Source organism: Bradyrhizobium ottawaense, assembly GCF_002278135.3.
GTDB lineage: Bacteria > Pseudomonadota > Alphaproteobacteria > Rhizobiales > Xanthobacteraceae > Bradyrhizobium > Bradyrhizobium ottawaense.
The window spans coordinates 2,979,441-3,094,783 of the sequence record NZ_CP029425.2; the positions used below are offsets into that span (position 1 = coordinate 2,979,441).

General features: G+C 65.1%; 97 protein-coding genes and 1 pseudogene (2 of these 98 cut by a window edge). 61 read left to right on the forward strand and 37 right to left on the reverse strand.

The genetic code is table 11. The annotated features are described in order from the left end of the window. The 4 genes from CIT37_RS14070 to CIT37_RS14085 form a co-directional block, all read left to right on the forward strand. Positions 1-1,110 carry the 3' end of a CHAT domain-containing tetratricopeptide repeat protein gene (locus CIT37_RS14070; RefSeq protein WP_161966402.1) on the forward strand. The gene continues 2,025 nt to the left of window position 1, outside the view, so the window shows 1,110 of its 3,135 coding nt (coding positions 2,026-3,135); its start codon lies beyond the left edge, outside the window; its stop codon occupies positions 1,108-1,110. 183 nt (positions 1,111-1,293) lie between these two features. Beyond that, entirely contained in the window at positions 1,294-4,611 is a 3,318-nt protein-coding gene (locus CIT37_RS14075) for an adenylate/guanylate cyclase domain-containing protein (RefSeq protein WP_095425620.1), read from the forward strand. A gap of 21 nt (positions 4,612-4,632) precedes the next feature. Beyond that, positions 4,633-5,313, forward strand: a complete 681-nt coding sequence (locus CIT37_RS14080; RefSeq protein ID WP_095425619.1) for a redoxin domain-containing protein — start codon at positions 4,633-4,635, stop codon at positions 5,311-5,313. Positions 5,314-5,451: 138 nt separating this feature from the next. Beyond that, on the forward strand, positions 5,452-6,897 hold the full coding sequence (locus CIT37_RS14085) for an adenylate/guanylate cyclase domain-containing protein (RefSeq protein ID WP_028143357.1): 1,446 nt from the start codon (positions 5,452-5,454) through the stop codon (positions 6,895-6,897). Between the two features lie 5 nt (positions 6,898-6,902). Here the strand turns inward: CIT37_RS14085 and CIT37_RS14090 are convergent, their stop codons facing one another. After that, the gene (locus CIT37_RS14090; protein WP_095425618.1) at positions 6,903-7,742 is read right to left on the reverse strand and encodes a uroporphyrinogen-III synthase; all 840 of its coding nucleotides are present in this window, start codon (positions 7,740-7,742) and stop codon (positions 6,903-6,905) included. A gap of 175 nt (positions 7,743-7,917) precedes the next feature. On the opposite strand from CIT37_RS14090, the gene purU reads away from it, so the two are divergent. Then, the gene (gene purU, locus CIT37_RS14095) at positions 7,918-8,781 is read left to right on the forward strand and encodes a formyltetrahydrofolate deformylase (protein ID WP_028143355.1); all 864 of its coding nucleotides are present in this window, start codon (positions 7,918-7,920) and stop codon (positions 8,779-8,781) included. Positions 8,782-8,854: 73 nt separating this feature from the next. Here purU and CIT37_RS14100 read toward each other — a convergent pair whose 3' ends face one another. Continuing rightward, complete coding sequence (locus CIT37_RS14100) at positions 8,855-9,148, reverse strand: hypothetical protein (RefSeq protein ID WP_028143354.1); 294 nt, start codon at positions 9,146-9,148, stop codon at positions 8,855-8,857. A gap of 571 nt (positions 9,149-9,719) precedes the next feature. Here CIT37_RS14100 and CIT37_RS14105 point away from each other — a divergent pair. The 6 genes from CIT37_RS14105 (at position 9,720) to CIT37_RS14130 (ending at position 15,590) form a co-directional block, all read left to right on the forward strand. Continuing rightward, on the forward strand, positions 9,720-10,898 hold the full coding sequence (locus CIT37_RS14105; protein WP_038949020.1) for an ABC transporter substrate-binding protein: 1,179 nt from the start codon (positions 9,720-9,722) through the stop codon (positions 10,896-10,898). Between the two features lie 181 nt (positions 10,899-11,079). Continuing rightward, positions 11,080-11,949: a branched-chain amino acid ABC transporter permease gene (locus CIT37_RS14110; RefSeq protein ID WP_028143352.1), complete on the forward strand. Its 870-nt coding sequence runs from the start codon at positions 11,080-11,082 to the stop codon at positions 11,947-11,949. Between the two features lie 8 nt (positions 11,950-11,957). Beyond that, positions 11,958-12,986: a branched-chain amino acid ABC transporter permease gene (locus CIT37_RS14115; protein WP_095425617.1), complete on the forward strand. Its 1,029-nt coding sequence runs from the start codon at positions 11,958-11,960 to the stop codon at positions 12,984-12,986. Then, a complete protein-coding gene (locus CIT37_RS14120) occupies positions 12,983-13,738 on the forward strand; it encodes an ABC transporter ATP-binding protein (protein ID WP_028143350.1) in 756 nt (251 codons plus the stop codon). The genes CIT37_RS14115 and CIT37_RS14120 overlap by 4 nt, the downstream gene beginning before the upstream one ends. Beyond that, the gene (locus CIT37_RS14125; protein ID WP_028143349.1) at positions 13,731-14,447 is read left to right on the forward strand and encodes an ABC transporter ATP-binding protein; all 717 of its coding nucleotides are present in this window, start codon (positions 13,731-13,733) and stop codon (positions 14,445-14,447) included. Before CIT37_RS14120 ends, CIT37_RS14125 begins: the two co-directional genes overlap by 8 nt. 24 nt (positions 14,448-14,471) lie before the next feature. Continuing rightward, positions 14,472-15,590: a cobalamin-independent methionine synthase II family protein gene (locus tag CIT37_RS14130; protein ID WP_095425616.1), complete on the forward strand. Its 1,119-nt coding sequence runs from the start codon at positions 14,472-14,474 to the stop codon at positions 15,588-15,590. Between the two features lie 194 nt (positions 15,591-15,784). Here the strand turns inward: CIT37_RS14130 and CIT37_RS14135 are convergent, their stop codons facing one another. Beyond that, positions 15,785-17,509, reverse strand: coding sequence for a caspase family protein (locus CIT37_RS14135; RefSeq protein WP_095425615.1), 1,725 nt, complete (start codon positions 17,507-17,509; stop codon positions 15,785-15,787). A 101-nt stretch (positions 17,510-17,610) separates the two neighbouring features. Next, positions 17,611-18,699: a TIGR02281 family clan AA aspartic protease gene (locus CIT37_RS14140; protein WP_095425614.1), complete on the reverse strand. Its 1,089-nt coding sequence runs from the start codon at positions 18,697-18,699 to the stop codon at positions 17,611-17,613. A 192-nt stretch (positions 18,700-18,891) separates the two neighbouring features. Between CIT37_RS14140 and CIT37_RS14145 the strand changes: the two genes are divergently transcribed. From CIT37_RS14145 to ahcY, 3 genes are all read left to right on the forward strand, one after another. Beyond that, on the forward strand, positions 18,892-20,247 hold the full coding sequence (locus tag CIT37_RS14145; RefSeq protein WP_028143346.1) for a hypothetical protein: 1,356 nt from the start codon (positions 18,892-18,894) through the stop codon (positions 20,245-20,247). A gap of 62 nt (positions 20,248-20,309) precedes the next feature. Then, positions 20,310-21,506 (forward strand): methionine adenosyltransferase, encoded by a 1,197-nt coding sequence (metK, locus tag CIT37_RS14150; RefSeq protein ID WP_028143345.1) that lies wholly within the window; start codon positions 20,310-20,312, stop codon positions 21,504-21,506. A gap of 124 nt (positions 21,507-21,630) precedes the next feature. After that, positions 21,631-23,052: an adenosylhomocysteinase gene (gene ahcY, locus CIT37_RS14155; protein WP_028143344.1), complete on the forward strand. Its 1,422-nt coding sequence runs from the start codon at positions 21,631-21,633 to the stop codon at positions 23,050-23,052. Between the two features lie 75 nt (positions 23,053-23,127). On the opposite strand, the gene CIT37_RS14160 is transcribed toward ahcY, so the two are convergent. Both CIT37_RS14160 and CIT37_RS14165 read right to left on the reverse strand, forming a co-directional pair. Then, the gene (locus CIT37_RS14160; RefSeq protein WP_028143343.1) at positions 23,128-24,147 is read right to left on the reverse strand and encodes a class I SAM-dependent methyltransferase; all 1,020 of its coding nucleotides are present in this window, start codon (positions 24,145-24,147) and stop codon (positions 23,128-23,130) included. Continuing rightward, positions 24,140-25,135, reverse strand: coding sequence for a fatty acid desaturase (locus tag CIT37_RS14165; RefSeq protein WP_152036337.1), 996 nt, complete (start codon positions 25,133-25,135; stop codon positions 24,140-24,142). The genes CIT37_RS14160 and CIT37_RS14165 overlap by 8 nt, the downstream gene beginning before the upstream one ends. A 406-nt stretch (positions 25,136-25,541) precedes the next feature. On the opposite strand from CIT37_RS14165, the gene CIT37_RS14170 reads away from it, so the two are divergent. Continuing rightward, complete coding sequence (locus tag CIT37_RS14170; RefSeq protein WP_038971731.1) at positions 25,542-27,008, forward strand: flavin-containing monooxygenase; 1,467 nt, start codon at positions 25,542-25,544, stop codon at positions 27,006-27,008. Positions 27,009-27,026: 18 nt separating this feature from the next. On the opposite strand, the gene CIT37_RS14175 is transcribed toward CIT37_RS14170, so the two are convergent. The 3 genes from CIT37_RS14175 to CIT37_RS14185 are packed head-to-tail and all read right to left on the reverse strand — an operon-like array spanning position 27,027 to position 29,282. Next, entirely contained in the window at positions 27,027-28,283 is a 1,257-nt protein-coding gene (locus CIT37_RS14175; protein ID WP_038971772.1) for a YbfB/YjiJ family MFS transporter, read from the reverse strand. Positions 28,284-28,315: 32 nt separating this feature from the next. Beyond that, complete coding sequence (locus CIT37_RS14180) at positions 28,316-28,552, reverse strand: tautomerase family protein (protein WP_028173203.1); 237 nt, start codon at positions 28,550-28,552, stop codon at positions 28,316-28,318. A 19-nt stretch (positions 28,553-28,571) separates the two neighbouring features. Next, positions 28,572-29,282 (reverse strand): SDR family NAD(P)-dependent oxidoreductase, encoded by a 711-nt coding sequence (locus CIT37_RS14185; protein ID WP_038949032.1) that lies wholly within the window; start codon positions 29,280-29,282, stop codon positions 28,572-28,574. A gap of 214 nt (positions 29,283-29,496) precedes the next feature. Between CIT37_RS14185 and CIT37_RS14190 the strand changes: the two genes are divergently transcribed. Both CIT37_RS14190 and CIT37_RS14195 read left to right on the forward strand, forming a co-directional pair. After that, positions 29,497-30,420 (forward strand): LysR family transcriptional regulator, encoded by a 924-nt coding sequence (locus CIT37_RS14190; protein WP_095425613.1) that lies wholly within the window; start codon positions 29,497-29,499, stop codon positions 30,418-30,420. Between the two features lie 142 nt (positions 30,421-30,562). After that, positions 30,563-30,718, forward strand: a complete 156-nt coding sequence (locus tag CIT37_RS14195; protein WP_162832253.1) for a hypothetical protein — start codon at positions 30,563-30,565, stop codon at positions 30,716-30,718. A gap of 136 nt (positions 30,719-30,854) precedes the next feature. Here the strand turns inward: CIT37_RS14195 and CIT37_RS14200 are convergent, their stop codons facing one another. Beyond that, the gene (locus CIT37_RS14200; RefSeq protein ID WP_028143336.1) at positions 30,855-31,397 is read right to left on the reverse strand and encodes a Spy/CpxP family protein refolding chaperone; all 543 of its coding nucleotides are present in this window, start codon (positions 31,395-31,397) and stop codon (positions 30,855-30,857) included. 134 nt (positions 31,398-31,531) lie between these two features. Here CIT37_RS14200 and CIT37_RS14205 point away from each other — a divergent pair, with 134 nt between their 5' ends. Beyond that, a complete protein-coding gene (locus tag CIT37_RS14205; protein ID WP_028143335.1) occupies positions 31,532-31,990 on the forward strand; it encodes a YybH family protein in 459 nt (152 codons plus the stop codon). A 161-nt stretch (positions 31,991-32,151) separates the two neighbouring features. On the opposite strand, the gene CIT37_RS14210 is transcribed toward CIT37_RS14205, so the two are convergent. From CIT37_RS14210 to galE, 3 genes are all read right to left on the reverse strand, one after another. Then, positions 32,152-32,853, reverse strand: coding sequence for a fumarylacetoacetate hydrolase family protein (locus CIT37_RS14210; protein WP_028137558.1), 702 nt, complete (start codon positions 32,851-32,853; stop codon positions 32,152-32,154). Between the two features lie 34 nt (positions 32,854-32,887). Then, a complete protein-coding gene (locus tag CIT37_RS14215; protein WP_038949036.1) occupies positions 32,888-34,690 on the reverse strand; it encodes an ABC transporter ATP-binding protein in 1,803 nt (600 codons plus the stop codon). 118 nt (positions 34,691-34,808) lie between these two features. Then, positions 34,809-35,822 carry a UDP-glucose 4-epimerase GalE gene (gene galE / locus CIT37_RS14220; protein ID WP_095425612.1) on the reverse strand — a complete coding sequence of 338 codons (1,014 nt, stop codon included), beginning with the start codon at positions 35,820-35,822 and terminating at the stop codon, positions 34,809-34,811. Between the two features lie 126 nt (positions 35,823-35,948). On the opposite strand from galE, the gene CIT37_RS14225 reads away from it, so the two are divergent. After that, positions 35,949-36,986 carry a glycosyltransferase family 4 protein gene (locus CIT37_RS14225; RefSeq protein WP_095425611.1) on the forward strand — a complete coding sequence of 346 codons (1,038 nt, stop codon included), beginning with the start codon at positions 35,949-35,951 and terminating at the stop codon, positions 36,984-36,986. Between the two features lie 179 nt (positions 36,987-37,165). On the opposite strand, the gene waaF is transcribed toward CIT37_RS14225, so the two are convergent. Beyond that, complete coding sequence (gene waaF, locus CIT37_RS14230) at positions 37,166-38,236, reverse strand: lipopolysaccharide heptosyltransferase II (RefSeq protein WP_095425610.1); 1,071 nt, start codon at positions 38,234-38,236, stop codon at positions 37,166-37,168. Positions 38,237-38,396: 160 nt separating this feature from the next. Here waaF and rfaD point away from each other — a divergent pair, with 160 nt between their 5' ends. The 6 genes from rfaD to CIT37_RS14260 all read left to right on the forward strand — a co-directional run bounded on the left by rfaD (position 38,397) and on the right by CIT37_RS14260 (position 46,322). After that, on the forward strand, positions 38,397-39,377 hold the full coding sequence (gene rfaD / locus CIT37_RS14235) for an ADP-glyceromanno-heptose 6-epimerase (protein ID WP_095425609.1): 981 nt from the start codon (positions 38,397-38,399) through the stop codon (positions 39,375-39,377). 12 nt (positions 39,378-39,389) lie between these two features. Then, on the forward strand, positions 39,390-40,874 hold the full coding sequence (rfaE1, locus tag CIT37_RS14240; RefSeq protein WP_095425608.1) for a D-glycero-beta-D-manno-heptose-7-phosphate kinase: 1,485 nt from the start codon (positions 39,390-39,392) through the stop codon (positions 40,872-40,874). After that, complete coding sequence (locus CIT37_RS14245; RefSeq protein ID WP_095425607.1) at positions 40,871-42,157, forward strand: O-antigen ligase family protein; 1,287 nt, start codon at positions 40,871-40,873, stop codon at positions 42,155-42,157. The genes rfaE1 and CIT37_RS14245 overlap by 4 nt, the downstream gene beginning before the upstream one ends. Positions 42,158-42,241: 84 nt before the next feature. Next, entirely contained in the window at positions 42,242-44,155 is a 1,914-nt protein-coding gene (locus CIT37_RS14250; protein ID WP_161966403.1) for an SDR family NAD(P)-dependent oxidoreductase, read from the forward strand. Positions 44,156-44,157: 2 nt separating this feature from the next. Continuing rightward, positions 44,158-45,378 (forward strand): glycosyltransferase family 4 protein, encoded by a 1,221-nt coding sequence (locus CIT37_RS14255; protein ID WP_038971717.1) that lies wholly within the window; start codon positions 44,158-44,160, stop codon positions 45,376-45,378. After that, entirely contained in the window at positions 45,375-46,322 is a 948-nt protein-coding gene (locus CIT37_RS14260) for an NAD-dependent epimerase/dehydratase family protein (protein ID WP_028143325.1), read from the forward strand. The genes CIT37_RS14255 and CIT37_RS14260 overlap by 4 nt, the downstream gene beginning before the upstream one ends. Here the strand turns inward: CIT37_RS14260 and CIT37_RS14265 are convergent. Together CIT37_RS14265 and CIT37_RS14270 are read right to left on the reverse strand one after the other, a co-directional pair. Further along, complete coding sequence (locus CIT37_RS14265; protein ID WP_038949050.1) at positions 46,310-47,305, reverse strand: MraY family glycosyltransferase; 996 nt, start codon at positions 47,303-47,305, stop codon at positions 46,310-46,312. The genes CIT37_RS14260 and CIT37_RS14265 overlap by 13 nt on opposite strands. A 35-nt stretch (positions 47,306-47,340) precedes the next feature. Continuing rightward, on the reverse strand, positions 47,341-48,300 hold the full coding sequence (locus CIT37_RS14270) for a lysylphosphatidylglycerol synthase transmembrane domain-containing protein (protein WP_028143323.1): 960 nt from the start codon (positions 48,298-48,300) through the stop codon (positions 47,341-47,343). A gap of 215 nt (positions 48,301-48,515) precedes the next feature. Here CIT37_RS14270 and CIT37_RS14275 point away from each other — a divergent pair, with 215 nt between their 5' ends. From CIT37_RS14275 to CIT37_RS14300, 6 genes are all read left to right on the forward strand, one after another. After that, entirely contained in the window at positions 48,516-49,505 is a 990-nt protein-coding gene (locus tag CIT37_RS14275) for an NAD-dependent epimerase (protein WP_038949051.1), read from the forward strand. Positions 49,506-49,512: 7 nt separating this feature from the next. Beyond that, the gene (locus CIT37_RS14280; RefSeq protein WP_028143321.1) at positions 49,513-50,925 is read left to right on the forward strand and encodes a mannose-1-phosphate guanylyltransferase/mannose-6-phosphate isomerase; all 1,413 of its coding nucleotides are present in this window, start codon (positions 49,513-49,515) and stop codon (positions 50,923-50,925) included. A 179-nt stretch (positions 50,926-51,104) separates the two neighbouring features. Continuing rightward, on the forward strand, positions 51,105-52,109 hold the full coding sequence (locus CIT37_RS14285; RefSeq protein WP_038949052.1) for a Gfo/Idh/MocA family protein: 1,005 nt from the start codon (positions 51,105-51,107) through the stop codon (positions 52,107-52,109). An 11-nt stretch (positions 52,110-52,120) separates the two neighbouring features. Then, positions 52,121-53,308, forward strand: coding sequence for a DegT/DnrJ/EryC1/StrS family aminotransferase (locus CIT37_RS14290; RefSeq protein WP_028143319.1), 1,188 nt, complete (start codon positions 52,121-52,123; stop codon positions 53,306-53,308). A 263-nt stretch (positions 53,309-53,571) separates the two neighbouring features. After that, positions 53,572-55,098 carry a murein biosynthesis integral membrane protein MurJ gene (murJ, locus tag CIT37_RS14295; protein WP_095425605.1) on the forward strand — a complete coding sequence of 509 codons (1,527 nt, stop codon included), beginning with the start codon at positions 53,572-53,574 and terminating at the stop codon, positions 55,096-55,098. A gap of 225 nt (positions 55,099-55,323) precedes the next feature. Next, on the forward strand, positions 55,324-55,779 hold the full coding sequence (locus CIT37_RS14300) for a DoxX family protein (protein ID WP_049801770.1): 456 nt from the start codon (positions 55,324-55,326) through the stop codon (positions 55,777-55,779). 201 nt (positions 55,780-55,980) lie between these two features. Here the strand turns inward: CIT37_RS14300 and CIT37_RS14305 are convergent, their stop codons facing one another. Continuing rightward, entirely contained in the window at positions 55,981-56,130 is a 150-nt protein-coding gene (locus CIT37_RS14305; protein WP_162130954.1) for a hypothetical protein, read from the reverse strand. Between the two features lie 172 nt (positions 56,131-56,302). Between CIT37_RS14305 and CIT37_RS14310 the strand changes: the two genes are divergently transcribed. From CIT37_RS14310 to CIT37_RS14335, 6 genes are all read left to right on the forward strand, one after another. Next, entirely contained in the window at positions 56,303-56,473 is a 171-nt protein-coding gene (locus tag CIT37_RS14310) for a hypothetical protein (RefSeq protein ID WP_240536405.1), read from the forward strand. 356 nt (positions 56,474-56,829) lie between these two features. Beyond that, positions 56,830-57,105 (forward strand): DUF1127 domain-containing protein, encoded by a 276-nt coding sequence (locus tag CIT37_RS14315; protein ID WP_091959018.1) that lies wholly within the window; start codon positions 56,830-56,832, stop codon positions 57,103-57,105. A gap of 49 nt (positions 57,106-57,154) precedes the next feature. After that, on the forward strand, positions 57,155-57,685 hold the full coding sequence (locus CIT37_RS14320) for a GNAT family N-acetyltransferase (protein ID WP_095425604.1): 531 nt from the start codon (positions 57,155-57,157) through the stop codon (positions 57,683-57,685). Between the two features lie 161 nt (positions 57,686-57,846). Beyond that, on the forward strand, positions 57,847-60,156 hold the full coding sequence (locus CIT37_RS14325) for a xanthine dehydrogenase family protein molybdopterin-binding subunit (protein WP_028143314.1): 2,310 nt from the start codon (positions 57,847-57,849) through the stop codon (positions 60,154-60,156). A 95-nt stretch (positions 60,157-60,251) separates the two neighbouring features. Then, positions 60,252-60,701: a cytochrome c gene (locus tag CIT37_RS14330; protein ID WP_028143313.1), complete on the forward strand. Its 450-nt coding sequence runs from the start codon at positions 60,252-60,254 to the stop codon at positions 60,699-60,701. Between the two features lie 264 nt (positions 60,702-60,965). Further along, positions 60,966-62,249 carry a cystathionine gamma-synthase family protein gene (locus CIT37_RS14335; protein ID WP_095425603.1) on the forward strand — a complete coding sequence of 428 codons (1,284 nt, stop codon included), beginning with the start codon at positions 60,966-60,968 and terminating at the stop codon, positions 62,247-62,249. Positions 62,250-62,422: 173 nt separating this feature from the next. On the opposite strand, the gene CIT37_RS14340 is transcribed toward CIT37_RS14335, so the two are convergent. Next, positions 62,423-62,839 carry a CHRD domain-containing protein gene (locus CIT37_RS14340; RefSeq protein WP_038949057.1) on the reverse strand — a complete coding sequence of 139 codons (417 nt, stop codon included), beginning with the start codon at positions 62,837-62,839 and terminating at the stop codon, positions 62,423-62,425. 155 nt (positions 62,840-62,994) lie between these two features. Between CIT37_RS14340 and CIT37_RS14345 the strand changes: the two genes are divergently transcribed. Beyond that, on the forward strand, positions 62,995-63,921 hold the full coding sequence (locus CIT37_RS14345; RefSeq protein WP_038949058.1) for a cytochrome c: 927 nt from the start codon (positions 62,995-62,997) through the stop codon (positions 63,919-63,921). Position 63,922: 1 nt separating this feature from the next. Here the strand turns inward: CIT37_RS14345 and CIT37_RS14350 are convergent, their stop codons facing one another. Next, the gene (locus CIT37_RS14350; protein ID WP_018317369.1) at positions 63,923-64,168 is read right to left on the reverse strand and encodes an Lrp/AsnC ligand binding domain-containing protein; all 246 of its coding nucleotides are present in this window, start codon (positions 64,166-64,168) and stop codon (positions 63,923-63,925) included. A gap of 95 nt (positions 64,169-64,263) precedes the next feature. Next, a complete protein-coding gene (locus tag CIT37_RS14355) occupies positions 64,264-66,246 on the reverse strand; it encodes a PAS domain S-box protein (RefSeq protein WP_038971713.1) in 1,983 nt (660 codons plus the stop codon). Between the two features lie 311 nt (positions 66,247-66,557). Here CIT37_RS14355 and thiD point away from each other — a divergent pair, with 311 nt between their 5' ends. The 4 genes from thiD (at position 66,558) to CIT37_RS14375 (ending at position 70,680) form a co-directional block, all read left to right on the forward strand. Beyond that, positions 66,558-67,358: a bifunctional hydroxymethylpyrimidine kinase/phosphomethylpyrimidine kinase gene (thiD, locus tag CIT37_RS14360; protein WP_095425602.1), complete on the forward strand. Its 801-nt coding sequence runs from the start codon at positions 66,558-66,560 to the stop codon at positions 67,356-67,358. A 406-nt stretch (positions 67,359-67,764) separates the two neighbouring features. Further along, positions 67,765-68,577 (forward strand): UDP-2,3-diacylglucosamine diphosphatase, encoded by an 813-nt coding sequence (locus tag CIT37_RS14365; protein WP_028143308.1) that lies wholly within the window; start codon positions 67,765-67,767, stop codon positions 68,575-68,577. 13 nt (positions 68,578-68,590) lie between these two features. Then, positions 68,591-69,634: a glycosyltransferase family 4 protein gene (locus CIT37_RS14370; RefSeq protein ID WP_028143307.1), complete on the forward strand. Its 1,044-nt coding sequence runs from the start codon at positions 68,591-68,593 to the stop codon at positions 69,632-69,634. A gap of 62 nt (positions 69,635-69,696) precedes the next feature. Further along, positions 69,697-70,680: a threonine/serine dehydratase family protein gene (locus CIT37_RS14375; protein ID WP_028143306.1), complete on the forward strand. Its 984-nt coding sequence runs from the start codon at positions 69,697-69,699 to the stop codon at positions 70,678-70,680. Positions 70,681-70,862: 182 nt separating this feature from the next. Here the strand turns inward: CIT37_RS14375 and CIT37_RS14380 are convergent, their stop codons facing one another. Next, a complete protein-coding gene (locus tag CIT37_RS14380; RefSeq protein WP_161966404.1) occupies positions 70,863-72,650 on the reverse strand; it encodes a caspase family protein in 1,788 nt (595 codons plus the stop codon). Positions 72,651-72,813: 163 nt separating this feature from the next. Here CIT37_RS14380 and CIT37_RS14385 point away from each other — a divergent pair, with 163 nt between their 5' ends. Then, the gene (locus CIT37_RS14385) at positions 72,814-73,257 is read left to right on the forward strand and encodes an RbsD/FucU family protein (RefSeq protein WP_028143304.1); all 444 of its coding nucleotides are present in this window, start codon (positions 72,814-72,816) and stop codon (positions 73,255-73,257) included. On the opposite strand, the gene CIT37_RS14390 is transcribed toward CIT37_RS14385, so the two are convergent. Beyond that, positions 73,254-73,637, reverse strand: a complete 384-nt coding sequence (locus tag CIT37_RS14390) for a VOC family protein (RefSeq protein ID WP_028143303.1) — start codon at positions 73,635-73,637, stop codon at positions 73,254-73,256. The genes CIT37_RS14385 and CIT37_RS14390 overlap by 4 nt on opposite strands. A gap of 149 nt (positions 73,638-73,786) precedes the next feature. Here CIT37_RS14390 and CIT37_RS14395 point away from each other — a divergent pair, with 149 nt between their 5' ends. Beyond that, entirely contained in the window at positions 73,787-74,146 is a 360-nt protein-coding gene (locus CIT37_RS14395) for a hypothetical protein (protein WP_038971722.1), read from the forward strand. A 215-nt stretch (positions 74,147-74,361) separates the two neighbouring features. On the opposite strand, the gene CIT37_RS14400 is transcribed toward CIT37_RS14395, so the two are convergent. Further along, positions 74,362-75,801, reverse strand: a complete 1,440-nt coding sequence (locus CIT37_RS14400) for a hypothetical protein (RefSeq protein ID WP_028143301.1) — start codon at positions 75,799-75,801, stop codon at positions 74,362-74,364. 75 nt (positions 75,802-75,876) lie between these two features. Between CIT37_RS14400 and CIT37_RS14405 the strand changes: the two genes are divergently transcribed. Further along, positions 75,877-77,073 carry an MFS transporter gene (locus tag CIT37_RS14405; RefSeq protein WP_028143300.1) on the forward strand — a complete coding sequence of 399 codons (1,197 nt, stop codon included), beginning with the start codon at positions 75,877-75,879 and terminating at the stop codon, positions 77,071-77,073. Here the strand turns inward: CIT37_RS14405 and dgcA are convergent. Beyond that, entirely contained in the window at positions 77,043-78,038 is a 996-nt protein-coding gene (dgcA, locus tag CIT37_RS14410) for an N-acetyl-D-Glu racemase DgcA (RefSeq protein ID WP_038949068.1), read from the reverse strand. The two genes, CIT37_RS14405 and dgcA, sit on opposite strands and share 31 nt — an antisense overlap. Before the next feature lie 134 nt (positions 78,039-78,172). Here dgcA and CIT37_RS14415 point away from each other — a divergent pair, with 134 nt between their 5' ends. The 7 genes and pseudogenes from CIT37_RS14415 (at position 78,173) to CIT37_RS14445 (ending at position 87,355) form a co-directional block, all read left to right on the forward strand. Further along, the gene (locus tag CIT37_RS14415) at positions 78,173-79,306 is read left to right on the forward strand and encodes an MlaE family ABC transporter permease (protein ID WP_028143298.1); all 1,134 of its coding nucleotides are present in this window, start codon (positions 78,173-78,175) and stop codon (positions 79,304-79,306) included. A 2-nt stretch (positions 79,307-79,308) separates the two neighbouring features. Then, positions 79,309-80,079 (forward strand): ABC transporter ATP-binding protein, encoded by a 771-nt coding sequence (locus tag CIT37_RS14420; protein WP_028143297.1) that lies wholly within the window; start codon positions 79,309-79,311, stop codon positions 80,077-80,079. 42 nt (positions 80,080-80,121) lie between these two features. Beyond that, positions 80,122-80,994, forward strand: a complete 873-nt coding sequence (locus tag CIT37_RS14425) for an MlaD family protein (protein WP_028143296.1) — start codon at positions 80,122-80,124, stop codon at positions 80,992-80,994. A 359-nt stretch (positions 80,995-81,353) separates the two neighbouring features. Beyond that, positions 81,354-81,530 (forward strand): DUF3311 domain-containing protein, encoded by a 177-nt coding sequence (locus CIT37_RS14430; protein ID WP_028143295.1) that lies wholly within the window; start codon positions 81,354-81,356, stop codon positions 81,528-81,530. Next, entirely contained in the window at positions 81,520-83,010 is a 1,491-nt protein-coding gene (gene mctP, locus CIT37_RS14435) for a monocarboxylate uptake permease MctP (RefSeq protein WP_095425600.1), read from the forward strand. Before CIT37_RS14430 ends, mctP begins: the two co-directional genes overlap by 11 nt. Before the next feature lie 150 nt (positions 83,011-83,160). Beyond that, complete coding sequence (locus CIT37_RS14440; RefSeq protein ID WP_161966405.1) at positions 83,161-86,706, forward strand: hybrid sensor histidine kinase/response regulator; 3,546 nt, start codon at positions 83,161-83,163, stop codon at positions 86,704-86,706. Beyond that, positions 86,703-87,355, forward strand: a pseudogene (locus CIT37_RS14445) (response regulator). Before CIT37_RS14440 ends, CIT37_RS14445 begins: the two are co-directional and overlap by 4 nt. A 72-nt stretch (positions 87,356-87,427) precedes the next feature. On the opposite strand, the gene CIT37_RS14450 reads toward CIT37_RS14445, so the two are convergent. Continuing rightward, positions 87,428-93,268 carry an apolipoprotein A-IV repeat region-like domain-containing protein gene (locus CIT37_RS14450; protein ID WP_095425599.1) on the reverse strand — a complete coding sequence of 1,947 codons (5,841 nt, stop codon included), beginning with the start codon at positions 93,266-93,268 and terminating at the stop codon, positions 87,428-87,430. A gap of 397 nt (positions 93,269-93,665) precedes the next feature. Between CIT37_RS14450 and CIT37_RS14455 the strand changes: the two genes are divergently transcribed. Together CIT37_RS14455 and CIT37_RS14460 are read left to right on the forward strand one after the other, a co-directional pair. Continuing rightward, positions 93,666-94,040 (forward strand): Hpt domain-containing protein, encoded by a 375-nt coding sequence (locus CIT37_RS14455; protein ID WP_038949074.1) that lies wholly within the window; start codon positions 93,666-93,668, stop codon positions 94,038-94,040. Positions 94,041-94,204: 164 nt separating this feature from the next. Next, a complete protein-coding gene (locus CIT37_RS14460) occupies positions 94,205-94,525 on the forward strand; it encodes a 2Fe-2S iron-sulfur cluster-binding protein (RefSeq protein WP_018317347.1) in 321 nt (106 codons plus the stop codon). Between the two features lie 27 nt (positions 94,526-94,552). On the opposite strand, the gene CIT37_RS14465 is transcribed toward CIT37_RS14460, so the two are convergent. Beyond that, on the reverse strand, positions 94,553-95,023 hold the full coding sequence (locus CIT37_RS14465; protein WP_095425598.1) for an acyl-CoA thioesterase: 471 nt from the start codon (positions 95,021-95,023) through the stop codon (positions 94,553-94,555). 182 nt (positions 95,024-95,205) lie between these two features. Here CIT37_RS14465 and CIT37_RS14470 point away from each other — a divergent pair, with 182 nt between their 5' ends. The 3 genes from CIT37_RS14470 (at position 95,206) to CIT37_RS14480 (ending at position 97,615) form a co-directional block, all read left to right on the forward strand. Further along, positions 95,206-96,234: an NAD(P)/FAD-dependent oxidoreductase gene (locus CIT37_RS14470; RefSeq protein WP_095425597.1), complete on the forward strand. Its 1,029-nt coding sequence runs from the start codon at positions 95,206-95,208 to the stop codon at positions 96,232-96,234. A 106-nt stretch (positions 96,235-96,340) separates the two neighbouring features. Then, positions 96,341-96,934 carry a DUF2147 domain-containing protein gene (locus CIT37_RS14475; protein WP_095425596.1) on the forward strand — a complete coding sequence of 198 codons (594 nt, stop codon included), beginning with the start codon at positions 96,341-96,343 and terminating at the stop codon, positions 96,932-96,934. Between the two features lie 294 nt (positions 96,935-97,228). Beyond that, positions 97,229-97,615 carry a hypothetical protein gene (locus tag CIT37_RS14480; RefSeq protein ID WP_081494309.1) on the forward strand — a complete coding sequence of 129 codons (387 nt, stop codon included), beginning with the start codon at positions 97,229-97,231 and terminating at the stop codon, positions 97,613-97,615. 52 nt (positions 97,616-97,667) lie between these two features. Here the strand turns inward: CIT37_RS14480 and CIT37_RS14485 are convergent, their stop codons facing one another. The 3 genes from CIT37_RS14485 to CIT37_RS14495 all read right to left on the reverse strand — a co-directional run bounded on the left by CIT37_RS14485 (position 97,668) and on the right by CIT37_RS14495 (position 100,174). Further along, positions 97,668-97,937, reverse strand: coding sequence for a hypothetical protein (locus CIT37_RS14485; RefSeq protein WP_161966406.1), 270 nt, complete (start codon positions 97,935-97,937; stop codon positions 97,668-97,670). A gap of 195 nt (positions 97,938-98,132) precedes the next feature. After that, the gene (locus CIT37_RS14490; RefSeq protein WP_095425594.1) at positions 98,133-99,497 is read right to left on the reverse strand and encodes a sensor histidine kinase; all 1,365 of its coding nucleotides are present in this window, start codon (positions 99,495-99,497) and stop codon (positions 98,133-98,135) included. After that, positions 99,494-100,174, reverse strand: a complete 681-nt coding sequence (locus CIT37_RS14495) for a response regulator transcription factor (protein WP_028143283.1) — start codon at positions 100,172-100,174, stop codon at positions 99,494-99,496. Before CIT37_RS14495 ends, CIT37_RS14490 begins: the two co-directional genes overlap by 4 nt. A 350-nt stretch (positions 100,175-100,524) precedes the next feature. On the opposite strand from CIT37_RS14495, the gene CIT37_RS14500 reads away from it, so the two are divergent. Further along, positions 100,525-101,412 carry a MipA/OmpV family protein gene (locus CIT37_RS14500; RefSeq protein WP_161966407.1) on the forward strand — a complete coding sequence of 296 codons (888 nt, stop codon included), beginning with the start codon at positions 100,525-100,527 and terminating at the stop codon, positions 101,410-101,412. Between the two features lie 6 nt (positions 101,413-101,418). Then, positions 101,419-102,141, forward strand: a complete 723-nt coding sequence (locus CIT37_RS14505; protein WP_244611241.1) for a hypothetical protein — start codon at positions 101,419-101,421, stop codon at positions 102,139-102,141. Positions 102,142-102,170: 29 nt separating this feature from the next. Here CIT37_RS14505 and garD read toward each other — a convergent pair whose 3' ends face one another. The 8 genes from garD to CIT37_RS14545 all read right to left on the reverse strand — a co-directional run bounded on the left by garD (position 102,171) and on the right by CIT37_RS14545 (position 113,581). Further along, positions 102,171-103,712, reverse strand: coding sequence for a galactarate dehydratase (gene garD, locus CIT37_RS14510; RefSeq protein WP_095425593.1), 1,542 nt, complete (start codon positions 103,710-103,712; stop codon positions 102,171-102,173). A gap of 124 nt (positions 103,713-103,836) precedes the next feature. Beyond that, positions 103,837-105,285 (reverse strand): aldehyde dehydrogenase family protein, encoded by a 1,449-nt coding sequence (locus CIT37_RS14515; protein WP_038949082.1) that lies wholly within the window; start codon positions 105,283-105,285, stop codon positions 103,837-103,839. A gap of 83 nt (positions 105,286-105,368) precedes the next feature. Then, positions 105,369-106,712, reverse strand: a complete 1,344-nt coding sequence (gene gudD, locus CIT37_RS14520; protein WP_095425592.1) for a glucarate dehydratase — start codon at positions 106,710-106,712, stop codon at positions 105,369-105,371. 24 nt (positions 106,713-106,736) lie between these two features. Further along, entirely contained in the window at positions 106,737-107,681 is a 945-nt protein-coding gene (gene kdgD / locus CIT37_RS14525) for a 5-dehydro-4-deoxyglucarate dehydratase (protein WP_018317335.1), read from the reverse strand. Positions 107,682-107,810: 129 nt separating this feature from the next. Continuing rightward, positions 107,811-108,716, reverse strand: coding sequence for a LysR family transcriptional regulator (locus CIT37_RS14530; RefSeq protein ID WP_018317334.1), 906 nt, complete (start codon positions 108,714-108,716; stop codon positions 107,811-107,813). A 123-nt stretch (positions 108,717-108,839) separates the two neighbouring features. Next, positions 108,840-110,192 (reverse strand): MFS transporter, encoded by a 1,353-nt coding sequence (locus tag CIT37_RS14535; RefSeq protein ID WP_161966408.1) that lies wholly within the window; start codon positions 110,190-110,192, stop codon positions 108,840-108,842. A 267-nt stretch (positions 110,193-110,459) separates the two neighbouring features. Continuing rightward, entirely contained in the window at positions 110,460-112,412 is a 1,953-nt protein-coding gene (locus CIT37_RS14540; protein ID WP_038949085.1) for an SGNH/GDSL hydrolase family protein, read from the reverse strand. A gap of 86 nt (positions 112,413-112,498) precedes the next feature. After that, on the reverse strand, positions 112,499-113,581 hold the full coding sequence (locus CIT37_RS14545) for a lysylphosphatidylglycerol synthase transmembrane domain-containing protein (RefSeq protein WP_028143274.1): 1,083 nt from the start codon (positions 113,579-113,581) through the stop codon (positions 112,499-112,501). A gap of 431 nt (positions 113,582-114,012) precedes the next feature. Between CIT37_RS14545 and CIT37_RS14550 the strand changes: the two genes are divergently transcribed. Beyond that, positions 114,013-114,519, forward strand: a complete 507-nt coding sequence (locus tag CIT37_RS14550) for a YciE/YciF ferroxidase family protein (protein WP_028143273.1) — start codon at positions 114,013-114,015, stop codon at positions 114,517-114,519. A 143-nt stretch (positions 114,520-114,662) separates the two neighbouring features. After that, positions 114,663-115,343: the 5' portion of an MFS transporter gene (locus CIT37_RS14555; protein WP_095425591.1), read on the forward strand. It continues 723 nt past the right edge of the window; the window shows 681 of its 1,404 coding nt (coding positions 1-681); it begins with the start codon at positions 114,663-114,665; its stop codon lies beyond the right edge, outside the window.

The window sequence follows — 115,343 nt, forward strand, 5'->3', positions numbered from 1 at the left end:
AAGCTCGGCCGCAAGGCCCCGCTTGGGGCGGACGAGCCATTGCCGTTCAACCAGGAGCGCGCCTTTGCGCTCTACCAGGCGCTGCTCGGGCCTGTCGCTCGCGACATCGATGGCAAGGAGCTGATCCTGGTGCCGTCGGGGCCGCTGGCGACGCTGCCCTTTCAGGTCTTGCTGACCGAGAAGCCGGCTGCCGGCCAGGACCTCGCGAAGGCGCCCTGGCTGGTCCAGCGATTTGCCACCACAGTGCTGCCTTCAGTCTCCAGCCTCAAGGCATTGCGGCAGGTCGCACGCAAGAGCGCGGCGTCGAAACCGTTTCTCGGCATCGGCAATCCCGTGCTCGACGGCGATGGCCGCAGCGATGTCGCGATGGCGCGTGCCAAGCTGGCGCGCCAGATTCAGACCTGCGCCGTCCTCCCGACGCAGGCGACCCAGGTCGCACAACGGAGCTTGCGCGCCGTGGACGCGCTGTCGGGCGGCACCGCGGACATCGTGCAGCTCAGGCGGCAGATGCCGCTGCCGGAAACTGCGCTCGAACTGTGCGCGGTGGCCAGCACCTTCGCGCCCGTCAAAGGCGACGTCGTCCTCGCTGGCGACGCCTCCGAGACCAGGATGAAGACGCTCGGCCAAAGCGGCGATCTCGCGAAGTATCGCATCCTGCATTTTGCGACGCATGGCGCGCTTGCGGGGCAGGTGCGCGGCTCGATCGAGCCAGGACTTATCCTCAGCCCGCCAGCGGCGCCGACGTCCACCGATGACGGCTATCTCTCGTCGTCGGAGATATCCGGCCTCAAGCTCGATGCCGATTGGGTGATCCTGTCGGCCTGCAACACTGCTGGCGGGCAGGCCGCCAATTCGGAGGCCTTCTCCGGTCTTGCGCGGGCCTTCTTCTATGCTGGCACGCGCGCGCTGCTGGTGTCGCACTGGGCGGTGAACTCCGACGCCGCGGTCGCCATCACCACCGGCACGATCGACGCCATGAAGACGCATCCCGATATCGGCCGAGCAGAGGCGCTGCGTCGCTCGATCTCGGCACTGATCACCAAGGGCGGCGAGAGCGCGCAGCCCGCAACTTGGGCGCCCTTCGTGCTGGTGGGGGCCGGCGCCATCTAGCGGTTCAGCGCGCCGCCGCGCCCTGAACCGGCTGGTTGCGGGGATGAGTGAAGCGGCGCTCGCGGCCGTTAATCAACCACCGCTTGCTCTTCCTGCACGACGAGCCCATGCTTGTCAGGTCGCTGGGCCCATCCGACAGGTCCAGTAGACCGCGTCATCGCGGCTTCCGCGGGGTCTTGACCCATGAACTGCTCTTGCTGCGGTTCCGAGGTTCAGAGCGGCTTTGCCTTCTGCCCGAAGTGCGGCACGAAGCAGCCGAACGCGTGCCCCGGCTGCGGCTATGCATGCGCTCCGGATTTCACGTATTGCCCGAAATGCGGCGCCCTCGTCAGTGAACCCCCCAAAGCCGGGGGACAGGCGCAGCCGGGCCGGTCGACAGCGCCGGTCAGAGCGTCGTCACCGCCGCTGGCGCCGGCGGTCGACCCTCACCAGGCTTTTCGACCGCAGCCAGACAGGATGGACAACGAAGCCAACCGCCGCACCATTACCGTGCTGTTTGCCGATCTCAGCGGCTTCACCGCGATGAGCGAGCGCCTCGACCCCGAGGTCATGCAGGCCCTTCAGAACGAATTGTTCGAGGAGCTGACGGAAGCGGTGCAAGGCTTTGGCGGCTTCGTGGACAAATTCATTGGCGATGCGCTGCTGGCGCTGTTCGGCGCGCCAGCAGCGCACGAGGACGATCCGGAGCGGGCGGTCCGTGCTGCACTCGACATGATCAAGCGGACGGAGCAGCTCAGCGAGCGCGCGAAGGTCTATGCCGGCGCACCGCTGCTGCTCCACATCGGCATCAATACCGGGCACGTGGTTGCGGGCGGACTGGGTGTGGGCGTTGCCAAGTCCTATTCGGTAACCGGCGACACGGTGAATACCGCGCAGCGATTGCAGTCGATGGCGCCGCCGGACGAAGTGCTGGTCGGGCCCTTGACCTACCGCCTGACCCGGCATGCGTTCTCGTATGAATCGCTCGGCGAGGTCTCGCTCAAGGGCAAGATGGGCAGTGTCCTGGTCCATCGTCTCAAGGGACCGCTCGACACGCCGCGTGCGGCGCGAGGCCTCGACACGCTGGGCCTCAGTGCGCCGCTGATCGGCCGCGACGTCGAGCTTGCCCGCATGATCGGCAGTCTCGATCGCGCGTGCGGCGGTGCGGCGCAACTGGTGCGGCTGGTCGGCGAAGCGGGCATCGGCAAAACGCGCCTGGTGAACGAATTCGTCGCCCGCATCCGCGATGAGGAGCGCTTCGCAGGTGTGGCGATCCGGCAGGCCGCCTGCTCGCCCCTCGGCGAACAATCCTACGGCACGCTCGCCGCGGTGCTGCGCAGCGCCTATGGCATCGCGCAGAAGGCCAGCGCCGCGGCGGCTGAGGCCAGGCTGGCTGAGGCCCTGTCGGAGCTTGGCCTTCCGGCCGAAGAGGCAGAGCGGCTGATGCCGCTCTATGTCCATGTCCTTGGCCTCGGCGGCCCGGACGCCGCATTGCAGCACGTCGAGCCCGAACAGCTCCGGCGGCAGATATTCTTTGCGATCCGGACCGTCTTCGAACGGCGCCTGGCCTTGTCACCGCTTCTGATCATCGTCGAGGATCTGCACTGGGCCGATGCCGTCTCCCTCGAGGCGCTGCGGTTCCTGATGGACCGGCTGGAGCGCACGCGGTTGATGCTGTTGTTTACGCATCGGCCAATGCTGGAGCTGGATCAGTTCGGTTCGGGCCGGATCAGCCACACGACCCTTCGATTGCTTCCGCTCGGTGACGCCGACGGACAGAACCTGCTGGCGGCTTATTTCAGTCACGGTTGGCGCGAGCCGCCGGGAAATCTGTTCAGTCGAATCCTGGAGCGCGCGAGCGGCAATCCGCTTTTCCTCGAGGAAATCATCCGCGGTCTCATCGAGGCCGGCGCCTTGGAGCGTGACGGCCCGCAGTGGCGGATAAAGTCGGATGAGGCCGCCGCCGACATCCCGGCAAGCATTCAGGCGCTGTTGCTGGCGCGGCTGGACCGGCTGCCGCATGAGGTGCGCCGGCTGGCCCAGGAGGCCGCGGTGATCGGCCCGCGCTTCGACGCGGCTCTGCTCGGTGCGACGGCAACCGGGCCGGCAAAGGTCGAAGTGGGCCTCGAACTTCTGTGCGACGCCGAGATTGTCGAAGAGGTTGCGGGCGCAAACTCGATCTCGCTGCGATCCTACCGTTTCACGCAGACCATGCTGCAGGACGTGATCTATCAAAACCTGCTCTTGCAGCGGCGGATCGAGCTCCATGGACGGATTGGTGCCGCGCTGGAGCGGCTCTATGGCAGCGAGCCCGAACGGCTCGAGGACCTCATCCTGCTGGGCCATCATTTCAGCCTGAGTGCGCACAAGTCGAAAGGCGCCCGCCATCTGCGCGCGGCCGGCGATCGCGCACGCGCGACCTATGCCAATGACGATGCCATCCGTCTCTATCAGCAGGCCCTCGCCATGTTGTTGACCGGCGGCGAATGCGTGCCGGAGCGCCTGCTTCTGTACGAGCGGATCGCGGACCTCTGCGCCGCGGCGGGCCGCCGCAACACGGCCGAGGAGCACTACCAGAGCGCGCTGGAGGGGCACCGCGCCGCAAAGGACCGCATTGGCGAAGCGCGAATCCTTCGCAAGCTTGGCAGGTTGTTGTGGGACGCCGGCAAGCGGATCAACGCAGAGAGGCATTACGCCGAGGCGGCTGACCTGCTTGGAGGGACCGATGCGCCGATCGAACGGGCGCACCTCTTGCAGGAGCGCGGCCGTCTCGCGTTTCGCATGGGCGATCACGTGGCCGCCGCGACATGGGCGGACGAGGCCCTTGGCTACGCCCGATCCGTCCCGGCGGACGCGGACGAGCAGGCCGGACTCGAGGCGGCGCGCGCCATTGCCGAGGCTCTCAATACCAAGGCGGTTGCACTGGCGCGGCTTGGACGACACCAGGATGCGGTGCGCGAAGTGGAGCAAAGTGTCGCGGCGGCCGAGGCCGCCGGCCTTCTCAATGTGGCCTGCCGCGGCTACACCAATCTCAGCGTGCTCTACACGATTGTCGACCCGGCGCAAGCCATTGATGTATGTCGGCGCGGACTGGATGTCGCGCATCGTATTGGCGATCTCGGGTTCCAGGCGCGTCTTCTCGCCAATTTCGCCGTTGCCTGTTGCACCTTCACGGACAAATGCACCGAGGAAGGGGTGCCGGCTGCCGAAAAGGCAATCGAGATCGACCGTGCGCTCGATCAGCGCGAGCATCTCCCCGTGCCCCTGATCGTGCTGGGGCAAATCCATCAATGCCATTTCCGGCCCGATCAGGCCGCCCGCTGCTACAATGAGGCGATCAAGGTCGCGAGCGAAACCGGCGAGCCGCAGCAGCTTTTTCCGTGCTATGATGGTCTCGCGACGCTGAACCTTGATCGCGGCGACATGCCCGAGGCCGAGCGGTATTTCGCGCTGGCCGATGACGTCTGCACCAGGCACGGGCTTGATCCCGCCGGACTGATTGTACTGCCATTTCTTGACTAGGTCATGTGAAGGAGTTCAACCATGTCAGAACGTCATGTCGATGGACCGCTGCAACCGGGTGATCGCGCACCGAACATCGTGCTGGATGCCATCACCCGCGAAGGGAAGATCGCGCTCGATGATTTTCGCGGGCAAAGTCCGATATTGGTCGGCCTGTTTCGAGGCCTGCACTGCCCGTTCTGCCGCCGCCATATCGCGGCCCAGGCGCAGCTTGACGCGGCCCTGCGCGACAAGGGCGTTGAAAGTCTGACGGTCGTCAATACGCCGATCGAGCGCGCTCGGCTCTACTTCCGTTATCACCCGTTGCCCAATCTGCTTGCCGCGTCCGATCCCGAGCGGGTCTCGCACCGCGCGTTCGGCCTGCCCAATCTCGAGTTCACCGAGAAGGAAACCGAGTGGCCGCGCAAGGTGGGCATGGATGTGGTCATGGGCATGCAAGTTGACATTCCCGGAGAATTGCCCGGGCCGATGAATCGTTTGGCAGCCGCCGAGCAGCTCAACAACAAGGATGGCTACGAGATGATGGAGGCCGATCAGCGCATGGCTGCAACCGGCCAGGGCCAGCTATTCGGCCAGTTCCTGCTCGATCGGGAAGGGGTCGTGCGCTGGGCCTTTACAGAAGTTCCGGAAGGCGGCCAGCGCATGTTCGGGATGCCGAGCCCGGGTGAGTTGATGTCGGCGGCTTCGCAGGTGGCGGGCTAGACATCGTCGCGCGGTTGGCGTGGTGCTCTCGACCGCAGCAGGCACGAGCCGGCGCGCTCGAGGTGCAACCGCCGTTTTTCCCGCCCACGCCTGCGCGTGACGAACGATTAATCCGAGCGCACCTAATCCGAGCGCACAATGACCGACATTCAGGAAAGGCTCCTCGAAAGCAAGATGACCGAGATCGAGCGGGCCCGATCCTGGAGCCCCCGCGTGATCTCCAAATTCGAAACGCTCATCAGGAGTGGTGACGATCTATCGCTCTACCGCGTCAATCCGCTGGCATTCGCGCGCGACCGCGCCATTGCAGAGCCGGAAAGCATTGATCTGTTTCTCTATGCGACGAGAAGCGGGCTATTCGAGATGAGCTGGGATGTTGTTTGTCCCCAATCCGGCATGGTGCTCGATAGCTTCGGCGCCTTGCGCACGCTCAAGACCCACTATGTTTGTGGTTTGTGCGACGTCACTGGCGAAACCGATCTCGACGACTTCATAGAGGTCACGTTTACGGTGTCGCCCCAGCTTCGGCGGCTTCCGTTTCACGATCCTGCCTCCCTCTCGGTCGAGGATTTCCATTGGAAGCTTCGATTTCTGAATGACGCGCGGATACCTGGCCAACAAATCCGATTTCTCGACTATTTGCATGCGTTCGTTCGCGGCCTTTCGTTCTTGCCGCCAGGCTCCGCCACGACCATTCGTTGCGAACTCGGTCCCGGCGCTCTGGCGGGGGTCAATATTCAAACCCAGGCTGCGTTCGCCGTTGCGGTGGCCGGCGAGCCGACAACCTCGCCGACAATCTTGCGAGTTGGATACGATGGGCAGCGCTTTTCCCCCTCGCTGGCCGCCGTGCCGCCCGGCCCCGTCATTGTCGAGGCGGAGAACCGCGGATCCACGCGAGGCTCCCTGCTCCTGATCAACTGGCCGCCTGAGGTTTTGGCTCAAGCGATCAAGCCGCCGCTTGATTTCGAGCCCTACATGTCCGGCGGGATGTTGCTCGCGAGACAGACGTTTCGCCGCCTGTTCCGGTCAGAACGCGTGGACGAAAGGGAGGGCCTGGGAATCCGGCAGGTGACCCTGCTGTTCACGGATCTCAAAGGTTCGACCGCCATGTACGAACGGCTCGGCGATCTCAATGCCTATGCGCTGGTCCGCGAACATTTTGCTTTGCTCGGTGCGACCGTTCAGGAACATTCCGGTGCCATCGTCAAGACGATCGGCGATGCAGTCATGGCGGTCTTCTCTCGCCCGACAGACGCGATCTCGGCGGCGCTCCACATATTGGGGGAAATCGAACGCTACAATTCCGACCACGGCGATCCGAGCATCATCCTGAAGATTGGAGCCCATTGCGGCCCCTCCATCGCCGTGACCCTGAACGACAATCTGGATTATTTCGGCCAGACCGTAAATGTTGCCGCGCGTGTCCAGTCGCTGGCGGATGCGGGCGAGATTTGTATCTCGGAGGCGCTGTATTCGGCGCCGGGAGTGAGCGATCTCCTTTCCGGGCATGCAATCGCGGTGTTTGAAGCTCCTCTTCGCGGCGTTGAAGGAAATGCCAGCGTGTATCGTGTCGTGCCCGGGTAGGACCCTTACCTCCCTTGCCGGGGCAGCTTCTCCGCGAGCGCGGCTGCCATCGCCGAGATCAGAGGCCGCATGAAATAGGCTTCATCGGCCGGCGAGACGTCCGTGCGCAGTCCATTGGCAGCAAGCTCACCCGAAACAGCCGGGCCCACCGACGCAATCAGCGTCCGGTCGAAGCCGGCGCGCAGCTTCGCCTCGCTGCCATGCGCCTTGGCGGCCTCGATCAGGCGGCGGACCTGGCCGAGATTGGTGAGCGCGACGGCATCGATCCGCCCCGCGGCCATGTCGTCGATGGCGGTGACGATGTTGGCATCCGCTGCCTTGGAATCGTAGGCATAGGGCAGCACGGCATCGACCTCGGCGCCTTGCGCGGCAAGGGCGCCGATCAGCGCGCCATGGTCCTTGTCGGGATAGAGCTGAAGGCCAAGGCGCCGGCCCTTCAGGTCGAGCTTGCCCAGCATCTCCATCACGCCCTCGGTGGTCGGCTTGCCCGTGGTCTGCTGCGCTTCGAGGCCGACCTCGCGCAGCGCCTTGCCGGGCTTCGGGCCGCGGGTGAATTTTCGCGATCCGGCGAGGGATGCGACAAACGCGCCGTCGAGCCCACGCGCCCGCGCGAGCTTCATGATCCGCCGAAGGCCTTCGCCGGTCATCAGCACAAGGTCGTCAAGGGGCTTGTCGATGGTGCGGCGGATCCAGGCCTCGACCGGAGCAGGGTCCGGTGCATCCTGGATGGTAAACATCGGGCATTGCACGACCTCGGCGCCTTGCTCGGCCAGAAGCTTCGAGAACTGCGCCTCCTCGCGCGTTTCCAGGATCAGGATGCGGTAGCCGTTCAAGCGTTCGGCCATGGGCGTACTCCGGGCAGTTAAAGCAGTCGTCCGTTCATCCTGACTCCGCGCTTCAGGTCGAAGCAAGTCTTGGGATTGGCGCAAGGGGACGTCGGTGATAGAGCAGGGCGCAAATCGCGGGTCGTTCCGCATCATTTGCCCAAACCTTCATCAAGAGCCAAGCCTGTTCATCAACATGCCCGATCATCAATATGTCCTGACCCTGTCCTGTCCGGATCGTCCCGGCATCGTCTCGGCGGTGTCGACGTTTCTCGCCCACAACGGACAGAACATTCTCGATGCTCAGCAGTTCGACGACATCGAGACCAAGCAGTTCTTCATGCGCGTGGTGTTCACCGCGGCCGATCTCGCCGTGGAACTGTCGGCGCTGCAGACCGGCTTTGCCGCGATCGCCGAGCGTTTCGGCATGGACTGGCAGATGCGCGATCGGGCCGCGCATCGCAAGGTGATGCTGCTGGTGTCGAAGTCGGACCACTGCCTGGTCGACATCCTCTATCGCTGGCGCACCGGCGAACTGCCGATGACGCTTGCCGCCATCGTCTCCAACCATCCGCGCGAGGTCTATGGCGGGCTCGATTTCGGCGGCATTCCGTTCCACCATCTGCCGGTGACCAAGGAGACCAAGCGCGAGCAGGAGGCACAGATCCTCGACCTCGTCGCCAAGACCAGGACCGATCTGGTCGTGCTCGCCCGCTACATGCAGATCCTGTCGGACGATCTGTCGGCGCAGCTTTCGGGCCGCTGCATCAACATCCATCACTCGTTCCTGCCGGGCTTCAAGGGCGCAAAGCCCTATCACCAGGCCCATGAGCGCGGCGTCAAGCTGATCGGCGCCACCGCGCATTACGTCACGCGCGATCTCGACGAAGGTCCGATCATCGACCAGGACGTCGAGCGCATCAGCCATCGCGACACGCCTGAGGATCTCGTTCGCAAGGGCCGCGATATCGAGCGTCGCGTGCTGGCCCGCGCGATCCGCTACCACCTCGACGACCGCGTCATTCTCAACGGCCGCAAGACCGTGGTGTTTGTGGATTAGCGAATAGTGAGTGGCGAGTAGCGAAATAGAAGGGGTGGCTATATTCGCCACTCCCCATTCGCCATTCGCTCCCTTAGCGCACCGCGCCAGCCGGCGCGGTCCCGGTCGCGCCCTTCTGCGCCTGCTCTTCCTTCTCGCGATCCGCCGCCGGCAGCAGCCGCTTGCGTTCGCGCTCCTTCATGTAGGCGTCGTATTGCGGCGTGCCCGCTCGCGGCGGGGCATCTGCCGGCAGCCCGCCGGCCCATTGCGGGATGGAGTCGCCCATGCCGGCGGAGAGTCTTTCGTTGACGGTGCCGCAGCCGGCAAGGTTGGAAGCCAGCAAGGCAACGACGGCAGCGATTGAAGGCAAACGGATACGCATGAGCATCTTCTGGGTCGAGCTGGACCGGGCGCGGATGACCGGCGCCCGATGGGCGCCAGCGGCGCACTCTAGTCCTCAACAAGTAAAATTGGCCTATTCGACGACGGATTTGCTTGTATACATAATGGTAAAATAATACGCAATTTTAGGCGTTGATTGGGTCTATCTAGGTGATACGGTATACAGTCCGTATTTTCGGCGGGGCAATCGGAGTTGGGAATTTCGATCTCGTCGTCCGGCGAATGTTCGAATTCTGCAAAGCGGAGGCGGATTTCTCCAGCCACGTCGCCGCCGGGCGCTCTTACCGTGCGTATCAACCCGGAGGGACTCGGCTCGCACAGCGAAAGGCTTTCTTGTTGACAGGGCCATTTTATTTGTACAATCGTACAAATATCTCCTCCGCCGTCGATCCGATCGCGCGGCTTGCGCCGAATGGTCGCCCAACGTCCGATTGACAACGGGGTTGCAGAGGACGCCATGTGGCCGCGCGGCATGGCTTGTCCGTAGGTTAGAGCGCGGCAAGGACCGGGTACTCGGTCTGGCGCACAAGGTCAGGAATGAAGGGGAGGGACATCTGATGTTCGAACGCAGAATTTTTTCACGCACCGTAGCAGCAGCCGCCATCGCGGGCGTTGCAGGCCTTGCGTCTGCCAAGGCCGAGGACACCGTCAAGGTCGGCCTGATCCTGCCGATGACCGGCGGCCAGGCTTCGACCGGCAAGCAGATCGAGAACGCGATCAAGCTCTACATGCAGCAGAAGGGCGACACCGTCGCCGGCAAGAAGATCGAGATCATCCTCAAGGACGACGCCGCGATCCCGGACAAGACCAAGACCGCCGCGCAGGAGCTGATCGTCAACGACAAGGTCAACTTCATCGCCGGCTTCGGCGTGACGCCGGCCGCGCTGGCGGCCGCGCCGCTGGCGACGCAAGCCAAGATCCCGGAAGTCGTGATGGCGGCCGGCACCTCCATCATCACCGAGCGCTCGCCCTATATCGTGCGCACCAGCTTCACGCTGGCGCAGTCCTCGACCATCATCGGCGACTGGGCGGTGAAGAACGGCATCAAGAAGGTGGCGACGCTCACCTCCGACTACGCGCCGGGCAATGACGCGCTCAACTTCTTCAAGCAGAATTTCACCGCAGGCGGCGGCGAGGTGGTCGAAGAAGTCAAGACGCCGCTGCAAAACCCGGACTTCGCGCCGTTTCTGCAGCGCATGAAGGACGCCAAGCCGGACGCGATCTTCGTGTTCGTGCCGGCCGGCCAGGGTGGCAACTTCATGAAGCAGTATGCCGAGCGCGGCCTCGACAAGGCCGGCATCAAGGTGATCGGGCCGGGCGACGTCACCGACGACGACCTGCTCAACAACATGGGCGACGCCGTGCTCGGCACGGTCACCGCGCATCTCTACTCCGCGGCGCACCCCTCGCAGATGAACAAGGATTTCGTGGCAGCCTACAAGAAGGCGTTCGGCAATCGTCCGGGCTTCATGGCGGTGAGCGGGTATGACGGCATCCACCTGATTTATGAGGCGCTCAAGAAGACGAATGGCGACACCGACGGCACCAAGCTGGTCGAGGCCATGAAGGGCCAGAAGTGGGAGAGCCCGCGCGGCCCGATCTCGATCGACCCCGAGACCCGCGACATCGTCCAGAACATCTACATCCGCAAGGTCGAGAAGGTCGACGGCGAGCTCTACAACGTCGAGTTCGCGACCTTCGAGGCCGTCAAGGATCTCGGCAAGACCAAGAAGTGACCCGCGAAAGCGGGGCATCCCGGGGCGCGCATTAGCGCGAACCCGGGATATCATGCCCCTTGCTCCGCGTCATGCCCGGGCTTGCCCCGGGCATCCACGCGAAGCCAGGAAAACAAAGTCCGGACAAGAACGTGGATGGCCGGGACAAGCCCGGCCATGACGATAACTCTAAGCTGAGACGATGACCTCTATCCTCACCAACCTGTTCGATGGCGTTGCCTACGGCATGCTGCTGTTTGTGCTCGCGTGCGGGCTTGCGGTCACGCTTGGATTGATGAACTTCGTCAATCTCGCCCATGGCGCCTTCGCCATGGCCGGCGGCTATGTCTGCATGGTGCTGGTCAACCGGATGGGCTGGCCGTTCTTCGCAGCGCTCCCGCTCGCTTTCGTCTCCTCTGCCGCGATCGGCATCGCGCTCGAACGGACGCTGTACCGCCACCTCTATACGCGCAGCCATCTCGATCAGGTGCTGTTCACCATCGGCCTGACCTTCATGTCGGTTGCTGCCGTCGACTACATCCAGGGCTCCTCGCGCGTCTTCATCAACCTGCCCGCGGCACTTCAGGGGCAGTTCGACCTGTTCGGCGTCGGCATCGGCCGCTACCGGCTGATGATCATCGTGATCTGCGGCCTGCTCACCATCGCGCTGCAGATGGTGCTGGCCAAGACCCGCTTCGGCAGCCGCCTGCGCGCCGCCGTCGATGACCCGCGCGCCGCAAGCGGCCTCGGCATCAACGTGCCGCAGGTGTTCGCCTTCACCTTTGCCTTTGGCTGCGGGCTTGCCGGCCTCGGCGGCGCACTGAGCGCTGAGATCCTCGGCCTCGATCCGTATTTCCCGCTGAAGTTCATGATCTACTTCCTGATCGTGGTCACCGTCGGCGGCTCGTCCTCGATCACCGGCCCGTTCCTCGCCTCGCTCCTGCTCGGTATCGGCGACGTCGCCGGCAAATATTACGTGCCGAAGATGGGCCCCTTCGTGATCTACACCATGATGATCGTGATCCTGATCTGGCGTCCGAACGGCCTGTTCGGCCGCACGGCCGCGCGTTGAGTTCGCCGATGAGTGCTTCCTCCGACGTCGGTCATCACGCCCAGCGCCACGCGCGATGGCACTACGGCGAAGTCGCCTTCTGGCTGATCGTGCTGGCCTGCGGCTTTGCATTTCCCACGCGCTATCTGATCATGACCGACATCCTGCGGCTGGCGCTGTTTGCGATGTCGCTGGATCTCATCCTCGGCTATGCCGGCATCGTCTCGCTCGGGCATGCTGCCTTCTTCGGCGTCGGCGCCTATGCCGCGGGGCTTCTCGCGCTTCATGGTATCGTGAACGAGCCCGTGCTGGCGCTGATCGTCGCTGGCCTGGCCGCGATGGTGCTCGGCTTTGCCACCAGTTTCCTGGTGATCCGCGGCGTCGATCTGACGCGCCTGATGGTGACACTCGGCATCGCGCTGCTGCTGGAAGCGCTCGCCGAGCGCTTCTCCAACATCACCGGCGGTACCGACGGCCTGCAGGGCATCGAGATGCAGCCGATCTTCGGCCAGATTCCCTTCGATATGTTCGGCAAGGCCGGTTTCTTCTATTCGCTGGCTGTCCTGTTCCTGCTCTTCCTGTTCGCCCGCCGCGTGGTGCATTCGCCGTTCGGCCTGTCGCTGCGCGCGATCAAGAACAATCCGCTGCGCGCCGCCGCGATCGGCATTCCCGTCAACCGCCGCCTGATCGCGATCTACACGCTCGCGGCGTTCTATGCCGGCGTCGCGGGCGCGCTGTTCACCCAGACCACGGCGATCGCCTCGCTCGACGTGTTTGCCTTCGAACGCTCCGCCGATCTGATGCTGGTACTCGTCATCGGCGGCACCGGTTACCTCTACGGCGGACTGGTTGGCGCGGTGATCTTCCGCATGCTCCAGGAAGTGTTCTCCACCATCACCCCGCAGTACTGGCAATTCTGGATCGGTCTCGTGCTGGTCGTGATCGTGCTGGTCGGCCGTCAGCGCCTGCACCGCTGGGTGCTGTACGTACCCAATCTGGTCATCAGGCAGATTGCGGGACGCAAGGCCGTCGTCGCCGTGCCGGAGAGCGACGCATGACCATCGTGCTCGAAACCCAAAATCTCGAAAAGCAATTCGGCGGCCTGCGCGTCACCCGCGACCTGTCCTTGAAGATCGAGCAGGGCGCTCGCCACGCGCTGATTGGCCCGAACGGCGCCGGCAAGACCACGGTCATCAACCAGCTCACCGGCGTGCTCAAGCCGAATTCGGGCCGCATCCTGCTCGAAGGCCAGGACATCACCGATCTTCCCGTGCACAAGCGTGTGCTGCGCGGCCTGTCGCGCACCTTCCAGATCAACCAGCTCTATCCTGACCTGACGCCGCTCGAGACCATTGGCCTTGCCGTTTCCGAGCGGCTCGGGCATGGCGGCGACTGGTGGCGGCGGATGGGCACGCGCAGCGACGTCAACGGCGAGATCGCCGATCTGCTCACGCGCTTCCACCTGCTCGACGTCATGAACGAACAGACCGTGACGCTGCCCTACGGCAAGCAGCGCCTGCTCGAGATCGCGGTCGCGATCGCCGCCAAGCCGCGTGTGCTGCTGCTCGATGAGCCCGCCGCCGGCGTGCCCGAGAGCGAGCGCCACGACATTCTCGCGGTCGTCGGCAGCCTGCCGCGCGACGTCACCGTGCTGTTGATCGAGCACGACATGGACCTCGTGTTCTCCTTCGCCGACCGCATCTCCGTGCTGGTTTCGGGCGCGCTGCTCACCGAGGGCCCGCCCGAGCAGGTCGCGCGCGATCCGCAGGTCAAGGCCGTCTATCTCGGCGAGGAGGCGGTCAATGTCTGACCTGCTCGCGATCGATTCGTTGCGCGCCGGTTATGGCGAGGCGGTGGTGCTGCCCAACATGTCCCTGCGCCTCGCCGAGGGCCAGGTGCTGGCGCTGCTGGGCCGCAACGGCACCGGCAAGACCACGCTGATCAATTCGATCGTCGGCGTCACCCGCCGCTTCTCAGGCAGCGTGGCGCTCGCCGGCACCGATGTCACTTCGCTCCGGCCTGACCAGCGGGCGCGCGCCGGCATCGGCTGGGTGCCGCAGGAGCGCAACATCTTTCGCTCGCTCACTGTGGAAGAGAACATGACCGCGGTGGCGCAGCCCGGTCCCTGGTCGGTCGAGAAGGTCTACGAGATGTTCCCGCGGCTGAAGGAGCGACGGAGCAATTTCGGCAACCAGCTCTCCGGCGGCGAGCAGCAGATGCTGGCGATCGGCCGCGCGCTCACCCTCAATCCGAAAGTGCTGTTGCTGGACGAGCCGACAGAGGGCCTTGCCCCCATCATTGTCGAGGAGCTCTTGAAGGCGATTGGCAGCATCACGCGGGCAGGCGGCATCTGCTCGATCATCGTCGAACAGAATGCCCAAAAGATTCTGGGGCTGGCCGACCGCGTTGTGATATTGGAGCGCGGGACGATCGTCCACGATGCTCCGAGCGCCGCGCTGAAAACCGACCCCTCGGTCCTGGAACGCCATCTCGGCGTCGCCGGGGCGGCGGCTCACTAAACTAAAATGTCCAGGGAGTAAGACATGCAGCGAACCAAAGCCCCCTTCCGCGCCGACGAGGTCGGCAGCCTCCTGCGTCCGGCCAAGATCAAGGAAGCCCGTAGCCGGCTCGAGAAGGGCGAGATCTCGGCCGACGATCTGCGCAAGATCGAGGACATGGAGATCGAGAAGGTCGTGCACAAGCAGGCCTCGATCGGGCTCAAGCTCGCGACCGACGGCGAGTTCCGCCGCTCATGGTGGCATTTCGACTTCCTGGCCAGGCTCACCGGCTGCGAGCTGTTTCATCCCGACACCGGCATCCAGTTCGCAGGCGTGCAGACCCGGCACGACGCGGTGCGGGTGATCGACAAGCTCGACTTTCCCGACGACCACCCGATGCTGGACCACTTCCGCTTCCTGAAGAAGGTCGCCGACCAGGCCCACGTCACCGCCAAGATGACGATACCTTCGCCGGCAGTGCTGCACTTCCGCGGCGGCCGCAAGTCGATTTCCAAGGACGTCTATCCCGATCTTGAGGCCTTCTACGAAGACCTCGGCAAGACCTACCGGAAAGCCGTCAAAGCGTTCTACGATGCCGGCTGCCGCTATCTCCAGTTCGACGACACCGTGTGGGCCTATCTCTGCTCGCAGGATGAACTGCAGAAGGCGCGCGAGCGCGGCGACAATCCGGACGGTCTCCAGCAGATCTATGCCCGCATCATCAACTACGCGCTGGCCGAGAAGCCCGCCGACATGGTGGTGACGACGCATGTCTGCCGTGGCAATTTCCGTTCGACCTGGATTTCTTCGGGCGGCTATGAGCCGGTTGCCGAGACCATGCTCGCCGGCACCAATTACGACGGCTATTTCCTCGAATATGACAGCGACCGCGCCGGCGGCTTCGAGCCGCTGCGCTTCCTGCCCAAGGGCAACAAGGTCGTCGTGGTCGGCGTCATCACCTCGAAGTTCGGAGAGCTCGAGAAGAAGGACGACATCAAGCGCCGTCTGGAAGAAGCCGCCAAGTTCGCCCCGCTGGAGCAACTCGCGCTGTCGCCGCAATGCGGCTTTGCCTCGACGGAAGAGGGTAACGTCCTCTCCGAGGAAGAGCAGTGGGCGAAGCTGAGCCTTGCGGTCGAGATCGCGAAGGAAGTGTGGGGCAACTGACCGGCAGCGCTCGCCTCGCTCCTGTCCCGGACGCGCTGCAACGCGCTTAGCGTTGCGGTGCAGAGCCGGGACCCAGAAAGCAACGAGCTGCCCCCGCGGGAAAATGGGCCCCGGCTCTGCAGCGCACCGCTGAACTGGACGATGCTACGCATCGCCAGGAAAGCGCTGCGCTGCGTCCGAGGCACGAGACCATCTCACTTCTCCGCCAGATAGACCTCGCCCAGCAGCGACGAGTTCGACCACGGCACCTGCTTGTTCTTGGTGCTCGAAACCACCTCTGCCCGCACCCGCGTCAGCATCTGCTGCACCTCCAACCCCGGGGTGCCGAGATGGCGAGACAACGCGGCGGAGAACGGCGAATTCGCGCCTTCGCCGTCGAGCGCGACCTGGCCCGGCGCGGTCGCGAATGCGATCAGCGTGCCGGCCCCTAACGTCGCGCCGCTGCCGAGGCTCGTCGGTGCAGCGAGACCCGAAGCGCCCTCGATGCCGCGACTGCTGCCGGCGGATGCGACCTGCTGCGCCATGGGATTGTTGCGGCAGGCATCGAAGATCAGGATGTTGGTGCGAACCTGGTCGTCGAGGCCGGCCATGATCGTGTCCATGTCGATCATCGCTTCTGTCATGCCCGTGCCCGGCTTGAGTTCGACGTCGACGGGAATGAGGTAGTTGCGGCCGTCGACCTGCACGCCATGGCCGGCATAATAGACCACCGCCACCTGCGCCCGTGCGGCCTCGCGCAGGAAGTGGCGCGTCATCTTCTGCATCGCGGCACGGTCGAGATCGACGCCCTCCGACACGGTGAAGCCGATGTCGCGCAGGCTCTTTGCGACCGCACGGGCATCGCTGGACGGGTTGGGTAGTGCCTTGACGTGTTGATAGGCGCCGTTGCCGATAATCAGCGCCATGCGCTTGCCGCGGCCGCTCGCGAGCGGAGATGGCGAGGGCGCCGGCGTCGCGGTCGCCTGCTGCTGTGACGGCGTGCTGGGCTGCTGCGCGATCGACATCGGCGCGTCGCGCGGGACCGGTGCGGGCGCTTCGGTGACGAGCGAGAGCCGCACCTTTGCGGTGGCCTGATTGGCCTTGCTGCCGGCGTCCGACGCCACGACCGCGAGCGCCGCCTTGTAGTCCTCGCGCGCGCTTGCGTAGTCACCCTTCGCTTCATAGGCCAGCGCGCGATGGGTGTAGCCGGAGATCAGCACGCTGTTCGGCGGCGTCATGATGTTGGCCGGCGGTTTGTCCCTGGCGAGCCGGATCGCCTCGCTGCCGTCGGCGATGGCGCGATCGAGATCGCCCTTGGCGCGCCAGATCGCGGTGCGGTTGATCAGCGGCTGCGGCAGCGAGGGGTCTAACCGGATCGCCTGGTTGATGTCGGCGAGAGCGTCGTCGTAATCGCCGAGCGCCTCCTTCGAGATGCCGCGGTTCTGGAACGAGAACGCGGATTTCGGATCGGAACTGATCACGGCGTCATAGTCGGCGATCGCCCTGGCGTAATCGCCCTTGCCGCGCCAGGCATTGCCGCGGTTGTGGAAGATGATGCCGCTGGGCGCGCCGAGCTTCAGCGCGTCGTCGAAATCGGCGATCGCGATGTCGTACTCGCCCTTGTCGTAATAGGCCGAGCCCCTGAGATTAAAGGCCGCCTGGCTCGGTTGCAGCCTGATCGCCTCGGTGGCGTCGGTGATGACTTTTGCGTAGTCGCCCTTCTTGTTCCAGCCCACCGCGCGCCAGAAATGGATCGTCGCAAGCTGCTCGCCTCGAAACACCTTCAAGGCGATGATCTTGTTGCAGGCGTCGATCATCTTGTCCGCTGGCGTCGTGTCGGTGGTGCAGAGCGGCCCAAGCTGGCTGCGCGCCTGCGCGAAGCCGGGTGCGGACCAGGGCAGGGCGGCAAGCAGAGCGGGGATCAGCAGCAGGCGGCGCACGCAGACCTCGGCGACAGGCGGATTTCGACGGTGGTTTCAGCCGTTTGGTCGCGCCGGCCTATGTCCCGGTTCACGCCCGGGCTTACCCAGGCAGCCGCAAGTCACTTCCTTGGCTGCCGGGTCCGGATCTCCATCGATCCACGCGCCATCTGCACCTCAAACCGCGACAGGAAGCTCATGCCGAGGAGGCCGTCGATGCCTGGCCCATAACTCTTGTCGTCGCTGCTCTGAACTGCGATCGGCACGTTGGTCGCCTCGAGCTTGCCCAGCGCGACCTTGTCGGCTTTGGTGAGCTTAGCCTTGATCTGCCCGTTGGCGGTGTTCAGCGTGATCTCGCTTGCGCCGCCGTCTGCAATCTTGGCCTTGCTCGCGAAGGACGACTTCACCGACACGTAGCTCGCACCGGTGTCGAGCACGAACAGCCCGCGCACGCCGTTGATCTCCGCCTTGGCGGTGACGACACCTCTCTGTCCCTGCAATGGGAAGCTCTCCTTGCGGAGCTCGTTCGATGAGACGCAATTACCCTGCCGCTCATAGTCGGCGATGATCTTCTGGGTCTTGCTGGTGTCGCGCGTGGCGGGATCGAACGCAACCCAACGGTTGATCGGCGCTGTCGCCTCGCAGAACTGCTTCAAGGCGGCGTAGGCGTTGGCCATGCGCAGGAACACGCTGCTGGACACCATCTTCTTGTCGCCGGCGAAAAGCTCAATCGTGTCGGAGTAATCGGTCAGCGCGCGGCGATAGTCGCCGGCACCATCCAGCGCCATGCCGCGCAGGTAGCGCGCGGTTTGGTCGGATGGGGCGCGCCTGACGTACTCGTCCGCCGCTTCGACGGCTTTCGGGTAGTCGGTCAGTCTTATGTAGATGCTGACTGCCTTGTTCAGTGCGGTCAGCGGCGCCCCGCAGTGCTTGACGAAATTGAAGAGTCCGTCAGCGGCCTGTCGCCGATAGCCGAGCTTGTCGAGCCACTGCGCAAGATCATCGATGCTCTTCTGGTCGCAGGGCTCGCGCTTGAGCTCTTCCAGCTTCAGCCAGACGGACGGGTCGCGCGCGGCGGCGACCGGGAGTGGCCCGATGCGCGCATAGACGGACTGGAAGACTTCGTCGGGATTGTCGGCCAGGTAGCCCGCGTGACCAGTACCTGAGAGTGCAGCGAGCAACACCACTGCAAGCCAAAACGACCTCAACATATCCAGCCCCGAACGTCCCGTCCGCCATGTATACCGATAAGTGTAGGCACGGCCAGACGCACGACGGGAGTGTCCCCAATCGGCGTAGCACCGCCGATCGACAGCACGTGGAGCAATTCCAGGGTATTCCCTGAGTGGGCAGAATTTGTTAGAGAACAGTGCCCAACAGGTCTGCCCACCAAGTTCCCACCGATGAAAAACGACGAAATCCTGAGCCAGATCACGGAGTTCTGCCGCAAGGCGGACATGGCGGAATCGACGTTCGGCCGGCGGGCGGTGAACGATGGGAAGCTGGTGCATCGCCTGCGCGAGGGCAAGCGCATCACCATCGATACGCTGGACCGGATCCAGGCCTATATGGCGGCATCGATGGCCGGCGGCGTGCCGCCGCCGCGCGGGCTTCAGGTGCCGCCCGAAAAGCGCGATCCACGCGGCAATTTCCGTTTCTTCGAGAATCGCCAGAAGTACCTGCTGTTCGTCCACACCTGCAGCGAGAAGCGGGTGGTCGCCGACAGGGTCGCACTGGAGCTTTCCTCCATCCATCCGCGCCCACCGGCCTTGCGCGTGTTCGACGCCGGCGTCGGCGACGGCACGGTGCTGGCGCGGGTGCTGCGCGCAACGCACCAGCGCTACCCGCACATGCCGTTCTACGTCGCCGGCAAGGAGCTCAGCCTCGAGGACCTGCGCCTGACCCTGGAGAAGGTGCCGGACCGCATTTTCGAGCATCCGGCGTCGGTGTTCGTCTTCACCAACATGTTCTACTCGGAGGCGCCCTGGCTGACGCCGGCATCGCCGGCGGCGGCGGCTGCGACCGTCTGGCACGAGGTCCCGCTGCGGGGCGCCTCTTCGGGCGAGTTCGAGCAGCAGATCGCGGAACTCCGGCCATTCCTGGAGCAGAACTGGCGTGCCGCGATCAGCCCACGCACGGCCATGCCGCTGTACGAGCGGCCGGTCGTCCTGGTGCTGTATCGCGAGGACCACAGGTTCTTGCTGGATTCGACCATTCCGCGGCCGGGCCAGACCGAGGCCAATTTCGACCTCGTCATCGCATCCCAGCCCTACCGCGCCCTGTCCTCGGTCAATTTCCGGGCAAAGCGGATCATCGCGCCCCTGGCCCGGGCACTTCGGCCGGGAGGCCGGCTGATCGGAATCCACTCCCACGGCCAGGATCCGGGCATGGAAATGATCCAGGCGATCTGGCCAGGAGAAAATCCTTTCGCCGTGAGCCGTCATGAGCTATTGCGCGCCGTTAAGTATGAACTTGGCTCGTTGGGCCGCGACTTAAATTTTAATGCATATGCGGATAACCGCTCGATCTTCAGGTATGATATGGAAGCGCTGCCCAACGAGGTAACCGGCACCATCGGAACCTCGACAGCCTTTGCAGCGTGGAATGCGGCGGTGTATGTCGCTCAGATTGAGGACGACCGGTTGACAGAAATGACTCAAAACGGCCGCACTCTGGATGCCGCCAGGGACGTTCTGCGGAAGTACAATGGGCTCTGGTTTCTCGACGAATCCTACGTCATCTCGCGCCGGCGTGATTGACATCATCCACAGGTAAACATCGCAAACGCCCGCCGGTTTAGCGGCGGAACAAGGGGTTACTGATGCGCGCGTCCTATCTCTTCACCAGCGAGTCCGTGTCCGAGGGCCATCCGGACAAGGTGTGCGACCGGATCTCCGACGAGATCGTCGATCTGTTCTACCGCGAAGGGCCGAAGGCCGGCATCGACCCCTGGCAGATCCGCGCCGCCTGCGAGACCCTGGCGACCACCAACAAAGTGGTGATCGCCGGTGAGACCCGCGGTCCGAAGTCGGTGACCAACGAGCAGATCGAGGGCGTCGTCCGGGGTGCGATCAAGGACATCGGCTACGAGCAGGAAGGTTTCCACTGGAAGACCTGCGACATCGAGATTCTGCTGCATCCGCAGTCGGCCGACATCGCCCAGGGCGTTGATGCGCTGCAGCCGGGCGAGGTCAAGGAAGAGGGCGCGGGCGACCAGGGCATCATGTTCGGTTACGCCACCAACGAGACGCCAGATCTGATGCCGGCGCCGATCTTCTACGCCCACAAGATCCTTCGCCTGATCTCCGAAGCCCGTCACTCCGGCAAGGAGAAGGTGCTCGGTCCGGACTCCAAGAGCCAGGTCACCGTGCAGTACGAGAACGGCAAGCCGGTCGGCGTGCGCGAGATCGTGGTTTCGCATCAGCACCTGGTCGAGGACATCTCGTCCAAGCAGATTCGCGACATCGTCGAGCCCTATGTGCGCGAGGCGCTGCCGAAGGACTGGATCACGCCGAAGACGATCTGGCACATCAACCCGACCGGAAAGTTCTTCATCGGCGGTCCCGATGGTGACTCCGGCCTGACTGGCCGTAAGATCATCGTCGACACCTATGGTGGCGCGGCCCCGCATGGCGGCGGCGCGTTCTCCGGCAAGGATCCGACCAAGGTCGACCGCTCGGCGGCTTATGCTGCGCGCTACGTCGCCAAGAACATCGTTGCCGCCGGCCTTGCCGACCGCTGCACGCTCCAGCTCGCCTACGCCATCGGCGTGGCGCGGCCGCTGTCGATCTACATCGACACCCACGGCACCGGTAAGGTGCCGGAGGAGCAACTCGAGAAGGCGGCGGCGCAGGCGATGGATCTGACGCCCCGCGGCATCCGCAGCCATCTCGACCTCAACCGCCCGATCTACGCGCGCACCTCGGCCTACGGCCATTTCGGCCGCACGCCCGACAACGAGGGCGGCTTCTCCTGGGAGAAGACCGACCTCGTCGAGCAGCTCAAGCGCGCGCTCTGATTCACTTGCGTCATTCCGGGGCGCCGCAACAGCGGCGAACCCGGAATCTCGAACTGCCTGATTCCGGGTTCGCTCGTTTCACGAGCGGGTCCGGAATGACGAGCCAAACAAACAGGAACCTCCAATGAACGCGAAGCCCGGCTTCACCGATTACATCGTCAAGGACATTTCGCTCGCCGATTTCGGCCGCAAGGAGCTCTCGCTCGCCGAGACCGAGATGCCCGGTCTGATGGCCACCCGCGAAGAGTACGGCCCGAAGCAGCCGCTGAAGGGCGCGCGCATCGCCGGCTCCTTGCACATGACGATCCAGACCGGCGTGCTGATCGAGACGCTGGCCGCCCTCGGCGCCGACATTCGCTGGGTCTCCTGCAACATCTATTCGACGCAGGACCACGCTGCGGCCGCGATCGCTGCCGCCGGCATTCCCGTCTTCGCCGTCAAGGGCGAGACGCTGACCGAGTACTGGGACTACACCGCAAAACTGTTCGACTGGCACGGCGGCGGTCACCCGAACATGATCCTCGACGACGGTGGTGACGCCACCATGTACGTCCATCTCGGTCTGCGCGCTGAGAACGGCGACGCTGCGTTCCTGGACAAGCCGGGTTCGGAAGAAGAGGAAGTCTTCTTCGCGCTGCTGAAGAAGCAGCTCAAGGAAAAGCCCAAGGGCTACTTCGCCGAGATCGCCAAGAGCATCAAGGGCGTGTCCGAAGAGACCACCACGGGCGTGCATCGTCTCTATGACATGCAGAAGGCCGGCACGCTGCTGTGGCCCGCCATCAACGTCAACGACAGCGTCACCAAGTCGAAGTTCGACAATCTCTATGGCTGCCGTGAATCGCTGGTCGACGGCATCCGCCGCGGCACCGACGTGATGATGTCGGGTAAGGTTGCGATGGTCGCCGGCTTCGGCGACGTCGGCAAGGGTTCGGCCGCCTCGCTGCGCCAGGCCGGCTGCCGCGTGATGGTGTCGGAAGTCGATCCGATCTGCGCGCTGCAGGCCGCGATGGAAGGCTACGAAGTCGTGACCATGGAAGACGCAGCTCCCCGCGCCGACATCTTTGTCACCGCGACCGGCAACAAGGACATCATCACCATCGAACACATGCGCGCGATGAAGGATCGCGCCATCGTCTGCAACATCGGTCACTTCGACAACGAGATCCAGATCGCGGGTCTGCGTAACCTGAAGTGGACCAACATCAAGCCGCAGGTCGACGAGATCGAATTTCCGGACAAGCACCGCATCATCATGCTGTCGGAAGGCCGCCTCGTGAACCTCGGCAACGCGATGGGCCATCCGTCCTTCGTGATGTCGGCCTCCTTCACCAACCAGACCCTGGCGCAGATCGAGCTGTTCGCCAATAACAAGGACGGCAAGTACAAGAAGGAAGTCTACGTGCTGCCGAAGTCGCTCGACGAGAAGGTCGCGCGCCTGCACCTCGCCAAGATCGGCGTCAAGCTCACCGAGCTGCGCAAGGACCAGGCCGACTATATCGGCGTGAAGCAGGAAGGCCCGTACAAGTCGGACCACTACCGCTACTGAGGCGCAGCGCGCGTCAAGAACGCACGAAGCCCCGGAGCAATCCGGGGCTTTTTTTCGGCCTCACGCTGTTGTCGGTCACGCGACCGGCGGACCTCCAGGCTTGCGCGCAAGGACCAGCATGGCCGAAGTCCTTGCGCCAAGCGTGCGACGAAGCAACTCAAAGCCTGTGATCGCCATCAACGGGAGGCGTGACTTCATCGGATTGAACCATTCCGCAAGCTTCGGCATCGGCAGGACCGTGTTGTAGCGCAAGCCATGGCGGAACGAGTGAAGCCAGAAGGAATGTCCGGTCTGGTAGAAAATGCCCGCTGGCTCCAGTCCGGCCTTCTCGACCGCCCGCCCGATGCTCTTGCTGTTAAAGAGGGTCCAATGCCGGGGAATATGAAGACCGCCCCACCAGCCATTGGAGAAGAGCCGGCGATCGATCGAGTCGGTGTTCGGAGTCTCGAGCGCCAGGACTCCGCCAGGAGATAGCCACTCCGTTAACTTGCGCATCACGGCGATCGGATCTTCCACATGTTCGATCACGTGAAACATCGTGATGAGATCGATCGTGCCCGGTTCGATCTCGGTGCAGTCCTCGACGCGTCCCGCCCAAACCCTGAACCCGTCACTCTGAAGCTTGGGCAGCGCCGGCGAGGGCAAGTCCATGCCATAGATGCGGTCCCGCGACATCCCCCGTTCCGCGAACTGGTAGAGATAGCGGCCATCGCCGCAGCCGACGTCCAGATAGCTGGTCGGTTTTTTCTCCATCCGCTTGGTGATCCCGGCAAGCTTGATGCGATCGAGCATCGCCTTGCCTTTGAGAATGACGGCCGGCAGCTTTTCCGACATATCGTAGGCATAGTAGGTTGGCGGATAGATCGTGGACAGCTCACCGTTTGCCGGTCGCGGATCGATCCAGACCGCTTCACACTCGGTGCACTGGAAAAAGGTCCAAAGATTGCGGCACGTCTCGATTTCATAATCGAACCCGTGCGCATATTCGCGCCGATGATCGGACCCGCAAACGGGACAATGACTGACGCGCACCGTCTCGATCAGTGGTGCGTTCGTATCGTAGTTCGGCGGAAGACCAATGCCTCGCTCAAGCATGGGATTGCTCGGGCATGACAATTGCGGCGTTGCTCCGCCGCCAATTGGCATACGAGATCAGGTAGCCGACATACGATTTTCGCCACACAAGCCGCGTGTCGCCTTTCCTTGCGATCTCCGAGGTGCGTATCAGACGATCAGCCTCGGGCAGGTTGTAGTACGGGATGCTCGGCCAAAGATGGTGAGCCATATGATAGTTCATGTTGTGAGGGGCGAAGAACAGCTTCTCGAACCAATTGCTCTCGTAGGTGATCAATCGCATCGAGCTGTCTGCGTCTTCATCAGCGATCATCATCGAATGCTCGCAGAATACGCGCACGAGATCGGCGCGGTAGGCAAGGGCGTAGGTTGGCGCAAGCCAGAGGCACGGATAAGCCCAGGCTCCGATCGAATAGCTCAGGCCACCAATCAGAGCGAGTTGCCAGGCGGCCAGAAGAAGGATGTCTCGGAGCCGATAGCGCTCGGAGGGTTCGACGGGACTAGCGACGGAGTGGGGCGATCGCTTGAAAAACACATTCCTGACGGCCGTCACAAGCGGGCTGACGCCACTTAGGAATGCCATGAAGGGGATGACCACATCCTTGCCCTCGTGCACATATTTGAAACGATCGGGGTCGTCCGCGAGGCACGTCGAATGATGGTGCGTCATGTGGTTGCGACGATTGATCCGCGTGATCGCGCCGATCGAGGCGGTCATCGTCAGATCATTCCAGAGATCATTGAGGGTAACTGATCGAAAGAGTCTGCGATGGAGCCCATCATGCATAATGATGTAGAGGCCATAGAAATTCACACCGACGACGAAGAAGGCGAGGACGGCTGTGGCAAAGTTCGGCCACAGCGCGACCATCGTCCAGGCCGCTACGATCAATGTCCAGTGGACCACCGTCGCCAAGACGGGAACCCACGGTCTTATCTCATTGAGCCGTCTGAGGTCTGACGGCGTGATCAGATTAGCGCGAAACGGCGAATAGGCCTGGACCGACATTTCACGGTGCTCCCAGCGCAGGTCGTTCAAGCGGTCGAAGTACTACCCGCAATGGAAGGGAATATAAAGTAGTTCTACTAGCAAAAGGCCGACTCGATCGCCGGATTAGTCTGTCGTTTGCCGTGATACACGTTCCAGCCGCTCCGCGGTTGGAGCCGGTTCCGAGCGAGCCAATGCCTTGGAGCCGTGCGCGGGGCGACGTCGTTGGCGCGCGCTGGGAATGCGCGTAGACCAAAGAAGACCAAAAAGGTCGCGAAGACGCCGAAGTTCGTTTTCTGGCGCTTCCAGGACGGGAAGGCGGTGGATTCCACGAGGATTTCGACACCGCCTGGGTCTACAGTGTGACCATCTCCTGACGGTTGCAATTCGGCGCGGCGCTGCCCATGCTGTGCCCAGGGAGAGCGCCATGGCCGAAGCCGCAGAACATCTCGACGTCATCATCGTCGGTGCCGGCCTGTCAGGCATCGGCGCGGGCTATCATCTTCAGACCAAGTGTCCCACCAAGAGCTACCTCATCCTGGAGGGGCGCGACTGCATCGGCGGCACCTGGGATCTGTTCCGCTATCCCGGCATCCGCTCCGACAGCGACATGTTCACGCTCGGCTATTCGTTCAAGCCGTGGACCGATCCGAAGGCGATCGCGGATGGGCCGCAGATCCTGAACTATGTGCGCGAGACCGCGGCCGAGAACGGCATCGAGAAGCACATCCGCTTCCGCCATCGCGTCAAACGGGCTTCGTGGTCGACGCCGGACGCGCGCTGGACCATTGAGGCCGAGCGCATCTCGGGCGAGGGCGCGACCGAGCTGGTGTGCTTCATCTGCAATTTCTTATTTCTGTGCTCGGGCTATTACAAATACGAGGCGGGCTACACGCCGGAGTTCAAGGGCGCCGCTGATTTCGCCGGCCGCATCGTCCATCCGCAGAAATGGACCGAGGACATCGACTACGCGGGCAAGCGCGTCGTAGTGATCGGCTCGGGCGCGACCGCGGTGACGCTGGTGCCGGAGCTCGCCAAGAAGGCGGCGCAGGTCACCATGCTGCAGCGCTCGCCGACCTACGTGGTGTCGCGCCCTGCGCAGGATCCCGTCGCCAACAAGATCCGCCGTAATCTGCCGACGCGGCTTGCCTATCATGTCATCCGCTGGCGCAACGTGATGTGGGGGATGTTCTTCTTCCAGCTCAGCCGGCGCCGGCCAGCGAAGGTCAAGGAGCTCGTCCTCAAGGGCGTGCAGATGGCGCTTGGCCCGGACTACGACGTCGCCACCCATTTCACGCCGCGCTACAATCCCTGGGACCAGCGGCTGTGCCTCGTGCCTGACGGCGACCTGTTCAAGGCGATCCGCGAGCAGCGCGCCTCCGTCGTCACCAGCGAGATCGACACGTTCACGCGGGACGGGATTCGCCTGAAGGATGGCAGCGAGCTTGCCGCCGACATCATCGTGACGGCGACCGGGCTGGTGCTCCAGGTCGTCGGCGGTCTCGACGTCAGTGTCGACGGCCGTGCCGTGGATTTCGCCAATACGCTGACCTACAAGGGCATGATGTATGCCGACGTGCCCAACATGGCCTCGGCCTTCGGCTACACCAATGCGTCCTGGACGCTGAAATGCGATCTCACCTGCGAATATGTCTGCCGTCTCATCAATTACATGGACCGGCACAATTTCCGCCAGTGCATGCCGCATAACGACGATCCCGAAATCACCGCGCAGCCGTCGCTGGACTTCACCTCGGGATATGTGCAGCGCTCGGTCGCCAAGATGCCGAAGCAGGGCTCGAAGCAGCCGTGGCGGCTGTACCAGAACTACGCGCTCGACATCGTCTCCCTGCGCTTCGGCCGGATCGACGACGGCGTGATGCGATATTCCTGAACGCATCGCCGCCTGGAGTTATGCCTTGCGTGTGGCAAGTGCCAGTGCAAGGTCGATCGCGAGCGCCAGCCCCACCGCGCCGCCGCCGAGTGCGAACAGCACCGGATAATCGCCGCCGGTCTGCGCGTAGATCCAGGAGAAGCCGTAAGCGGCCGCGGCCTGGAACAGTGCAAAGCTGGTGGTGGCATGGCTCCATGTCGCGCGCTGCTGCTCGGCAGAGTGCGGAACGAGTTCATGGATACGTCCGAGCACCAGTGGCACGATGCCCGGCGTGAAGCCGCCGACCACGAGGCTCGATACGATCAGGGAAAGAGGTGCGGTGCTGACGGTCGGCAGCAGCACGGCGGCCGCCTCGATCAGAAAGGCCGCGCGCAACGCCGCACCGAACCCGGCGCGGTCACCGAGATGGCCGGTGACGAGCGGGCCGACGATGGCGCCGAGACCGTACAGCACCCAATAGCGCGATCCCGCGGCAATGCCCTGGCCGAGGCCGCGCGCCACGAAATCGACGATGAAGACCATGTGCGGTACCAACGCCACCGCGTTGAGGCCGTACTGGATCAGCAGCGTGCCGGCGATGGCCGAGGTTTGACGGGGCTTGGTTTGAGAAAGCGGAGTGTCGCTCTTCGCTTCGGCGGGCCAGTTCCACCAGCTCGCGAGCGTGAGCAGGGCGGAGAGCACGCCGAGCCCATACCAGCTCTGCTGCAGGCCCTGTTGCAGCAGCAGCGGCACCAGCGTGCCCGATGCGGCGACGCCGAGGCCGACGCCGGCAAAGATCACGCCGCCGACGATGCCACGCCTTGCTGCTGAGGTGTGCGGCAGAATGACGGAGGCCGCCAGCACCATGATGATTCCGCCGGTGAGGCCGGAGAGGAAGCGCCAGGCGAAGAACCACGTGAACGACACCGGCGATGAGCTGGCGAAAAAGGAGAGGGTGGCAAGCAGCATCATCGCCCGCAACGCGCGAACCGCGCCGATGCGGCTGGCGACACTCCGTGCCGCGAGCGCGCCCGCGAGATAACCGGCGAGGTTCGCAGCGCCGAGATAGACGACATCCGATGCGCTGAACCATTTTGCCGCGATCAGGGCCGGGATCAGCGGCGTGTAGGAAAAGCGGGCGAGGCCGAGTCCGACCAGCGAAGCGGACAATCCCGCCGCCGCATATCGCCAGGTCCGCTGCGAAGAGTGCTGCTTTGACGAGGTCTCTCGTGAGGCCGATACTGGCCTCGGATGTGGCCGAGCCCCGGCGTGTGGTTTCAGATCTGCGTTGGTCATGTCACCCTCGTGCGCGCGCGATCGCGCGCGGATCATCCTGTCTGGGCGGCGCGGCGCCGCCGGAACTCCGGCACGGGCAGGCCGCCCCAGCCCCAATTGTCGGTGTCGACTTCCTCGATCACGACGAAGGTGGAATCGAGCGGCTTGCCGAGCACGTCGAGCAGCAGCTGGCTCGACCCCTTGATCAGTGCGGCTTTCTCCTCCGCGGTGAGCGACGCCGCCCCTGGCGTCGTTCCTTCGCGGGTCACTTGAATGGTGACGATGGGCATTGTGGATCTCCTCCCACGCTCAGTGGCCGGCGCTCTGGCCGCCGTCGACATGCAGGATCTCGCCGGTGACGAAGGAGGCGCCCTCGAGATAAAGGACGGCACCGACGATGTCGGACATCTCGCCCATGTGGCCCACGGGGTGCAGTGCGTTGAGCTGGGCATGCGTCGCGGTCGGATGCATCGGCGACTTGATGATCCCTGGCGAGACCGCGTTCACACGAATGCCGCGCCTGGCGTATTCGATCGCGAGCGACTTGGTCGCGGCGTTGAGGCCGCCCTTGCTCAGCGAGGCCAGCACCGAGGGGACGTTCGAATTGGCCTGATCGGTCAGCGTGGTCGTGATCTGGACGACGTGACCCGAACCCTGCTTCTCCATCTCGGCGATCGCGAGCTGCGTGATGTGGAAGAAGCCCGCGACGTTGGTGCCCATCACCGCCGCGTAATCCTCGGCCGTGTACTGCGTGAACGGCTTTGCGACGAAGATGCCGGCATTGTTGACCAGCGTGTCGACGCGCCCGAAGCGGGCGACGGCCTGCGAAACCACACGCTCGGCGGTGCTCCGGTCGGCGATGTCGCCGGCCACGGCGAGGACGTCGTCGTCGCCTGACGGCTTGATGGAGCGTGCGGTTGCGACGACGCGGTAGTTGCGGTCCCGAAAACCCTGGACCAGGGCGGCGCCGATGCCCTGCGAAGCACCGGTGATGATGGCGACTTTCTGCTCGATACCCATAACGGGCTCCTGTTGTTGGCCTTGAGAACCTGCGCCAGCACTCGGCCGGCTTGGGTGGTGAGGTACGCCGGGGCAGCCCGGCTGCGAATACACGCCGTCCGGCAGACACTCTTTCGCGGCGCGAACGAATGCCGGGTCGGCGCCTGCCGACGGTTGTCGCCGCGGAGGGGAACGCCTAGCCTGCGGCCGGAATCTGAGGGGCGGCGGGGAAGGCATGGATCGTCTGGATGCGATGAAAGTGTTCGTCCTTGCGGTGGACGAAGGCAGCCTGGCTGCCGCCGGCCGCAAGCTCGGCCGCTCGCCGGCGGCGGTGAGCCGCGCCATCGCCTTTCTCGAGGAACGGGTCGGCGCCGAGCTGCTGCATCGGACGACGCGCTCGATCAAGCTGAGCGAAGAGGGCGAGCGCTATGTCGCGATCTGCCGCCGCGTGCTCACCGAGCTGGAGGAGGCCGACGACATCGCGGCCGGACCGCGGTCGGCGCCGCGCGGCCTGCTCACGATCACCGCTCCCGTGGTGTCGGGCGAGATGGTGCTGCGGCCGATCCTGGACGCGTTTCTCGATGCCTGTCCGACGGTGTCGGCCAAGCTGCTGCTGTTCGATCGCGCGGTCAATCTGATCGAGGAGGGCATCGACATCGCGCTTCGCATCGGCCCCCTCGCGGATTCGGCGATGGTGGCAATGCGGGTCGGCGAGATCAGCCGCGTGGTCGTGGCAGCCCCGCGCTATCTGAAGCAGCATCCCCGCATCACCGAGCCCGGCGATCTCGCCAAGCATCAGATCGTGGCGATGGCCCATCTGCCCAATTCCTGGACCTTCGCGCCGCAGGCCGGTGGGGCGGTGCCGCGTACGGTCCAGTTCACGCCGCGTCTCATCGTCAACAGCACCTACGCGGCCGTAGCCTCCGCCGTTGCCGGCCGCGGCGTCGCGCGGATGTATTCGTACCAGGTGGCCGAGCAGGTTGCGCGCGGCGAGCTCGAGATCGTGCTGGCCGCCGAGAAGGATCCGGAGATGCCGGCACACCTGATCTGCCCGCAGGGCCGGCTCTCGGTGCCGAAGGTGCGGGCCTTCTCCGACTTTGCCGTGCCGCGGCTGAAAAAGCACTTTGCGCAGCTCAAGAAGAGCGTCGCTGCACGCTGAGCATCGCTGCAGCCAATGCGTTGTTTTGCGTATTCGGTCGTCGGGGTGAATCGGCCACTCTGTCCAAACGGTTAACGCCGGATTAACCGCGGACTCCTAGCCTGTCTCGGCCGGGGTTACTCGCAAGGCCGAGGTGAGCCTAATGGAAGCCCAGAAGATCGCGGTCGACGCCGTCGTCGCGCTGACCAATTGCGACCGCAACGCTGTCGTAGCCTTCATCCGCCAGCTCTATCTCGCCGGGGTGACCGACCCCAAACGCCTGACCTTCAAGGGTCTGCAGGCGCTGACGCGGGCGTAGCCGGCTGGTTTCGGCGTAGCGGCGCTGATCCTCGGCCTCATCGTGTTTTCGGTACTACGTCAAGTGTGGCACGATGCGTTGGCGGATTACGCTACGCTAATCCGCCCTACGACTTCTGCGGTAATCCCGAGCGCGTCTAGTGATGGTGTTTGCGCCCTGCGGAGCTATCAGGATGCTGATAGCCTCGCAGCTCGGCGTATCTTTGCATTTGGCTCTGATTGAGCAAGGCCGCGGTCGACAGGTGATATTTGAGGTGGCTCTCGCGGAGCCGGCCCTGCGTTTCCGAAATGGCGACGATGGTCGCCTTAAGCGACTCCGGCGTCACGGCACGGGCAGAGAACAGGTTGTCCAATTCCCTCTCTTGCTCCACGAGCTTGTTGCCCAGCGGGACCGTCTCTTGCTTCATCGAATCGAAGAGGTGCTGAATTTCGGCGCGCTGATCGCCGGTCAGCTCGAGCCGATCCCCGAGCTCGAGAACGTGACTGGGGCCGGGATATCCATTCAGTTCAGCGGCAAGCGCCAGACCCATACCGCGTCCGCTCTGGAGATCGTCGACCTGCTGGTGCGACAGCGCCTTGATGGGACGCTGCTCGAGGCCGGCATAGGGCTTGCTGGACTGCGCGCTGGCAGCGTTGCAGGTGACGACAAGCGTGGCCGCAAGCAGGAGAAGGCGTCTCATGAGTCTGGCTCCATGAAATCAGGCCGGCCGGTCGATCTCCGCCGGGGTGCTCTCGAAGTCCATATCTTGCTGGAAGGTCTGTCCCATGGCAACAAAGCTTGCCGTGATCGAGGTAGCCGAAGATGGAGCAGGTGATGGCCCTCTTGCCGACCGCCGACAGCGCGACGAAGCAGTTCTTCCTGGCGTGGCTGGACACCTTCGCGGGCTACGTCCGCGAGGTCGACTACGCCGCGGCGCGGCCGCTCTTCCATCCAGATGTGCTTGCCTTCGGCACGCATAACGACGTCATCCCCGGCCTCGATCAGTGGGTCACGACGCAATGGGACAACGTCTGGCCGAAGACGACCGACTTTCGTTTCGTGCTCGATCAGACCTCGGTCCTGGCATCCCGCGACGGCACGATGGCGACGGTGATCGCGCCGTGGACGAGCACGGGATATCATCCCGACGGCAGCGCGTTTGCGCGCCCCGGCCGGGCGACGATGGTGTTCACGTGGAACGGTGACGGGTGGCTGTGCGTGCATTCGCACATGTCGCTCAATCGCGGTGTGCCGCAGGTGAGCCACGCCAATCGGCCGGTGAAGGCCTGGTAGAAAACGCGAAAGGCCCCGGATGCGACCGGGGCCTTGATTTTGGATACCTAGGGCGCATTAGCGAAGCGTAATCCGCCGTTCAGCAATAACAGCAATCAACTGGTGATGGCCGCGCGAAGGTGACGGATTACGCTTTCGCTAATCCGTCCTACGCATCGGGCCTATTCCGGCTGGCCGATGCTCACCTTCAGCGTGCCGACGCCGTCGACGCCGCATTCGAGCTTGTCGCCGGGCTGGAGCTGCGACACGCCGGCGGGGGTGCCCGTCATGATGATGTCGCCGGCGGCGAGCTTCACCTGCTGCGAGAGCTGCCAGATGATCTCGGGCACGTTCCAGATCAGCTCGGTCAGGTCGCCCTTCTGAGCCTCCTTGCCGTTGACCGTCAGCCAGATCTTGCCCTTGGCGGGATGGCCGATCTTGGAGGCCGGCTGAATGGCGGAGCACGGCGCGGAGCCGTCGAACGACTTGCCGATCTCCCAGGGGCGCTCCTTCTTGCGCGAGGCGATCTGGAGGTCGCGGCGGGTGAGATCGATGCCGACGGCGTAACCATAGACGTGATCCAGCGCCTTGTCGGCGGGAATGTTCAGGCCGCCGCTCTTCATCGCGACGATCAGCTCGACCTCGTGATGCAAATCCTTGGTCAGCGGCGGATAAGGAATGGTGGCGCCGTCGGGCACCAGCATGTCGGCGTGCTTGGCGAAGAAGAACGGCGGGGCGCGCTCGTCATTGCCCATCTCGCGGATGTGCTCGAGATAGTTGCGGCCGACGCACCAGATGCGGCGCACCGGATAACGGCCGCTTTCGCCGACGACGGGAAGCGAAGCCTGGGGCGGAAGCGGGATGACGTAGGAGGCGGCGTTCATGCGGGTCTCGCTGCTCTTGAGGTAAAGTGGAACTCTATGCGGTTGCGCTGATCGGCGCCAGAGCGCCGGCATCGTAGTGTTGCAGGCGGAAGAACGAGGCATAGCGGCCGCCGCGGCGGAGCAACTCGTCATGCCGCCCCTGCTCGACGATCTCGCCGCCCTCGATCACCAGGATCGCGTCGGCATGCATGATGGTGTGCAGGCGATGCGCGATCACGATGGTGGTGCGGTTCTGGCAGAGATGCTCGATCGCCTCCTGCACCTGCCGCTCGGATTCGGAATCGAGCGCGGCGGTGGCTTCGTCCAGCAGGATGATCGGTGCGTTCTTGATCAGCGCGCGCGCCACGGCGATGCGCTGACGCTGGCCGCCTGAAAGCTGCGTGCCGTGCTCGCCGACCGGTGTGTCGTAGCCAAGCGGGAAGCCCATGATGAAATCATGCGCGCAAGCCGCTTTCGCTGCCTCGGTGATCTCGTCCTCGCTCGCGCCGGGCCGGCCGAAAGCGATGTTGTTGCGGATGGTGTCGCGGAACAGATAGACGTCCTGCCCGACATAGGCAGTCTGCGCCCGCAGCGATTTGCGAGAGATTGCGCCGATCGACTGGCCGTCGATCACGATGTCGCCTTGCGTCACCTCATAGAAGCGCAGCAGCAGCGCCAGCACGGTCGACTTGCCGCCGCCGGAGGGTCCGACCAGCGCCGTGACCTTGCCGGGCTCGGCCACGAAGCTCATGCGGTTGAGCACGGTCTCATTGGCGCGATAGGAGAAGCTGACATCGCGCAGCTCGATCCGGGCGTCGGAGAGCTTCAGCGCCGGCTTGTCGTCGTCGGAGTGCTCGCTCGCCGGGCTGTCGACCACTTCGAGCAGCATGCGCGCGCCGACGAGCTGGCTGTTCAAGTCGATGTTGAGCCGCGCCAGCCGCTTGGCCGGTTCGGTCGCCATCAGGAACGCAGTCATGAAGGAGAAGAACGCGCCGGGCGTGGCGTTGAGCGCGACCACGCTGTAGCCGCCATAGAGCAGGCAGCCGGCGACCGCGAAGCCGCCGAGCATTTCCATCAGCGGGTTGGAGCGGTTGGCGACGCGCGCCATCTTGTTGGCGTTGCGCTCGACGATGGCGATGTTCTCGTCGATGCGGCTCTGCATCGTGTCTTCGAGCGTGAACGCCTTCACCGTGCGGATGCCTTGCAGCGATTCCTGCATGGTCTCCATGATGTCGGCGGTGCCGGTGAACTGGTTGTAGGCGAGGCCCTTGATACGCTTGACCAGCTTGCGCAGTACCAGCATCGCGGGCGGCACCACGACGAGGCCGATGAACGACATCACGGGGTCCTGCCACACCATCACGCCGATCATGGCGAGCAGCATCAACAGGTCGCGCCCGACGGCGTTGACCAGCATGTTGAGCACGTCGGTGATCGACTTGGCGCCGGCCGTCAGCCGCGCCAGGAATTCTGACGAATGCCGCTCGGAGAAGAAGCCGACGCTTTCGCGCATCAGTTTTGCGAACAGCTGGCGCTGGTTGGTGGCGAGGATGGCGTTACTGATCTTGGTCAGGATCACCATGTGGCCGTAGGTCGCCACGCCCTTGATGAACAGCAGGATCACCGTGATCCCGGAAAACATCGCGATGCCCGGGATGTTCTTGTCGACATAGGCCTGGTTGATGACCTGGCCGAGCACATAGGTCGCGCCTGCCGTCGCGCCCGCGGCGACCGCCATCAGCGCGAAGGCGACGAGGTAGCGCCGCCAATAGACGACGCCCTGTTCCGTGACCAGGCGGCGAATCAGGACCGCTGCCGCATAGGGATCGTCGGTGATTTTCTTTGGAAACTGGGCCATCCGGTGTCCATTGACGGCGCAGGACAAAGCCTGCCCGCACGTCAGGGATCGAAGGGCCTCTGTGCCCGCTCAAGCGGGGTTTTTCAAGCCCAATTAAGGGCTTGCGCTCAGATGGAATCTAGGCCGAGGCGGCGTGGCGAAGCTCGCCATGGCGCTCGTGGAACAGCTTGTCCTCCCACGCCAAAGCGTGGGCCGCGATGGTCTCGAGGTCGTCGTATTGCGGCTTCCAGTCGAGCAGGCCGCGGATCCGGCTGGTGTCGGCGACCATGGTCATGATGTCGCCCGGCCGGCGCGGAGCGTACTGCACGGCGAAGCTGCGGCCCGAGACCCGGCGCACCGCGTCGATGGTCTCCAGTACCGAATAGCCGCGGCCATAGCCGCAATTGAGCGTCGTCGAGGCGCCGCCATTGCGCAGGTACGCGAGCGCCGAGCGATGCGCCTGCGAGAGGTCCGTGACGTGGATGAAGTCGCGAATGCAGCTGCCGTCGGGGGTCGGATAGTCGGTGCCGAACACGTCGATCTTGGTGCGCTGGCCGGTCGCGGCCTCGACCGCGATCTTGAGCAGATGCGTGGCGCCGACGGTGGCAAGCCCGATGCGCGCCTGCGGATCGGCGCCGGCGACGTTGAAATAGCGCAGGGTGACGTACTGCATGCCGTAGGCGGCGGCGACGTCGTGCAGCATGATCTCGGTCATCAGCTTGGACGAGCCATAGGGCGATAGCGGCCGCGTCGGTGCATGCTCGGGCACCGGCACCTGGTCCGGATTGCCGTAGACGGCGGCGGTCGAGGAAAAGATGAAGCGGCCGATGCCGCGCTTGACGGCGACATTGAGCAGGTTGCGCGCGGTCGTGAAATTGTTGCGGTAGTAGCCGAGCGGATCGCGCATCGAATCCGGCACGACGACGGAGCCCGCGAAATGGATGATGCTCTCGATGTTGTGCTGCGCGATCACGCCTTCGAGCAGGTTCTCGTCGCCGGCATCGCCGATGAACAGCGGCACGCCCTCAGGCAGATAGGCGGAGAAACCGGTCGAGAGATCGTCGATCACGACGACGTCCTCGCCGGCTTCCGCCAGCGCGAGGACCGTGTGACTTCCGATATAGCCGGCGCCGCCGGTGACTAGCACAGTCATGATCTCACCCGTCTTCGATCAACGCGCCAAGTTAACGTTTGCGCGGTGAAGAGGGGGTTTCGGCGCGGCTGAACTGGTCACTATGCTTAATGTTGCGTATAGGGACTTTGCGAAACGGAGCATGACGTGGCCAATTCCCCCGGCGATCTCGAAGTGATCGTGCCAAATCTGCACAGGCGCTATTCCGGGGTTACCGCGACCAACCGGATGGTGGCGCCGCGGCTGGCGAAACTGTACCGCTCCGCCTGGTTCGGCTCGCACGCGCCGGCTGGGATTGCGCGGCTGAGCGTTGCCGATTTTCTGAAGCTATGGCGCCGCAAGGCGCCGCTGATCTGGCACGCGCGGCGCAACAACGAGATGATCGCGGGCGTCGCGCTACGCGCGTTCGGCTGGCCGTTGAAACTCGTGTTCACCTCGGCGGCGCAGCGGCACCATAGTTGGATCACGCGCTGGCTGATCCGGCGCATGGATGCGATCATCGCGACGTCAGATCTCTCGGCCTCGTTCCTGAAGGTGAAGGCGACGGTGATCCCGCATGGCGTCGACACCGACGTCTATGCGCCGCCGGTCGACCGCGCTGCTGCGTTCGCGGAGTCCGCGCTGCCGGGCCGCTACGCCATCGGCTGCTTCGGACGCGTGCGCGCGCAGAAGGGCACCGATTTGTTCGTCGACGCGATGTGCCGCCTGTTGCCGCGCTATCCCGATTTCACCGCCGTGATTGTCGGGCAGGTCACGGCCGAGCAGACGTCCTTTGCGAACGAGCTGAAAAAGCAGATCGAAGTGGCCGGCCTGCAATCGCGCATCGTCATCACTGGCGAGCTGCCGATCGAAGCGGTGCAGCGCTGGTATCAGCGGCTGACGATCTACGCCTTCACCTCGCGCAACGAGGGTTTTGGGCTGACGCTGATCGAGGCGATGGCGGCCGGCAGCGCGCTCGTCGCCGCACGCGCCGGCGCGGCCGAGCTGGTGGTCGAGGATGGCGTGAGCGGCGTGCTGGTCCCGACCGACGATGCCAATGCGTTGGCTGCGGCGCTGGAGCCGCTGATGCGCGATGTGGATGCCGCGGCGGCGATGGGCGAGAGGGGGCGAGCGCGGGTGCTCGCAAAATTCAGCCTCGATGCGGAAGCGGCGCGGATCGGCGAGGTCTATCGGCCACTGCTTTGAGCGACCAGTGTCGCGCCGGCAACCGAAAAACGCGAAAACAACCCCATGCACAGTAGCCGCGGCCAGCAAAATCAATGGCTTGGCGGCTGGAGCGATGCGCTGCGGATTTCACAAAGCGCGTTTGACGCATCGGGCAAAACACCGGCGCTGATCATCAGCGGCGCAGGCGTTGCCGACGCTCACGTCTCCGCCCTTGCCCCAGCTTCACCCAGCACCCTCTCCGCAATCGCCACCACCTCGCTCGCTGCGATATCCCGCATGCAGCGGTGGTCGTTCATCCTGCAGACCGTGCTTTGGCAGGGCTGGCAGGACAGCACTTCCTTGTCCTGCACCACGGTCGCGGCAAGCCCGTTCAGCGGGGCCCAGAGATAGGGGCTGGTCGGGCCGAAGATGCCCATGGTGGGCGTGCCCAGCGCGGCTGCGATGTGCATCAGGCCGGAATCGTTGGAGATGGCGACGCCGGCCGCGGCCATGGCCAGCACGCCGTTGCGCAGATCGTTGCCGGTGAGGTCCCTGACCCCCGGGCCGCCGGCCGCGACGATCTCCTGAGCCAGCCCCTTTTCCGCGGGGCCGCCGACCACCCAGACCTCGAGGCCGCGCTCGACCAGCAGCCGGGCGGCCTCCGGATAGTAGGTCCAGCGCTTTGAGACGCCGACCGAGCCGGGGGCGAGCGCCACTGCGGCGCCCGCGCTGAGGCCGTTGGCCTGCCGCCAGCGGACGATATCGTCGGCCGGAACCCGCAATTGCGGCACCGGCCATTCCGCCGGCAGTGGCGCGCCGTCGGGCTGGGCCAGAGCGGCGTTCTTGTCGATGAAGCGGGGCAGCTTCTTCTCGCCCCAGCGCCAGCGGTTGAGCAGGCCGAACCGGAATTCGCCGACGAAGCCGACCCGTTCAGGAATACCGGCCAGGGCGGGCGCGATGGCCGCCTTCCAGGTCCGGGGCAGCACCAGGGCCGTGCCGTAGTTCCGCTCGCGCAGGAGCTTCCCCAGGGCGAACTGGCGGGCGACGGCGAGGCGGCTGCGCGGCAGGTCCCAGACGATCCCCTGGCGCACGCCGGGCATGTAATCGACCAGCGGGGCGCACAGGGATGTGGTGAGGAGATCGACCGGCCGGTTGGGCCAGCGCTCCTTCAGAACCCGGACGACGGTGTGATTCCGAACGAAATCGCCGATCCACATGTAGGGAATGATCAGAATCGGGCGGGTGTCGCTCCGATCTGCATCTCCGCTAAGTGTCGAATCTTGGTTCATTCGTTAATGGAGCCGAGGCGATCTGATTGTGGCGGTTCGGTAGCCGCTCCGGGCCGGCAGGTAAAGCCGGCAGACCGCTCAATCCCAAAACCGCTTACACTTTGGCGGCTCATGCGCTACGGCAGGACCGGGCCGCAAAGATCGGGCAGGGATTTCGGAAATGTTGCTGGTGACCGGCGGGGCCGGTTTTATCGGGTCGAATGTCGTGGCCGCGCTCAATGACGCGGGCCGCAGCGACGTCGTGGTCTGCGATTTCCTGGGTAACGAGGGCAAGTGGCGGAACCTCGCCAAGCGCCAGCTTGTGGATATCGTCCCGCCCGCCGAGCTGATGGACTGGCTGAAGGGTCGCAAGCTCGATGCCGTGATCCATCTCGGGGCGATTTCCGCGACCACTGCGACCGACGGCGACCTCGTGTTCGAGACCAATTTCCGCCTGTCGACGCGCCTGCTCGACTGGTGCACGGCGGGCGCGGTGCCGTTCATCTACGCCTCCTCGGCGGCGACCTATGGCGACGGTGAGACGGGATTTGACGACGACGCCTCGCTGCCGGCACTGAAGAAACTGCGGCCGATGAATCTCTACGGCTGGAGCAAGCACATGTTCGATCTCGCGGTCGCCGGGCGGGTCGCGAACGGCGATCCGCTCCCGCCGCAATGGGCGGGCCTGAAATTCTTCAACGTGTTCGGCCCCAACGAATATCACAAGGGCTCGATGATGAGCGTGCTGGCGCGCCGTTTCGACGACGTCAGGGCCGGCCGCGTCGTGCAATTGTTCAAGTCGCATCTCGAGGGCATCGCCGACGGCGATCAGCGCCGCGATTTCATCTATGTCGACGACGTCGTGCGTGTCGTGATGTGGCTGCTGGCGACGCCGTCGGTGTCCGGTCTCTTCAACGTCGGAACCGGCAAGGCGCGCAGCTTCAGGGATCTGATGTTGGCGGCCTATGCGGCGCTCGGCACCAGGCCCAACATCGAATATATCGACATGCCCGAGCAGATCCGCGGGGCTTACCAGTATTTCACCCAGAGCGAGGTCGATCGCCTGCACCGCGCCGGCTATAACGGCGGCTTCACGACGCTCGAGGATGCGGTGAAGGCCTATGTCGGGGATTACCTCGACCGGCCCGACCGCTTCCGCTGAGGCCATTTGAACATGCCGACGCCCATTCTCGATTTCGACGCCCTCGCGAAGGCCATCTCAGGCCGCACGGTGCTGTGCATCGGCGATATCATGTTGGACGAGTTCGTCTATGGTGAGGTGTCGCGGATCTCGCCGGAAGCGCCGGCGCCTGTCATCGCGGCCCAGCGCAGCGAGATCCATATCGGCGGCGCCGGCAATGTCGCGCGCAATGTCGCCTCGCTGGGCGCGCGCTGCATCTTCGTCGGCCTCGTCGGCGAGGACGACGCCGGTGCACGGCTCAAGGCGGCGCTGGACGAGCACGCCGGCATCGAAAGCGTGCTCGTGCGCGATCCCTCGCGCCCGACCACGCGAAAAGTCCGCTTCGTCTCCGAGCATTTTTCCACGCACATGCTGCGCGCGGACTGGGAGCAGGCGGCGCCTGCTTCCGATGACATCGAGACGAAGCTGATCGAGGCGATCCTGCCGCAGATCGCGCGCGCCGACATCGTGCTGCTCTCGGACTACGCCAAGGGCGTGCTGACGGCGCGCGTCATCCGCCACACCATCGATGCCGCGCGAAAGCTCGGCAAGCCCGTGATCGTCGATCCCAAGAGCCTGAACTGGGCGATCTATCGCGGCGCCACGCTGCTGACGCCCAATCGGAAGGAGTTCTCTGAAGCGACCCGAAGCCGCGCCGAGACGGTGCAGAGCATCGTCGAGGCCAGCGAGGACGTGATGCGGCTCGCCGATTGCGAGGCGATCCTGGTCACCCAGGGCGAGCACGGCATGACGCTGGTGCCGCGCAATGGCGCGGCGGTTCACGTTCCGGCTTTTCCGGTGAAGGTGCGCGACGTCTCCGGCGCCGGTGACACCGTCGCCGCCGCGCTCGCGGTGTCGCTTGCTACAGGCGCGGACTGGGACACGGCGCTGCGCATGGCCAATGCCGCTGCCGCCGTCGCCGTCGGCAAGCAAGGCACCGCCAGTGTGAGCGCGGCCGAGCTGCGCCGAAAGATCCTGCCGCATGCCACTCTGGCGGCCGAGGAGAAGATCGTGCTCGAGCCGGCCGCACTCGATGCGCAGCTCGCCGAATGGAGAACGCAAGGCCAGCGCGTCGGCTTCACCAATGGCTGCTTCGACATCCTGCATCCCGGCCACGTCAAGGTGCTGACCGCGGCGCGCGCCGCCTGCGACCGCCTGATCGTGGGGCTCAACAGCGACGCCTCGGTGCGGCGGCTCAAGGGCGCCGAGCGGCCGGTCCAGGACGAGCGCGCGCGTGCCGAGGTGCTCGCGGCGCTCGAAGCCGTCGATCTCGTCGTCATCTTCGATGAGGACACGCCGATCGACCTGATCACCCGGATCAAGCCCGGCGTGCTGGTGAAGGGCGGCGACTACACCCGCGAGCAGGTAGTCGGCCACGAGGTCGTCGAGGAAGCGGGCGGCACCGTCGTGCTGGTCGACATCCTCCAGGGCTTCAGCACGACGGCGCTGGTCCATCGCGCCCGGGGAGGGGGCAAGTGACGGCACTGGCACGCGAGACGACCGGCGGGATGTTGCTTCGCCGCCTGCGCAGCCCGGCGGCCTGGCGCGAGACCGTCGATATATTTGCGGTCCTGACCGCGGCCTCGCTGCCGTGGTCGACCTCGCTGGCGGGGATCTTCAACGCGCTGATGCTGCTCTGCATGGTGCCGTTTCTCGACGTCCGCGCGTTCCTGCAATCCTTGAAGCGTCCGATCTGCGCGGCCCCGATCGCGCTGGTCCTGCTCGCGCTGGTGGGGACGCTGTGGTCGGACGCGAGCTGGGGCGCCCGCTTCTATGCGGTCAATCCGACCATCAAGCTGCTGGTGCTGCCGGTCCTGCTCTATCATTTCGAGCGCTCGCCGCGCGGCCGCTGGATCTTCATCGCCTTCCTGGTGTCCTGCGCCCTATTGTCGGTGATGTCCTGGCTGGTCGCCTTCTACCCGAACCTCGCGCTCAAGACCGATCCGGCCGAGCGCGGCATCTTCGTCAAGAATTACATCGACCAGAGCCAGGAATTCGCGCTTTGCGCGGTCGCGCTCGCCTATCCGATCGTGATGCTGCTGCGTGAGAAGCGATACTGGTTCGCCGGGCTGCTGACGGCGCTGGCACTGAGCTTCTTCGTCAACATGACCTTCGTCGTGGTGTCGCGCACCGCGCTCGTCACCGTTCCAATCATGTTCGGCGTGTTCGCGCTGCTTCACCTCAAATGGCGCAGCATCGCGCTCATCTCCGCCACGTTGCTCGTCGCCGCTATTCTCGCCTGGCAGGCCTCGCCATATTTGCGCCATACCGCCGAGAGGTTTTCCGACGACTACACGCGTTACATGGAAAAGGGCGAGCCGACCTCGGCGGGTCTGCGGCTCGAATTCTGGCGGAAGTCGCTCGGTTTCTTCGCCGAGGCGCCGATCAAGGGGCACGGCACCGGCTCGACGCGCGGATTGTTCGAACGCGTCGCGACGCCCGCCGGTCAGTACCAGGCGTCCGCCGAGGTGATCGGCAACCCGCATAACCAGACGCTGAACGTTGCCGTGCAATGGGGCGTGATCGGCATCGCCGTTCTCTATGCGATCTGGATATTGCATCTGCGCTTGTTTCGCGGCGACGGCCTTGCCAACTGGACCGGGCTCCTGGTGGTGGTGCAGAACGTCTTCACCTCGCTGTTCAACTCCCATCTGTTCGACTTCCACGAGGGCTGGATGTACGTCATCGGCGTCGGCGTTGCCGGCGGCATGGTGATCCGGGGGCAACAGGCCGAGGCGAAGACGGGGGAAGCCGGTTCCTGAAAGCCCGCGCGGCTGGCAAGTCTGGTCCAGATGGGCTATCAGCGCGGTCAGGTTGCATCTAACTGGGTTTTCATCGGTCGGCGGATGACGCGTCTTTCGCATCTCACCTTGCGCAATTTCCTGATCGCGCTCCACGACCTGCTGGCGACCGCGGCGGCGCTTTTTGCCGCCTTCTATCTGCGATTCGAGGGTGGCGACGGCTTCTTCGACCGCCTGCCGCTGCTGTTCCAGATCCTGCCCTACTTCCTCGCCTTCAGCGTGGTCGTGTTCTTCATCTTCAACCTGACTACGACGAAATGGCGCTTCATCTCGCTGCCTGACGCGTTGAACATCATCCGCGTCGCGACCGTGCTGACGGTCGCCCTGCTCGTGCTCGACTACATCTTCGTCTCCCCCAACGTCCGCGGCGCCTTCTTTCTCGGCAAGGTGACGATCGTCCTCTACTGGTTCCTCGAGATCTCCTTCCTCAGCGCGCTGCGCATGACCTACCGCTACTTCCGCTATACGCGGGTACGGCGTCATGCCAGGGGCGAGGAGGCCGCGCCGACGCTGCTGATCGGCCGCGCCGCGGATGCCGAGGTGCTCCTGCGCGGCATCGAGAGCGGGGCGATCAAGCGCATCTGGCCGGTCGGCGTGCTGTCGCCGTCGAGCTCGGATCGGGGCCAGTTCATCCGCAACGTGCCGGTGCTGGGTGGCATCGACGACGTCGAGGACGTCGTCGCCGATTTCGCCAAGCGCAACAAGCCGATCGCGCGCCTCGTCATGACGCCCTCGGCATTCGAGCCGGAAGCGCGTCCGGAATCGATCCTGATGCGGGCGCGCAAGCTGGGTGTGATCGTCAACCGGATGCCTTCGCTCGAGAGCGGCGATACGCCGCGGCTCACGGCCGTCGCGGTCGAGGACCTTCTGCTGCGGCCGAGCGAGACGATCGACTATGCGCGCCTGGAAGCGCTGATCAACGGCAAGGCGGTGATCGTCACCGGCGGCGGCGGCTCGATCGGGTCGGAGATCTGCGAGCGTGTCGTGGCCTTCGGCGCCGCGCGGCTCCTGATCGTGGAAAACTCCGAACCCGCGCTTTATGCCATCACGGAAGCGCTCGCCGCGCGAGGCGCGGCCGCCGAGATCGAAGGGCGGATCGCCGACATCCGCGACCGCGAGCGCATCGTGCGCCTGATGGCGGGGTTCAAGCCGGACATCGTGTTCCACGCCGCCGCGCTCAAGCACGTGCCCATCCTCGAACGCGACTGGAGCGAGGGCGTCAAGACCAACATCTTCGGCTCGATCAACGTTGCGGATGCCGCCGTTGCCGCCGGCGCCGAAGCCATGGTGATGATCTCGACCGACAAGGCGATCGAGCCGGTGTCGATGCTCGGCCTGACCAAGCGCTTTGCGGAGATGTACTGCCAGGCGCTGGATCACGACCTCGCAGCCGGGGCGCACGGCGCCAAGCCGCCGATGCGGCTGATCTCGGTCCGGTTCGGCAACGTCCTGGCTTCGAACGGCTCGGTGGTTCCGAAATTCAAGGCCCAGATCGAGGCCGGCGGCCCGGTGACGGTGACGCATCCCGACATGGTCCGCTACTTCATGACCATCCGCGAGGCCTGCGATCTCGTCATCACCGCGGCCACGCATGCGCTCGGAACGCACCGTCCCGACGTCTCGGTCTACGTGCTCAACATGGGCCAGCCGGTGAAGATCGTCGATCTCGCCGAGCGCATGATCCGCCTTTCCGGGCTGCAGCCGGGCTACGATATCGAGATCGTGTTCACGGGTATGCGGCCGGGCGAGCGCCTGCACGAGATTCTGTTCGCCACCGAGGAGCCGACCCGCGAGATCGGCGTTGCCGGCATCATGGCCGCGCAGCCGAACGAGCCGCCGATGCAGACGTTGCGCAAATGGATTGCGGCGCTGGAGCAGGCGATCGCGCGCGACGATCGCGCCACCATCAGGACTATCCTGAAGGATGCGGTGCCCGAATTCGGGTCGACCGCGGCCTGACCATGCAGCCTCGGGGCAAGATCGTCGTCGCGAGCCAGCATTATCCGCCGGATACGAGCACGACGGCGGCGATCATGGCCGAGATCGCATGCCGTCTCGCCGCCGAGCACGAGGTGGTCGTGCTCTCGGGCTGGCCGGGCGCGTTGCCGGACTTGCAGACCGGTCCGGGCAAGCCGCGCGTCATCGCAATCAAGAACCGCATGGCGGGCAAGGCGGCGCTGGTGCGGCGCGGGGTCTCGGAGCTGCTGTTCGCGGCGCGCACGTTCTTCGCCTTGCTGCACGAGCTCAAGGCAGGCGACGTCGTGCTCACGGTCACCGCCCCGTTCATGCTGCCTTACGCGGTGGCGGCGGCAGCCAGGCTCAAGGGCGCACGCTCGGCGCTGATCATGCACGACCTCTTTCCCGACGTGCTGGTGATGGCGGGCCTGCTGAAGCCGGGCTCGTTCGTGACGCGGACGATGCGCGCCGCCAACGGCCTGATGTTCCGCGCGCTCAATGCCGTCATCACCATCGGCCGCGACGCGGAGCGGCCGCTGCTGAGCTATGCCGGAATGACGCGGAACAAGATCCGCTTCATCCCGAACTGGGCGACGCTCGTGCCCGCGCCGCGGCCGGTCGATTCGGACAACCCGTTCCGCAAGGCGCTTTCCGCGCGCTTCATCGTCGGCCTGTCGGGCAATCTCGGTTTCACCCACGATCCGGAGATCGTGTTCGAGGCGGCGCGGCTTCTGAAGGACGAGGCCGACATTCACTTCCTGCTGTCCGGCTGGGGCATCGGCTTCGAACGGCTGAAGCAGTTGCAGGCAGCGGCGAACCTGCCCAATGTCTCCTTTGTCGGGCGGGTCGAGGATGCCGAGCTCGAGGCGTTCCTGGCGTCCGCCGACCTCTGGATCATTCCATACAGGAAGGACGTTGCAGGGGTGTCGGTGCCGAGCCGGTTCTACAATCTGCTGGCGGTCGGCCGTCCCGTGGTGCTGGTGTCTGAGCCGGAGTCCGAGGCTGCCTTGACGGTGGTGGAGAACGGGCTCGGCTGGGTCGTGACGCCGGGCCGCCCGGACCGGCTCGCCGCGGCGATCCGCGCGGCGTCCCGTTCCAACGACGATGCGATGACGGAGCGCGCGGTGAGGACGGCATTGCGATTCGACCGGACGACGGCGATGAACGCCTATGCCCGTGTGATCGACGAATTGTTGCACACCGCGAACCTTTCGGAGCAACGATGAGCGAGAAGAAACCAGTCGTGCTGGTGACGGGAGCGAGCGGCTTCGTCGGCCGTCATGTCGTGCCGGCGCTCCAGCGCGAGGGATGGTCGGTCCGCCGCGCGGTCCGTCGCGCGGAAGGTGCCGACGACGAGGTGGTGATCGAGACGATCGGTCCCGAGACCGATTGGCAAGCCGCGCTGGAAGGCGTCGACGCCGTCGTCCATCTCGCCGCGCGCGTGCATCACAAGCACGAGGAGCATGCGGTCCAGCTCTACCGCAACGTCAACATCGCCGGCACGCTGCATCTGGCGCGCTGCGCGGCGACGGCCGGCGTGCGCCAGTTCGTCTTCATCAGCACCGTGCTGGTGCACGGCCGCAGTAACGAGGGCCGCGCCCCATTCAGCGAGAGCGATATCCTGACGCCGCGCGGCCTCTACGGCATGTCCAAGGCTGCGGCCGAAGCGGGCTTGAGGACGCTGGCGCGCGACAACGACATGAAGATCTCGGTGATCCGGCCGCCGCTGGTCTATGGCGCGGGCGCCAAGGGCAATTTTGCGCTGCTGACGCGCGCGGTCCAGCTCGGGTTGCCGCTGCCCGTTGCCGCGATCCGCAACCAGCGCGCCTTCCTTGCCGTGCAGAACCTGTCGTCGTTCATCCTGCGCCGGCTCGGCCATCCCGATCCCGCCAGCAATTTCGAGATATTCCTCGTCGCCGATAGGGAGCAGGTCTCGACACCCGAATTCATCACCCGTCTGGCCGAAGCGTCCGGCAAGAGCCTGCGGCTGTTCGGCATGCCGCCGGGCCTGCTCAGCACGCTGCTCAGCGTCATGGGCCGGCAGGATACGCATGACAGCCTGATCGGCTCGCTCGAGCTCAACATCTCCAAGGCGCTCGCGACCGGCTGGCAGCCGCAGGTGTCCCTCGACGAGGGGTTGCGGCTGGCGCTGTCGGCTCAGGATGCCTGAGGGCGGGAGAAGCGCCGCAGCACGAAGGCGACCGCGACCGCGCCCGCGAACAGGGTGACGATCGCGACCGGCATCGAGCCGGCGCGAACGCTGACGATGGCAAGCAGTGCCAGCACGAGATTGAGCGCGAACACCTCGCCGATCACCTGCTTGACCTTAAAGCCGTTGTCGGTGGCGCGCTGATAGAAGTGCGTGCGGTGTGCCGACCAGAATGGTTCGCGCCTGATGATGCGGCGAAACAGCGTGATGGTGGAATCCGCAAGGTAATAGGCAGGCAGCAGCAGTGCCGCAGCGGGCTGTCCGTGCCAGGCGAGCTCCAGCAGGCACCAGCCGAGCAAGAGGCCGATCGGCAGGCTGCCGACATCGCCCAGGAAGACCTTTGCGGCTGGGCGGTTGAACGGCGCAAAGCCAAGCATGGCCCCGCACAGCGCCGTGGCGAGCAGCGCCGCGGATGGCGAGAGGTCGCCATACCATCCGAGCAATCCGAGCGCGGCCGTGACAGGCACCACCTCCGCCACGGTCATGAGGTCGAGCCCGTCCATGAAATTGACGAGGTTCACGAACCAGATGCCGGCGAGCAGGATGAGGCCGCGCTCGAGCGCGAGCGGCAGCGCCGGCACGATGCGCGCGGTCTCCGGTGTCGTGAATACGACGGCGGCCACGGCTCCAGCCTGAAGCACGAGGCGGAGCAGCACGGGCAGGGGCCTGATGTCATCGACAAGTCCGACCATCGCGATCACGACGGCGGAGCCGATCAGAGGCAAGGGAATCGCGCCGTACGTCCAGGCCGCCCAGGACGCAGCCACCAGCAGCGTGGCTGCGACAACCGCGATGCCCGCACCTTGCGGGGTCGGTATCTTGTGCGACGAGCGTGCGTTCGGACGCGCCAGTGCATAACGCTGCAGCAGCGGCATGCTGCACCAGATGATGCAGGCGGAGATCAGTGCAGCCAGCACGGCCGGCGCAAGCGCAAACAGCACCAGCCCGGCCGCATGGTCCGGACCCGCGACGAGGGTTGTCACTCCGGCACTCCGATCGGCGCCGACCCCTGCGCGGCTTTCTCCGCGCTGAGGATCCAGACCAGGCCGCCGAACGCGCCGACGATGAAGGACACGGCGCCGAACAGCAGCGAGACGTTGACGCCCTCGTTGGCGGCCAGGCCGGCGAAGCCGAACGCCAGGCTCATCGTGGCTTCACGCACGCCCCAGCCGGCGATCGAGATCGGCATCATCGTGATCAGCATCACGGGTGGCACCAGCAGGAACACGTCGCTGAAGCGAACCGGGGCCGCAATCGACTGCACGACGCACCAGGCGATGACGACGGCGAGCACGTGAACGAGCACCGACAGGATTGCGATGATCGGTCCGCGGCTGCGGCTGAAGATCACGCGGTTCGCGATCACGGCACAGGCGTGAATGTGATGCGTGGCCCACCAGGTCTTCAGCCAGCGCCATTTCAGCGCGCCGAAAACCAGGAAGCCGAGGCCGCCGGCGAGCGCCAGGAAATCGATGAGCAGCAGCGCCGAGCGCCCGTGCGGATCGGTGATGAGGGTGTAGCTCCAGGGCAGGCTCGCGACGATCAGAATCGCGAGCGCGATCAAGCCGATCGCGCGGTCGACGAAGATCGAGTAGGTCGCCGCACGCCAGCCGGCACCGGCGCGCGCGACCAGCCAGAGCCGGACCGCGTCGCCGCCGATCGCCGACGGCAGGGTCTGGTTGAAGAAGGAGCCGATCACGTTGTAGCGCATGGCGCGGCCGAGCTCGAGCGGCGCGCCGCAGACGGCGCTGATCTCGCGCCAGCGCAGCACGCCGACGAAGATCTGCAGGAAGGTGACCGTGATCGCGGCGCCGATCCAGAACAGGCTGGTCACGGTGAAGCGCGAAAACAATTCGGACAGATCGACCTTGCGCAGCGCCAGATAGAGCAGCGCCGCGGAGATCAGGATTTTGGCCGTCGACAGCAGGATTCGGCGCATCTCGCCCGCATGAACAGGGTTTGCGAAGATTTGAGGCAACCCGACGCGAGCGCCGAATTCGGCCGCTTTGGTATGGTTTTGGCGCCGATCTTGCAATAGCTCTCGTGGGCTCTCGTGGAGGGGCATTATGGAGCGCATGAGCCGCGGCGGGCCTATTGCGATCACCTTGAGGTGACGGCTAAACAGGATCGGGCTAAGGATCCCCGGGGAACAGGATGACGGATCAGGCGATTTTGGTCACCGGGGCCGCCGGCTTTATCGGCTTTCACGTCGCCCGGCAGCTCCTGGGCGAAGGCCGCACCGTCGTCGGGCTCGACAATCTCAACAGCTATTACGATCCAGCACTGAAGCGGGCGCGCCTGGCGCTGTTGCAGAGCGACCCCCGCTTCTCCTTCGTCGAGGCCGATCTTGCCGACCGCGAGACGATGGCGGCGCTGTTTGCGCAACATCGTTTTACGGAGGTCGTGCATCTCGCGGCGCAGGCCGGCGTGCGCTACTCGATCGAGCAGCCGCACGCCTACGCCGATTCCAATCTGGTGGGCTTTCTCAACGTCCTCGAGGGTTGCCGCAACAGCGGTTGTCGTCATCTCGTCTACGCCTCGTCATCCTCCGTTTACGGCGCCAACACAAAATTGCCATTTGCGGTTGCGGACCGCACCGACCATCCCGTGAGCTTCTACGCCGCGACCAAGAAGGCGAACGAGGTGATGGCGCAGTCCTACAGCCATCTCTATCGCCTGCCGGTCACGGGACTGCGCTTCTTTACCATTTACGGGCCATGGGGACGGCCCGACATGGCCATGTTTCTGTTCGTAAACGCCATCATGGCGGGCAAGCCGATCCGGCTGTTTAACCATGGCCGAATGCGTCGCGACTTCACCTATGTTGATGATGTCACACGTGTAGTATCCAAGCTGATCAATCTTGTGCCTGCGGACGATCCGGCTGCCGCAAATGCGCCGTTTAAGCTCTACAATGTCGGCAATCACCATCCGGAGGAACTGATGCACGTCGTCGGGCTTCTGGAGCGGGAGCTGGGCCGGACGGCGATCAAAGAATTGCTGCCGATGCAGCCGGGAGATGTGCTGGAAACGTTCGCGGATGTCGAGGACCTGATGCGCGACACCGGCTTTGCACCGTCAACGCCGATCGAGCATGGGGTCCATAATTTTGTCACCTGGTATCGGGACTACTTCAAGGTTTGAGATGACGATGGACAAACGCATTATCCCCCTGATCATGTGCGGCGGCGCCGGCACGCGGCTGTGGCCGGCTTCGCGCGAGGTGCGGCCAAAACAGTTTCTGCCGCTGTTCGGCACGCGCTCGACCTTCCAGGACACGCTGCTGCGCGTTTCCGATCCCTCCCTGTTCGACCGGCCGATCGTCATCACCAATGCGTCCTATCGCTTCATGGTGCTGGAGCAGCTCGCCGAGATCGGCATCGAGGCCGACGTGATCCTCGAGCCGATGCGTCGCGATTCCGGACCTGCGATCGCGGCCGGCGCGGTGTTCGCGCAGAACCGCGCCAGTGAAGCCATCGTGCTTGCGCTCGCCGCCGACCACGTCGTGCAGGACAATTCCGCTTTCGTTGCCGCCTGCCGCGAGGGCCGTAACGCCGCGAGCACCGGGCGCATCGTCACCTTCGGCGTCAAGCCGGAGCGGCCGGCGACCGAATACGGCTACATCAACCCGGGCGAGGTGATCTCCGGTGAGGTGCATGCGGTCGCGCGCTTCGTCGAGAAGCCGGACGCGGTGAAGGCATCCGACTACGTCAATTCGGGCTATCTCTGGAATAGCGGCAATTTCATGTTCCCGGCGAGCGTGCTGCTCGACGAATATCGCAGGGTCGATGCAGGAAGCGTCGAGGCCGTCACCAACGCGGTCAACAATGCCGGCCGCGATCTCGGCTTCGTCACGCTGGAGCCCGAGGCGTTCGGCGCGGCCAAGGCGATCTCGATCGACTATGCCGTGATGGAGAAGACTTCGCGCGCCGCGGTCGTGCCGGTGTCGTGCGGCTGGTCCGACGTCGGCTCCTGGCACGCGGTGTGGGAGCTCTCCGACAAGGACGCACAAGGTAATGCGTCGCACGGCGCTGCGGTGTTCGAGGATTCCCGCAACTGCAACGTCACCACCGATTCCGCGCTGGTCGCGCTCGAAGGCGTCGACGATCTCGTCGTGGTCGCGACTGCTGATGCGGTTCTGGTCTCGCGCCAGAAGGATGCCAACGGCCTGAAACGTCTCGTCACGAAGCTGAAGTCGGTCGCGCCGAAGGTCACCGAGGAGCATCTCAAGGTGCACCGGCCCTGGGGCAGCTATCAGTCGGTCGACAATGGCGAGCGCCACCAGGTCAAGCGCATCGTGGTGAAGCCAGGCGGGCGACTATCGCTGCAGAAGCACCATCATCGCGCCGAGCACTGGATCGTGGTCCGCGGCGCCGCCCGCGTCACCGTCAACGAGGCCGTGAAGACGGTGCACGAGAACGAGTCGATCTACATCCCGATGGGCGCCGTGCACCGGATGGAGAACCCCGGTAAAATCATGCTGGAACTGATCGAGGTCCAGACTGGAAGCTATCTCGGGGAAGACGACATCATTCGGATTGAAGACGACTATCAAAGGTCGTAACCAGCAAACTCCGAATCACGAGACCCGGGCCAAAGAGCGATATTTTTCGGCTTAAGGCCCGGGGAACGTGTAACTTTTTGAATCAAATCGTGTCCGGGCCGCCAAGGCGGCATTCGCCACAAATGTGGCGTCCGTGCTAGAAGCGCGCCGGGGATTTGCGTGAATCGGGGTTTGCTCAAATGAGTTCCAAAGGATCTGCACCGGCAAAGGCCGGCTTGCGCGTCGGCGTCATTGGCGCCGGCGTGATGGGCAGCAACCATGCGCGCGTGCTTGCGGGTCTTCCCGGCGTCAGCCTCGTCGGCGTCGTCGATCCTTCGCCGGCACATCGCACACGCGCGACGGAACTTGCCAATTGCGCGAGTTTCGAGACGCTCGACCAGCTCTTCGCCGAAGGCATCGACGCCGTCACCATCGCAGCTCCCACCCACCTGCATCACGAGGTCGCGCTCGCCTGCATCGCCAAGAACATTCATGTTCTGGTCGAGAAGCCGATCGCATCCACGGTGGAGGAGGGCCGCGAGATCGTCGCTGCCGCGCAAAAGGCCGGCGTCACGCTGATGGTCGGCCATGTCGAGCGCTTCAATCCGGCGGTTGCCGCCGTCAAGCAGGCGATCGCTGGCGAAGACATTCTTTCCATCGCGATCACGCGCGTCGGCCCGTTTCCGCCGCGCATGTCCAATGTCGGCGTCGTCATCGACCTCGCCGTGCACGACATCGACCTGATCCGCTGGTTCACCGAATCCGACATCGTCGAGGTGCAGCCGCAATTGTCGAGCGCCGTCGCCGAGCGCGAGGACATCGCGCTCCTGCAGTTCCGCACCGAGAGCGGCGTGCTCGCTCACATCAACACCAACTGGCTGACGCCGTTCAAGGCGCGCAGCGTCACGGTCGCGACCCGCGGCAAATACGTGATGGGCGATCTGCTCACGCGCCAGGTCACCGAGTGCTTCGGCTTCAAGCCTGACGGCAGCTATTCGATGCGGCATCTGCCGGTCGGACATGACGAGCCGCTCCGCGCCGAGCTGATCGCGTTCCTCAAGGCGGTGCGCAACGGCGAGACGCCGGCGGTCACCGGCGACGAAGGCGTCGCCAGCCTCGAGATCGCGACGCAGTGCCTGGAGACGCCGTCGCGGCCCGCGGCCAAATCGCCCGCCCTCAAGGGCCCGCGCCGCGTCGCCGGCTGAACCCGTCATCCATGTCGACCATTCAAGAAGGCGCCAAGAGCCAGGTCATGAACCAGCATCTGCGTTCCGAACCCATTCCCTTCATCGACGTCGGCTCGCAGCGCCGCCGGCTCGGCGCTTCGCTGGATGCCGCGGTCAAGCGCGTTCTCGACCATTGCCAGTTCGTCAATGGCCCTGAAGTCGCCGAGCTCGAGAAGCAGCTCGCGGCCTACAGTGGTGCCAAGCATGTCATCGGCTGCGCCAGCGGCACCGACGCGCTTCTGATGGTGCTGATGGCAAAGAACGTCGGGCCCGGCGATGCCGTGCTGTGTCCGTCCTTCACCTTCATCGCGACCGCGTCGCCGGCCGCACGGATGGGCGCGACCCCTGTCTACGTCGATGTCGACGAGACGACCTTCAACATGAGCCCTGAGTCCCTGAAGCGCGGCATCGCGACCGCTCGCAAGGCGGGCCTGAGGCCGGTTGCGGTCATTCCGGTCGATCTGTTCGGTCAGCCCGCCGATCACGATGCGATCGCCGAGATCGCCAGGGCCGAAGGCCTGTTCGTGATCGACGACGCCGCGCAAGGGTTCGGTGCAAGCTATAAGGGCCGCAAGCTCGGCACCTTCGGGCTCGCCACCACGACCAGCTTCTTCCCGGCAAAGCCGCTCGGCTGCTTCGGCGACGGCGGCGCGATCTTCACCGATGACGACGAGCTCGCGGCCACCTTGCGCAGCATCCGCGTGCACGGGCAGGGCGTCGACAAATACGACAACGTCCGCCTCGGCCTGACCGGCCGGCTCGACACCATGCAGGCTGCGATCCTGATCGAGAAGCTGAAGATCTTCGACGACGAGATCGCAGCCCGCAACAAGGTCGCGGAGCGCTACGCGCGTGGGCTGTCCAACGTGGTCACCGTGCCGCGTCTCAGCCCGGGCAATACCTCGGTCTGGGCGCAATACACCATCCGCCTGCCTGAGGGCACCGACCGCGACGGCTTCGCTGCCGCGCTAAAAGCCCAGGGCGTGCCGACCGCGATCTATTACGGCAAGTCGATGCATCAGCAGACCGCCTACAAGCAATATCCGGTGGCCGGGGGCGGCCTGCCCGGTTGCGAAAGCCTGTCGCAGGATGTCATCAGCCTGCCGATGCACGCCTATTTGACCGAAGCCGACCAGGAGCGGATCATCGCCGCCGTCCGCGGCGCGCTGGGGGGGTGATCTTGCGCTTTTCTTCCCTCTCCCCTTGTGGGAGAGGGTGGCTCGTCGCGAAGCGGCGAGACGGGTGAGGGGTCTCTCTCCGCACTGAATGCAAGGAGAGAAACCCCTCACCCGATTGAGTTTATATCTACTTGCGGCGCTGCCCTCTCCCACAAGGGGAGAGGGCACAGCAATGCGCATCGCAGGCCGAGCGGCCGTCTTTTTTCATCACGTCAAACTTCAAAGCCTTATCGTTAGACTGATTAGTCTCTAGAACAGTCCACATGCTCGGACGCATCTTCACGGTCGGTGGTTACACGCTGCTCTCGCGGCTGACGGGGTTTGCCCGCGACATCATGCTCGCGGCGATCCTCGGTGCCGGCCCCGTGGCCGATGCCTTTTTCGTGGCGCTGCGGCTGCCCAATCATTTCCGCGCGATCTTCGCCGAGGGCGCCTTCAACGCCGCCTGGGTGCCGGCCTATGCGCATGTCCATGGCGAGAAGGGGGGGGGGGCGGCAAAGCTGTTCGCCGACCGCATCTTCACGCTGCTGTTGGCCTCGCAGGTGGTGTTGCTCATCGTCGCCTGGCTGTTCATGCCGCAGGCCATGCGCATCCTGGCGCCGGGCTTCAGTGACGATGCCGAGCAGCGCAAGCTCGCGATCGAGCTGACCCGGATCACCTTTCCCTATCTGCTGCTGATCACGCTGGTGACGCTCTATGGCGGCATGCTCAACGTGATGCAGCGCTTTGCCAGCGCCGCGGCCGCCTCGATCTTCCTGAACGTTTCGATGATGATGACGCTGGCGGTCGCCGTCTGGTTTCCGAGCGCGGGCCATGCGGCTGCCTGGGGCGTCCTGATCTCCGGTTTCCTGCAATATTTCCTGCTGGCCGGCGATCTCGCCCGCCATGGCGGCCTGCCGCGCTTTGCGCCGCTGAAGCTCGACGAAGACGTCCGCGGTTTCTTCAAGGCACTCGGGCCTGCGACGCTGGGATCGATGGGCACGCAGGTGGCGCTGTTCGCCGATACCATCATCGCGACCTTCCTGCCTGCCGGCGCGCTGTCGGCGCTTTATTATGCCGACCGGCTCAACCAGCTCCCGATCGGCGTGATCGGCATCGCCATCGGCACCGTGCTGCTGCCGGAGATGTCGCGCCGGATCACGGCCAACGACCATGACGGCGCGATGAAGGCGCAGCGCCGCGCCTTCGACTTCACGCTGCTGTTCTCAATCCCGTTCGTCGCGGCCTTCCTCACCGTGCCGGACGAGATCATGCGCGCGCTGTTCGCGCGCGGCGCGTTCTCCAAGGCCGACGCTGTCGCCGCGGGCGGCACGCTCGCGGCCTACGCCATCGGCCTGATCCCCTTCGTGCTGATCCGCAGCGCGGTTGCGACCTTCTATGCGCGCAAGGACACCGCAACGCCGGTTCGCGCGTCGCTGACCGGCATTGCGGTCAATGTCGCGCTGAAGGTCGCCTTGATGGGATCGCTGGCCCAGGTCGGCCTTGCGCTCGCAACCGCCGTCGGTGTCTGGACCAATCTGTTGCTGGTGCTGTTCTTCGCCGTGCGGCGCGGCTTTCTCGTGCTGGACCGCGCCTGGCTGATGTCGCTGGCCAAATTCCTGCTGACCGGCTTGATCCTCGCCGCAGCGTTCTGGCTGATCGCGCACTTCAGCGCTTCAGCTCTCGCCTCGATGCGCTTCCACGACGAGTTGACGCTGGTTCTGCTCGCGATCGGGGGTACAATCGTCTACGCGCTTGCGATCCTCATCCTGTTCGGCCGCAGCTGGCTGGTTTCGCTGGTGCGCGGCTAGGCGCGTGCCGAAAGCCAACACGCCTACCCCGCCTTCACCGCGCCGAAGAATCGCTTTGAACGCGGACAACGCCGTGAGCGGATGGACCGTTTGTTGGGCCTCGGAGGCACCAGGGGTCTACAGCGCGTCATGCCCGCCGGGCGGCCTTCATGCGGTTCGCCAATCGTGATACGATCTCGACATTCAGGTGCCGTCCTCAGGCAGCAACGCGATGAGGCAGTGACCATGTCATTTCGCTCTTCCTGGTCCACATCTCGGATCGACCAGTTCGCCACCGGCAATGCCGACCTGCTGATCCTGATCGGCCGCATCCTGCTTGCATGGGTGTTTGTTGGAAGCGCGTATGGAGCACTTGGCAACTTCAGTGGCTCAGTGGGCTATTTTCGGTCGCTCAACCTTCCAGTGCCGCAGCTGTTCACGACGACCACCGTCATCCTGGAAATACTGATATCGGTTGGTTTGATACTCGGCGTTGGTACGCGCTACTGCGCAATTTTGATGTTTCTATTTGTATTGTCGGCTACTGCAATCGCACATCGTTACTGGGAATATCCCGCCGGTCCGCAACAGTTCGGGCAGTACAACAATTTCCTGAAGAACATCTCGATATCAGGAGGCGCTCTGTTGATCCTGGTCACCGGAGGGGGCCGGTTCTCCCTCGATCGGAGGCTGGCAGGCTAGCAGCGTTGTTCGTTTCAGCCGCTTCTTCGGCCTGATAGCCGATAACTTGATTCGAGTGAGCATCGTCGGCCCCGGCAGAGTTGCGACAGGTTGCAGCCGCACGATGTGCCGTTTGGTCCGTTCGTCTGACGCCATCAACGCGACGCGCAGCTCTGCCAGCTCGGCAGCTGCCAAGCCGTGCCTTTGCGGCCGTTTACTGCGTCACTTCGCCTTGTGCCTGAAAGCAACCTCGAGCAGATGGCTGACGAGATTCGAGAGCGGCTTCAGGCGCTCGCTTATTATCCTGAAGGAAAGCATCAGCCACGTCGCGAGCGCGGCACACCACAACAAGGTTTCCAATGTTTCGGGCATGAGGACACCCATGAAAGCGATTACTGGAAATCCGAGCAGTGTTGCCGATCTGAACCCACGCGACAAGTCCTCCTAAAAGTGGCAACATGCTGAAACACTCGGAAGAACCGTAGCTCGCCATGACAATCGCCTCAGCACGGCGTCTGAGTGTACGCCGGGAAGCTGGACCATTTTGCTGCTGGTGCTCTTCTTTGCCGCGCGGCGCGGCTTTCTCGTGCTGGACCGTGCCTGGCTGATGTCGCTCGGCAAATTCCTGCTGACCGTGATCATAGCCGCAGCGTTCTGGCTATCGCGCGCTTCGGCGGTTCAGCTTTCGCCTCGATGCATTTCCATGACGAGTTGACGCTCGTCCTGCTCGCCGTCCGCGGCACGATTGTCCATGCTCTCGCGATCTCATCCTGTTCGGCCGCAGCTGGCTTGTCTCGCTCGTGCGCGGCTAGGCAAGCAGGTGCTCGCCCCCAGGATGCAGCGGACATCGGCACATCTCTTGATTTTGCGCGTTTGGCGTGCTACACGCGCTGCATGATTAAATGCTCGCGCACCGTCAACCGCAACCACATGACCCGCTTCGGCTGGGCCGTGGAAGGAGTCGTGCGCTAGGAATTCGACGACGACATCTTTTCCACCAGGCCCCGCCGGCATCGGACGGGGCCTTTTGTTTGGCCACGCTCCCTGCCGGCTCAACAGCAGGAGCGTCCGATGCCACCCCAACAGACGAACATCTCACCCGAAATTGAGGTCGATGCCGCAAGGCGTGGCCTCGACCTTTCCATCGTCCTGAGCCTGCTCAGGCGCTACTGGCGTGCATTTCAGGAGTGGCGGCCGCGCGCAGGGGTCACCTTGCAGGACCTCAGTGACAGGGAGCTGATGGACATCGGTCTGACGCGCGGCGATATCGATTGCATCGCGCCTGAGCGCGCCATCGAGAGATTGAGAGACAGCACGAGGACTCTGTGGGGCCGCGGTGGGATGTGACGGACACAATTCCTGCCGTTCTTCACTGCGACAAGGAGAGGAGGCGAACATGATATCGCATGCTGCGGGTGCTCAGGCGGACGTGGAAATCCGGCGATTGAATGTCGATGATCTCGATCTTTTTCGCGACATTCGCGCGGAGGCGCTTCAGATGCACCCTCAAACGTTTGGGTCTCCTGAAGAGGACGAGGGCGGGGAGCCGATGATGGCGGCTTATCGCCGTTGGCTGGATGGAATGATCCTCGGCGCATTTCGATGCGGGAGCTTGATGGGCGTCGCGGGCTTCTATGTATCGCCAGATCGGCGATCGCAGCACAGGGGCAACATCTTCACGGTTTACGTGAGGGAGGAGGGCCGAGGTAAAGGGGTCGGAGATCGGCTCATCAAGGAGCTTCTTGCCCATGCCGAGGCACGCGGCGAGCAGGTGCATCTCGCCGTCCTGCTCGAATCGACCGCTGCAATCAAAATCAACACCTACAAGCGTAACGGCTTTGAAATCTACGGTACCGATCCCGCTGCCGTCCGCATAGGAGAGGCCACCTACGACAAGTACTTTATGGTCAGGAAATTCAGCCGCTAAGGTCGTCCCGCACGGCTGTCCGGCCTGGTCGCGCCAGAACCGTCGGGGGTGGCTTCGAATCATCGGCCTCAATGGGGGAACGGCCCGCCTAAACCCGTTTGCCTTGCCAGTTTTTCCACGGCAATATGCCGGCAAAACAACCATGAGAACGGGAAGATAAAATGGCGGCTCCCATCAAGTTCGGCGTTGGCCAAAGCGTGCTGCGCAAGGAGGATGACGCGCTCATCCGCGGCAAGGGCCGCTATACCGACGATTACGCGCCGCAGGCTGCGCTGCGCTGCCTGATGCTGCGCTCGCCGCACGCGCATGCCAAATACACCATCGATGTGAGCCGCGCCCGCGGGCTGCCCGGCGTCGCGCTGATCCTGACCGCCGACGACGTCAAGGATCTCGGCAATCTGCCCTGCCTGTTCAACCTCGAGACCGATCCGTTCACCGGCCCGCCATACCCGATCCTGGCCAAGGACGAGGTACGCCATGTCGGCGATGCCGTCGCCTTCGTCGTCGCCGAGACCATCGACCAGGCGCGCGACGCGATCGAGGCGATCGACGTCAAATGGTCGCCCCTGCCGGCGGTGACCGGCGTCGTCAATGCCGTGAAGAAGGGCGCGCCGCAGGTCTGGCCCGACAAGGCCGGCAACGTGCTGTTCGACGTCTCGATCGGCGACAAGGCCGCGACGGAAGCTGCCTTTGCCAAGGCGCATGCAGTCGCCGAAATCTCGATCGTCAACCCGCGTGTGGTCGCGAGCTTCCTGGAGACGCGTGCGGCGGTCTGCGAGTACGATTCCAAGCGCGACCATCTGACGCTGACGGTCGGCAGCCAGGGCAGCCACCGCCTGCGCGACATCCTGTGCCAGAACGTGCTCAACATCCCGACTGACAAGATGCGGGTGATCTGCCCCGACGTCGGCGGCGGCTTCGGCACGAAGCTGTTTCCGTACCGGGAATACGCCCTGATGGCGGTTGCCGCGCGCAAGCTGAAGAAGGCGGTGAAGTGGGCGGCCGACCGCTCCGAGCATTTCCTGGGCGATGCGCAGGGCCGCGACAACGTCACCACCGCGAAGATGGCGCTGGCCGAGGACGGCAAATTCCTCGCGATGGACTGCGACCTGATGGGTGACATGGGCGCGTATCTGTCGACCTTCGGCCCCTACATCCCGCATGGCGGCGCCGGCATGCTGCCGGGCCTCTACGACATCCAGGCCTTCCACTGCCGGGTGCGCACCATCTTCACGCACAGCGTGCCGGTCGATGCCTATCGCGGCGCCGGGCGGCCTGAAGCTGCCTATGTCATCGAGCGCCTCGTGGACGCCTGCGCACGAAAACTCGACACGACGCCGGACGCGATCCGCCGCAAGAACTTCATCCCGCCGAAGGCGCTGCCGTACAAGACGGCCACGGGCAAGGTCTATGATTCCGGCGATTTCGCCGCGCATCTCAAGCGCGCGATGGAGATCGGGGAATGGAAGGAGTTTGCAAAGCGCGCCAAGGCGGCCAAGAAGGAGGGCCTGATCCGCGGCATCGGCCTTGCGAGCTATGTCGAGATTTGCGGCGTGATGGGTGAGGAGACGGCCAATGTCCGCCTCGATCCGAGTGGCGACGTCACCGTGCTGATCGGCACGCAATCGAGCGGGCAGGGCCATCAGACCGCCTACGCGCAGATCGTCGCCGAGCAATTCGGCCTGCCGCCGGAGCGCGTGCATATCCGCCAGGGCGACACCGAGGAGATCGCGACCGGCCTCGGCACCGGCGGCTCGGCCTCGATTCCCACCGGCGGCGTCTGCGTGCAGCGTGCTGCGGGCGATCTCGGCAAGAAGCTGAAGGAGTTCGCCGCGCAAGCGCTGGAAGCGAGCGCGGGCGACCTCGAGATCACCGACGGCATGATCCGGATCGCCGGCACCGACCGCTCGATCTCCTTTGCCGACCTCGCCAAGCGACCCGGCGCCGACCCGTCGAAGCTGAACGGCAGCGCGACCTTCGCCAGTGCCGACGGCACCTATCCCAACGGCACGCATCTGGCGGAGGTCGAGATCGATCCGGCCACCGGCATCATCAAGATCGTCAACTACGTGATCGTCGATGATTTCGGCAAGACGCTCAATCCGCTGCTTTTGGCCGGCCAGGTGCATGGCGGCGCCATGCAGGGCATCGGCCAGGCGCTGATGGAGCAGGTGGTCTATGGCGCGGGCGACGGCCAGCTCATTACCGCGACCTTCATGGACTACGCGCTGCCGCGCGCAGCGGACGGGCCGGCCTTCGTGTTCGAGACTGCCAACGTTCCCTGCAAGACCAATCCGCTGGGGGTGAAGGGCGCGGGCGAGGCCGGCGCGATCGGCTCCTGTCCGGCCGTCGTTAATGCCATCGTCGATGCGCTCTGGCGCGAATACAAGATCGACCATATCGACATGCCGGCAACGCCTGAGCGGGTTTGGATCGCCATCAACGAGCACCATCGCCGTCACAGCCTCTAGGCGGCGATTCTTCCGCGGCGGGAATAAACGCTCGCTGCGGGGTTTCTATCCTTGAATGGGCCCACCCTCACCTCTGCGAGCCGGAGACATTTTCAATGAAACGAACGATGATTGTCGCGGGGACCATCCTGCTGGGTGCGGGCGCCGTGATGGCGCAGCAGGAGATCGCCGTTCAGCAGGACAATCTGATGCGCGCGATCGCCAAGAACCAGTATGGCGTGATCCAGAAGATGACCAAGGGCGACATCCCCTTCGACAAGAAAGCTGCCGATCAGGCCATCGCCAGCATCGAGGCCGATGTTGCCAAGATCGCCAAGACCTTCGAGGTCAATCCCAAGCAGGATGTCGTCGACGCGACCTATGGCGCCTCGCAAAAGGTCTGGCAGAACAAGGCCGATTTCGACTCCAAGATCCCGCCGGTGCAGAAGGCGATCGCCGATGTCAAGGGCAAGATCAAGGATGTCGCCAGCCTGAAGGCGGCCTATACCGCAATCAATGACCGCTGCAGCGATTGCCACGAGACGTATCGGGTCAAGCTGAAGTAGCGAGGCGCAATTCTCGCTCCATCCGGGCTACGGCGCCGATAAGGAATCGAAAAGGCGGTTGCGAAAGCAGCCGCTTTTTTGCGCCGGCGCGAAGCGCGGCAGGAATTTATGTCCGCAAGGCCTGACGGATCGCTGTGAGAGCAGCTATCTTGGCTGCAGTCGCCGCGGAATTGACGTGAGCTGTTGGAAATTGGCGCATCTCGCTCCCGACGGCCTCATCAGGAGTTCCATGGCGCGGCTTCAAGCAGAACAGCGAGACAGGCCATGGCAAAACCGTTTCCGTCGAAGACCCACATCGGCAACCATATGCTGCATCCCGAAACCTTGATGCTGACCTATGGCTATGATCCGCAATTGTCGGAAGGCGCCATCAAGCCGCCGGTCTTCCTGACCTCCACCTTCGTGTTCAGGACCGCCGATGACGGGCAGGACTTTTTCGATTTCGTCGCCGGCCGGCGCGAGCCGCCGGAAGGCATGGGCGCGGGCTTGGTCTATTCGCGCTTCAATCATCCCAACAGCGAGATCGTCGAGGACAGGCTCTCGATCTACGAGCGCACCGAGAGCTGCGCGCTGTTCTCGTCCGGCATGGCGGCGATCGCCACCACGATCCTGGCTTTCGTTCGCCCGGGCGACGTCATCCTGCACTCCCAGCCGCTCTATGGCGGGACGGAAACGCTGCTGACGAACACGCTGGCCCGCCTGTCGATCGGCGCCGTCGGCTTCGCCGATGGCATCGACGAAGCCGCGGTCAAGCAGGCCTCGGAGGAGGCCATGGGCAAGGGCCGCGTTTCGATGATCCTGATCGAAACCCCGGCCAATCCGACCAACGGCCTGGTCGATGTCGCCATGATCCGCCGCATGGCCGATTCCATCGGAAAGGCCCAGGGACACACGCCGATCATCGCCTGCGACAACACGCTGCTCGGCCCGGTGTTTCAGCGGCCGATCGAGCACGGCGCCGACATTTCCCTATACTCGCTCACGAAATATGTCGGCGGTCATTCGGACCTGATCGCGGGCGCCGCGCTCGGCTCGAAGGCGCTGATGAAAGGCATCAAGGCGCTCCGGGGCGCCATCGGGACCCAGCTCGATCCGCATTCCTGCTGGATGATCAATCGCTCGCTCGAGACGCTGAGCCTGCGCATGGAAAAAGCCGATGCCAATGCGCGCCTCGTGGCGGATTATTTGCGCGACCACCCCAAGGTCGCCAAGGTCCACTACCTCGGTCATCACGAGGAGGACTCGCCGGCCGGGCGTGTGTTCGCGCGGCAATGCCTGGGGGCGGGATCCACCTTCTCGTTCGACATCGTCGGCGGCAAGGATGCTGCGGTCAAATTCCTCAACGCGCTGCAGATCCTCAAGCTGGCGGTGAGTCTCGGCGGCACGGAGTCGCTCGCGAGCCTGCCCGCGACCATGACCCATTCCGGCGTTCCCGCCGACATCCGCCGGAAAATCGGGGTGCTCGATTCCACGATCCGGCTGTCCATCGGCATCGAGAATCCCTCCGACCTGATTGCCGACCTCACGCAGGCGCTGAACGCGGCTTAAAGCATGATCCGGAAAAGTGCGCAGCGGTTTTCCGAAAAGATCATGCTTGAACAACAACCTAGAGCGCGATGACGATTCATCCTGATCGCATCGCGCTTTAAGCGCGGCCGGAATCGAAAAGGCCGGACGCCCCTCCTGCGCCCGGCCTTCACGCAACGAAGCAGCGTCGCGGCTTACTTCGTCACCTGACCGCGGATCTCGCCGCCCGGGTTGGCCGCGGTGTGGATGTTGACGTAGAGCTTGCCGCCGAGCAGATCGGCAGCCTGCGCGTCGGTCAGCGTCGCTTCGCCCTTCACGGGGCTGGCGGTCGCATTCGGGATCGCGAGCGCGACGCCGGCGTTCTTGCCGGCCTCCGCGGGGCCGTGGAAATGGGCGGCGGTAGCAGGGCCGGACAGCCCGGAATAGGTGACCGTCCACGAAAGCTTCTTGCTGGCGGCATCATAGTCCAGATCGGCGGTTCCGGTGGCGCTGCTGGTCGTTGCCGGCACCTCGGACTTGCCGTCGAGCGTTGCTTTCAGCTTTTCGGCGCTGGCCGGAGCTGCAAAAGCAACGGCACCGAGTGCTAAGGCGGCAATGACGGTCTTGTTCATGACATTCTCCCTGCTGAACCCGTTCGGGCTGCCAAACTTTCAACAGCCGGCATTTCAGTTTATTCCCGTTTCCGGCCAAGGCGGGCTAAATTCTTCGTGGCTGGAGCCGCGGCGACATTGGTCTTAGGTTCGCCGTGTCGAGTGAATGGATACCCATGTTGCAACGAACAATTCTCGGGGGGCTGCTCGCCGCGGTCGCCGCCGGCGTCGTCTATTGGTGGCTCAGCGCGCCGGTGGTGGCGGCTGTGGGCAACGCGCCGGCGCATGTGGCAAACCTCGCCAACGGCGAGGCCATGTTCAACGCCGGGGGCTGCGCCTCTTGCCACGCCACGCCCGACCAGCCCGACCGTGTCAGGCTCGGTGGCGGCCTCGCGATCAAGTCGCCGTTCGGAACGTTCTACGCGCCGAACATCTCCCCCGATCCGAACGACGGCATCGGCAAATGGACCGACGCCGACTTCGTCAACGCGGTGATGCACGGGGTTTCGCCAGGCGGGCAGCATTATTTTCCCGCCTTCCCCTATACGTCCTATCAGCACGCAAGGCGCGAGGACGTGCTCGATCTCTTCGCCTATCTGAAGACGCTGCCGCCCGTTGCAGGCAAAGTGCGAGACCACGACGTCGGCTTTCCGTTCAACATCCGCCGCAACATCGGCGTCTGGAAATTCCTGTTTCTGCACGACAAGCCTTTTGTCGCCGACGGCACCAAGTCGCCGCAATGGAGTCGCGGCGCCTATCTCGTCAATAGTTTTGGCCATTGCGCCGAATGCCACAGCCCGCGCAACGCGCTCGGCGGCATCATCCGGGGCCAGCGCTTTGCCGGCGGGCCCAATCCGGAAGGCGAGGGCTGGGTGCCGAATATCACGCAGAAGCGCCTCGGCGAGTGGAGCGCGAAGGATCTTGCCTACTTCCTCAAGACCGGGGAATTGCCCGACGGCGACAGCGCCGGCGGCGCGATGAAGCGTGTGATCAAGAACACCTCGCAATTGTCCGAGGCGGATATTGCGGCGATGGCGGACTATCTCAAATCGCTGCCGCCGGTCGACGGTCCGCCGCGGCCCAAGCGCAAGGAAGCTGGTTAGCTCAGCTGGCGCCGAACGCCTTGAAGGTGATGATGGTGAGGGTGTCCTGGATGCCCGGCAGCACCTGCACCTTCTCGTTGACGAAATGGCCGATGTCGGTGTCCTTGTCGACGTAGAACTTCACCAGGAGGTCGTATTGGCCGGCCGTGGAGTAGATCTCGGAAGCGATCTCGGCTTCGGCAAGCGCATTGGCGACCGTATAGGACTGGCCGAGCTTGCATTTGATCTGGACGAAAAAAGGAACCATCGCGGGCACTCCGAAAGCGTATCTGGCGGCTAATAGGCCAAACCCGGCACCATTTAGCAAGCGGACTTGCCGGCCACCAGATGTCGGTCCGGCGCCTAGGAGGTCACCACGGCCGCGGCGAATGCGTCTCTGAGCCGCTGGGCAAGCTCGACCTTGCGATAGGGCTTGGTCAGCACGATCGCCTGCGCATGCGCGTGGCCCTGCTCGACCAGGGTCTCCAGCGCGTAGCCCGAGGTGAACAGGACCGGCAGACCGGGGCGAATCCGCCGCGCCTGGTCGGCGAGCTCCCAGCCGCTCATGCCGCCGGGCATCACGATGTCGGTGAACAGCATGTCGATACCGGGCTCGGTGCGCAGCTGCTGCAAGGCCTCCTTGCCGTTGACCGCGGCAACGACGCGATATCCGAGAGCTTCCACCCTCCGAATGGCGGAGGAGCGAACGAACGGATCGTCCTCGGCGATCAGGATCGTCTCGTATCCTCGGGGCGCCGCGTCCTCGCCATCGGAAAGCTCGGCGTGCGATGATCCGATGTCCGCGCGCGGCAAATAGATCCGGACCGTCGTCCCCAGGCCCGGCTCGCTGTAGATCGAGACGTGGCCATTGGATTGCTTGGCGAAGCCATAGACCATGCTGAGCCCGAGGCCCGAGCCCTTGCCGACCTCCTTGGTGGTGAAGAACGGCTCGAAGGCGCGCCGGGTGACCTCGGGCATCATGCCTTCGCCGTCGTCGGTGATCGAGATCAATACGTAGCTGCCGGATGCGACTTCGGGGTGAAGGGTGCGATAGTCGTCGTCGAGTGTCGTCAACTCCGTGCTCAGGGTCAGGTGGCCACCGGCCGGCATGGCATCCTGCGCATTGAGCGCAAGGTTGAGCACGGCGGATTCGAGCTGGGCCCGATCCGCGAAGGCCACGATCGTGCCGGGCCTGGAGGCCGTCCTGATCTCGATGTCCTCGCGCAAGGTGCGCTTGAGCAGCTTGAACATGGACTCGAGCAGGCCGCGGCAATCGATCGTCTGGGGCTGCAGCAACTGGCGGCGACTGAATGCGAGCAGGCGCTGCGTCAGCTCGGCACCCCGTTCGCCCGACTGGCAGATGTCCTCGGAAAAGCGGCGCAGGTCGGGCCTCGCCTTGAGCTGCTCGCTCAGGTGCTCGGCGTTGCCGATGATGACGGTGAGCAGGTTGTTGAAGTCGTGGGCGATGCCGCCGGAGAGCTGACCGACCGTCTCCATCTTCTGCGCCTGCTGGAGCTGCTGCTCAGTCAGCTTGCGCGCGGTCAGGTCGTGGACGATGCCGACGAAGATCAATTCGCCGTCCTGCCGGGTCCGGCCGACCGACACGTCCATCGAAAAGGTCGATCCGTCCTTGCGCAGGCCGATGGCCTCGCCGGCGGTCGCGAAATGCCTTGCGTGGCTGTCGGGCGCGGTGCCCGCCTCGGGCATCAGCATCCTGACGTTCCGGCCCATGATCTCGTCGGCAGAGTAGCCGAACAAGCGCTCGCAGGCCGGATTGAACAGCAGAATATGGTCCTGCGCGTCGAGCAGGATGACTCCGTCGACCGCTGTCTCGACGATCGCGGTGAGGCGCGCCACGCTCTCGCGCATCGCGCGCTGGGCGTCGCTGACCTGCTGGAGCAGGAGCGTCGCGTCCCGGCTCTTGATTTCCTCCTCCTCGAGCGCGGCCTGGACCTGCCGCAGCTCGAAAGGCGAGGGGATCGTCAGGATCTTCGGCAGCAGCGGCCAGAGCGCGCCCGCCGTGACCACGGATGCCACCGCGGTCGCCGCCTTGACCATGCCCTCGATGCCATAGACCGGGACCCAGAGCGTGTAGATCGACAATACGTGGGTCAGGCCGCACGCCATGATGAAGATCGCGAAGGCCCAATAGACCCAGCCGAACTTGAGGTCGCGCCGCTTGGTGACCAGAATCGCAAGGGCAAACGGAATCGAAAAATAGGCGGCGGCGATGCAGGCGTCGGAAACGACGTGAAGCCAGATCAGCTCAGGCTCCCACAACAGGCAGATGCCGTGCGGCGACAGCATGGACGGGTCGAGGAGACGTTCAAAAAAGGCCCACATCATTCCACCCCAAGATTCCGTTCCAGGCGGCTTGCGGGCCGGGAGCCCGCAACATGGGTGTCGCTGGACAGTTCCACTCTCACCTCGCGCTCCGGCGAAGCAGGTAAGGTTCGAGACTATACCAAGGGTCCGGCGCGGTTGCATTTTCAAGTCCGCACGATTGCGGGGCGTGCCGGCCCGCTGCTTGCCTGATTCGCAGGGAATACACGGCGTCGCGAATCACTGTCGGACACGGCTCGGCGCGCTTGCCGGTGTTCCACGGCCGCGCTAGGACAGGCCATGGCGGTGTCCTTATCCAGCAAAGGTGCCCGGCGATGACGACCCCAGTCGCACTCACCATCGCCGGCTCCGATTCGAGCGGCGGTGCCGGCATCCAGGCCGACCTGAAGACCTTTGCCGCGCTCGGCGTCTATGGTGCCTCCGCCATCACGGCGCTGACGGCGCAGAACACGCGTGGCGTTACCGGCATTCACCCGGTCCCGGCCGAATTCGTCACCGCGCAGATCGATGCGGTGTTCTCCGATCTCGACATTGGCGCGGTGAAGATCGGCATGGTGGCTGAGGTCGCCGGCATCGATGCGGTCGCGGCCGCGCTGTCGCGCTGGTCGCCGCGGCATGTCGTGCTCGATCCCGTGATGGTGGCAACCTCCGGCGACCGCCTGCTGGCATCCGAGGCCGTCGACGCGCTCCGCACAAAACTGATATCGCTGGCGTCGGTGATCACGCCCAATCTGCCGGAAGCCGCGGCTCTGCTCGACGAGCCGGTCGCGGCAAGCGAGGCCGAGATCGAAAGCCAGGGGCGTCGCCTGCTGGCGCTCGGCTGCCGTGCGGTCCTGATCAAGGGCGGACACGGCGAGGGCGCCGAGAGCATCGATTATCTCGTCGATGCCCAAAACACGATCGCGCTCGCCGCGCCGCGCGTTGCGACCCGCAACACCCATGGCACCGGCTGCTCGCTGTCCTCGGCGGTCGCGGCTGGACTGGCCAAGGGCGAAGATCTTGAGCTTGCCGTGCGCAACGCCAAGGCCTGGATCAGCGCGGCCATCGCAGCCGCCGACCGCTTCAGCGTCGGGCACGGCCACGGCCCGGTCCATCATTTCCACAGGTTCTACTGAGGCGGGCCGTCCGCGGAAGCGCGGCCATCGATCCGTTGAGCGCTGGCTTCATCGTCCCCAATGCCTTGTGGCGACATCGAGCAAGCGCCTCTCCTTCGAGACGGACCGCTTCGCGGTCTCCTCAGGATGAGGCTGAACTGCGTCGGTCCGCTTTGAATTTGCAGCCGCGCACTCCGCCCTCATCCTGAGGGCCCGCCAACGGCGGGCGTCTCGAAGGATGTGCCGCGGGGGAGATGGCCTCAGGGAAGAGTAGGGTCCCGGCGCCTCCTGCGGCGCCATGTCGCCTGATTGTCGCATGCGGCTGATATTCGCAGGCAGGCGAGGCAAGGCGTGATTCGTATCTGAGGGTGCCTCAAAAGTTCAATTGGTCATCCCCCTGTCACGGGACATTGTTACAGGCTGGCGCATGGGAAGTTACGATGTGAGTGACGAGAGCCCGGAGCGGCGCTTTCGCACGTTGTTCATCTCCGACGTTCATCTCGGAGCCCGCGGTTCTCAAGCTGATCTTCTGCTCGACTTCCTGCGCTACCATGATGCCGACACGATCTATCTCGTCGGCGACATCGTCGACGGCTGGGCGCTGAAATCGAGCTGGAACTGGCCGCAATCCCACAACGACCTCGTGCAGAAGCTGCTGCGCAAGGCGCGCAAGGGCGCCAAGGTCGTCTACATCCCCGGCAATCACGACGAGTTCCTGCGCAACTATTACGGCACGCATTTCGGCGGCATCGACGTCGTCGAGAACACGGTCCACACCGGCGTGGACGGCAAGCGTTATCTCGTCATCCATGGCGACATCTTCGACCTCGTGGTGCAAAACGCGCGCTGGCTCGCCCATCTCGGCGACAAGGCCTACGACTTCGCGATCCAGATGAATCGCTTCGTCAACTTCTTCCGCCGCTTGTTCAAGGTGCCCTATTGGTCGCTGTCGCAATGGGCCAAGCAGAAGGTCAAGAACGCCGTCAATTACATAGGCGCGTTCGAGCAGGCGCTCGCCGCCGAGGCGCGGCGCCACGACGCCGACGGCGTGATCTGCGGCCACATCCATTACGCCGTGATCCGCGACGAGGGCGGCATTCGCTACATGAATTGCGGCGACTGGGTCGAGAGCTGCACGGCGCTGGTCGAGCACGACGACGGTCATTTCGAGATCATCACCTGGGCGGATCATTTGCAGAAGCCGGCAGCCGTCCCGCAGGTTGCAGCCAGAGCTGCATAACAGAGGCCGCCTGATGCGCATCCTGGTCGCGACCGACGCCTGGCACCCGCAAGTCAACGGTGTGGTTCGGACGCTGACCAAGCTCGCCGACGCCGGCAAAAGCCTCGGCGTCGAATTCACGTTCCTGACGCCGCAATCCTTCCGCACCTTTGCAATGCCGAGCTATCGCGACGTGCGGCTGGCGATGCCCCGCCCCGCACGGATCGCGAAGCTGATCGAGGGGGCGCGGCCCGAAAGCATCCACATCGCGACCGAAGGGCCGATCGGCCTGATGGTCCGCCGCTATTGCCGCCAGCGCAAGCTGCCGTTCACGACCAGCTTCCACACCCGCTTTCCCGAATATGTCCGCGCCCGCGTGCCGGTGCCGGGCTCGCTGATCTGGCGGGCGCTGCGCCGCTTCCACGCGCCCAGCCGCGCCGTGATGGCGGCAACGCCTGCGCTCGCCCGCGAGCTGACCGAGCGTGGTTTCGACAATGTCGTGCTGTGGCCGCGCGGCGTCGACACCCATCTGTTCCACCCCCGCGCCATCGACCTTTGCCTGCCGGGACCGGTGTTCCTATCGGTCGGCCGCGTCGCGGTGGAGAAAAATCTCGAGGCCTTCCTCGATCTCGAGCTGCCCGGGACCAAGGTCATCGTTGGTGACGGCCCCGCGCGCGCCTCGCTCGAAGAGGCCTATCCCGACGCGATCTTCCTCGGCGAGAAGCACGGCGAGGAACTGGCGGATATCTATGCGGCCGCCGACGTCTTCGTGTTTCCGAGCAAGACCGACACGTTCGGCCTGGTGCTGCTGGAAGCGCTCGCGAGCGGCCTGCCGGTGGCCGCTTTCCCGGTGAAGGGTCCTCGCGACGTCATCGGCGATGCCCCGGTCGGCGCACTCGATCACGACCTGCGCAGCGCCTGCTTCGCGGCGCTGGACATCTCCCGGCAGGACTGCGTCGCGTTCGCCGCCAATTACACCTGGGAAGCCTCGGCGAGGGCCTTTGTGGCCAGCATTGAGGCGGTCGGCGCGGTGCTGCCTGGCCGGAACGCCGCGGAACAGCCGCGCTTCGTCGCCTGAAGAGAAAAATCCTCGCGCGGAGGTGTCTTGCCCGCGCTGCGGTGGCCGCGATAAGATCTGACATGACCGAACAGCTCCTCCCGATCGGCCCTGCCGATATCGACGCCGCAGCGCGCGTGATCGCGCCCTACGCCATCCGCACCCCGCTGTTGTCCTTTCCCGTGCTCAACGAGCGCGTCGGCGCCAAGGTCTTCCTGAAGCCGGAGATGCTCCAGCGCACCGGCTCGTTCAAGTTTCGCGGCGCCTTCAACAAGGTGTTCTCGATCCCGCAGGACAAGCGCGCCGGCGGTGTCGTCGCGTTCTCCTCCGGCAACCACGCCCAGGGTGTGGCGGCGGCGGCAAAGATTCTCGACATGCAGGCGACCATCGTGATGCCGGCGGATGCGCCTCTGTCGAAGCGCGAGCGCACAAAATCCTACGGCGCCGAGGTCGTGCTCTATGATCGCGACAAGGACGACCGTGAGGCAATCTCGCGCGGCATCGCCGAGAAGCGCGGCGCGACGCTGGTCAGGCCTTACGACGATCCGTTCGTGATCGCAGGGCAGGGCACCGCCGGCCGCGAGATCGCGGAGGACATGGCAACGCTCGGTCTCAGCCCCGACATCGTGGTGGCGCCGGCGTCCGGCGGCGGCCTGATCGCGGGCGTCGCAACCGCCGTGAAGGCGCGCTATCCGCTAGCCGAAATCGTGGTGGCCGAGCCCGAAGCGTTCGACGATCACGGCATTTCGCTGAGCGCAGGCCATCGCGAGCCGCATCCGCCGGCGGGCCGCACCATCTGCGATGCGCTGATGGCGCTGATCCCCGGCGAGATGACCTTCGCGATCAATAGCAAGCTGCTGGCGCGCGGCGTCACCGCGTCGGACAAGGAAGTCGGCGCCGCCGTTGCCTTCGCCTATCGCGAGCTGAAGCTCGTGGTCGAGCCGGGCGGCGCGGTGGGGCTCGCAGCGCTGCTTGCGGGGCGTCTCGATGTGGCCGGCAAGAACGTCGTGATCGTGCTCTCCGGCGGCAATGTCGATGCGGATTTGTTTGCGGAGTTGGTCGCCTAGCCGCCATTCCGGGGCTCGCGAAGCAAGAACCCGGAATCCACTTCTCCGCCGTCTCTGCCGCACAATGGATTCCGGGCCTGCGCCTCACGGCGCATCCCGGAATGACGATCGTCGAGGGTCGACATGAAGAAGGGGCAGAGCGTTTCCGCTCTGCCCCTTCTTCGTTGTGTGGCTCGCTGCGATCAGCGCATGAAGCCGCGGTGGTTATTGCCGCCGCCCATGCTCGGGGCCTGGTTCATCGACTGGCGGAAGTTGTTGCCGCCGTTGTTGACGTTGCGGTTCGTGGCGTTGAACTGCGGACGGTTGTTGTTCTGGACCTGCACCTTGTTCACCGGGTTGTTGTTGGACTTCACGATGCCGGTGTTACCGTTGTTGACGCGGATCGGGTTGTTCTGCGTCTGGACGTTGACCGGCTTCGTCTCGATCTTCGGGCCGCCCTTGCCGACATTCACCGGCACGCTGACGATCTTGCCGGGGGTGCCGTTGCCGGCGTCCGGCTTGTTGTTGGTCGCGGGCAGGGTCACGATCTTGCCGATGCCGCCATTGCTGGTGGTCGTGTTGGTCGGCGCAGGCAGGGTGACGATCTTGCCCGGGGTCTGCGACGGCGTGCCGTTCGGCTGGTTGTTGCTTGAGGGCAGATTGCCGATCTGGCCGCCATTGCCGAGCTTGCCGATCACGTTACCGTCGACCGGCTTCTGCACGATCGGCAGATTGCCGTTGATCTGGTTGCCATTACCCTGCTGCAGCGGCATGTATTTGGGCTGGCCGAGATTGCCGATCTTGAAGGTCGGAGCAATGTTCTGCGGAGCCAGGAACTTGGTCGCCTGCATCAAGGGGATCTGCTTCGGCTGCGTCTGCAGCTTCAGCGCCATTTGCGCATAAGGGCTGTTGCCGTAGCTGTCGTAGAAGCTCTTGTAGGCAACCGGCGAATTCACCAGCACCGCCTTGTGCCAGGCCTGCGAGAGCAGGATGTTGTTGAGCAGCCAACGGACGTGGTCGCACAGCGGGTCGTGCGGGTACATCTGGATGAACTCCTGATAATATTCCGGCCGGCCCTCGGACACGACGTAGTCATAGGCCTGACGCGTCGAGCGGCTCGGCAGGTTGGAGGCCATCTGCACCACCGGCGCCCTGACGGGCGCGCGGTTGGCGGCAACCGCGGTGTCGCCGAAGAAGGTGAAGTCCGAGGTCAGCGAGGAGCTCTCCCACGGGATCTGCGCGCCGCTGGTGGACTGGTTCACCTGCAGGCGGACGCGCTTGAACAACTGCTCGATCGGCACGTTGGGTTCGCGCGCGACGTTCAGGAACGCCTGCGTGTAGGGGCTGTGACCGCCGGTGCCGTCGAGCGCTTCGGCGCCCGGCGCGGTCGAGTAACCGACGATCGAGCCGTTCGGCGCATCGACGATGGCGAGGCCGCGGCCGGCGTCATTGACATCAGGGAACGGGTTGTTGCGGCAGGCATCGAGGATGACGATGCGCATGCGGCTCGGGATCGTCTCCAGCGTCGACATCACGTCGACCAGCCGCACCGAATTATTGACGAGCTCGGTCTGGCTCGACACCTTGGCGTCGACGGGAACGAGATAGTTCTCGCCGGCGAGTTGCACGCCGTGACCGGCGTAATAGACCATCGCCACCGTGTTCGGACCGCGCGCGGACACTTTGGCGGAGAAGTCCTGGACCACACGGAGCATGTCGTTCTGGGTCAGGTCGGTCGCGGCAACCACCTCGAACCCCGCCGAGTTCAGGAACTTCGCCATCGACTCGGCGTCATTGTCGGGATTGGCGAGTTGCGGCGCGTTCTTATAGTTCGAATTCCCGATCACCAGCGCCACCCGCTGCTCCGGGCCCTGCAGCGCGGTGGGGGCCGGCTCGACCGGGGCAACTTGCGCGGAAACGGGGCCGCAGGCGAAGCCGAACAGGCTTCCCACAAGGCTGGCTGTCATCAGGAAAGGCTTTAGGCGGAACATGGCGTGCTCCTTTGGCACTGACTCGATGCGAGATTGGTTGCCGGGGAGCCTCGCCGCGTTCGAGCTTGAGGTCCGTGATCCCCCTCACCATGGTGGCCTTGCGTGATCTGAATCACGCTCGGAACCTGCTATGGTGAGCGATCGATAAGGGGACTGCCGTCACATGCTGAAATCGATCGATCCGATCCTGACGCCCGACCTGCTCTGGCTGCTGGCCTCCATGGGCCACGGCGACGATCTCGTGGTCGTCGACGCCAACCACCCGGCCACGCACATCGCCCGCAGCACCTCGTCGCAGCGCCTGATCCAGCTGCCGGGCATGACGATGGAGACGGCCGTCCGAGCCATCATGACGCTCTATCCGCTCGACGATTTCGATCCCGACCCGGTGCGCGTGATGGCGCCGGTCGACGATCCCGACCGCGTGCCCGACGTGCAGCGCGCCGTGCTGGCCGAGATCGAGCGTGCGGTCGGACGCGCCGTTGCTCCCGGCAAGCTCTCGCGTCCGGATTTTTACCGCGCGGCGGCGGCGGGGTTTGGTGTCGTGCAGGTGGGGGACAGCAGGGGTTACGGCTGCTTCCTGATCAGGAAGGGCGTGATCGGCTAGCCGGATTGGCGCATCAGCTCCGACGGCCAGCCAACCCGGACGAGAAGGCCGTCGGGGCCGTTGATGCCGACTTCATACATGCCCCATTCGCGGTGGCGCAGCACGCCGCCGGGCCGGATGATGAGATCGTCCACGCGCGCAGCAATGGCCTCGACCTCGGGCGTGCGAATGAAAATGCCAAAGGGATTGTGCTCCGGCACGCGCCACGGGCCATCGCCGGCTTGCGTGAGATGCACCTCGCATCCCCAGCCGCTCATGATGACATAGCCGGCATCGCCGCCGATGCGCGCAAAGCCGAGCCGTTCCCAGAACGGAATTGCGGCGGGAAGATCGTTGCTGGGAACGATCGCAAAGGCGCCGACGCGCGGGCTCTCAGGCATTCGGTCACTCCGGCACATGCAAGCGGTCCGCGCCGCGTTCACGCTGCGCGTTGCGAGCTTATAGAGAGCGGCCGCTCGGCAGAAGCGGCGAAACGTCCCGCACTCGAATTTGAATGGCGCGGCGGGAACTGACTGTCTATGGTTTCTCCATGTCCCGCTTTGTGTGTCTATTCGTTGCCATCATCCTATCGCTGCTGCCGACTGTGGCGTCCGCTGAGCCCGTTCAAAAGCGTCCCAAGCCCGTCTGGAAGGGCTACGGCTTCCTGCCGGGCTATCGTCAGCCGCTGAGCAACAGCATTCCGCTCTACAAGCAAAAGGAAGCGATGCGCCGAATGTCGCGCGCCGACCGGCGCCATTGGTACATCGACCCGGTGCCGCAATATTACCGCTGGGACGGCGAGTGGCACTATTTCGGCCGCCCCGGCTTCAACGGCGGCCGCTACAATGGCGGCAGTTTTGGTCCGTGCTGGACGCGCACGCCGATTGGGGCGGTGTGGAATTGCGGGTGACCAGCTGATCGCGTCGTCGCTGCGCTCGCAATGACGATGCGGAGAAAGTGTGCGCGCCTTCTCGCTTACTCGTGCCCCGGACGCAGCGCAGCGCTTCTTCAGCGGTGCGCTGCTGAGCCGGGGCCCATGTGGCAGCGGAGAGCATAGCCTCTGGGTCCCGGCTCTGCGCTGCAACGCTGGCGCGTTGCAGCTTGTCCGGGACACGATGCTCCCCCTTACGAGAAGAACGCGATCTTCTCGGCCTGGGTCATGCGGCGGATCGGGGCGAGGGGATCGTTGGCCGGCGCGCGGGGCTTTTGCAGGATGCCGCTGGCGAGGATGGTGGCGCCGAGCGAGGTCTCGGGCAAGGAAGCAGACAAGGGCGTGGGCGTGGGCAGCGACGTTGTCGGCGCTGCGGCGAAATTCGCCGTCGCGGCCATGGCCGGGGCCTGCTGCTCCATCACCTCGGCGGCGGCCTCCGCAATGGCGTCGGTGAGGCGCGCGAGCGAATCCATTGCGATCGGCGCGTGGGCGGCGGGCTCCTCCGCCACCGCTGCGACGACCGGCTCTTCCGCGATCGGTTCGGAAAGCTCCGCGGCATCGGGCGCTGCGGCCTCCGCCACCATCAACTCCGCAATGGCCGCTTCCATCTCGACCGGCGCGATGATCTCGTCGAAATCAGGATCGGGCGCGGCCATCTCGAGCGCGATGGCCTCGAGCACGGCGTCGTCCTCGGCTTGCGCGGCTGCATCGAGCGCGAACGCGTCAGCGACTTCCGCGAAGCCGACGGGTTCAGGGGCCGGCTCTTCGAACGAGACGGCTTCGTGCGCGACGTCTTCAGGCGCGACTTGGTCGAGCGCGGTGCTCTCGACAGCCATCTGGCTCTCGGCCGCAATCGCCGGCGTAACAGCCGCGTCCATTGCCTGTTCCGCCTCGGCGAACGCTTCGGTGGCGACGGTCGCGTCAGCGGCTGCTTCGGGCTCGGCAGCCTCGGCGAGATCCTGCGGTGGCTCCGTAAAGGCCACGGGTGCTTCGCTCGCCATCGCAGCGGGCGCGGTCTCGGCAGGCGGAGCTTCGGCGGCGAATGACGGCGCCTCCTGCACCGGAGCGGACGCGGGAGCCGCCGCCTGCGGCGTTGCGTCGCCGTCGGTCTGCTCGACCCGATCCCTGAGCAGATCGAATGCGGCTTTGAGCTCGACGCGGGGGTCGATGGTCGAAATCTGTCCGCAGGCGGCTTCGATCGAGGCGAGCTGCGAATCAATGAGGTCGCAGATTCGCCCGTCGGCACCGATCTCGCGCCAGCGCCAGGAGATCTCCTTGATGATGCGCACGCCGCGCGGAATCGCGGCGAGGCTCGTCTCGATCGCGGCGGGATCGAAGGCGGCGATGGCGATCGTCTCGGCCTCGCGGATCGCGCGGCGAATCTCGATCAGGGCTTCGGGCAGGCGGTCCTCGACGACGGGTTGCCGCTGTGCCGCAAGGGTTTCTTCGATTTTCGCGACCGCGTCGAGCACCATGCTCGTGTCGGCGTTGCGGTTGCGCTTGGCGTATTCGCCGAGGAACCAGCGGCCGCGCGCCGTCTCCATGAAGGCTTCGCGGATCGCGTCGTAATCCTGCTCGTTCGGCTCGGCCGCGCGGGCAGACATGGGCGAAAGGGCGAATGCTTCGTTGGCCATTGCGATCTCGTCGCGCAAATCACCGCGCGTTACAGTAACGATCACCACGATATCGACCGAATCGCAATTGGTTTGATGGCACCCGAATCACAAATCCCCACGCCAGCATCGGCGAAACGGCGATTCGCCGTCAGCCTCGCCCTGTTCTATTCGGCCGTCTTCGCGGTCTCGGGCACGCATCTGCCGTTCTTTCCGGTGTGGCTGAAGGCGATCGGCATCGACGCGGCCTGGATAGGCCTCATCAACGCGCTGCCGGCGATCACGCGCTTCACCACGCTGCCGCAAGTGACGTCCTTCGCCGAAAAGCGACATGCCATTCGCGCCGGCATGATGGTGTCGGTGCTGGCGACCGCGATCGGTTTTACGGCGGTCGGCCTGCAGCAGCAGCCGCTGGCGCTGTTCCTGATCTACGCGCTGACCTGCATGATGTGGACGCCGACGATGCCGCTGACCGATGCCTATGCGTTGCGCGGCGTCGCTCGTTACGGGCTCGATTACGGACCCTTGCGGCTGTGGGGCTCGGCGGCCTTCGCCGCCGGCTCGCTCGCCTGCGGCTATCTCGTAGACCACATCGCCGCGCGCGACCTGATCTGGGTCATCGTCGCATGGGCCGTCGTTGCGGTCGCCGCCGGCCTGCTGCTTCAGCCGCTGGACGATGTCAGGCGCAAAACCACGGAGAGGCATGCCGGCAAGGCGCTGCTGCGCGATGCCGGCTTCTGGGCCGTCATCGTCTCGGCCGCGCTGATTCAGGGCAGCCACGTCGCCTACTACACCTTCTCCGCCATCAACTGGCAGCTCCATGGGATCAGTGGGCTGACGATCGCGGGCCTGTGGACGTTGGGCGTGATCGCGGAGATCGTGGTGTTCGCGCTGTCGCCGCGCTTCTCGCTGCATCCGTCCACCATGATCGCGATCGGGGGTCTCAGCGCCGTGCTGCGCTGGATCGTCACTGCCAATGAGCCGCCGCTCGCGCTGTTGGCGATCGTCCAGCTCGGCCACGGCCTCAGCTTCGGCATGACCATCGTCGGCACGATGAATCTCCTGGTGCAGCGCGTGCCCTCGCATCAGATCGCGCGGGGGCAGGGCTATTACGCCGCGTGCAACGGACTGCTCGGCGCCGCGACATCGATCGCGTCAGGTGCGATCTACGCCCGCATCGGCGATGGATTGTACTACGTGATGGCTGCGATGGCGGCGGCCGGCGCGCTTCTGATCTGGTCGGCGCGGCACCGGCTCAAGCCTCAGCCCCAGAGCGAAACGTCCGGCGGATAGACGAGGCTGTCATCGTAACGCAGGCCGTGATCGCGGTCGCGCGCCAGCAGCAAGGGGCCGTCGAGATCGACGAAGCGCGCCTGTGGCGTCACCAGCATCGCGGGGGCCATCGACAGCGAGGTTGCGACCATGCAGCCGATCATGATCTCGAAGCCGAGCGCCTGCGCGGCGTCCGCCATCGCGAGGGCCTCGGTGAGGCCGCCGGTCTTGTCGAGCTTGATGTTCACGGCGTCGTAGCGGTCGCGCAAGGGGACCAGCGAGGAGCGGTCATGCACGCTCTCGTCGGCGCAGACCGCGAGCGGGCGCTTGATCCGTGCCAGCGCTTCGTCCCGGCCGGCCGGCAGCGGCTGCTCCACCAGGGTGACGCCGGCGGCATCGCAGGCGGCGAGATTGTGCGCCAGATTGGCCTCGGTCCAGGCCTCGTTGGCATCGACGATCAGCTCGGATTCGGGAGCGGCCTTGCGCACCGCGGCGATCCGCTCGGGATCGCCGTCGCCGCCGAGCTTGATCTTGAGCAGCGGCCGGTGCGCCGCCTTGGCGGTGGCGGCCGCCATGGCCTCGGGGGTCCCTAACGAGATCGTGTACGCCGTGGTGCGCTCGCCCGGCACCGGCCGGTCGAGCAGGTTCCAGGCCCGCAGGCCCGCCGCCTTGGCCTCCAGGTCGATCAGGGCGCAGTCCAGGGCATTGCGGGCCGCACCGGGCGCCATGGCGGCCTGCAGGGCTTGCCGCGTCAGCCCGTCCGCGACGGCCTGCTGCATGGCCTGGATGGCCGCCAGCGTCGCCTCGGGCGTCTCGCCATAGCGGGGATAGGGCACGCACTCGCCGCGGCCGGTCAGCCCGTCCCGGGTTACCTCCGCTACGATAGTCACGGCCTCGGTCTTGGCGCCCCGGCTGATGGTAAAGCTGCCCGCGATCGGGAAGCGCTCGATTCGCGCCGCCAGGGCAGCAAATTTCATGGAAGTCATTTTGAACTCTGGCGAAATCTGAACCTGCTAGTTACCTCTAGCAACTAACATTAACCACTTGGGGATACCTTCTCTGGGTAAGGGCGCGTGCGCAACTATCTGATTTTCTCCGCCCCGGCACGGGAGCGGACATCTTGAATAGCGATCCGAAGCTGGAACGGATTGCCAAGGGCAACGCGCTGGCACTCTGCGCCACCGGGACGTGGACGGCCAGCTTCGCGCCGGTCCTGGAGCGGATGGTGGCCGACGCCGAGAAGCTCGCCGGCGGCCAGCAAAGCATCTTCATCGACGTCTCCGAAGTCGCCAAGCTCGACACGTTCGGCGCCTGGCTGATCGAGCGGCTGCGCCGCAGCCTGACCCAAGGCGCCGTCGAGGCGCAGATCGCGGGTCTCTCGGCCAATTATTCCAGCCTCGTGGACGAGGTGCGGCGGGTCAGGGCGACGGCCGTGGTCGACGGCGGCACCGTGACCATCACCGGCATGCTGGAGCAGATCGGCCGGGCCGTGGCCGGCGTGGGCGGCACGGTCGCGGGTCTCGTCGACATGCTCGGCGCCGTGCTCGCGGCAGGATTTCGCGTCCTGATCCATCCGCGCTCGTTTCGCCTGACCTCGACCGTGCATCACATGGAGCAGGTCTGCTGGCGCGCGGTGCCGATCATCGTGCTGATCACCTTCCTGATCGGCTGCATCATCGCCCAACAGGGCATCTTTCATTTCCGCCGCTTCGGCGCCGACATCTTCGTGGTCGACATGCTGGGCGTGTTGGTGCTGCGCGAGATCGGCGTGCTGCTGGTCGCGATCATGGTCGCGGGCCGCTCGGGCAGCGCCTACACCGCCGAACTCGGCTCGATGAAGATGCGCGAGGAGATCGACGCGTTGCGCACCATGGGCTTCGACCCGATCGAGGTGCTGGTGCTGCCGCGCATGATGGCGCTGGTGCTGGCGTTGCCGATCCTGGCCTTCCTCGGCGCGATGGCCGCGCTCTATGGCGGCGGTCTCGTCGCCTGGCTCTATGGCGGGGTCGAGCCCGAGGCCTTCCTGCTTCGTTTGCGCGACGCCATCTCGATCGACCATTTCATCGTCGGCATCGTCAAGGCGCCGGTCATGGCGGCCGTGATCGGCATCGTCGCCTGTGTCGAGGGCCTCGCCGTGCAGGGCAGCGCGGAATCGCTGGGCCAGCACACCACGGCCTCGGTGGTGAAGGGCATCTTCTTCGTCATCGTCATGGATGGCGTGTTCGCCATCTTCTTCGCCTCGATCGGGATGTGACGATGGCTCCCGAGATCCAAAATCCGATCATCCGCGTGCGCGACATCACCGTGCAGTTCGGCTCCACGCGCGTGCTCGACGGCCTCAACCTCGACGTCAAGCGCGGCGAGATCTTGGGCTTCGTCGGTCCTTCCGGCGCGGGCAAGTCGGTGCTGACGCGCACCATCATCGGTCTCGTGCCGAAGGTCGCGGGCTCCATCGAGGTGTTCGGCGTCGACCTGGATTCCTCCAACACGTCGCAGCGCCGCAACGTGGAGCGGCGCTGGGGCGTCTTGTTTCAGCAGGGGGCGCTGTTCTCCTCGCTGACCGTGCGGCAGAACATCCAGTTTCCGATGCGCGAATATCTTCGGGTCTCGCAGCGGCTGATGGACGAGATCACCATGGCCAAGCTCACCATGGTCGGCCTCAAGCCCGAGGTTGCCGAGCGCTTCCCGTCCGAGCTCTCCGGCGGCATGATCAAGCGCGTCGCGCTGGCGCGCGCGCTGTCGCTCGATCCGGACCTCGTCTTCCTGGACGAGCCGACCTCGGGCCTCGATCCGATCGGCGCTGGCGACTTCGACGAGCTGGTCAGGACGCTCCAGCGCACTTTGGGGCTCACCGTTTTCATGGTAACCCACGACCTCGACAGCCTTTACACAGCGTGTGACCGCATCGCCGTTTTAGGGAACGGTAAGATCATAGCGGCAGGGTCGATCGCCGACATGCAGGCCTCGCAGCATCCCTGGCTGAGGCAATATTTCCATGGCAAGCGCGCCCGCGCGGTCATGGGTTGAGTGGCGGGGTTGAGTAGCTGTGATGAGTAGCCGGAGCACCTGATGGAAACGCGGGCAAACTACGTCTTGATCGGGTCGTTCACGCTGGCGGTAATCGCCGCGGCGATCGGCTTCGTGCTCTGGTTCCAGTCGCTGCACACCACCAAGCAGCGCAGCCCGCTGCGCGTCGTGTTCGAGGGCCCGGCGGCGGGCCTGCGCAACGGCGGCAGTGTCAATTTCAACGGTATCCGGGTAGGCGAGGTGGTCTCGGTGAAGCTCGACAACCCGCGGCGGGTTGTCGCACTCGCCATGATCGAGAACAACGCCCCGATCCGCAAGGACACCCTGGTCGGCCTCGAATTCCAAGGGCTCACGGGCGTTGCGGCGATCTCGCTCAAGGGCGGAGACGAAGCCGCGGCCCCGCCGCCGCTCGACCAGGACGGCATCCCGACGCTGACGGCCGACCCCAACAAGCTCCAGGACGTCACCGAGGCGATCCGCGGCACGCTGCAGAACATCAACAAGATCGTCGCCGACAATCAGGAATCGGTGAAGAACTCGCTGAAGAATCTGGAGACCTTCACCAACTCGCTCGCGCGCAATTCCGAGAAGATCGACGGCGTCATGGCCAAGGTCGACGGCGTCATGCTCAAGGCCGACAACCTCATGCTCGGCCTCAACACGCTCGCCGGCGGCAAGGACGGCGGCGAGCTGTTCCAGGCGGTGAAGTCGATCCGCGAGCTGGCCGACGATTTCGACAAGCGCTCCGGCGCGTTGATGAGCGACGGCCGCCGCACCCTCGGCGACATCAGCCGCGCCGTGAACAATTTCGACCGCAACCCCACCCGCGTGCTGTTCGGCGCCAGCAACAGCAGCGCCCCACCGCCTCCGCCGCCCGAGCCGCCGAGGCCGGCCGCGCCGGAGCGCAGGCGGTAGCAGCGCGTCGTCCACGGACCTCTCCACTCGTCATTGCGAGCCAACGGGTCCGCGTAGCGCGGACCGATGACAGGCTCCGCGAAGCAATCCGGACTGTCTCTGCGGGGACGATCTGGATTGCTTCGTCGCTTCGCTCCTCGCAACGACGATTGGCGTGTCCGCCCCGTTATCGATTCCGTCATCCCTCAATCAGGGTGACGGGTTAGACCTCTCTTCGCAATGACAGGGCCGATACGAAAGTATGGGGGTCTGGCCGAGCCAAGGTAGGGGGAGGGGCTGGCCGTCATTGTCCGCTATATCGCGCTCAAGTCGCGCTCACGAAAAAGCGCGTCGACTTCACACACAGGGGAGGAGAGCGCGTGGTACGCCTGTTGCTGTTGTTGCCGTTCATCGGCCTGATGATCGTGCCGTTCTACAATATCGGGGAGCCGCATCTGTTCGGCTTTCCCTTCTTCTACTGGTATCAGCTCGCCTGGGTGCCGCTGACCTCGCTCCTCACCTACATCGTTTACAGGAGCGCGCGCCGTGCTGACTAATGTCGATAGCGCGGCATTCGCCGTATTCCTCGCACTGTTCGTCCTCGTCACCGGCATGGGCTTCGTCGCCTCGCGCTGGCGCAAGCCGGAGACGCTCGCCCATCTCGACGAGTGGGGCCTCGGCGGGCGCAAGTTCGGGACCTGGATCACCTGGTTCCTGGTCGGCGGCGACTTCTACACCGCCTACACCGTGATCGCCGTTCCCGCGCTGGTCTACGCGGTCGGCGCCTACGGCTTCTTCGCGCTTCCCTACACCATCATCGTCTATCCCTTCGTGTTCGCGGTGATGCCGGTGCTGTGGAAGGTCGCCAAGGAGCGCGGCTACGTCACAGCCGGCGACGTGGTGCGCGGCGCCTACGGATCGCGCGGGCTCGAGCTTGCCGTTGCAGCCACCGGCGTGCTGGCGACGATGCCCTACATCGCGCTCCAGCTCATCGGCATGGAGGTGGCGATCAAGGCGCTGGGCCTGCACGGCGAGGTGCCGCTCGTTCTCGCCTTCCTGGTGCTGGCGCTCTACACCTATTCGTCGGGCCTGCGCGCGCCGGCGCTGATCGCCTTCGTCAAGGATATCATGATCTACATCGTGGTGATCGCCGCGATCGCGATCGTGCCGTCCAAGCTCGGCGGCTACGGTGCGATCTTCACCGCGGCGGATGCGGCCTTCGCCAAGAAGGGTGCGGGCGGCATCCTGCTGTCGCCGGCGCAGATCGTGCCCTATGCCTCGCTGGCGCTGGGCTCGGCGCTCGCCGCCTTCATGTACCCGCACACGCTGACCGGCATCTTCGCGTCGTCCGGCGGCAACACGATCCGCAAGAATGCGATGCTGTTGCCGGCCTACACGCTGCTGCTCGGCCTGCTCGCGCTGCTGGGCTACATGGGCCATGCTGCGGGCCTCAAGCTCGCCAGCAACAACGACGTCGTGCCCGAGCTGTTCAAGATGCTGTTCCCGAGCTGGTTCGCGGGCTTTGCCTTCGCCGCGATTGCGATCGGCGCACTGGTGCCGGCCGCGGTCATGAGCATCGGCGCGGCCAATCTGTTCACCCGCAACTTCTGGAAGGTGTGGGTCGATCCGAAGGTGACGCCGGCAGGTGAGGCGAAGGTCGCCAAGATCACCTCCATGCTGGTGAAGGTCGGCGCGCTGCTCGCCATCCTCCTGATGCCGACGCAGTTCGCGCTCGACCTGCAGCTGCTCGGAGGCCTCTGGATCCTGCAGACGCTGCCGGCGCTGGTGTTCGGTCTCTATCTGAACTGGTTCTCGAGCACGGCGCTGCTGGCCGGCTGGGCGGTCGGCCTTGCAGGCGGATCCTGGCTGGCATGGTCGGACGGCTTGAAGCCGCTGCACAGCATTGACCTCGGTGCTGGCCCGGTTGCGATCTACACCGGTCTGCTGGCGCTCGCGCTCAACATCGTGGTGGCCGTCGCGGTCAATTTGGTGCTCAAGCGCACGCCGCAGGAGCGGCTCTCCCGCGAGGCGGCCTGAGGTGACCTGCGAGCGGCGGCCGGCGATCCTCCGGCCGCCGCTCTCGTTCGGAATGAATAGTCTTTCATGCGATTGAAAACGTTTTAGTATCTGCCCTTGCTCCGACTCCGCTCGTCGCGGGCGGATCTGACGGTCTCGGGTGAGGATGTCTTGCAGGCGTGGTTCGTTCTTGCGGTCGCTGCCGGCTATGTGACCACGCTGTTCCTGGTGGCCTGGTGGGGCGACCGGCGGAGCGCCGGTGGGCCGCTGGTCTTGCCAAACTCCTGGACGGCCGCGATCAGCTATTGTCTGACGCTTGCGGTCTATAACACCTCGTGGAGCTTTTACGGATCGGTCGGGCGTGCCGCCACCAGCGGGCTGGACTTCGCCACGATCTATATCGGCCCGACGCTGGTGCTGCTGTTCGGCCAGAGGCTCCTGTCCAAGGTGATCGCGATCGCCAAGGCGCAGAACGTCACCTCGATCTCGGACTTCATCGCCGCGCGCTACGGCAAGAGCCAGGTGCTGGCGGCCTTCGTGACCCTCGCATCGGTGCTTGGCGTGCTTCCCTATATCGCGCTCCAGCTCAAGGCCGTCGGCAAGAGCTTCGACTATCTGATCCTCCAGCCTGAGCGCGCAGGCGGCGAGGCCCTGCGGTTCTGGCAGGATTCGGCGTTCGGCGTGGCGGCGTCGATGGCGTTGTTTGCGATCGTGTTCGGCGTCCGGCACGTCCATGCCAGCGAGCATCATCGCGGCCTGATGCTCGCGATCGCCTTCGAGAGCGTCGTCAAGCTGCTCGCCTTCCTGATCGTCGCGCTGTTCGTGCTGTTCGGACTATCGGGCGGGCCGGCCGCACTGCTGTCGCAATTTCAATCCGAGCCGCAACTGGCGGGGATTCTGAGCTTCGATCCGACGCAGCCGGTGTGGCCAGCGACGATCATCATCTCAGGCATCGCCTTTCTGTGCCTGCCGCAGGCGTTCCATGTCGCCGTCGTCGAGAACGAGAGCCCGAGCCACACGCGCACCGCAGCGTGGCTTTATCCGGCCTATCTCGCGCTGTTCAGCCTGCTGATCCTGCCGATCGCTGCGACCGGGCTGACCCGGTTCGGCGCAATGATGGACCCCGACACCTACGTCATCTCGCTGCCGATCGCGGCGGATGCGAGCGCCGTCAGCCTGATTGCCTTCCTCGGCGGTCTCTCGGCCGCAACCGGCATGGTGATCATGACGTCGGTCGCGCTCAGCACCATGCTTTGCAACGACGTCATCATGCCGCTGCTGCTGCGCTCGCGCGTCTTCGGCCTGCGCGCGCGGAGCCGGCCGATGACCTCGGTCCTGGTGGCGGTGCGGCGGCTCTCGATCCTCGGCATCCTGCTGCTCGCCTATCTGATGCATCGTCTGGTGAACCAGTCTTATCCGCTCACCGTGATCGGCCTGCTGTCGTTCGTCGCGGTCGCGCAATTCGGCCCGGCATTCGTCGGAGGGCTGTTCTGGCCGCGGGCCAACAAGGCCGGCGCCTCGCTCGGGATCGCGGCGGGTTTCTGCATCTGGGCCTATACGCTGCTGCTGCCCTCGGCCGCGCCGCTCTGGCCTGGGATCGCGGAGATCGTTCGCAACGGCCCCTGGCAACTCGGCTGGCTCAAGCCGAACGCGCTGTTCGGTCTCGAAGGTATCGATCCGATCTCGCACGCCACGCTCTGGAGTCTCGGTGCCAATCTCGTCTGCTTCCTGGTGTTTTCGGCGTTCGGACGGCAATCGACCGTCGAGCGCAACCAGGCTGCCGCGTTCGCCGACGGTGTCGTTCGCGAAACGATCCCGAAGCTGTCCTCGCGCGTGCTGGTCCGTCTCGACGATCTCCGGGCGCTGGCGCTGCGTTTTGTCGGCGCCGAGCGCGGTGCGGCGTCCTTTGACAGCTATCTTGCCGCTCGTGTCTCCGGCACCGGGCCGCGCCTCGATCCGTCGGGGCTCGTCGATCTCGACTCGATCCGGTTCACCGAAAACCTGCTCGCTGGCGCGATCGGTGCGGCATCCGCGCGGGTGGTGATCGCGGCGTCGCTCGAAGGGCACTCGCTGTCGCGGCGGGAGGCGATGGCGATGCTCGACGAAGCCTCGGAGGCGCTGCGTTTCAACCGCAGCCTCTTGCAGAGCACGCTCGAGAGCGTGCCGCAGGGCATTTGCGCGTTCGACGCCGATTTCAACATCACGGCCTGGAACGGCCGTTTCATCGCGCTCTTGGACCTGCCGCCGGATTTCGTGCGCGTGGGGCTTCCGCTGGCGGAGCTGATCGCCTTCAACGTCGAGCGGGGGGAGTATGCCGCCTCCGAATTCGCAGCGCTCCTGGTCAACCGTGACGTCGCCACGCAGATCTGGCCCTATCTCTACGAGCGCAAGCGGCCGGACGGCACGGTGCTCGAAATCGTCTATGACCGCACCGCCGAGGGCGGCTATGTCTCGACCTATACCGACGTGACCGAGCGCCACCAGGCCGCCGAAGCCCTGCGACGCGCCAATGAGGGGCTCGAGCTGCGCGTCCGTGAGCGGACCGAGGCGCTCGAACAGGCCAAGGCAGAGGCCGAGCAGGCCAATCTCGGCAAGACCCGTTTTCTGGCCGCGGCCAGCCACGATCTGCTGCAGCCGCTGAACGCGGCCCGTCTGTTCCTGTCAGCGCTCGACGAGAGCCTGAGTGTTTCGTCGCGCACGGCTGACGCCGACAAGGAGCGCGCCCTGGCGAGCAGCGCGGTCACGGCGCTGCGCTCCACCGAGCATGTGCTCGACAGGCTGCTCGACATCTCCTCCTACGATGCCGGTGCCGTTCGCGCCGAGGTCTTCGACTTCCCGATTGCCGATCTCTTCGTGCAGTTGAACGTCGAGTTCTCGGCGATGGCACGGGAACGCGGGCTCGTTCTTCGTGTCGTCGATTGCGGCCTCGCCGTGCGCAGCGATCCGCATCTGTTGCGCCGGATCTTGCAGAACCTGCTGTCCAATGCGCTTCGCTACACGCCGAGGGGGCGCATCTTGCTCGGCTGCCGGAGGCGGGGCAGCGCGCTGCGCATCGAGATCTGGGACACCGGTGTCGGGATCGCGGCGGAGGACCAGAAGCGCATCTTCGAGGAGTTCCAGCGCCTCGCGCCCGGATCGGAGAAGGGATTGGGCCTCGGGCTCGCCATCGTCGATCGCGTGTCGCGGCTGCTGGGCCATGCGGTCGATGTCCGTTCGCGTCCGGGACATGGCTCGTGCTTTGCCGTCGCGGTGCCGCTTGCGCGCGGACCGGGCCAGCCGCTTCAGCGCGGTCCGGCAATTGCCGCGCCGGTGGCGGCGGAGCGGCCTCTGACGATCCTGTGCCTGGACAATGACGCGACCATCCTCGACGGCCTCACGGCGCTGCTCGGTGATTGGGGACATCGCGTGCTGGTCGCACCAGACGCCGCCGGGGCGATGGAAGCCGCCGCGGCCGACGTGCCGGACGTCGTGCTGCTCGATTACCATCTCGATGGCGGCCGCAGCGGCTTGGACTTTCTCGACGAACTCAGGCAGAAGGCGGGCCGCGAGGTTCGCGCCCTGGTCGTCACCGGTGATCGCAGCGAAGCGGTCCGCAAGGAAGCGAGGGCGCGCGGCTGCGAGATCCTGTCAAAGCCGGTCAAGCCGGCGGCGCTGCGGCGCTTCCTCGGCAGCGAAGCCTTGAGTCGGCAGCTCGGGACGAAACAGAGGACTTCCTGACGATGCGCATCCTGATCGGCGATGATCATCCGCTGGTGCAGGCCGCCTTGCGCAGCGCGCTGTCGGCCGTGCTGCCCGATCTCGACGTCATTGCCTGCCAGTCACTGGACGAGGCGATCGGCGTGCTGACGGCCCAGTCGGGCGAGATCGACCTGATCCTCTGGGACCTGACCATGCCGGGCATCCAGGGATTTGCCGCGCTGTTCATCCTGTCGGCGCAATTCCCGACTGTGCCGGTGGCGATCATCTCGGCTCGGCAGGACGCCACCACGATCCGCCGCGCCATCGCCTATGGCGCCTCAGGCTACATCCCGAAATCGCTCGGCCTGCCCGAGATGGCCGAGGCGATCACCAGGATCTCGCCGGCGAGATCTGGATGCCGCCCAATGTCGGCGGCCGCGGCTCGATCCAGAGCGCCGATGTCGAACTCGCCGCGCGCATGGCCTCGCTGTCGGCGCAGCAGCTGCGCATTCTCGCGATGATCGTGGAGGGCAAGCTCAACAAGCAGATCGCGGGCGAGCTCGACATCGCCGAGCAGACCGTGAAGGGCCACGTCTCGACGATCCTGCGCAAGCTCGGCGTCGGCTCGCGCACCCAGGCCGCCGTCCTCGCCGAGCGGCTGTCGTTCGGCCAGCCCAACGCGACCTGAACTCTTCCCGCAAAACAAAACAGAGGCCGCGAGGCCTCCGTTTTTCGTCGTGCGATTGGCGAGCCTTGTCGCTTACCCCAGCCGTCCCGCCGCATGCGCCAGCAGCGTGTACACCAGCCCCGTCTCCGAGGTCAGGTGGCTGCGCAGTTCCTGCGGGCCGCGGCCGTCGCGGGCGACTTCGTCGAGCAGGCGCTCGAACTCGGCGACGTAGCGGTCGACCGTGCCCTTGAAGTTGCGGTCGGCGCGGTACTTGCGGGCGACCTCGTCGAAGGCCTTCTGGCCGGCGGGCGTGTAGAGGCGCTTGGTGAAGGCCTTGTTCTCGCCGCGCTGGTAGCGGTCCCACATTTCGGCGGCGAGGTTGCGGTCCATCAGCCGGCCGATGTCGAGCGACAGCGATTCCAGCGGATTGCCACTTGCCTGCGGCGCCTGCGGCTGCGGCGCGGGTGCGGCGCGGCCACGCGGAGCCTCACGGCCGGTCGGGGCGCCCTGATTGGCGTCCGTGCGGTTGAGCAGGTCCGACAGCCAGCCGTCACGGCCCTGGTCGCTACCGGCGGGCGCGACCGGCGGTGCTTCGGTGCGGCGCGCGGCCGGCATGCCGAGGTCCGGCGGCGGCAGCGTGGAAGCGCTGCCGGTGTCGCGCATGCGGGTCTCGGCGCTACGTCCGCCCGCAGCTGCCATGATCGGCTCCTCCTGGCGCTGGACGGCGACGGACGCGCGGCCCGTCGTGGTGACGTCGAGGCCGCGGCCATGCTGGGCCACGATGCGGTTGAGCTCGGCGAGGGCCTCGATCTGGTCGACGATCACCTTGCGCATCTGCGCAGTGCTCTCGGCGGCCTCCTGCGGCATCTCGAGCACGCCGCGGCGCAGCTCGTTGCGGGTGGCTTCGAGCTCGTTGTGCATCTCGAAGGCCATCTGCTTCATGCTGGAGACGAGGTTGGTGAACTTCTCGGTCGACTGCTTGAACATCGTGTCCGCCTCATCCGTGGTCTGGCGGTAGATGTCGTGCATGGCCTCGATGGTCTGCCGGTGCTCTTCCTCGGATGCGACGCGCACCGCCTCGAACTGGCGGGTGATCGCCGCGGAGCCTGCGCCGGCGGTCTCGGCGACGACGCGGGCGATGTCGCGGGCACGCTCTTCGGCGGCCGCCAGCGATTCATCGAGCAGGCCGGTGAAGCGCGACAGGCGCTGGTCGAGATCGGCCGTGCGCAGGTCGATCGTGGTGACGAGCGATTCCAGCGCCTGCTTGCGCTCGGCGAGCGAGGCGGTGGTGTTCTTGTTGCTCTGCTCGACGACCTGCGCGGCGTCGACCAGGGCTTTGCCGTGCGCGTCGAACTGGGTCGACAGCTCGCCGAGATCCTGCAGCGCCTTCGTGGTCTTGCTGTTGAAGACGTTGAGCTGCTCTTCCAGATTCTGCGTCGCCGCGCCGTTGCGCGAGGTGACGTCGTTCATCGCCGAGACGAAGTCGGCGACGCGCGTCACCAGCGCCCGCTCGAGCGAGTTGAGGTTGTCGTGCGCACCGGTCAGCACCTCCTGAAGCAAGATGTTGCCTTCGCGCAGACGCTCGAACAGCGCCACGGTGTCGGTACGCAGGATCTTGCTGGTCTCCTGCATCTCCGTGACGGCCGCGATCGAGACCTGGCGCGACTGGTCGATCGCCGCGCGCGAGGCCTGCTCGAGGTCCTTGAGCGACTTGCCGACCGCGCCGGTGGCGATCTCGCTCGCCGCGTTGATGGTGCGCGCGACTTCCGAGCCGTTGCCCATCATGGTCTGCGAGAACGCCTGGCCGCGCGTCTCGATCGACTTGAGCGCGTCCGAGGTGACGCGGTCGATGTCGAGCGTGAGCTGGCTGGTCTTGGAGCCGATCGCGTCGACCAGGGCGCCGCGCTTGGCGTCGATCATGTTCGACAGGCGGTCGGCCTGCTGCTGCACGTAGGTGACGATCTCGTCGGTCTTGCCGGTCATGGCCTGGCCGAAGCTGGAGCTGGCGGCGAGCACCGAACGCTCGACGTCGGACGAGCTCGACTTGACCCGCGAGCTCGCCTCGTTGGAGGCCGAGATCAGCGCGTTCTGGGCGTTGAGCGCGCTGGTCTGGATGTCGTTGGTCGCGTTCGCGGTGGCCGCGCTCAGCGTCCGTTCGATCTCGGTCGAGATCGTGCGGATCTGGCTCGCGGCGTCTGCCGAGGTCGAGGTCAGCGAGGTCTGGGCCTCACGCGCGCTGTTGAGGATGGTCGAGGCGGTGTCGGCACCGACCGCGGTCAGCGTGCGCTCGATGTCTGTGGTCAGCGACTTGATCTGGCTGGCCGCATCGGTCGAGGCGGAGATCAGCGAGCCCTGAGCCTCGCGCACGCCGCTGGTGAGCGCCTCGATGGTGGCGCCGCCGGCGGTTGCCAGTGCGCGCTGCATCTCGGCCGCGAGCGAACGGACCTGGCTGGTCTGCTCGGCCGAGACGGAGAGCAGGGTGGTCTGAGCGTCGCGGGCGCTGGTGGTGATCGTCTCGGCGGTGGACTGGCCGACCTGCGATAGCGAACGATGCACTTCGGCCGCGAGCGACTTGACCTGGCTGGCCGCCTCGGAAGACGCCGTGACCAGCATGTTCTGCGCCTCTCGCGCGCCGGCGGTGATGGTCTCGGCGGTCGAGGTGCCGGCCATCGAGAGCGAGCGCTGCACATCGGCGGTGAGCGACTTGACCTGGGCCGCCGCATCCGAGGACCCGGCAACCAGCGTGTTCTGCGCCTCGCGCGCGCCGCTGGTGAGGATCTCGGCGGTCGAGGTGCCGGCCATCGTGAGCGAACGCTGCACGTCGGAGGAGAGCGCCTTGATCTGATTGGCGGTCTCGCTCGAGGCCGCGATCAACGCGCTCTGCGCATCGCGAGCGCCGGCGGTGATCGATTCCGCCGTGGTGGTGCCGGCCATCGACAGCGAGCGCTGCACGTCGGCGGTGAGCGTCTTGACGTGGTTGGCCGCGTCCGAGGACGCCGTGACGAGGGTGGTCTGCACCTCGCGGGCGCCGGCCAGGATCGAGGCTGCGGTGGCAGAACCTGCCGCCGACAGCGTACGCTCGACGTCGGCCGCAAGCCCCTTGATCTGGTTGGAGGCCTCGCCCGAGGCTGCGACCAGCGTCGACTGCGCCTCGCGGGCGCTGCTCAGGATCGAGTTCGCCGAACCGGTGCCGACCGCGGTCAGCGCGCGCTCGACCTCGGCAGAGGTCATCTTGAGCTGGGCGTTGACGTCGGAGGAGACCGTCATCAGCGATTGCTGGGCGGTGCGCGCACCGGTCTGGATCGTCTCGCTGGTGTTGACGACGAGGTTGGTGAGCGAGCGCTCGGCGTCCTCGACGTGCGAGCGGATCGCGGTCGAGATCATCTCGGCGCGGGACATCATGTCCTCGCTGGCCTGGCGGCCGCTGCTTTCGATGCGGCCGGCGACGGCCTCGACGCGCGAGCCGAGCAGGTCCTCGAACTGCGCCACGCGCACGTCGATGTCGCTGGCGACCGAGCCGACCCGGGTCTCGATGACCTGATGGATCTCCTGGAAGCGCGCCGTGACCGTGTCGGTCAGGTGCGTGCTGCGGCCGTCGATGATCTCGGTGACGCCGGTGATGCGACGGTCGACCGCCTCGATCGCCTGCGCGGTGCCGTCCGTGAGGGTGGAGGTCAGGAGGGTCAGGCGCGTGTCGATCGACTGCACGGCCTGCGAGGCGCCGTTCGTGACCGCGGTGGTCAGGTAGGTGAGGCGGGAGTCGATGGACTCGAGCGCCTGCGTCGCGCCGCCGGTGAGCGTCGAGGTGAGATGGGTCAGCCGCGTATCGATCGACTGGATGGTCTGCGAGGCGCCATCGGTCAGCGAGCTCGTGAGGTGGTTGAGGCGCGCATCGATGGTTTCGATGGCCTGCGTAGCGCCGCCGGTCAGCGACGTCGTGAGGTGGGTGAGGCGGGAGTCGATCGACTGGATCGCCTGCGCGGCGCCATCCGTCAGCGAGGTCGCGAGCGTGTTGATGCGCCCGTCGATGGTCTCGGTCATGGATTGCGCGCGGGTGTCGAACGACTGTTCGAGCGCGGCGACGCGGCCGACGAGCTGCTCGTCGAAGGTCTTGATGTGACCATCGATCGTGCCGTCGAGGCTGGCGATCTTGCCGTTCAGCGAGGCGTCGAGGTGGTTGACGCGTTCGCCGACCGTGGTCTCGAACTGCACCAGGCGCTGGTCGAGCAAGGCCGTGATCTCGCCGCCGTTCGCGGTGAAGCGGGTGTCGAAATTCTCGACATAGGTCTTCAGCGACTCGTGGATGTCCTGCGTGCGCTGGCCCATGCGCTCGACGATCTCGCCGCCGAAGGTCTTCACGGTGCGGTCGAACTCGGAGATGTGGCGCGTGATCAGCGCGCCCAGCGTGCCGGAGTCGCGGGCGAACTTCTCGACCAGCTCGGTGCCCTGGTTCCTGACCAGCTCGTCGAACGCGCTCATCTGCAGCGACAGCGAATCGTGCGCGGTCTCGGTCTGGCTGACGACCTTGGCGACGAGGGTGTTGACGGTGGCGTCGAGCGCCTCGCTCGCCTTGTCGCCGCTCGTCAGGATCTGGCCGGCGAGGCGGTTGCCGGCGTCGTCGATCTTGGCGGAGAGGTCGTTGGAGCGCAGCTCGAGCTCGAGCAGCAGCGAGTCCGAGGAATTCTTCAGGCTGTCGTGCACCTGCTCGGTGCGCTCGGAGATGCCGTCGACGATCGCGGCGGAGCGCTGCTCGAACTCGCCGGTGATGCGGTCGATGCGCTCGTTCAGCATCTCGTGGACGCGGTCGGCGAGGTCGACGAATTCGTCGTGGACGTGGCCGGTCTTGAAGTTGAGGCTGGTGGTCAGCCGCTCGCTGGCATCGAGCACGGCGCGCGTGGTCTCGTTGCTGGCTTCCTCGAGACGGTCGAGCAGGTCGCCGCCGCGCTCGCCGAGCGCCAGGATCATGTTGTCGCCGGCATTGCTCAGCGCGCTGGTGATGTGGGCGCCGCGCTCTTCCAGCGCGCCGGTGATGGACTTGGCGACCTCGTCGACGCGCGAGGCGATCGCATCAGAGATCAGCGCGATGTCGTGGCGCAAATCGATCTGCACGCCGGAGATGGCGCTGCGGACCTGCTCGGCCTGGCCGACCAGATTGTCGCGCTGATGGGCGATGTCCTGGAGCAGGGCGCGGATGCGCACTTCGTTGTCGGAATAGGCGCGTTCGAGCGCGGCGACCTCGTTGGCGACCAGCGTCTCGAGCTCGCCGGCGCGCGCGATGGCGCGCTCGATGCCGTCGCCCATCGCCGCGACCTCGCGGCGGATGGCCTGGCCGACGGTGACCATGGAATCGGAGGCCGAGCCCTCGGGCTCGGAGAAGCGGATCGCGACCTGCGCCATCGCCTGCGCGATCATGCGCATTTCCTGGCCGCGCCAGACGAGGCTCGCAAGGAAGTAGAACAGCATGATCGGCGCGAAGAACATCGCGATCAGGCCGGCGATGACGAGCACGCCGCCGCTCTGGCCCATGGCGGCCTGGATCGAGGGCAGGAAGCCGAACGTCAGCGCGGCGCAGGCGGCGAGCCAGACGCCGGCGAAGATGGTGGCGAAGGTGTAGACGCTGCGGGCAGGGCGGCCCTTCTGAAGCGCCTGGAGCAACTGGCCGATGGTCTCGCGGTCGTCATTGGCGGCGCGGCGCGAAGAGCGCGGCTCCTCGACCGGGTCGAACACGGTCGAGCGTTCGTTGGCGGCAGGGCGCGGCTCGAAGCTCGGCTCGTCGAAGATCGGGGGCGGCGGCGCCACCGAAGGCGCGGTTTCGTTGCGCATCGCGGCGTTGCGGCTGGTGTCGGCAGCCGTGTCGCTGATGTTCAGGGCTTCCTGGATCGCAGAAAGCGCAACTTCTGTGGGGTCTTTGACCTTTTTCGGAGTGTTCGCCATGTTCAGTCCGAGCCCTCGTTACTTGTACGCGTCCCCCCGCGAGCCCTGCGCGCTACGCAAGCCCACAGACCGGATCATGCCGCTTGCGCGGATCTCCGAGCCGTCCCCACCCGGACGGCTTGTCCGCCAATTTCCGCAACATCCTATTGGCAGAGCGTCGCGAATGAAATGCCCGCGATTAAGACAATCTTAATCATCGTTAACAGGATCGCGCCGTAACGCCTTAGCAATAAATGCAATTCTCCACTGGACTCGGCCGATTGCGGCAACTTTTCGTCAATAATCCGGCGGAACTGCGTTCAAGACCCCCAACATTTCGTTAACCATTTCCATGCTTGGGTGAGGCGAACTCACCGCCGAACCGGCGGAACCGTCGCGCGATGCCGGGGCCTGCGCCATGACGCCTGAACTGCAACGGATGGACTGGATGCCCTCGCCCCCGCTTGCACCCATCGACAGCCCGCTCGACCTCGACCATCTCTCCCGGATGACGCTCGGCGATGCGGATCTGGAACAGGAAGTGCTCGCCATGTTCGCCGAGCAGGCTGTCCGCCTGATCGCGGCGATGGCGGCGCTGCCGGCCGAAACCGGCGCATTGGCCCACAAGCTCAAGGGCTCGGCCCGCGGGGTCGGCGCCTTTGCGGTGGCTGATGCCGCAGCAAGCCTGGAGATCGCGGTCCAGACCGGCCATGACCAGCGCCACGCCCTCGCCGCGCTGAAGGAGGCAGTGACCGAGGCCCGTGCCGCCATCGAGGCGATGCTGAAGCCTTGAGGCCACGCGGCCGAGCCGGACTCTAGTCTCTTGTTTTGACGCGTTTTCTTCCCGCAAAGCGGGATTCACTTCGGCTGAAAACCCTATGGCGCCGGGCTGATCGACCCGTTATAGGACAGCCCGGACCCTCCTTCATTCCCAGCACCGCGGCAGCACGAGCACACATGGCCAAGATTCACTTTGTCGACCACAAGGGCGAAACCCGCACGGTGGAAATCGAGAACGGCGCAACCGTGATGGAAGCCGCGATCCGCAACAGCATTCCCGGCGTCGAGGCCGAATGCGGCGGCGCCTGCGCCTGCGCGACCTGCCATGTCTATGTCGACGAAGCCTGGCGTGAGAAGGTCGGCAGCCCGACGCCGATGGAAGAGGACATGCTCGATTTCGGCTTCGATGTGCGCCCGAATTCGCGCCTGTCCTGCCAGATCAAGGTCTCCGACGATCTCGACGGTCTCGTCGTGACGACACCGGAACGCCAGGCCTGATCTTTCAAGCCTGCTCCTTCTTGCGATTTACGAAGCGCTCGGCGGCGCGACTTCGATGCCGCGCTTGTGCCAGGGTCTGAATTTCTCGATCACCTCCGCGGTCAGCGGGGCCGGCCGGCGCGTCGCCTCGTCGAGCAAGACGCCGACCGAAATCGCCGAGGCGATGCATTTTCCCTCCGAGAATACGACCTGCTCGAAGGTCACTGACGTCCGTCCGAGCTTCACTACGCCGAGGCCGAGCTCGATCGTGTTTGGCCAGTGCAGTTCGGCGCGGAAATGCATGTCGAGCCGCACCATGATCCAGGCGAGGCCCGGCGGGGTCAGACCGTACTGGGGAAGCTTCATCAGCGTGACGCGGCCGGTCTCGAAATAGGTGGCGTAGACAGCGTTGTTGACGTGCTGGTTGGGGTCGAGATCGCCAAAGCGGACATTGTCGCTGAGGCGGAAGGGGAAGTCCTCCAGACGCGGCGTCGTGTCGAGGCGGCTTGGTGCGTTCACCGATTGATCTCCGTCATATCCATCCTCGTTACAACCCAGTTATCCTGACCCGGCAAGTGGGCGCGGCTGCGGGGCGCTCCCGCTTTTATGCCTTCCCTGATCCATCCCCGTTGGCTAGACAGGCAGGGTCACCTCTGCCCGCCGGGCGCCGTCCAACCGATAACGACCGATAAAGAGACGACATGAGCGACGTGATCAAAACCGATGTGCTGATTATTGGCGCCGGCCCGTGCGGTCTGTTCGCCGCCTTCGAGCTTGGCCTTCTCGACATGAAGACGCATTTCGTCGACATCCTCGACAAGGTCGGCGGCCAGTGCGCCGAGCTCTATCCGGAAAAGCCGATCTACGACATTCCCGGCATTCCGCAGGTTTCGGGGCAGGGCCTCACCGACGCGTTGATGGAGCAGATCAAGCCGTTCCATCCGACCTTCCATCTCGGCGAGATGGTCGAGACCGTGGAGAAGGTCGGCGATCCCGCCTTTCGCTGCATCACCGACGCGGGCAAGGTGTTCGAATGCAAGGTGCTGGTGATCGCGGCCGGCGGCGGCTCGTTCCAGCCCAAGCGTCCGCCGGTGCCGGGCATCGAGGCCTATGAGGGCACTTCAGTCCATTACGCCGTGCGCAAGATGGAGACGTTCCGCGACAAGAACGTGCTGGTCGTCGGCGGCGGCGATTCCGCGCTCGACTGGACGCTCAATCTGCATCCGATCGCGAAGCGCATCACGCTGTTGCACCGGCGCGACGAATTTCGCGCCGCGCCCCACAGCGTCGAGCAGATGCGCGCGCTGGTCGCCGGCGGCAAGATGGATCTCCGGCTCGGCCAGGTCACCGCTCTCTCAGGCACCGAGGGCAAGCTCACAGGCGCTACCATCAAGGGCAACGACAACAGCGTCACGGAGATTTCCTGCGACACCATGCTGCCGTTCTTCGGGCTGACCATGAAGCTCGGCCCGGTCGCCAACTGGGGCATCGCGCTGGAAAACAATCTGGTGCCGGTCGAGACGTCCGCGTTCGAGACCAATGTTCCCGGCATCTTCGCGATCGGCGACATCAACACCTATCCCGGCAAGATCAAGCTGATCCTGTGCGGCTTCCACGAGGGCGCGCTGATGTCGCAAAAAGCCCATCGCTACGTCTATCCGGAGAAGCGGCTCGTGTTCCAGTACACGACCTCGTCCTCCAGCCTGCAAAAGAAGCTCGGTGTCAACTGACGGCGGCGGGGTGGGGAGGGGATGCCCCATGTTTCTGGCGCTGGAACCGTTCGCGAAATCGCCGTAGTCTGCGGCCATTCCGGTCGTGGAATAACAAGGTGACCTAATGCGGATTTTTTCCAGCTCTCGGCTGCTCCCCTTCCTCGCGCTCGCATTGTCGCTCGCGACGGTGACGCCGTCTGCGGCACAAATCGCCGAGCCCACGGCGGCGGGCCTCTGGCAGAAGGTCGAGGACGGCAAGACGGTCGGATGGTTCCTCTTTATCGACCATAACGGCATCTTCGAAGGCGTGATCGCAAAGACCTTCCCGCGGCCCGGCGATGATCCGAACGAGATCTGCGCCAAGTGCACCGACGATCGCAAGAACGCACCGGTGCTCGGCATCTCCTTCGTCCGCAACATGAAGCGCGAAGGATTGAAGTACGAAGGCGGCAACGTTCTCAATCCGCGCGACGGCCAGATCTGGAAGGCCAACATGAAGGTCAGTCCTGATGGCCAGACCCTGACCCTGCGCGGCTATCTCGGCATCGCGCTGCTCGGCAAGGACGAGGCCTGGACGCGCCTGCCTGACACCAACATCGCCCAGGTCGATCCCGCCATCGTCGCAAAATATCTGCCCGCGCAGGCTGCGGCCACCAAGCCGCCGGCGCCGACGAAGAAGAGTGGCGGCACGATGATGGCGCCGGCGCCCAAGCAGTAAGGGTGTCCGTCGCGCGCTGGGCCGCCTGATCGGCAGTAGCTCCGCACATCGTCGTCATTCCTCGCGCAGGCGGGACGACGGAGAGTCGGCGGCGGCCATATCCGCCGAAAGACCAACGGGCCGCGGGCCCGCTCCAGTAGTTGCCCGGAATGCGTGCTGGCGCCGGATTTGCATAGCTATCCGCAGAGCTGCTGGGGGAATGAGTCGCTGCCCTCCGCGCCTTTCGCGCAAGCTGCGGAAGGCGGGCGGCGTGCGTTGTCCCACGCGGCGATCACGTCGACCCGCGGAGACGATATGCGACCTCCAAGATTGCGACTTGCAAGATTGCGACCTGCAAGATTGTATGCGGCGCCCTTGCTGGGCCTGGCCGCGCTCGTGACGACATCGGCGCAGGCGCGCGATGACGGACGCTATGCCAACTCGCCGTTGAAGCCCTGGTTCGAGAGCCTGTACAGCGAATACGGGCAATGCTGCACGGATGCGGACGGCTACGTCATTGCCGACGTCGATTGGGAGTCCGATCACGGCCGCTTCCGCGTCCGCATCGACAACGAGTGGGTCGTGGTGCCCGACGGTGCCGTCATCACCGTGCCGAACAAGATCGGTCGCACCATGGTGTGGAAGCACTATATCGACGGCCATCCGCGGGTACGCTGTTTCATGCCGGGCAGCATGACCTGAAAACGCTGACGGCGCCCGCATCAGATGCAGGCGCCGAAGGCGAAGGGGAGGCTTAGCGCGCTTCGCTTCCCGAGCCGGCGCTCGCAAGCTGCTTCACGCGCGGCGACAACACCGAGACCTGTGCGGGCGAGGCGGGCATGCCGGCGACGGTCATCGCCGGCGCGGTCGACTGCTCCTCGACGCCGGCGCCGCCGAGCACCTGCACCTGCGTCGCCGAGATCGGCAGCGACTTCACTTCGTAAGAGGGAAGCTCACTGGCGAAAGCACCGGTCGAGCTCGCAATCGCGGCACTGGCGACGGCAATCATTGTGAGAACACGCATTGGAAAATCTCCGTTGAAGGTGTCAATCGGAGGTTTGGTCGTGGCGATGCCGGGCCAGGTTCGCTTGTGAGAGAACATTCCCGTGGCCGTCGACGAACATATTGATTGCTTGATGCGCAACGACGAAACGAGGAAGAAGCTTTCGGCGCCAGTGTTTCCGGACGGTTTCGCCGCATCGATCGAAGCAGCTCGCAGCTAGCTTGTCTGCAACTCCAGCTGCGCAGATATGGTCGGCGCGGCGGTCACCGGAAAGCGCAGGCTCATGCTCGTGCCGCGGCCGGGTGACGACGAGATGATCAGCTCGCCGCCGTGGGCCGCCATGATCTCGCGGACGATCGACAAGCCGAGGCCCGCGCCGTCGCCGGCGGTGTTGCCGGTCTGAAACGGCTCGAGCAGTTTGTGTTCCGCGCCATCGGGCAGGCCCGCGCCGTCGTCGTCGATCGAGACGCCGTCGCGGCGGAGCGTGGCGACGATGCGTCGCGCGCCATGGGCGTGGATGAGCGCGTTGCCGACGAGATTGGCAAGCGCGCTGCGAACCGCGGCATCCACGCCCTGCACCAGGAGCGGACCTTTCTCGGCCTGTTCCAGCGCGAGCTCGATGCCGGCGTCCAGTGCCGAGGGGCCGAAATCGGCCAGCACGTCCAGCGTGATCTGGGCGAGATCGATCGGCCGTTTTTCGATCGCATGATTTTGCAGCCGCGCCAGGTCCAGCATGGCGGAGACCAGCGACGTCAGGCGCCTGATGTCGCGCACCAGCTCGACCTTCAGGGCCGGCTCGGACACGTCCTCGACCTTCGCGCGCAGCAGCGTCAGCGGTGTGCGCAGCTGATGGGCGGCGTTGCCGAGGAAGCGGCGCTGCATCCTGATATAGGCGTCGATCTCGCCGAAGGCGCGGTTCAGCGCCTCGACCAACGGCTTCAATTCGCGAGGGACCTCGGACAGGGAGATCAGACCTTGCGGTGCCGACGGGTCGATCGCGAGCGCGCGAAGCGCCACCCGTTCGATCCCGCGCGAGACGAAACGTGCAGCAAGCGCCGAGCCGATGGCGACGGTCGCCGCAAAGGCCAGCGCTACCAGGATGATCGAAAAAATCCTGTTGACGAGGAAGTTCCCGGCCATTCGTCCGAAGCGGACCTGAGGCTCGCCGACCATCATCGCGAGCTGCAATGAGCCCCTTTGCGCGACGGCGAGGCAGAAGGTGCTCTTCTGGTCGAGTGTGTTGAAGACCGATGAGCCGACAGGCCCGTGATAGGGAAAGGCGAAGGGGAGGGCCGGCCGGCGTTCGCTGCCGTACTCGCTGACCATGTCGCCTGCGGACACGACGTACCAGAGGTTCGGGCTGTCGGCCTTCAACTCCGCGAGTGCGGAAGTCGGGCGTATCGTCAGGTTTCGTCCATCGATCTCGGTAGCGCGATCGAGAACAGCGGCGACGACCCGGCAGGCCCTGAACTCGCGTTCCTCCAGCGGGTACCTCGAGACGAAGATCGCGACCATGATCAGGAAGATCATTGTCGCGGCGATGCCGAGCGACAGCGCAAACGTTCGGGCGATCGACGTCATCGCGGCGGCGCCAGCCGCAGGATGTAGCCGATGCCTCGCATGCTGCGGATCTCGACATCGCCGCCGAGTTCGAGCAATTTCTTCCTTAGCCGCGAGACCTGAGCTTCCAGCGTGTTGGATTCGATCTCGTCGTCGAAGCCATAGATCTCCTCGATCAGGGCGGCGCGGGTGATGACGCGGTCGCGCCGCATCAGGAGAGCTCCGAGGATCAGCGCCTCGCGCCGCCGCAGTAGGATCTTGGTGTCGGCAACCACCGCCTCGTTGCTGCCGAGATGCAGCTCCACATTGCCGAGCGACAGCACCGAAGGGGCGAGCAGCCGGGGTCGCCGCAGCACCGCGCGCACCCGCGCGATCAGCTCCTGCGGCTCGAACGGCTTGCCGAGATAATCGTCGGCGCCGCTGTTGAGGCCGTCGACGACATCCTCCTTGGCGTCCTTGGAGGTCAACATGATGATGGCGGGGCGTTCCGGCGATCGGCTCAGCGCCGTGACCACCTGGAGCGCATCGCCGTCGGGCAGCATGCGGTCGACGATCGCGAGATCATATTTGAAATTGTCCAGCGCCTGGCGGGCATCGGCAATCGAGCCGACGAGATCGACGATCCCGTGCAATTGCCCGAGCAGGCGGCTGACATAGGCGCCGATCTGCGGTTCGTCTTCGATTACGAGGGAACGCACGCGGGTCGTCCTTGACTCTGCTGGGCAACAAAACCCCGAGCGTGACGCTCCCTGGCCGAAGTCTGGCGTTTCGGCTCCTGCGCAGGGTTCCCATAAAGGCAGCGAGCTTGGCGAATAAAAGGCAGCGGTGACGGCGCTGGCCGGCACCGGCGGTCAAAGTTTGGCGGCGTGAGCGCCGCGCGGCAATGTTCGGGCAATGTTGGTTCGGCGGCCGTCGCCAGGTGCGCGCCGGGAGCATGGTGGGGCGGCGGTTTTCGGCTTGCAATCTTGGGGCAATTTTGCCGGACCACATACTGGAGCTCCAACCACACGAGTCGACCAGGCCAGGATGGCCGGTCCGGGGCCCTGTAATGAAGCATTTTGACGACGCCGCTCTTCGCCTCACGGTGAATGTGCGGCTCACGGCCACCTTGCTCGCCGCAATCGGCGCGATCATGGCGATCCCTCAATCCGCATCGGCGCAGACCGCGTTCACGCTGCCGGCGCCGCCCTTCGAGCTGCCGATGCTGCCTTCGCCTTCTGGAAACTGGACGGTCATGGTCGGCATCGGCGGCGAGTACATGCCTGACTTCGTCGGATCGAAGAACGGCAGGTTCATGCCGATCCCGATCTTCTCCATTCGCCGCGCCGGATCGATCGACCAGTTTCGCGGGCCGCGCGACAGCGCCAGCATCGCGCTGCTCGACGTCGGCAATTTTCGCGCAGGGCCTGCGTTCAAATACGTCGCCTCGCGCAAGGCCGACAAATATGCCGAGCTGACCGGCCTTGGCGACGTCAAGGCCGCCTACGAGCTCGGCGGCTTCGTCGAATATTATCCGGTCGACTGGCTCCGCCTGCGCAGCGAATTGCGCCAGGGCGTGGGCGGCCATACCGGCACCGTCGCCGACATCTCTGCCGACGTCATCGTGCCGCTGATTCAGAGGTTGACGATCTCGGCCGGCCCGCGCTTCACCTGGAAAAGCACCAAGGCGACCGCTCCTTATTTCGGCGTCGACGCCGCGCAGGCGCTGGCGTCGGGATTGCCGACATACAATGCCAAAGGCGGCGCGCACTCGGTCGGCTTCGGCAGCCAGGTCTCCTATCGCATCAATCCGCAGTGGGAGGTCCATGCCTATGTCGAGTACGAGAAGCTGCTGGGCGATGCCGCGGACAGTCCGCTGGTGAAGCTGCGGGGATCGTCGAACCAGACCACCGTCGGTCTCGGCGCGTCGTATTCGTTCGATTTCAGGATCCGATAGGTCACCATGCGTCGCACTGCTTTTCTATGGATTGGCCTCGCAGCCGCTTGCGTCGCCCTCGGCGCCGCGGCGGCGTTCGAGACGCGGGCGAGCCGGCTCCAGGCGATCAAGACGGTGGGCATCGTCTCCGCCATCGGCGAAGAGATGAGCCTTTCACAGGCAGGCCTTACCAAGCTCGGCTCCACCGGGCAAAGCGCCTCGATCAGTGCATGGGGGCTGGATGAGCTGATCGTCCAGCAGGTCACCCGGCTGCTAGGCGGACGCTATCGCGTTCAGGCCGTCAACTACACCCGCGCCGCCTTCGCTGCTGTCAGAGATTCGGCGGTCACGCCCGTCAATCTGCTGCGGAGCGATCCGTTCAAGGAGCTGGTTCGCACCGACGTCACGCCCCAGGGACTGGATGCGTACATCGTCATTACCCGCGCGAAATCGAAACTCGGAAACGGTCGTAACGTCGAGGGGGTCGGGATCGCCGAATACCGGACGCTGCTTGCGGACTACGGCCTGATCCACGCGCTGTACGAGGTCCGCGTCATCGACGGCAAGACGTTCGACGTGATCGAGAAGAGGGCGGCCGCGCCGCTCGACAACACCGGGACCATAGGGATCGCCCGAGCGGGCCGGTGGACGGGACGTTTGACGGTCCGGCTTCGAGCGAACGGCTGCGCGCGGCGATTGCGGATCTCATCACGCGCAGCCTGCCCGTCACGCTGGACGACATGCATCTGATCGGTGGTCAGTGAAGCCGGCTGGCGGCCTCAGGTCACCGGCGCGGGATTGAACAGCGTCAGATCGTTGTGGATGCCCCAGCGGTCCGACCATGGCTTGGTGCGGCCGGAGGCGACATCGAGGATCAGGCGGAACAGGTCCCAACCGGTCTCCTCGATGGTCTTCTCGCCGGTGGCGATGCGGCCTGCGTCGAAGTCGATCAGGTCTTTCCAGCGCCGCGCCAGCTCGCTGCGGGTCGCGACCTTGATGACGGGCGCGGCCGCAAGGCCGTAGGGAGTGCCGCGGCCGGTGGTGAACACCTGCAACGTCATGCCGGAGGCGAGCTGAAGCGTGCCGCAGATGAAGTCGGAGGCGGGGGTCGCCGCGAACAGCATGCCCTTCTGCGTCGCCTTCTCGCCGGGGGAGAGCACGCCGGTGATTGCGCTCGAGCCGGACTTGACGATCGAGCCCAGTGACTTCTCGACGATGTTGGCGAGGCCGCCTTTCTTGTTGCCAGGCGTGGTGTTGGCGCTGCGATCGGCGCCGCCTCGCGCGAGATAGGAATCGTACCAGGCCATCTCGCGCACCAGCGCGCGGCCGACGTCCTCGTTGATGGCGCGGCGGGTGAGCAGCTGGATGGCGTCGCGCACCTCGGTGACTTCAGAGAACATCACGGTAGCGCCGGCGCGCACCAGGAGGTCGGCGGCGAAGCCGACGGCGGGATTGGCGGTGACGCCGGAGAAGGCGTCGCTGCCGCCGCATTGCAGGCCGATGACGAGGTCGGACGCCGGACAGGTCTCTCGCGTGCGCTTGTTGAGAATTTTCAGCCGCGCCTCCGCCTGCGTCATGATCGCATTGACGATGGCGCCGAAGCCGTCGAAGGCTTCGTCCTGCATGCGCACGATGGCGTTATCGATGCCCTCCGGCACCAGCCGCTCCGGTGCGAGCTTCTCGCAGCCGAGGCCGACGACGAGGATCTCGCCGCCGAAATTCGGGTTGAGCGCGATGTTCTGCAGCGTGCGGATCGGAATCACTGCGTCTGGCGCGGTGATGGCGACGCCGCAGCCATAGGCATGCGTCAGCGGCACGACGTCGTCGACGTTGGGGTATTTCGGCAGCAGCTCGGCGCGGATTCGCTTGACCGCATATTCCATCGTGCCCTTGACGCATTGCACGGAAGAGGAGATGCCGAGGATGTTCTTGGTGCCGACCGAGCCGTCCGGATTGCGATAGCCTTCGAAGGTGAACCCTTCGAGCGGCGGCAGCGGGGCGGGGACGGCGGTCGAGATTTCGAGCTTGTCGAGGTCGGGGGCATCCGGCATGCGAATGCGTGCCTCGTCGACCCATTCGCCGGCCAGGATCGGCGACAGCGCGAAGCCGATGACCTCGCCGTAGCGGACGATCGGCTGATCTTGCGCGATGTCGACCAGCGCCGTCTTGTGCCCCTGCGGCACGAAGGCGCGCAGTGTCAGGCCGCTGGCAAAGCGGGAGCCGGCGGGAAGCCCGAAATCATTGACCACGATCGCGACATTGTCGCGCTCGTTGAGCTTGATGTAGCGGGGCTGCTCTTTCGCTGCCACGTCCTGGTCCATCTGCGCTTGCCTCCGAAGCCGTAGGGTGGGCAAAGGCGCAACGCGCCGTGCCCACCATGCTTCATACCGAACGTAAGCGGTGGGCACGCTTCGCTTTGCCCACCCTACGATATCTTCCCGGTGGTCAGCCCGGGAACGTATAAGCCGTCTTCACCGTCGTGTAGAACTCGCGCGCGTAGGAGCCCTGCTCGCGGGCGCCGTAGCTCGAGCCCTTCCGGCCGCCGAACGGCACGTGATAGTCGACGCCGGCGGTCGGCAGGTTGACCATCACCATGCCGGACTCGCTGTTGCGCTTGTAGTGCGAGGCGTATTTCAGGCTGGTGGTGCAGATGCCGGAGGCGAGGCCGAACTCGGTGTCGTTGGAGATCGCCAGCGCCTCTTCGTAGTTCTTGGCGCGGATGACGGCGGCGACGGGGCCAAAGATCTCCTCACGCGCGATGCGCATGTTGTTGTTGGCTTCGGTGAACAGCGCCGGCTGCAGGTAGTGGCCGGGGTTCTCGCGCTTGAGCAACTCGCCGCCGAACGACAGCTTCGCACCCTCGTCCTGGCCGATCTTGATGTAGCGCAGGTCCTGGTCGAGCTGGCTCTGGTCCACGACGGGGCCGATATGCACGCCGGCCTTGAGCGCGTCGTCGACCGACAGGCCGTTCAGGCGCTCGGCCACCGCCGCGACGAAGCGGTCGTGAATGCCTTCGGTGACGATCAGGCGGGAGGAGGCGGTGCAGCGCTGGCCGGTGGAGAAATAGGCGCCGTTGACGGCGACCTCGACGGCGGTCTTGAGGTCGGCGTCGTCGAGCACGACCAGCGGATTCTTGCCGCCCATCTCCAGCTGGAACTTCTTCATCGGGTTCGAGAGCACGCAGGCCTGCGCGATCTTGCGTCCGGTCTGCACCGAGCCGGTGAAGGAGATCGCCGCGACGTCAGGGTGGTCGAGCAGGGTCTGGCCGACCACCGAGCCGGAGCCGACCACGAGGTTGAACACGCCGGCGGGAATGCCGGAGCGGGTGATGATCTCGGCCAGCGCGTGACCCGAGCCCGGCACCAGCTCAGCCGGCTTGAATACCACGGTGTTGCCGTAGCAGAGCGCGGGCGCGATCTTCCAGGCCGGGATCGCGATCGGGAAATTCCAGGGCGTGATCATGCCAATGACGCCGACCGGCTCACGGGTGAGCTCGACGTCGAGGCCGGGACGCACGGAGGCGCCCTTCTCGCCGATCAGGCGCAACGCCTCGCCGGCAAAGAACGCAAAGATCTGGCCGGCACGCGCGACCTCGCCGATGCCCTCGGGGAGCGTCTTGCCCTCCTCGCGCGCGAGCAGGCGGCCGAGCTCTTCCTTGCGGGCGAGGATCTCGAGGGAAATCTTGTTCAATGCGTCATAGCGAACCTGCGGCGTCGACTGCGCCCAGGCGGGGAAGGCGGCCTTGGCGGCTGCAATGGCCTTCTCGGTCTGCGCCTTGTCGGCCTTGGCGTATTCGCCGACGACGTCGTTGGTGTTGGAGGGGTTGATGTTCCTGGTGACGCCGGAGCCGTCGACCCATTCGCCGCCGATGAAGTTCTTCAGGATCGCAGTCATCTCATTCCTCCAAGTCGTTTAAGGGGCATGATCCCTATCGGAAAACCGGTGCCCACTTTTCCGGGATCATGCCTGAAGTTTGTCTAACGCACGAGGCACGGACGCTTGTCGTCAAAGGTCCAGCCGGGGATCAGGTCCTGCATGGCAATAGCGTCATCGCGGGCACCGAGTCCATGCTGCTTGTAGAGGTCATGCGCCGCGTCGATGGCGGCCCTGTCGATTTCGATACCCAGGCCCGGGCTATCAGGGACGGCAATCTTGCCGCCCTTGATCTGGAGCGGCTCTTTGGTGAGCGCCTGGCCGTCCTGCCAGATCCAATGGGTGTCGATCGCAGTGACCTTGCCGGGGGCGGCGGCGCCGACATGGGTGAACATGGCCAGCGAAATGTCGAAATGGTTGTTGGAGTGCGAGCCCCAGGTCAGGCCGTTGTCACGGCAGGTCTGCGCCACCCGCACCGAGCCCTGCATGGTCCAGAAATGGGGATCGGCGAGCGGAATGTCCACCGCGCCGAGACGCAGCGCATGGGAGAGCTGCCGCCAGTCGGTGGCGATCATGTTGGTCGCGGTCGGCAGGCCGGTGGCGCGGCGGAACTCGGCCATGATCTCGCGGCCGGAAAAGCCGGCCTCGGCGCCGCAGGGGTCCTCGGCATAGGCGAGGATGCCGTGCATGTCCTTGCAGAGGCGGATCGCCTCGTCGAGCGACCAGGCGCCATTGGGATCGAGCGTCACGCGCGCGTTCGGGAAGCGCTTTGCGATCGCGGTGACGGCCTCGATCTCCTGCTCGCCGCGCAGCACACCGCCTTTCAGCTTGAAGTCGGCGAAGCCGTAATGGTCGTGGGTGGCTTCCGCGAGCCGCACCACGGTCTCCGGGGTCATCGCCTCCTGATGGCGGAGATTGAACCATTCGGACTTGCCGGTCTCGCCCTGGACGTAGTTCAGCTTCGACTTGCGCCGGTCGCCGACGAAGAAGAGATAGCCGAGCGTCTCGACGCTATTGCGTTGCTGGCCTTCGCCGAGCAGCGCGGCGACGGGCAAGTTGAGATGCTGGCCAAGCAGATCAAGCAGTGCGGATTCGATCGCGGTGACCGCGTGGATCATGACGCGAAGATCGAAAGTCTGCTTGCCGCGGCCGCCGGCGTCGCGGTCGGCGAAGGCGGTGCGGACGTCGGCGAGGATGTTGTTGAGCGCGCCGACGGTCTTGCCGATCACGAGATCGCGCGCGTCCTGCAGCGTCTGCCAGATCTTCTGCCCGCCCGGCACCTCGCCGACGCCGGTGTGGCCGGCATTGTCGGTGAGGATGACGATGTTGCGGGTGAAGAATGGCGCATGCGCGCCGCTCAGATTGAGGAGCATGCTGTCGCGGCCCGCGACCGGAATCACCTGCATCGCCGTGACGACAGGGGCGCCAGAGATATCGGTCACGGCCATCGCTCGCTCCTCGCTGTTGTCGCCCTATTCTGCCGCCTGTTGTGTCGATCGGATGGCGGGCAGATTCTTCACCAGCGCGGTCACTTCGGCGATCTCCTGCTCGGTGAGGTCGGTGAGCGGCGGGCGGACCGGGCCGGAGTCGCGGCCGATCACCTTCATGCCGGCTTTGATGATCGAGACGGCATAGCCCTTCTTGCGGTTGCGGATCGCGATCAGCGGCAGGATGAAGTCCTTCAGCCCGGCCTGGATCGTGGCATGGTCGCGCTTGCGCACCGCGGCGTAGAAGTTGGTGGCGAATTCCGGCACGAAATTGAACACGGCCGAGGAATAGGTCGTCACGCCCATGTCGAGATAGGGCAGCGCGAAGGTCTCGGCGGTCGGCAGGCCGCCGACATAGGTGAGACGATCGCCGAGCTTGGTGTAGACGCGGGTCATCAGCTCGATGTCGCCGATGCCGTCCTTGTAGCCGACGAGGTTCGGGCAGCGCTCGGCAAGCCGCGCGAGCGTGTCGGGCTGCAGGATCGCGTTGTCGCGGTTGTAGACGATGACGCCGATTTTCACGGCGGCGCAGACTGCCTCGACATGGGCGGCAAGGCCCTCCTGCTCGGAGTGGGTGAGGTAGGGCGGCAGCAGCAGCAGGCCGTCCGCGCCGGCCTTCTCCGCGCCGATTGCGATCTCGCGGGCGATCGCGGTGCCATAGCCGGTGCCGGCGAGCACGGGCACGCGACCCTTGGTCTCGTCGACGGCGACCTTGACGACTTCAGGGACCTCGGTCGGCGTCAGCGAGAAGAATTCGCCGGTGCCGCCGGCGGCGAACAGGCCTGCGACATCATAGCCGCACAGCCAGTCCATGTTGGCGCGATAGGTCGCCTCGTCGAAGGAGTAGTCAGCCTTGAAGGGCGTGACGGGGAAAGACAGGAGGCCAGATCCGATCTTCTGGGCCATTTCCTGCGGGGTCATCTTGCTCATGGGCGCGGCTCCCTCATTGCGTGTTGTGGAGGACGCAAGCAGAAGGCTGCGCGTCCATGCGCCGTGGTTTAGGAGACCGTTCGATGCGGGTCCAAGCCAAAGCCTATATCGACCGATGCGAAATCAGCATCAATCTTCCGCGGGCTCCGCAGAGGCCAGTTCGCCCGCGATTTTGACGAGCGCCGACAGCAGCGGATTCTCGTCGTCGCGGCGCCAGACCATGAACAACTCGACGGGGACGCGCGTGCGCAGCTTCAGCGGGCGCAGGCGCACGTCGGAAATCTTCAGGCTCGCAGCCGCCGCCGGCACGATGGCAAGGCCGAGGCCGGCGCGCACCATGGCGAGGATCGAGTGGATCTGGCTCAGATGCTGGACGTAACGCGGCAGCACGTCGGCACGGGTGAACAGCGCCACCAGGAGATCGTGGAAGTAGCGGCTCTCATAGGGCGAATACATCACGAAGGGCTGGTCGTCGAAATCCTTGATGGTGATGCTGTCGGCATTGGCGAGCGGATGCTTCTTCGGGATCGCGGCGAGCAGGGGCTCGGCGACGACGCGGCGGCTGGTGAGCTCGGGGCGCGCGATCGGCGGCCTGAGCAGGCCGGCGTCGATCTGGCCCGAGGTCAGCGCCTCGAACTGGTCGCCCGACACCATCTCCTTCAGCGAGAAATCGACCTCAGGCAGTTTTGCGCGGCAGGCCGCGACCAGTTCGGGCAGGAAGCCATAGGCCGCGGCCGCGGTGAAGCCGATCTTCAGCGAGCCGGTCTTGCCGAGCGCGATGCGGCGGGCGACCTGCGAGGCGCTCTCGGCAAGCTTGAGGATGCGCCGCGCCTCCGGCAGAAAGCTGCGCCCCGCCGGGGTGAGGCGCACCGAGCGGCTGGTGCGCTCCAGCAGCGGCGCATCGATGATGTGCTCGAGCACCTGGATCTGCCGGGACAGCGGCGGCTGGGTCATGTTCAGCCGCGTCGCGGCGCGGCCGAAATGCAATTCCTCCGCCACCGTGACGAAACAGCGGAGCTGGTTGAGGTCGAACATCGATACATGCCTTAGATGGATAAGGCGTTTCCCCGGTACTTCTAGCATCGATCATCCCCAAAACAAAGACGGCGGCTTTTGGGCCGCCGTTGAGTTGCCTGGTCAAGCTCCCATCGGGAGCCCTCAGGAGGAACGTTTGAGCGTCACCCGCTCGATCTTGCCGACGATGACGAGATAGGCGAACGCCGCCACCAGCGCGTTGAGGCCCACGAACACCAGCGCGCCGTTGAACGAGCCGGTCGCGGCCAGGATGTAGCCGATCACGATCGGCGTGGTGATCGAGGAGAGATTGCCGAAGGTGTTGAACAGGCCGCCGGAGACGCCGCCGGCTTCCTTTGGCGAGGTGTCGGAGACGACCGCCCAGCCGAGCGCACCGATGCCCTTGCCGAAGAAGGCGAGCGCCATGAAGCCGACCACCAGCGCCTGTCCATCGACATAGTTGCAGGCGATGATCGACATCGACAGCAGCATGCCGCCGACGATCGGGATCTTGCGCGCCATGGTCAGCGAGTTGGTCCGGCGCAGGATCGCATCGGAGATGATGCCGCCGAGCACGCCGCCGATGAAGCCGCACAATGCCGGCAGCGTCGCGACGAAACCGGCCTGCAGGATCGACAGGCCGCGCTCCTTGACGAGGTAGACCGGGAACCAGGTCAGGAAGAAATAGGTCAGCGTGTTGATGCAATACTGGCCGAGATAGACGCCGAGCATCATGCGGTTGGAGAGCAGCTGGCGGATGTGGTCCCATCCGGAGCCGGCCTCTTGCGCACGCTCGCGCAATAGATCGTTCTTGGGCGCGTCGAGATCGACCAACGCGCCGCCTTCCTTGATGTAGTCGAACTCGGCATCGTTGATCGAAGGATGCTCCTTCGGGCCGTAGATGGTCTTGAGCCAGACGAAGCCCATGACGATGCCGAGCGCGCCCATCACGAAGAACACGAAGCGCCAGCCATAGGCGTGCGCGATCCAGCCCATCAGCGGCGCAAAGATCACGGTCGCGAAATACTGTCCCGAGTTGAAGAAGGCCGACGCGGTGCCGCGCTCGTTGCCCGGAAACCACGCCGCGACGATGCGGGCGTTGGCGGGGAAGGAGGGCGCTTCCGCGACGCCGACCAGGAGGCGGAGCGCGAACAGCACGACAACAGCCGTGCCGGCGCTGAGGAAGCCGACCCAGCCCTGCATCAGCGTGAACAGCGACCAGATGATGATGCTGAAGGCATAGACGAGACGCGAGCCATAACGGTCGAGCAGCCAGCCGCCCGGTACCTGCGCCGCGACATAGGACCAGCCGAACGCCGAGAAGATCCAGCCCATGGCGACGGGATCGAGATGCAGCTCCTTGGACAGCGCGGGGCCTGCGATCGACAGCGTGGCGCGGTCGGCATAATTGACGGTGGTGACCAGGAACAACATGGTCACGATGAACAGCCTGACGCGAGACCTCCTCACGTCCGCTGCGGACACCACTGCGCTCATCAGGCGCCTCCTCAAGTCGAGATGTTTCCTCGATCCGACTCCTAGAGGCGCGCGCGGCAAAGTGTCCAAGTTCAAGGGGGTATCGATCGATACCGTTTTTGGATTGATGAAACGGCAGGTAGCGGGGAACGATGGTAAGGGAGTGAGATTGCGCGAGTGCAGTTTGTGGCAGCGCGCTACACCACGCACTCCGCCGAAGGCGGGGAATCCAGTACGCCGAGGCGTCTCGATTCAATCACTGCCGTCACGGCGTACTGGATCGCGCTTCTACTGCTTTGCGCTCGGCAACAGCTGCGGCAGAAATCCGCGCGTGACGCCCGGCGGCACGGCATCGAGCCCGAGCACCGCGCTCGCGGCCGGCAGCGCCGCATCCGCCATCGCCGCATGCCCTTCCGCGCTCGGATGCACCGCGCCGCCATAGACGGCGGAGAGCACGCCCCAGGTCGCGTCGTGAATGTCGGTCGGCTGGCTCGCCGCCGGCAATCCCTGCGGATAGGTCATCGCGGCAAAATAGCTGTCATTGGCGTCACGGATCCAGCGCGCGCGGGGCAAATAGGCGCGGTATTCCGAGGCGCCGCGGCCGCACAGCATCGGCTGGCTCGCCGCGCTCACGATATCAGGATTGAAGCTCTGGCCGTTCTCCGCAAAGCAGCTGCGGTCGAATTCGGGGTCGTTGCCCGAATGGGCGCAGAAGCCGTGATCGGCGAACGCCGCCTGATGCGCATCGACGAAGGTCATGCGGTCGGCTTCGGGATCGCGGCACAGCGCGCCGCGGGTGCAGGTGGCAAGCCCCTTCAGCTGCGGCAAGAACTCGGTATCGACGAAGGTCGAGACGCGGGCAAGGCGCTGCGGATCGGCGTTGAAAGCCGGATGTATGTCGAAGCCGGCTCGGCCGCCGCGGCAGGGTACGCCGCCGTCGGCGAGCGCGGGGTTGGCGTAGGAGACATAGACGACATGCGAAAGGTCGCCGCCGACCAGCGGCTTGAGCGCCTCGCGCAGCTTGACGAAATTCTGCGGCAGTTCGCGCGCCAGCGCATCGCGGGAATCGTCGACGCTCGCCATCACGCCGGAGCGGCGGAACAGCGCGCGCTCGGTCGCGGTCTCGACGATCACGTCGGCGACGAGGCCGGAGAAATAGACGTCGTTGGCGCCGACCGAGAGCAGCACGAGGTCGAGCGTGCGATCGGGCTGGCGCTTCTTCGCCGCGGTGAGCGCCTCGCGCAACTCGGCGACCTGTGCGTTCACGCTGGTGTTGCAGACACCGGTCTTGCCGGGTGGGCATTCGCGGGCGCGCTGCGAGCCGAGCAGGCCGTCACCGATGCTGGCGCCGGTGCAGGCGAGCGGCAGGTAGGTCACTGCGATGTGGGTGTAGCGCACCGCGAGTGCGAGGGCGGTGCGCGTCTGGTAGCTGTAGAGCGAGCGGTGGCAGGGCGAGTTGAACCAGAGCGCGCTGTAGCGCTGCCAGTTGGCGAGCGTGTCCGGCGCCTCGCAGGCGCGGCCGCCTTTGAAGCCGTGGCGGCTCGGCCGGTAGTACTGCGCACCGGCGGTGCCCAGATAGGAGCGGAAGCAAAATCCTTCGTCCGACAGCGCCAGTGGCCGGTCCGGATTGCCTTCGCCGGACGCGATGCTGTCCCCGAGGCCGGCGACGAAGATGTCACGCACCTGGATCTCGGTCTGGACGCGCTGGGTCGGATCGGAGCCGGAGGAGACGTCGACGGTCGCGACCGTCTGCTTGCCGTAGCGGACGCGCAAATTGATCGGCTCGGCGCAGTCGAAGGTCGATTGCTGCGGCCCGTCGCCGTCGTCGAACGACCAGGCGCAGGTGGCGCCGACCGGCACCGCGCCAACGAGACGGACGGTCACGGGGTGATCGATCGGGGTGAGGTAGTTTTCCTTGGTGGTGTCGCGGGTGCAGGGCTGGTTGACCCGGCCCTGGAGGTCGATGCAGAGCCGATTGACCATGTTGCGGGCCCACCCGCGGCCTTCGCTCTGGAGCTCCAGCGATTGCTCGGCCGCCAGGATGCTGCGGTTGCGCGCGTTCTCGACATGGAGCAGGAAGTCGCGCTCCTCTCGGAACAGCCGGAAGCGGTTACGCACCTCCCAATTGATCTGCAGGGCGCCGGCGTCCTGAGCGCTCGCGCGCTCGGGCGGCATGGCCGTCAGAATCCCGGCAAGCAACAGGGCGCCTGCGGAGAGGGTACGAAGGAATACAGGGATCATGGCCCGCGTCTTCAACGGCAAAGTTGAGGCGGAAATAAGAGAGCATTGCTCCGCCCCCCGCAACCCCTCCGGGTCCAGATCGTGGCCTACCGCTTGTTGGCCTGGCGCAGTATCCGCTCGCGCTCCATCGGCGTCACCTGCTTGGGCAGATTGGCCTGCGCGCAGGCCTCTGCCAGCCGCCGCCGCTCCTGCCAGGGCTCGACCACGTTCATCCAGAGCTCGCGCGTGCCCATGATGGAGATGGCGAGGCCGAACGGGATCACGAAATAGAGGATGCGGAACACCAGCAGCGTTGCCAGAAGCTGCTCGCGCCCGAATTCGGGCAACGCCAGCAGCATGGCGGCATCGAACACGCCGATCGAGCCGGGGGCGTGGCTGGCGAAGCCGAGCAGCGTCGCCAGGATGAACACCACGGCCAGCGACATGAAGTCGATCGGCGGATTGGCCGGCATCAGCAGATACATCGCCGTGGCGCAGAAGCCGAGATCGACCACACCGATCAGGATCTGGACCAGCGTCAGCGGCGCCGACGGCAACACGACCTTCCAGCCCTTCTGGCCGAGTTCGCGCCGCTTTTCGCCCATGCAGAGCCAGACCAGATAGGCACCGATCGAGGCAAGGCCGCCGAGCGCGATCAGCCGATTGATCGAGGAGGGGAGCTGGTCCATCGAGGACGCCGCATCCGGATGGATCGCCATGCCGATCGAGAGCACGAAGATGTTACCGAGCCAGAAGGTCAGGCCCGACAGGAAGCAGATCTTGGCGACGTCGATCGCGTTCAGCCCGTAATCCGAATAGATCCGGAAGCGGATTGCGCCGCCGGTGAAGACCGTGGCGCCGATGTTGTGGCCGATCGAATAGGACGTGAAGCTGGAGAGCGCCGCAATGCGGTACGGAACGTGCTTCTTGCCGATCGTTCGCAGTGCAAAAAAATCGTAGAAGGTCAGCGTACAGAACGCGAAGAACACGCAGATCGCCGCCAGCCCGATGCTGCCGCGGGGAATCTCGGTTAACGCAGTCAGGATGACCCCGGTATCGATGCCCTTGAGGGTCCGCACCAGCGAGGTGATCGCGAAGGCGATAATGAAGATGCTCGCGGCAACTCCGAGCCGTCGCCAGCCGATCCATCTCTTGAAGCCGCGTTTCAGCGCGGGCAGCAGTCCGTGCATTCATCCTCCCGGCGGGGGGCAAGACCGACCCGGCCAGACATTGGCCAGTCGGGTACGATCACGGCCAAAAGCAGGCATCGATCGCTGGGCATGATCCAGCTCATTTAAGGCAAAAACACCGGCTTGTGCAGCCCTTGACAACAATTGGTTCTGCGTCGGACCGGTCACTTTTGTCATACGCGGTTCACATCGGCGGCGCGTTAAGCATATGAGTCGTGAAACCGGCTCGGCCCCGCGCGTTTCGTATGCCGACATGATTTCAGATGCCGGCGCCGTCCGCATTGTTCCAGCGCAAGCCAGCCGGGTCTTTTTTGGAACGTCGATACCGCGTGCTCGTTGGGGCCCCATCAGCAACCGAACATGGTGGAATAAGCGGCTTTTCGTGCAAGCCGCTGCCTTCGTGTTCCACAAAACCGGAAGAGGACGGAACGATGGGACTGTTCACAAAAGACATCAAAACCATGAACGACCTGTTCGTGCATCAGCTCCAGGACATCTATTACGCCGAGCAGCAGCTGACCAAGGCGCTGCCGAAGATGGCCAGTAAGGCCACCGATCCGCAGCTGAAGCAGGGCTTTTTGACGCACCTCGAAGAAACCAAGCAGCACGTCGCGCGGCTCGAAGAAGTGTTCAAGATGCACGGCGTCCCCGTGAAGGCGGTCGACTGTCCGGCGATCGACGGCATCATCGAGGAAGCCGACGAGACCGCCGGCGAAGTCGCCGACAAGGCGGTGCTCGACGCCGCCCTGATCAACGCGGCGCAGGCCGCAGAACATTACGAGATCGTACGCTACGGCAGCCTGATCGCCTGGGCCAAGCAGCTCGGCCGCAACGACTGCGCGACCGTGCTCGCCAAGACGCTGGAGGAGGAGAAGGCGACCGACCAGAAGCTCACCAAGCTCGCAGAGAGCAAGGTGAACCTGCGCGCGGCCAGCTAAGCTTAGGCTTGACCAGCATGGCGCCGCGCGGTGATCCGCGCGGCGTTTGCATGCATGCACTACGTCATCGTTCGGTCGTTATCGAAGCATGGCGGCAGGCTAGAAGCGTATATTCCGCATGGGGCTGCAACCGAGGTGGCATCATGCGCGCAAGCACCATCAAATATGAGACCTTCGACCACGGAGCCGGCGTAGCGCATGCCGGTTCGCGTCTTGCGACCTCGCTCACGCTCGCCGCGATGAGCCTCGGGTACGGCGTGGTGCAGCTCGACGTCACCATCGTCAACACCGCGCTCGATGCGATGGGCCGGACGCTCGGCGGCGGCGTTGCCGAACTGCAATGGGTGGTCAGCGCCTACACCATCGCGTTTGCCGCCTTCATCCTGACGGCAGGCGCGCTCGGCGACCGCATCGGCGCCAAGCGGGTCTTCATGGCGGGGTTCGCCATCTTCACCGCGGCCTCGCTCGCCTGCGCGCTGTCGCCCGATGCGACCGTGTTGATCGCAGCGCGGCTGGTGCAGGGGCTGGCGGCGGCGATCCTGGTGCCGAATTCTCTCGCGCTGCTCAATCATGCCTATCCGGACGACCGCGCGCGCGGCCGTGCCGTCGCGGTCTGGGCTGCCGGCGCGAGCCTTGCGCTCACCGCCGGCCCCTTTGTCGGCGGCGCGCTGATCACGCTGGTCGGCTGGCGCGCGATCTTCCTGGTCAATCTGCCGATCGGGCTCGCCGGCCTGTGGCTGAGCTGGCGCTACGCCAGCGAGACCACGCGGGCCCGCTCGCGCGAGATCGACCTGCCCGGCCAGCTGGCCGCGATCGGGGCATTG

Coding starts and splice junctions, on each gene's coding strand:
- dgcA (WP_038949068.1), bottom strand. CDS start 78,038: ATGACTTCCATGAAATTTGCTGCCCTGGCGGCGCGAATCGAGCGCTTC.
- CIT37_RS14140 (WP_095425614.1), bottom strand. CDS start 18,699: ATGTTGAGGTCGTTTTGGCTTGCAGTGGTGTTGCTCGCTGCACTCTCA.
- CIT37_RS14355 (WP_038971713.1), bottom strand. CDS start 66,246: ATGATGTGGGCCTTTTTTGAACGTCTCCTCGACCCGTCCATGCTGTCG.
- CIT37_RS14420 (WP_028143297.1), top strand. CDS start 79,309: ATGGCTCCCGAGATCCAAAATCCGATCATCCGCGTGCGCGACATCACC.
- CIT37_RS14450 (WP_095425599.1), bottom strand. CDS start 93,268: ATGGCGAACACTCCGAAAAAGGTCAAAGACCCCACAGAAGTTGCGCTT.
- rfaE1 (WP_095425608.1), top strand. CDS start 39,390: ATGCCGACGCCCATTCTCGATTTCGACGCCCTCGCGAAGGCCATCTCA.
- CIT37_RS14365 (WP_028143308.1), top strand. CDS start 67,765: ATGGGAAGTTACGATGTGAGTGACGAGAGCCCGGAGCGGCGCTTTCGC.
- garD (WP_095425593.1), bottom strand. CDS start 103,712: ATGGACCAGGACGTGGCAGCGAAAGAGCAGCCCCGCTACATCAAGCTC.
- murJ (WP_095425605.1), top strand. CDS start 53,572: ATGCTCGGACGCATCTTCACGGTCGGTGGTTACACGCTGCTCTCGCGG.
- galE (WP_095425612.1), bottom strand. CDS start 35,822: ATGACTGTGCTAGTCACCGGCGGCGCCGGCTATATCGGAAGTCACACG.
- CIT37_RS14385 (WP_028143304.1), top strand. CDS start 72,814: ATGCTGAAATCGATCGATCCGATCCTGACGCCCGACCTGCTCTGGCTG.
- CIT37_RS14370 (WP_028143307.1), top strand. CDS start 68,591: ATGCGCATCCTGGTCGCGACCGACGCCTGGCACCCGCAAGTCAACGGT.
- rfaD (WP_095425609.1), top strand. CDS start 38,397: ATGTTGCTGGTGACCGGCGGGGCCGGTTTTATCGGGTCGAATGTCGTG.
- CIT37_RS14100 (WP_028143354.1), bottom strand. CDS start 9,148: ATGCTCATGCGTATCCGTTTGCCTTCAATCGCTGCCGTCGTTGCCTTG.
- CIT37_RS14290 (WP_028143319.1), top strand. CDS start 52,121: ATGTCGACCATTCAAGAAGGCGCCAAGAGCCAGGTCATGAACCAGCAT.
- CIT37_RS14170 (WP_038971731.1), top strand. CDS start 25,542: ATGGCCGAAGCCGCAGAACATCTCGACGTCATCATCGTCGGTGCCGGC.
- CIT37_RS14390 (WP_028143303.1), bottom strand. CDS start 73,637: ATGCCTGAGAGCCCGCGCGTCGGCGCCTTTGCGATCGTTCCCAGCAAC.
- CIT37_RS14285 (WP_038949052.1), top strand. CDS start 51,105: ATGAGTTCCAAAGGATCTGCACCGGCAAAGGCCGGCTTGCGCGTCGGC.
- CIT37_RS14395 (WP_038971722.1), top strand. CDS start 73,787: ATGTCCCGCTTTGTGTGTCTATTCGTTGCCATCATCCTATCGCTGCTG.
- CIT37_RS14115 (WP_095425617.1), top strand. CDS start 11,958: ATGAGTGCTTCCTCCGACGTCGGTCATCACGCCCAGCGCCACGCGCGA.
- CIT37_RS14185 (WP_038949032.1), bottom strand. CDS start 29,282: ATGGGTATCGAGCAGAAAGTCGCCATCATCACCGGTGCTTCGCAGGGC.
- CIT37_RS14175 (WP_038971772.1), bottom strand. CDS start 28,283: ATGACCAACGCAGATCTGAAACCACACGCCGGGGCTCGGCCACATCCG.
- CIT37_RS14210 (WP_028137558.1), bottom strand. CDS start 32,853: ATGAACGCCGCCTCCTACGTCATCCCGCTTCCGCCCCAGGCTTCGCTT.
- CIT37_RS14190 (WP_095425613.1), top strand. CDS start 29,497: ATGGATCGTCTGGATGCGATGAAAGTGTTCGTCCTTGCGGTGGACGAA.
- CIT37_RS14300 (WP_049801770.1), top strand. CDS start 55,324: ATGTCATTTCGCTCTTCCTGGTCCACATCTCGGATCGACCAGTTCGCC.
- CIT37_RS14200 (WP_028143336.1), bottom strand. CDS start 31,397: ATGAGACGCCTTCTCCTGCTTGCGGCCACGCTTGTCGTCACCTGCAAC.
- CIT37_RS14275 (WP_038949051.1), top strand. CDS start 48,516: ATGACGGATCAGGCGATTTTGGTCACCGGGGCCGCCGGCTTTATCGGC.
- CIT37_RS14330 (WP_028143313.1), top strand. CDS start 60,252: ATGAAACGAACGATGATTGTCGCGGGGACCATCCTGCTGGGTGCGGGC.
- CIT37_RS14120 (WP_028143350.1), top strand. CDS start 12,983: ATGACCATCGTGCTCGAAACCCAAAATCTCGAAAAGCAATTCGGCGGC.
- CIT37_RS14305 (WP_162130954.1), bottom strand. CDS start 56,130: ATGCCCGAAACATTGGAAACCTTGTTGTGGTGTGCCGCGCTCGCGACG.
- CIT37_RS14490 (WP_095425594.1), bottom strand. CDS start 99,497: ATGACGTCGATCGCCCGAACGTTTGCGCTGTCGCTCGGCATCGCCGCG.
- CIT37_RS14105 (WP_038949020.1), top strand. CDS start 9,720: ATGTTCGAACGCAGAATTTTTTCACGCACCGTAGCAGCAGCCGCCATC.
- CIT37_RS14485 (WP_161966406.1), bottom strand. CDS start 97,937: ATGCGTGTTCTCACAATGATTGCCGTCGCCAGTGCCGCGATTGCGAGC.
- CIT37_RS14345 (WP_038949058.1), top strand. CDS start 62,995: ATGTTGCAACGAACAATTCTCGGGGGGCTGCTCGCCGCGGTCGCCGCC.
- CIT37_RS14460 (WP_018317347.1), top strand. CDS start 94,205: ATGGCCAAGATTCACTTTGTCGACCACAAGGGCGAAACCCGCACGGTG.
- CIT37_RS14530 (WP_018317334.1), bottom strand. CDS start 108,716: ATGTTCGACCTCAACCAGCTCCGCTGTTTCGTCACGGTGGCGGAGGAA.
- CIT37_RS14270 (WP_028143323.1), bottom strand. CDS start 48,300: ATGCGCCGAATCCTGCTGTCGACGGCCAAAATCCTGATCTCCGCGGCG.
- CIT37_RS14180 (WP_028173203.1), bottom strand. CDS start 28,552: ATGCCCATCGTCACCATTCAAGTGACCCGCGAAGGAACGACGCCAGGG.
- CIT37_RS14315 (WP_091959018.1), top strand. CDS start 56,830: ATGCCACCCCAACAGACGAACATCTCACCCGAAATTGAGGTCGATGCC.
- ahcY (WP_028143344.1), top strand. CDS start 21,631: ATGAACGCGAAGCCCGGCTTCACCGATTACATCGTCAAGGACATTTCG.
- CIT37_RS14110 (WP_028143352.1), top strand. CDS start 11,080: ATGACCTCTATCCTCACCAACCTGTTCGATGGCGTTGCCTACGGCATG.
- CIT37_RS14250 (WP_161966403.1), top strand. CDS start 42,242: ATGACGCGTCTTTCGCATCTCACCTTGCGCAATTTCCTGATCGCGCTC.
- CIT37_RS14380 (WP_161966404.1), bottom strand. CDS start 72,650: ATGTTCCGCCTAAAGCCTTTCCTGATGACAGCCAGCCTTGTGGGAAGC.
- CIT37_RS14075 (WP_095425620.1), top strand. CDS start 1,294: ATGAACTGCTCTTGCTGCGGTTCCGAGGTTCAGAGCGGCTTTGCCTTC.
- CIT37_RS14260 (WP_028143325.1), top strand. CDS start 45,375: ATGAGCGAGAAGAAACCAGTCGTGCTGGTGACGGGAGCGAGCGGCTTC.
- CIT37_RS14165 (WP_152036337.1), bottom strand. CDS start 25,135: ATGTCGGTCCAGGCCTATTCGCCGTTTCGCGCTAATCTGATCACGCCG.
- thiD (WP_095425602.1), top strand. CDS start 66,558: ATGACGACCCCAGTCGCACTCACCATCGCCGGCTCCGATTCGAGCGGC.
- kdgD (WP_018317335.1), bottom strand. CDS start 107,681: ATGAGCAAGATGACCCCGCAGGAAATGGCCCAGAAGATCGGATCTGGC.
- CIT37_RS14160 (WP_028143343.1), bottom strand. CDS start 24,147: ATGCTTGAGCGAGGCATTGGTCTTCCGCCGAACTACGATACGAACGCA.
- CIT37_RS14340 (WP_038949057.1), bottom strand. CDS start 62,839: ATGAACAAGACCGTCATTGCCGCCTTAGCACTCGGTGCCGTTGCTTTT.
- CIT37_RS14080 (WP_095425619.1), top strand. CDS start 4,633: ATGTCAGAACGTCATGTCGATGGACCGCTGCAACCGGGTGATCGCGCA.
- CIT37_RS14205 (WP_028143335.1), top strand. CDS start 31,532: ATGGCCCTCTTGCCGACCGCCGACAGCGCGACGAAGCAGTTCTTCCTG.
- CIT37_RS14405 (WP_028143300.1), top strand. CDS start 75,877: ATGGCACCCGAATCACAAATCCCCACGCCAGCATCGGCGAAACGGCGA.
- waaF (WP_095425610.1), bottom strand. CDS start 38,236: ATGAACCAAGATTCGACACTTAGCGGAGATGCAGATCGGAGCGACACC.
- CIT37_RS14255 (WP_038971717.1), top strand. CDS start 44,158: ATGCAGCCTCGGGGCAAGATCGTCGTCGCGAGCCAGCATTATCCGCCG.
- CIT37_RS14335 (WP_095425603.1), top strand. CDS start 60,966: ATGGCAAAACCGTTTCCGTCGAAGACCCACATCGGCAACCATATGCTG.
- CIT37_RS14085 (WP_028143357.1), top strand. CDS start 5,452: ATGACCGACATTCAGGAAAGGCTCCTCGAAAGCAAGATGACCGAGATC.
- CIT37_RS14145 (WP_028143346.1), top strand. CDS start 18,892: ATGAAAAACGACGAAATCCTGAGCCAGATCACGGAGTTCTGCCGCAAG.
- CIT37_RS14505 (WP_244611241.1), top strand. CDS start 101,419: ATGCGTCGCACTGCTTTTCTATGGATTGGCCTCGCAGCCGCTTGCGTC.
- CIT37_RS14130 (WP_095425616.1), top strand. CDS start 14,472: ATGCAGCGAACCAAAGCCCCCTTCCGCGCCGACGAGGTCGGCAGCCTC.
- CIT37_RS14425 (WP_028143296.1), top strand. CDS start 80,122: ATGGAAACGCGGGCAAACTACGTCTTGATCGGGTCGTTCACGCTGGCG.
- CIT37_RS14540 (WP_038949085.1), bottom strand. CDS start 112,412: ATGATCCCTGTATTCCTTCGTACCCTCTCCGCAGGCGCCCTGTTGCTT.
- CIT37_RS14320 (WP_095425604.1), top strand. CDS start 57,155: ATGATATCGCATGCTGCGGGTGCTCAGGCGGACGTGGAAATCCGGCGA.
- gudD (WP_095425592.1), bottom strand. CDS start 106,712: ATGGCCGTGACCGATATCTCTGGCGCCCCTGTCGTCACGGCGATGCAG.
- CIT37_RS14515 (WP_038949082.1), bottom strand. CDS start 105,285: ATGACTGCGATCCTGAAGAACTTCATCGGCGGCGAATGGGTCGACGGC.
- CIT37_RS14350 (WP_018317369.1), bottom strand. CDS start 64,168: ATGGTTCCTTTTTTCGTCCAGATCAAATGCAAGCTCGGCCAGTCCTAT.
- purU (WP_028143355.1), top strand. CDS start 7,918: ATGCCCGATCATCAATATGTCCTGACCCTGTCCTGTCCGGATCGTCCC.
- CIT37_RS14400 (WP_028143301.1), bottom strand. CDS start 75,801: ATGGCCAACGAAGCATTCGCCCTTTCGCCCATGTCTGCCCGCGCGGCC.
- CIT37_RS14475 (WP_095425596.1), top strand. CDS start 96,341: ATGCGGATTTTTTCCAGCTCTCGGCTGCTCCCCTTCCTCGCGCTCGCA.
- metK (WP_028143345.1), top strand. CDS start 20,310: ATGCGCGCGTCCTATCTCTTCACCAGCGAGTCCGTGTCCGAGGGCCAT.
- CIT37_RS14280 (WP_028143321.1), top strand. CDS start 49,513: ATGGACAAACGCATTATCCCCCTGATCATGTGCGGCGGCGCCGGCACG.
- CIT37_RS14500 (WP_161966407.1), top strand. CDS start 100,525: ATGAAGCATTTTGACGACGCCGCTCTTCGCCTCACGGTGAATGTGCGG.
- CIT37_RS14125 (WP_028143349.1), top strand. CDS start 13,731: ATGTCTGACCTGCTCGCGATCGATTCGTTGCGCGCCGGTTATGGCGAG.
- CIT37_RS14375 (WP_028143306.1), top strand. CDS start 69,697: ATGACCGAACAGCTCCTCCCGATCGGCCCTGCCGATATCGACGCCGCA.
- CIT37_RS14480 (WP_081494309.1), top strand. CDS start 97,229: ATGCGACCTCCAAGATTGCGACTTGCAAGATTGCGACCTGCAAGATTG.
- CIT37_RS14550 (WP_028143273.1), top strand. CDS start 114,013: ATGGGACTGTTCACAAAAGACATCAAAACCATGAACGACCTGTTCGTG.
- CIT37_RS14090 (WP_095425618.1), bottom strand. CDS start 7,742: ATGGCCGAACGCTTGAACGGCTACCGCATCCTGATCCTGGAAACGCGC.
- CIT37_RS14325 (WP_028143314.1), top strand. CDS start 57,847: ATGGCGGCTCCCATCAAGTTCGGCGTTGGCCAAAGCGTGCTGCGCAAG.
- CIT37_RS14215 (WP_038949036.1), bottom strand. CDS start 34,690: ATGGCCCAGTTTCCAAAGAAAATCACCGACGATCCCTATGCGGCAGCG.
- CIT37_RS14455 (WP_038949074.1), top strand. CDS start 93,666: ATGACGCCTGAACTGCAACGGATGGACTGGATGCCCTCGCCCCCGCTT.
- CIT37_RS14545 (WP_028143274.1), bottom strand. CDS start 113,581: ATGCACGGACTGCTGCCCGCGCTGAAACGCGGCTTCAAGAGATGGATC.
- CIT37_RS14535 (WP_161966408.1), bottom strand. CDS start 110,192: ATGAGCGCAGTGGTGTCCGCAGCGGACGTGAGGAGGTCTCGCGTCAGG.
- CIT37_RS14470 (WP_095425597.1), top strand. CDS start 95,206: ATGAGCGACGTGATCAAAACCGATGTGCTGATTATTGGCGCCGGCCCG.
- CIT37_RS14195 (WP_162832253.1), top strand. CDS start 30,563: ATGGAAGCCCAGAAGATCGCGGTCGACGCCGTCGTCGCGCTGACCAAT.